Annotated in this window: 96 protein-coding genes and 1 pseudogene (2 of these 97 only partly in view); 54 read left to right on the top strand and 43 right to left on the bottom strand. The window is 35.4% G+C overall.

Features of this window, described 5'->3' with window-relative positions; genetic code table 11:
• The 12 genes from secDF to M4I44_RS11465 form a co-directional block, all read right to left on the bottom strand.
• On the bottom strand, positions 1-403 hold the 5' portion of the coding sequence (gene secDF, locus M4I44_RS11520; RefSeq protein WP_017495354.1) for a protein translocase subunit SecDF. Its footprint begins 2,576 nt before the window's first position; 403 of the gene's 2,979 nt are visible here — the first part of the coding sequence; it begins with the start codon at positions 401-403; its stop codon lies off the left edge, out of view.
• A 227-nt stretch (positions 404-630) separates the two neighbouring features.
• Entirely contained in the window at positions 631-1,566 is a 936-nt protein-coding gene (gene mdh / locus M4I44_RS11515; protein WP_017495355.1) for a malate dehydrogenase, read from the bottom strand.
• A gap of 109 nt (positions 1,567-1,675) precedes the next feature.
• Positions 1,676-3,616 carry a DNA topoisomerase (ATP-hydrolyzing) subunit B gene (gyrB, locus tag M4I44_RS11510; RefSeq protein WP_017495356.1) on the bottom strand — a complete coding sequence of 647 codons (1,941 nt, stop codon included), beginning with the start codon at positions 3,614-3,616 and terminating at the stop codon, positions 1,676-1,678.
• Between the two features lie 353 nt (positions 3,617-3,969).
• A complete protein-coding gene (locus tag M4I44_RS11505) occupies positions 3,970-6,705 on the bottom strand; it encodes a pitrilysin family protein (RefSeq protein WP_249967385.1) in 2,736 nt (911 codons plus the stop codon).
• Positions 6,706-7,021: 316 nt separating this feature from the next.
• Positions 7,022-8,638: an asparagine synthase B gene (gene asnB / locus M4I44_RS11500; protein WP_017495358.1), complete on the bottom strand. Its 1,617-nt coding sequence runs from the start codon at positions 8,636-8,638 to the stop codon at positions 7,022-7,024.
• A 313-nt stretch (positions 8,639-8,951) separates the two neighbouring features.
• Entirely contained in the window at positions 8,952-10,628 is a 1,677-nt protein-coding gene (gene asnB, locus M4I44_RS11495) for an asparagine synthase B (RefSeq protein WP_070906979.1), read from the bottom strand.
• A gap of 782 nt (positions 10,629-11,410) precedes the next feature.
• Positions 11,411-11,860, bottom strand: a complete 450-nt coding sequence (locus M4I44_RS11490) for a hypothetical protein (protein ID WP_017495361.1) — start codon at positions 11,858-11,860, stop codon at positions 11,411-11,413.
• A gap of 72 nt (positions 11,861-11,932) precedes the next feature.
• On the bottom strand, positions 11,933-12,280 hold the full coding sequence (locus M4I44_RS11485; protein ID WP_017495362.1) for an SH3 domain-containing protein: 348 nt from the start codon (positions 12,278-12,280) through the stop codon (positions 11,933-11,935).
• Positions 12,281-12,365: 85 nt separating this feature from the next.
• Positions 12,366-12,896 carry a GNAT family N-acetyltransferase gene (locus tag M4I44_RS11480; RefSeq protein ID WP_249967384.1) on the bottom strand — a complete coding sequence of 177 codons (531 nt, stop codon included), beginning with the start codon at positions 12,894-12,896 and terminating at the stop codon, positions 12,366-12,368.
• A gap of 180 nt (positions 12,897-13,076) precedes the next feature.
• A complete protein-coding gene (locus M4I44_RS11475; protein WP_249967383.1) occupies positions 13,077-14,828 on the bottom strand; it encodes a TonB-dependent receptor in 1,752 nt (583 codons plus the stop codon).
• A 127-nt stretch (positions 14,829-14,955) separates the two neighbouring features.
• Entirely contained in the window at positions 14,956-15,819 is an 864-nt protein-coding gene (locus M4I44_RS11470) for a PhzF family phenazine biosynthesis protein (RefSeq protein ID WP_249967382.1), read from the bottom strand.
• Between the two features lie 107 nt (positions 15,820-15,926).
• Positions 15,927-18,941, bottom strand: coding sequence for a tetratricopeptide repeat protein (locus M4I44_RS11465; RefSeq protein ID WP_249967381.1), 3,015 nt, complete (start codon positions 18,939-18,941; stop codon positions 15,927-15,929).
• 363 nt (positions 18,942-19,304) lie between these two features.
• On the opposite strand from M4I44_RS11465, the gene M4I44_RS11460 reads away from it, so the two are divergent.
• Positions 19,305-19,988 carry a cell division ATP-binding protein FtsE gene (locus tag M4I44_RS11460; protein WP_026109865.1) on the top strand — a complete coding sequence of 228 codons (684 nt, stop codon included), beginning with the start codon at positions 19,305-19,307 and terminating at the stop codon, positions 19,986-19,988.
• Entirely contained in the window at positions 19,988-20,869 is an 882-nt protein-coding gene (locus M4I44_RS11455; RefSeq protein WP_249967380.1) for a glycosyltransferase family 2 protein, read from the top strand. The genes M4I44_RS11460 and M4I44_RS11455 overlap by 1 nt, the downstream gene beginning before the upstream one ends.
• Here M4I44_RS11455 and M4I44_RS11450 read toward each other — a convergent pair.
• The gene (locus tag M4I44_RS11450) at positions 20,866-21,957 is read right to left on the bottom strand and encodes a glycosyltransferase family 4 protein (protein ID WP_249967379.1); all 1,092 of its coding nucleotides are present in this window, start codon (positions 21,955-21,957) and stop codon (positions 20,866-20,868) included. The genes M4I44_RS11455 and M4I44_RS11450 overlap by 4 nt on opposite strands.
• A complete protein-coding gene (locus tag M4I44_RS11445) occupies positions 21,954-22,346 on the bottom strand; it encodes an FdtA/QdtA family cupin domain-containing protein (RefSeq protein ID WP_070906986.1) in 393 nt (130 codons plus the stop codon). The genes M4I44_RS11450 and M4I44_RS11445 overlap by 4 nt, the downstream gene beginning before the upstream one ends.
• Before the next feature lie 86 nt (positions 22,347-22,432).
• Between M4I44_RS11445 and M4I44_RS11440 the strand changes: the two genes are divergently transcribed.
• Positions 22,433-23,338 carry a glycosyltransferase gene (locus tag M4I44_RS11440; RefSeq protein ID WP_249967378.1) on the top strand — a complete coding sequence of 302 codons (906 nt, stop codon included), beginning with the start codon at positions 22,433-22,435 and terminating at the stop codon, positions 23,336-23,338.
• An 89-nt stretch (positions 23,339-23,427) separates the two neighbouring features.
• On the opposite strand, the gene M4I44_RS11435 is transcribed toward M4I44_RS11440, so the two are convergent.
• The 7 genes from M4I44_RS11435 to M4I44_RS11405 form a co-directional block, all read right to left on the bottom strand.
• The gene (locus tag M4I44_RS11435) at positions 23,428-24,885 is read right to left on the bottom strand and encodes a lipopolysaccharide biosynthesis protein (RefSeq protein ID WP_249967377.1); all 1,458 of its coding nucleotides are present in this window, start codon (positions 24,883-24,885) and stop codon (positions 23,428-23,430) included.
• A 37-nt stretch (positions 24,886-24,922) separates the two neighbouring features.
• Positions 24,923-26,236 carry a CDP-glycerol glycerophosphotransferase family protein gene (locus tag M4I44_RS11430; protein WP_249967376.1) on the bottom strand — a complete coding sequence of 438 codons (1,314 nt, stop codon included), beginning with the start codon at positions 26,234-26,236 and terminating at the stop codon, positions 24,923-24,925.
• A gap of 18 nt (positions 26,237-26,254) precedes the next feature.
• Positions 26,255-27,355: a DegT/DnrJ/EryC1/StrS aminotransferase family protein gene (locus M4I44_RS11425; protein ID WP_249967375.1), complete on the bottom strand. Its 1,101-nt coding sequence runs from the start codon at positions 27,353-27,355 to the stop codon at positions 26,255-26,257.
• 15 nt (positions 27,356-27,370) lie between these two features.
• Positions 27,371-28,393 (bottom strand): GNAT family N-acetyltransferase, encoded by a 1,023-nt coding sequence (locus M4I44_RS11420; RefSeq protein WP_371923026.1) that lies wholly within the window; start codon positions 28,391-28,393, stop codon positions 27,371-27,373.
• A 121-nt stretch (positions 28,394-28,514) separates the two neighbouring features.
• A complete protein-coding gene (locus tag M4I44_RS11415) occupies positions 28,515-29,117 on the bottom strand; it encodes a trimeric intracellular cation channel family protein (RefSeq protein ID WP_017495383.1) in 603 nt (200 codons plus the stop codon).
• 93 nt (positions 29,118-29,210) lie between these two features.
• On the bottom strand, positions 29,211-30,059 hold the full coding sequence (locus M4I44_RS11410; RefSeq protein WP_249967374.1) for a hypothetical protein: 849 nt from the start codon (positions 30,057-30,059) through the stop codon (positions 29,211-29,213).
• A 188-nt stretch (positions 30,060-30,247) separates the two neighbouring features.
• Entirely contained in the window at positions 30,248-30,991 is a 744-nt protein-coding gene (locus tag M4I44_RS11405; protein ID WP_249967373.1) for an RDD family protein, read from the bottom strand.
• Positions 30,992-31,011: 20 nt separating this feature from the next.
• On the opposite strand from M4I44_RS11405, the gene M4I44_RS11400 reads away from it, so the two are divergent.
• The 19 genes from M4I44_RS11400 (at position 31,012) to M4I44_RS11310 (ending at position 52,048) form a co-directional block, all read left to right on the top strand.
• Complete coding sequence (locus M4I44_RS11400; RefSeq protein WP_070906994.1) at positions 31,012-31,977, top strand: stage II sporulation protein M; 966 nt, start codon at positions 31,012-31,014, stop codon at positions 31,975-31,977.
• Positions 31,977-32,711 carry a hypothetical protein gene (locus M4I44_RS11395; RefSeq protein WP_249967372.1) on the top strand — a complete coding sequence of 245 codons (735 nt, stop codon included), beginning with the start codon at positions 31,977-31,979 and terminating at the stop codon, positions 32,709-32,711. The genes M4I44_RS11400 and M4I44_RS11395 overlap by 1 nt, the downstream gene beginning before the upstream one ends.
• 207 nt (positions 32,712-32,918) lie before the next feature.
• Positions 32,919-33,395 carry a hypothetical protein gene (locus tag M4I44_RS11390; RefSeq protein ID WP_249967371.1) on the top strand — a complete coding sequence of 159 codons (477 nt, stop codon included), beginning with the start codon at positions 32,919-32,921 and terminating at the stop codon, positions 33,393-33,395.
• Positions 33,396-33,481: 86 nt separating this feature from the next.
• Positions 33,482-33,694 (top strand): DUF4129 domain-containing protein, encoded by a 213-nt coding sequence (locus M4I44_RS11385; RefSeq protein ID WP_249967370.1) that lies wholly within the window; start codon positions 33,482-33,484, stop codon positions 33,692-33,694.
• Positions 33,687-34,898, top strand: coding sequence for a DUF4350 domain-containing protein (locus tag M4I44_RS11380; protein WP_249967369.1), 1,212 nt, complete (start codon positions 33,687-33,689; stop codon positions 34,896-34,898). The genes M4I44_RS11385 and M4I44_RS11380 overlap by 8 nt, the downstream gene beginning before the upstream one ends.
• Before the next feature lie 41 nt (positions 34,899-34,939).
• Positions 34,940-35,950 carry a MoxR family ATPase gene (locus tag M4I44_RS11375; RefSeq protein ID WP_249967368.1) on the top strand — a complete coding sequence of 337 codons (1,011 nt, stop codon included), beginning with the start codon at positions 34,940-34,942 and terminating at the stop codon, positions 35,948-35,950.
• A gap of 132 nt (positions 35,951-36,082) precedes the next feature.
• Entirely contained in the window at positions 36,083-36,619 is a 537-nt protein-coding gene (locus tag M4I44_RS11370) for a hypothetical protein (protein ID WP_249967367.1), read from the top strand.
• A gap of 31 nt (positions 36,620-36,650) precedes the next feature.
• Positions 36,651-37,982: a DUF58 domain-containing protein gene (locus M4I44_RS11365; protein ID WP_249967366.1), complete on the top strand. Its 1,332-nt coding sequence runs from the start codon at positions 36,651-36,653 to the stop codon at positions 37,980-37,982.
• A gap of 146 nt (positions 37,983-38,128) precedes the next feature.
• Positions 38,129-39,214, top strand: a complete 1,086-nt coding sequence (locus tag M4I44_RS11360; protein WP_249967365.1) for a phosphoglyceromutase — start codon at positions 38,129-38,131, stop codon at positions 39,212-39,214.
• 271 nt (positions 39,215-39,485) lie between these two features.
• The gene (locus M4I44_RS11355) at positions 39,486-40,277 is read left to right on the top strand and encodes an RNA methyltransferase (protein WP_089077771.1); all 792 of its coding nucleotides are present in this window, start codon (positions 39,486-39,488) and stop codon (positions 40,275-40,277) included.
• Positions 40,278-40,293: 16 nt separating this feature from the next.
• Positions 40,294-41,832 carry a serine hydrolase gene (locus tag M4I44_RS11350; RefSeq protein ID WP_249967364.1) on the top strand — a complete coding sequence of 513 codons (1,539 nt, stop codon included), beginning with the start codon at positions 40,294-40,296 and terminating at the stop codon, positions 41,830-41,832.
• A gap of 162 nt (positions 41,833-41,994) precedes the next feature.
• Positions 41,995-44,217, top strand: coding sequence for a bifunctional (p)ppGpp synthetase/guanosine-3',5'-bis(diphosphate) 3'-pyrophosphohydrolase (locus tag M4I44_RS11345; RefSeq protein WP_017495396.1), 2,223 nt, complete (start codon positions 41,995-41,997; stop codon positions 44,215-44,217).
• Positions 44,218-44,426: 209 nt separating this feature from the next.
• Entirely contained in the window at positions 44,427-44,885 is a 459-nt protein-coding gene (locus M4I44_RS11340) for a Fur family transcriptional regulator (protein ID WP_017495397.1), read from the top strand.
• Between the two features lie 95 nt (positions 44,886-44,980).
• A complete protein-coding gene (locus M4I44_RS11335) occupies positions 44,981-46,252 on the top strand; it encodes an adenylosuccinate synthase (protein ID WP_249967363.1) in 1,272 nt (423 codons plus the stop codon).
• Positions 46,253-46,310: 58 nt separating this feature from the next.
• Entirely contained in the window at positions 46,311-46,892 is a 582-nt protein-coding gene (locus tag M4I44_RS11330) for an NUDIX domain-containing protein (protein ID WP_249967362.1), read from the top strand.
• 40 nt (positions 46,893-46,932) lie between these two features.
• Entirely contained in the window at positions 46,933-48,426 is a 1,494-nt protein-coding gene (locus M4I44_RS11325) for a S41 family peptidase (protein ID WP_249967361.1), read from the top strand.
• An 85-nt stretch (positions 48,427-48,511) separates the two neighbouring features.
• Positions 48,512-49,387, top strand: coding sequence for a L,D-transpeptidase (locus M4I44_RS11320; protein ID WP_249967360.1), 876 nt, complete (start codon positions 48,512-48,514; stop codon positions 49,385-49,387).
• 202 nt (positions 49,388-49,589) lie between these two features.
• Positions 49,590-50,732, top strand: a complete 1,143-nt coding sequence (locus M4I44_RS11315; protein WP_249967359.1) for an NAD(P)/FAD-dependent oxidoreductase — start codon at positions 49,590-49,592, stop codon at positions 50,730-50,732.
• A 116-nt stretch (positions 50,733-50,848) separates the two neighbouring features.
• Positions 50,849-52,048: a hypothetical protein gene (locus M4I44_RS11310; protein ID WP_249967358.1), complete on the top strand. Its 1,200-nt coding sequence runs from the start codon at positions 50,849-50,851 to the stop codon at positions 52,046-52,048.
• 72 nt (positions 52,049-52,120) lie between these two features.
• Here M4I44_RS11310 and guaB read toward each other — a convergent pair whose 3' ends face one another.
• From guaB to M4I44_RS11290, 4 genes are all read right to left on the bottom strand, one after another.
• On the bottom strand, positions 52,121-53,593 hold the full coding sequence (gene guaB / locus M4I44_RS11305; protein ID WP_017495404.1) for an IMP dehydrogenase: 1,473 nt from the start codon (positions 53,591-53,593) through the stop codon (positions 52,121-52,123).
• A gap of 216 nt (positions 53,594-53,809) precedes the next feature.
• The gene (locus tag M4I44_RS11300) at positions 53,810-55,213 is read right to left on the bottom strand and encodes a DUF5723 family protein (RefSeq protein WP_249967357.1); all 1,404 of its coding nucleotides are present in this window, start codon (positions 55,211-55,213) and stop codon (positions 53,810-53,812) included.
• Positions 55,210-55,764 carry a hypothetical protein gene (locus M4I44_RS11295; protein WP_249967356.1) on the bottom strand — a complete coding sequence of 185 codons (555 nt, stop codon included), beginning with the start codon at positions 55,762-55,764 and terminating at the stop codon, positions 55,210-55,212. Before M4I44_RS11295 ends, M4I44_RS11300 begins: the two co-directional genes overlap by 4 nt.
• Positions 55,765-55,844: 80 nt before the next feature.
• Positions 55,845-56,711 carry a hydroxymethylglutaryl-CoA lyase gene (locus M4I44_RS11290; protein ID WP_249967355.1) on the bottom strand — a complete coding sequence of 289 codons (867 nt, stop codon included), beginning with the start codon at positions 56,709-56,711 and terminating at the stop codon, positions 55,845-55,847.
• A 208-nt stretch (positions 56,712-56,919) separates the two neighbouring features.
• On the opposite strand from M4I44_RS11290, the gene M4I44_RS11285 reads away from it, so the two are divergent.
• Together M4I44_RS11285 and M4I44_RS11280 are read left to right on the top strand one after the other, a co-directional pair.
• Positions 56,920-57,534, top strand: a complete 615-nt coding sequence (locus M4I44_RS11285) for a SatD family protein (protein ID WP_249967354.1) — start codon at positions 56,920-56,922, stop codon at positions 57,532-57,534.
• Positions 57,531-58,247, top strand: a complete 717-nt coding sequence (locus M4I44_RS11280; RefSeq protein ID WP_249967353.1) for a DUF3307 domain-containing protein — start codon at positions 57,531-57,533, stop codon at positions 58,245-58,247. Before M4I44_RS11285 ends, M4I44_RS11280 begins: the two co-directional genes overlap by 4 nt.
• Here M4I44_RS11280 and M4I44_RS11275 read toward each other — a convergent pair.
• Positions 58,233-59,267, bottom strand: a complete 1,035-nt coding sequence (locus M4I44_RS11275; RefSeq protein ID WP_089077783.1) for a quinone-dependent dihydroorotate dehydrogenase — start codon at positions 59,265-59,267, stop codon at positions 58,233-58,235. The genes M4I44_RS11280 and M4I44_RS11275 overlap by 15 nt on opposite strands.
• Before the next feature lie 356 nt (positions 59,268-59,623).
• Here M4I44_RS11275 and M4I44_RS11270 point away from each other — a divergent pair, with 356 nt between their 5' ends.
• From M4I44_RS11270 to M4I44_RS11260, 3 genes are all read left to right on the top strand, one after another.
• Complete coding sequence (locus tag M4I44_RS11270) at positions 59,624-60,754, top strand: formylglycine-generating enzyme family protein (protein ID WP_249967352.1); 1,131 nt, start codon at positions 59,624-59,626, stop codon at positions 60,752-60,754.
• Positions 60,755-60,981: 227 nt separating this feature from the next.
• Positions 60,982-62,259: a peptidase T gene (gene pepT, locus M4I44_RS11265; protein ID WP_035746278.1), complete on the top strand. Its 1,278-nt coding sequence runs from the start codon at positions 60,982-60,984 to the stop codon at positions 62,257-62,259.
• Between the two features lie 8 nt (positions 62,260-62,267).
• Entirely contained in the window at positions 62,268-62,846 is a 579-nt protein-coding gene (locus M4I44_RS11260; protein ID WP_070907016.1) for a YdeI family protein, read from the top strand.
• Between the two features lie 198 nt (positions 62,847-63,044).
• Here the strand turns inward: M4I44_RS11260 and yajC are convergent, their stop codons facing one another.
• The 3 genes from yajC to M4I44_RS11245 all read right to left on the bottom strand — a co-directional run bounded on the left by yajC (position 63,045) and on the right by M4I44_RS11245 (position 65,645).
• Positions 63,045-63,320 carry a preprotein translocase subunit YajC gene (yajC, locus tag M4I44_RS11255; RefSeq protein WP_026109868.1) on the bottom strand — a complete coding sequence of 92 codons (276 nt, stop codon included), beginning with the start codon at positions 63,318-63,320 and terminating at the stop codon, positions 63,045-63,047.
• Between the two features lie 113 nt (positions 63,321-63,433).
• Entirely contained in the window at positions 63,434-64,345 is a 912-nt protein-coding gene (gene nusB, locus M4I44_RS11250) for a transcription antitermination factor NusB (RefSeq protein ID WP_026109869.1), read from the bottom strand.
• Positions 64,346-64,538: 193 nt separating this feature from the next.
• Positions 64,539-65,645, bottom strand: coding sequence for a Glu/Leu/Phe/Val dehydrogenase (locus M4I44_RS11245; protein ID WP_017495417.1), 1,107 nt, complete (start codon positions 65,643-65,645; stop codon positions 64,539-64,541).
• Positions 65,646-65,850: 205 nt separating this feature from the next.
• Here M4I44_RS11245 and M4I44_RS11240 point away from each other — a divergent pair, with 205 nt between their 5' ends.
• The 3 genes and pseudogenes from M4I44_RS11240 (at position 65,851) to M4I44_RS11230 (ending at position 68,756) form a co-directional block, all read left to right on the top strand.
• On the top strand, positions 65,851-67,629 hold the full coding sequence (locus tag M4I44_RS11240) for an ABC transporter ATP-binding protein (protein WP_017495418.1): 1,779 nt from the start codon (positions 65,851-65,853) through the stop codon (positions 67,627-67,629).
• A gap of 68 nt (positions 67,630-67,697) precedes the next feature.
• The gene (locus M4I44_RS11235) at positions 67,698-68,066 is read left to right on the top strand and encodes a PUR family DNA/RNA-binding protein (protein ID WP_017495419.1); all 369 of its coding nucleotides are present in this window, start codon (positions 67,698-67,700) and stop codon (positions 68,064-68,066) included.
• 144 nt (positions 68,067-68,210) lie between these two features.
• A pseudogene (locus M4I44_RS11230) lies at positions 68,211-68,756 on the top strand (RBBP9/YdeN family alpha/beta hydrolase).
• A 61-nt stretch (positions 68,757-68,817) separates the two neighbouring features.
• Here M4I44_RS11230 and M4I44_RS11225 read toward each other — a convergent pair.
• Positions 68,818-69,153, bottom strand: a complete 336-nt coding sequence (locus M4I44_RS11225; protein ID WP_249967351.1) for a tRNA-binding protein — start codon at positions 69,151-69,153, stop codon at positions 68,818-68,820.
• Between the two features lie 216 nt (positions 69,154-69,369).
• Between M4I44_RS11225 and M4I44_RS11220 the strand changes: the two genes are divergently transcribed.
• Together M4I44_RS11220 and M4I44_RS11215 are read left to right on the top strand one after the other, a co-directional pair.
• Positions 69,370-69,933 carry a thioredoxin family protein gene (locus M4I44_RS11220; protein ID WP_249967350.1) on the top strand — a complete coding sequence of 188 codons (564 nt, stop codon included), beginning with the start codon at positions 69,370-69,372 and terminating at the stop codon, positions 69,931-69,933.
• A 319-nt stretch (positions 69,934-70,252) separates the two neighbouring features.
• A complete protein-coding gene (locus tag M4I44_RS11215; protein ID WP_017495423.1) occupies positions 70,253-70,648 on the top strand; it encodes a GreA/GreB family elongation factor in 396 nt (131 codons plus the stop codon).
• Positions 70,649-70,758: 110 nt separating this feature from the next.
• On the opposite strand, the gene M4I44_RS11210 is transcribed toward M4I44_RS11215, so the two are convergent.
• From M4I44_RS11210 to M4I44_RS11180, 7 genes are all read right to left on the bottom strand, one after another.
• Positions 70,759-71,070, bottom strand: a complete 312-nt coding sequence (locus M4I44_RS11210; protein WP_070907020.1) for a cytochrome c — start codon at positions 71,068-71,070, stop codon at positions 70,759-70,761.
• Between the two features lie 92 nt (positions 71,071-71,162).
• A complete protein-coding gene (locus M4I44_RS11205) occupies positions 71,163-72,095 on the bottom strand; it encodes a peptidylprolyl isomerase (protein WP_017495425.1) in 933 nt (310 codons plus the stop codon).
• A 51-nt stretch (positions 72,096-72,146) separates the two neighbouring features.
• Positions 72,147-73,292: an MFS transporter gene (locus tag M4I44_RS11200; RefSeq protein WP_017495426.1), complete on the bottom strand. Its 1,146-nt coding sequence runs from the start codon at positions 73,290-73,292 to the stop codon at positions 72,147-72,149.
• A gap of 142 nt (positions 73,293-73,434) precedes the next feature.
• Complete coding sequence (locus tag M4I44_RS11195; RefSeq protein WP_230000296.1) at positions 73,435-73,785, bottom strand: cupin domain-containing protein; 351 nt, start codon at positions 73,783-73,785, stop codon at positions 73,435-73,437.
• Positions 73,786-73,901: 116 nt separating this feature from the next.
• Positions 73,902-74,363: an IS200/IS605 family transposase gene (tnpA, locus tag M4I44_RS11190; protein ID WP_249967349.1), complete on the bottom strand. Its 462-nt coding sequence runs from the start codon at positions 74,361-74,363 to the stop codon at positions 73,902-73,904.
• Positions 74,364-74,694: 331 nt separating this feature from the next.
• Positions 74,695-75,150, bottom strand: coding sequence for a nuclear transport factor 2 family protein (locus tag M4I44_RS11185; RefSeq protein WP_089077787.1), 456 nt, complete (start codon positions 75,148-75,150; stop codon positions 74,695-74,697).
• 115 nt (positions 75,151-75,265) lie between these two features.
• Positions 75,266-75,595, bottom strand: a complete 330-nt coding sequence (locus M4I44_RS11180; RefSeq protein WP_249967348.1) for a hypothetical protein — start codon at positions 75,593-75,595, stop codon at positions 75,266-75,268.
• A 259-nt stretch (positions 75,596-75,854) separates the two neighbouring features.
• Here M4I44_RS11180 and trmD point away from each other — a divergent pair, with 259 nt between their 5' ends.
• The 16 genes from trmD (at position 75,855) to M4I44_RS11100 (ending at position 98,703) form a co-directional block, all read left to right on the top strand.
• Positions 75,855-76,535, top strand: coding sequence for a tRNA (guanosine(37)-N1)-methyltransferase TrmD (gene trmD / locus M4I44_RS11175; protein WP_017495431.1), 681 nt, complete (start codon positions 75,855-75,857; stop codon positions 76,533-76,535).
• A 102-nt stretch (positions 76,536-76,637) separates the two neighbouring features.
• A complete protein-coding gene (locus M4I44_RS11170) occupies positions 76,638-77,462 on the top strand; it encodes a GyrI-like domain-containing protein (protein WP_249967347.1) in 825 nt (274 codons plus the stop codon).
• A gap of 113 nt (positions 77,463-77,575) precedes the next feature.
• Positions 77,576-78,706 (top strand): agmatine/peptidylarginine deiminase, encoded by a 1,131-nt coding sequence (locus tag M4I44_RS11165; protein ID WP_017495433.1) that lies wholly within the window; start codon positions 77,576-77,578, stop codon positions 78,704-78,706.
• Positions 78,707-78,974: 268 nt separating this feature from the next.
• Positions 78,975-79,325, top strand: a complete 351-nt coding sequence (rplS, locus tag M4I44_RS11160) for a 50S ribosomal protein L19 (protein WP_017495434.1) — start codon at positions 78,975-78,977, stop codon at positions 79,323-79,325.
• A gap of 279 nt (positions 79,326-79,604) precedes the next feature.
• A complete protein-coding gene (locus M4I44_RS11155) occupies positions 79,605-81,827 on the top strand; it encodes an NADP-dependent isocitrate dehydrogenase (protein WP_249967346.1) in 2,223 nt (740 codons plus the stop codon).
• A 202-nt stretch (positions 81,828-82,029) separates the two neighbouring features.
• Entirely contained in the window at positions 82,030-84,411 is a 2,382-nt protein-coding gene (locus tag M4I44_RS11150; protein ID WP_249967345.1) for a TonB-dependent receptor, read from the top strand.
• A gap of 37 nt (positions 84,412-84,448) precedes the next feature.
• Positions 84,449-85,270 (top strand): DUF4249 domain-containing protein, encoded by an 822-nt coding sequence (locus tag M4I44_RS11145; RefSeq protein WP_249967344.1) that lies wholly within the window; start codon positions 84,449-84,451, stop codon positions 85,268-85,270.
• A gap of 10 nt (positions 85,271-85,280) precedes the next feature.
• Positions 85,281-85,763, top strand: coding sequence for a GyrI-like domain-containing protein (locus tag M4I44_RS11140; protein WP_249967343.1), 483 nt, complete (start codon positions 85,281-85,283; stop codon positions 85,761-85,763).
• Between the two features lie 4 nt (positions 85,764-85,767).
• Complete coding sequence (locus M4I44_RS11135) at positions 85,768-86,208, top strand: DinB family protein (RefSeq protein WP_017495439.1); 441 nt, start codon at positions 85,768-85,770, stop codon at positions 86,206-86,208.
• A 95-nt stretch (positions 86,209-86,303) separates the two neighbouring features.
• Entirely contained in the window at positions 86,304-88,844 is a 2,541-nt protein-coding gene (locus tag M4I44_RS11130; RefSeq protein WP_249967342.1) for a T9SS type A sorting domain-containing protein, read from the top strand.
• 142 nt (positions 88,845-88,986) lie between these two features.
• The gene (locus M4I44_RS11125; protein WP_249967341.1) at positions 88,987-89,649 is read left to right on the top strand and encodes a thiamine diphosphokinase; all 663 of its coding nucleotides are present in this window, start codon (positions 88,987-88,989) and stop codon (positions 89,647-89,649) included.
• Positions 89,650-89,761: 112 nt separating this feature from the next.
• Complete coding sequence (rlmF, locus tag M4I44_RS11120; protein WP_249967340.1) at positions 89,762-90,721, top strand: 23S rRNA (adenine(1618)-N(6))-methyltransferase RlmF; 960 nt, start codon at positions 89,762-89,764, stop codon at positions 90,719-90,721.
• A gap of 89 nt (positions 90,722-90,810) precedes the next feature.
• A complete protein-coding gene (locus tag M4I44_RS11115; RefSeq protein ID WP_249967339.1) occupies positions 90,811-91,773 on the top strand; it encodes an alpha/beta fold hydrolase in 963 nt (320 codons plus the stop codon).
• Positions 91,774-92,110: 337 nt separating this feature from the next.
• Positions 92,111-95,230, top strand: a complete 3,120-nt coding sequence (locus M4I44_RS11110) for a TonB-dependent receptor (protein ID WP_249967338.1) — start codon at positions 92,111-92,113, stop codon at positions 95,228-95,230.
• Between the two features lie 125 nt (positions 95,231-95,355).
• On the top strand, positions 95,356-97,350 hold the full coding sequence (gene uvrB / locus M4I44_RS11105; RefSeq protein ID WP_249967337.1) for an excinuclease ABC subunit UvrB: 1,995 nt from the start codon (positions 95,356-95,358) through the stop codon (positions 97,348-97,350).
• A gap of 123 nt (positions 97,351-97,473) precedes the next feature.
• Positions 97,474-98,703 carry a hypothetical protein gene (locus M4I44_RS11100; RefSeq protein ID WP_017495446.1) on the top strand — a complete coding sequence of 410 codons (1,230 nt, stop codon included), beginning with the start codon at positions 97,474-97,476 and terminating at the stop codon, positions 98,701-98,703.
• Between the two features lie 24 nt (positions 98,704-98,727).
• On the opposite strand, the gene M4I44_RS11095 is transcribed toward M4I44_RS11100, so the two are convergent.
• Positions 98,728-99,129, bottom strand: a complete 402-nt coding sequence (locus M4I44_RS11095) for an excinuclease ABC subunit B (protein WP_070907036.1) — start codon at positions 99,127-99,129, stop codon at positions 98,728-98,730.
• Positions 99,130-99,185: 56 nt separating this feature from the next.
• Between M4I44_RS11095 and M4I44_RS11090 the strand changes: the two genes are divergently transcribed.
• From M4I44_RS11090 to M4I44_RS11080, 3 genes are read left to right on the top strand one after another with little or no spacing between them, the layout of a single operon-like run.
• Complete coding sequence (locus tag M4I44_RS11090) at positions 99,186-99,989, top strand: alpha/beta hydrolase (protein WP_249967336.1); 804 nt, start codon at positions 99,186-99,188, stop codon at positions 99,987-99,989.
• A gap of 15 nt (positions 99,990-100,004) precedes the next feature.
• Positions 100,005-101,015 carry a dipeptide epimerase gene (locus tag M4I44_RS11085; RefSeq protein WP_249967335.1) on the top strand — a complete coding sequence of 337 codons (1,011 nt, stop codon included), beginning with the start codon at positions 100,005-100,007 and terminating at the stop codon, positions 101,013-101,015.
• A 5-nt stretch (positions 101,016-101,020) separates the two neighbouring features.
• Positions 101,021-102,052, top strand: a complete 1,032-nt coding sequence (locus M4I44_RS11080) for an aminotransferase class I/II-fold pyridoxal phosphate-dependent enzyme (protein WP_249967334.1) — start codon at positions 101,021-101,023, stop codon at positions 102,050-102,052.
• Between the two features lie 40 nt (positions 102,053-102,092).
• On the opposite strand, the gene M4I44_RS11075 is transcribed toward M4I44_RS11080, so the two are convergent.
• Together M4I44_RS11075 and M4I44_RS11070 are read right to left on the bottom strand one after the other, a co-directional pair.
• The gene (locus tag M4I44_RS11075) at positions 102,093-103,625 is read right to left on the bottom strand and encodes a SusD/RagB family nutrient-binding outer membrane lipoprotein (protein WP_249967333.1); all 1,533 of its coding nucleotides are present in this window, start codon (positions 103,623-103,625) and stop codon (positions 102,093-102,095) included.
• 10 nt (positions 103,626-103,635) lie between these two features.
• Positions 103,636-106,767 (bottom strand): SusC/RagA family TonB-linked outer membrane protein, encoded by a 3,132-nt coding sequence (locus tag M4I44_RS11070; RefSeq protein ID WP_249967332.1) that lies wholly within the window; start codon positions 106,765-106,767, stop codon positions 103,636-103,638.
• A gap of 519 nt (positions 106,768-107,286) precedes the next feature.
• Between M4I44_RS11070 and M4I44_RS11065 the strand changes: the two genes are divergently transcribed.
• The gene (locus M4I44_RS11065) at positions 107,287-107,751 is read left to right on the top strand and encodes a DUF1456 family protein (protein WP_017495453.1); all 465 of its coding nucleotides are present in this window, start codon (positions 107,287-107,289) and stop codon (positions 107,749-107,751) included.
• A 289-nt stretch (positions 107,752-108,040) separates the two neighbouring features.
• Here M4I44_RS11065 and M4I44_RS11060 read toward each other — a convergent pair whose 3' ends face one another.
• Together M4I44_RS11060 and M4I44_RS11055 are read right to left on the bottom strand one after the other, a co-directional pair.
• Positions 108,041-108,748 (bottom strand): LytTR family DNA-binding domain-containing protein, encoded by a 708-nt coding sequence (locus M4I44_RS11060; RefSeq protein ID WP_249967331.1) that lies wholly within the window; start codon positions 108,746-108,748, stop codon positions 108,041-108,043.
• 1 nt (position 108,749) lies between these two features.
• Complete coding sequence (locus tag M4I44_RS11055; protein ID WP_249967330.1) at positions 108,750-109,790, bottom strand: sensor histidine kinase; 1,041 nt, start codon at positions 109,788-109,790, stop codon at positions 108,750-108,752.
• Between the two features lie 221 nt (positions 109,791-110,011).
• Here M4I44_RS11055 and M4I44_RS11050 point away from each other — a divergent pair, with 221 nt between their 5' ends.
• Positions 110,012-110,815: a DUF5694 domain-containing protein gene (locus M4I44_RS11050; RefSeq protein ID WP_249967329.1), complete on the top strand. Its 804-nt coding sequence runs from the start codon at positions 110,012-110,014 to the stop codon at positions 110,813-110,815.
• 264 nt (positions 110,816-111,079) lie between these two features.
• On the opposite strand, the gene sucC is transcribed toward M4I44_RS11050, so the two are convergent.
• Positions 111,080-112,273 carry an ADP-forming succinate--CoA ligase subunit beta gene (sucC, locus tag M4I44_RS11045; RefSeq protein ID WP_017495457.1) on the bottom strand — a complete coding sequence of 398 codons (1,194 nt, stop codon included), beginning with the start codon at positions 112,271-112,273 and terminating at the stop codon, positions 111,080-111,082.
• Positions 112,274-112,688: 415 nt separating this feature from the next.
• Between sucC and gltB the strand changes: the two genes are divergently transcribed.
• A protein-coding gene (gene gltB, locus M4I44_RS11040) for a glutamate synthase large subunit (protein ID WP_026109875.1) crosses the window boundary here: on the top strand, positions 112,689-115,343 show its 5' portion. It continues 1,863 nt past the right edge of the window; only the first 2,655 of its 4,518 coding nucleotides appear in the window; the start codon lies at positions 112,689-112,691; its stop codon lies beyond the right edge, outside the window.

Genomic DNA, 115,343 nt, shown 5'->3' with positions numbered 1-115,343 from the left:
AAGCTTCAAAGAACTTATTTAAATAGGTTTTGTTTCCTTCTAAATTTGCAGTTGCATCAGCTAATGATTTATTAAATACCGGATTTTTAGAATTGTTTGCTAATCCTTTCAAAACGTCTTTAACAGAAATTTGAAGAATCACGTTGATTCCTCCTTCTAAGTCAAGACCTTTATTAAGTTGTTTGTTTTTTACTTCATTATAAGTAAAATCAGTAAAACCAAGGTTTAACACTTTTTCTTTTCCAATAGAATCTAAGTATTTTAATTCTTTATCAGGATTATCTCCTGCAAAAGCTTTAGCTTCACTTTTGACACTATTGGCCACAAAAGTGAACGAGAGTTGGTAAATACTTACCAATGCAAATAGAATTGCGAAAAATTTAATAAGTCCTTTATTCTGCATTATTACTAAAAATTAATTATTTTTTATTGTTTGTTTTTGTTTTAAAGTCCCATAGAATAAGCCCTGATATGATTTTTTAGCACTAAAAAATCAAGATCACGAATTACAACATTTTTTTTAACCCGAGCAAATATATAATTAACGAAAAGATTAACCAATTTATTTATTAATTAATCTCAAAAAAAAGACTGCAAAAGTGCAGCCTTTTCCTCTTTTTACGAAATTCGTTATACTAAAATCGATTTTAAAGCGTCATTCATGCTTCTCACCGCATCTGCACTTTTCGCAAATAAGGCTTTTTCATGATCGTTTAACTGAATGTCTAATATTTCTTCCACTCCGTTTTTACCAATTATACAAGGTACACCTATACAGATATCATTTTGTCCATACTCTCCTTCAACAAAAACAGAGCAGGCGATCATTTTTTTCTGATCATTCAGAATACTATCTACCAGATAAGCTACAGAAGCTCCTGGTGCATACCATGCAGAAGTCCCCAAAAGACCTGTAAGTGTTGCTCCACCCACCATAGTATCAGCAGCTACTTTTTGCAATACTTCTTCTGAAAGAAATTCAGTTACCGGAATTCCGTTATAAGAGGCCAGACGGGTTAATGGAATCATAGTAGTATCACCATGCCCTCCAATAACCATTGCCGAGATATCGTTTGCCGGTTTATCTAAAGCTAATGAAAGATAGGTTCTGAAACGAGAACTGTCTAACGCTCCACCCATACCAATAATTCTGTTTTTTGGTACTCCGGTCGATTTCAATGCCAAATACGTCATCGTATCCATTGGATTAGAAACTACAACTATTATAGTGTCCGGAGAATATTTCAGTACGTTTTCGGCAACTGTTTTTACAATTCCTGCATTTATACCTATTAATTCTTCACGGGTCATTCCTGGTTTTCTTGGAATTCCAGATGTAATAACTACTACATCACTTCCAGCAGTTTTAGAATAATCATTGGTCACCCCAGATACTTTGGTATTAAAACCTGTATTTGTGGCACATTGCATAATATCCAACGCTTTCCCTTCGGCAAAACCTTCTTTAATATCCAACAACACTACTTCGCTTGCAATTCCTCTATAAGAAATAACATCTGCACAGGTAGCTCCAACATTTCCTGCTCCTACAATGGTAACTTTCATATTTTATACTTTATCGGTTATTAATTAATTTGTTTGTTTGATAAATCGACAATTCGTTTAATCGTTTAAGTAAATTTAAACAATTAAACGAATTGATGATTAAAATTTATTACGCATCGATATTAGCGTAAACTGCATTTTTCTCGATAAATTCTCTACGCGGCGGAACTTCATCTCCCATTAACATAGAGAAAACTCTGTCAGCTTCAGCCAAACTATCAATGGTTACCTGACGCAGAGTTCTGAAGTTCGGATCCATTGTTGTTTCCCACAATTGCTCCGCGTTCATCTCTCCAAGACCTTTATAACGCTGAATTGCGGCGCTTCCACCCATTCTCTCGTTGGCCTGATCACGCTGAACATCATTCCACGCATATTCTTTCTTGTTTCCTTTTTTAACTAAGTACAAAGGCGGTGCAGCGATATAAACGTGACCTTCTTCGATCAGTTCTTTCATGAAACGGAAGAAGAACGTTAATATTAAGGTAGAGATGTGACTACCATCGACATCCGCATCACACATGATGATTACCTTGTGGTATCTTAATTTTTCAATATTTAAAGCTTTACTATCTTCTGCGGTACCGACTGTTACCCCTAAAGCAGTAAAGATATTTCGAATCTCTTCGTTTTCGAATACTTTATGGTGCATCGCTTTCTCCACATTCAAAATCTTACCACGTAAAGGTAAAATTGCCTGAAAGTTTCTGTCACGACCTTGTTTAGCAGTTCCACCCGCCGAGTCTCCCTCGACAAGGTAAACCTCACATCTTGCAGGATCCTGCTCTGAACAATCTGAAAGTTTTCCCGGTAATCCACCACCGCCCATAACGGTTTTACGCTGTACCATTTCACGGGCTTTCTTAGCCGCGTGACGTGCCTGAGCAGCCAAAATTACTTTTTGAATAATGACTCTGGCATCGTTTGGATTTTCTTCCAGATAATTCTCTAACATCTCTCCAACAGCCTGAGAAACCGGAGAAACTACTTCTCTGTTTCCTAGCTTTGTTTTGGTCTGACCTTCGAATTGAGGCTCTGCAACTTTTACCGAGATAATAGCAGTTAATCCCTCACGGAAATCATCTCCCGCAATTTCGAATTTCAATTTATCCAACATTCCGGATGCATCAGCATATTTTTTAAGGGTTCTTGTTAAACCACTTCTAAAACCTTGTAAATGCGTTCCTCCTTCGTGTGTATTGATGTTATTTACGTAAGAGAAAATATTTTCTGTATAACTTGTATTGTAAATCAGCGCCACTTCAACCGGAATTTCTCCTTTATCGTGATCCATACTGATTACATGCGAAACAATTGGCTCGCGGTTACCGTCTAAATAACGAATATACTCTTTTAGTCCTTCTGTAGAATGAAAAACTTCGCTTCTGAATTCTCCTTTTTCATTTACTTCTCTTTTATCTGTAAAAGTGATTGTAATTCCTTTGTTCAGAAAAGATAGCTCGCGCATACGAGCGGATAACGTATCATAAGAGAACTCTGTAGTTTGTGTAAAAATGGTATTATCAGGGTAAAAAGTCTGACGTGTACCTCTTTTTTCTGTTTCTCCTATTTGTTTTACCGGATATAACGATTTACCTCTTTCGTACTCTTGTTCGTAGATTTTTCCTTCTCTAAAAACGGTAGATTTCATGTGAACAGAAAGAGCATTTACAACCGACACCCCTACTCCGTGCAAACCTCCGGAAACCTTATAAGAATCTTTATCAAATTTACCTCCGGCTCCAATTTTAGTCATTACAACTTCAAGTGCCGAAACGCCTTCTTTTTTATGTAAATCAACCGGAATACCACGACCATTATCCTCAACTGTTACTGACCCGTCTTCGTTTATTGCAACACCAATGGTATCACAATGTCCTCCCATCGCCTCATCAATAGAGTTATCTACAACTTCATAAACCAAATGATGAAGCCCTCGAACTCCCACATCTCCAATATACATCGATGGACGCATTCTTACGTGCTCCATTCCTTCTAATGCCTGAATACTATCTGCTGAATAATTGTTCTTCTTGATTTCTTCGCTCATATAATTTATTCTAAAAAATGTATTTATTGTCTAACACGCAAATATATAAAAACGCAAATTATATATCCCTAAAATTCCGATTTAAAGCACTTAAGTTATCAACACAATTGTCTGAAAAACCTAAAAATATGCCTAAAAGAACACTTAAATTCCAATTTTCTTAAATTACAAATTACAAAATTTTAGAATGCAGTAAAAAATCAATTGATTTTATAAAGTCTAAATTGCAAAACGCCTATTTTTTAAACCGTATAAAAAAACCGAAATAACATTCTAAAATGCATTTCGGTTTTTATGATTTTAAAACTCCCTGAAATTGGAATTTGGATTTTTAAAATGAATTTTTCTAAACTTTATTGTTTTTTATTAAAATCTCCAACATAAACAGAAGTCATTTTATCTAAACTTAAGTACTTTTTCGCAACCGCGTTTACCTCTTCGATTTTCAAGGCTTTAACTTTAGCTTCAAGCGTATCATAATCTTCCAAAGGAACTCCGTATTGCAGATAAACATTGGTCAAATCCATTAAAGTTCCGTCATCTCCCAATCGTGTTTTTCTTTCATTAAGCCAGCTCACAAGATTTGATTTTAACTCTTCTGCTGTGAAGCCATCTTTTAATGCTTTTGCAATTTCTTCTTTTGCAGCAATCTCAACGGCATTTTTCTTCGTTGGATTTAAAAATGCATAATAAGCCCAATACGAAACATCATTGGTGATGGGTACATTTACGAACGACCCTGCTCCGTAGCTGATTCCTTCTTTCTCTCTCAATCGCATCGGTATTCTTGCGCTTAGAAAACCTCCGCTTCCTAACATTTCATTGGCCATCACAAAAGCAGGATAATCAGCATCTTTCTGAGTCATTTTAAAGCTGATTTTACCCACAGCAACTGCATTTTCTTTATCAGGAGTAATATACTCTTTATCGGCTTTCTGTGTTTCAAAATAAGTCGGCATTGCTCTTTCATATTTTGATTTGGAATTCCATTTACCAAAAGTACTCTCTAAAATCTGAGCTGTAGATTTCGCTTCTAAATCTCCCACTACAGTCCCTACTCCATTATTTCCTCCTAAAATGTTTTTATAGAAATCAATAAGTTCCGGCTGTTTTATCTTTTTGTAAGCATCAATTTGTTCCTGAACAGTCGCAGTGTAGAAAATACTCTCTTTTGGATATTTAGAGGTTTGTCTTGAAACTTCGATAAATGCCAGAGAATTAGGATCATTTAAACTCGATTCTAAGTAGGTATTATATTCACTGATTGTTTTGGTTAACTCATTTTGCGGAAAAGTAGCATTAGTCAATAAATCTCCTAAAATCTCCATTACTTCCTTAAAACTTTCTTTATAGGTACTAACATTCACCGTTAATGTTTGTCCTGAAAAACCAAATGACAAACTTGATTTCAGAAGGTCTAAACGATCACTAATTTGTTCTTTTGTACGGGTAGTTGTTCCGGTCTTTAACAATTGAGCCAAAATAGCCCCAACATCTGATTTTCCGGATAAATCCTTTTCATTACTTACCGGAAATTTAAACGCTGCCTGAACTTTTCCTCCTTTAATTTCTTTTTTAATCAAGCCATACTTAGCGCCATTACTTAACTTTCCTTCAACAAAATTTTGTTTCAGATTTTTAATAGAAGCTTCAAACGGAGCTGTTTCTTTTTCAAGTGCTTTTCCTTTGTAATCTTTAGTAAAAGCTGCTAATTGCTCGTCAGTATATTCGACTGGCTTAACTCTTTGTTCGTCTTTTGAAGGAATAAATACTCCCACAGTTCTGTTGTTACTTTTAAAATACTTTTCAGCAACTCTTTGTATGTCCTCTTTTGTAAGTTTTTCGATTGCATCTCTATACAGGAAACCTAATCTGTAATCACCTGCACCTATAATTTCGGTAAGATTTATAGCAAAAGAAATGGTGTTATTTTTAACCCCTTCAATTTGCTTGATAATTTTAGCTTTAGCTCTGCTTACATCTTCATCCGTGTATTTAGTTGATCCAATCTTATCCAGTTCAGCTCTTACCAGTTCTTTTGTTGCTACAACATCTTTATCGTTAGGAACAGCTACTCCAAAATACACAAAACTGGCATCTCTGGTGGTTGGCTGCCAATAATAAATACTGGAAATCTTTTGAGTTTCTACCAGTGATTTGTACAAATAACCAGATGGATCGGCTGTTAAAATTTCCCCCAGAGCATCAATGGCTGCATAGTCTTTATCTGCATAGGCTGCGGTATGGTACAATGCCCCGATATTTTTGCTGTCACCGGCTCTTTTCAGCTCCACAAACTTTTCACCATCCTGCGCCGGCTCTATCGTATACGTTTTATCCAAAACTCTTTTAGGTTTTGCAATGCTTCCAAAATATTGACCTACATACTGCAATGCTTTTTTCTCATCAAATTTTCCGGCAATTATCAAGGTTGAATTATCCGGCTGATAATATTTTTCATAGAAAACTCTTAATCTGTTTGCTTTTACACGTTCAATATCTTCTTTACTTCCAATGGTACTTTTTCCGTAATTGTGCCACAAATAGGCCGAAGAAAGTATTCTTTCCTGTAAAACACCGTCAGGGTTGTTTTCTCCTATTTCGAACTCATTTCTAACTACAGAAAATTCTTTATCCAAATCGGTTTGTAAAATAGTCGCATTGATCATTCGGTCTGCTTCCATTTCAATACTCCATTTCAGATTTTCATCATTCGATGGAAAAACTTCATAATAATTGGTACGATCCAGCCAAGTTGTACCATTAGCAGCACCTCCTTTTTCAGAAAGCATTTTTTTAATATCTCCTAAGTTTTTGGTACTCTTAAAAAGCATGTGCTCTAACAAGTGAGCCATTCCTTTTTCTCCGTAACCTTCGTTTCTGGAGCCAACATTGTAGACAATATTTACCACCATATTACTTTGGGAAGCATCCGGAATCAAGAGCACTTTCAATCCGTTATTCAGGGAATATTCTTTTACTCCTTCGACATTTTTAATATATTTTGGCACGTCAGTTTTTTGTGCGGACACCGGACTTAACGAAGCTAGCGAGCAGCACAAAACACTACTAAGCAATAAGTTTCTCATAGATAAAGTTTAAAATGGTTAGTTATTAATGGTAACCAAATATAATATTTTTCCTAAACACGGTGAGCGACAATTAACTTAGTTTTTAGAAATGTTCAAGGATTCAAATCTTAATTTCCAAGTTTCAGGTTTCAGGTTTCAGGTTTTGGAATTTAAGTTTTGGTTTTAGGTTTTGGCAACTAGAAGTTTTCCTTCTTTCAAATCATAAAAAAAAAATCCGGAACTACATTTGACATGTCTCTCCGGATTTTTTTTAAAACTTATTTTCAATAATGATTTTGTTCCCTCTATTAAGAAGCAACACTCCTTGCCTATTTTAAGCAATAATTCCTGCTTTCGAAGCTTCAACACCTGCTTTAACGTGCGCTGCATTGGCTCTTCCGCTTGGATCTTGATTTTCCTGCCATTTCGGTATCCATTTTCTAACGGTTTGTGCTGAACTAACTTGTGGGTAGAATTTATGAAAAATTGATCTGTACAGATAAGCTTCCTTAGTTGTCGGTGAATTATATGGAAATTCTACACTTGCTCCTGCAAGCTGTTCGTCTGAAACCTGTGCGGCGCAGAATTCAATCAATTCATCTACCCAGTTGTATCCCACTCCATCCGAAAACTGTTCTTTTTGTCTCCATAAAACTTCCTCTGGCAAATAAGGATCGTCTGGTGTATCAAAAGCTTTTCTTAAAATGTATTTTTCAATTCCATCGTAGGTTTTTGGTTGTTTTTCTATGGTTTTAATTCGGATTGACGCCTCTAAAAATTCTTTGTCCAAAAACGGAATTCTCGCTTCTAGTCCATGTGCCATTGGTATTTTATCGGCACGCAGTAAATCAGCAGTAAACAATTTTTGTACTCTTTCGATAGTTTCGTCCTGAAATTCCTCTGCTGATGGTGCATTTCTAAAATACAAATGACCTCCAAAAACCTCATCGGCACCTTCACCGGAAAGAATTACTTTAATTCCTTTATCGGCAATTACCTTTGACAACAAATACAATGGCACTCCTGATCGCACCGAGATGATATCATAAGTTTCAATATGATAGATTACTTTTTCTAAAACCTCGATTCCTTCTTCAACTGTAAAATAGATTTCATGATGTTCTGTCCCTAAAAATGCTGCCGCAGATCTTGCTGCTTTATTATCTGGTGCATCAGCATCTAATCCGATAGAAAACGAATGCAGTTTTTCTCCGTTTTCTTTCAATAATCGCGCAGCAATTGCTGACGTTAATGAAGAGTCTAATCCTCCTGAAAGTAATACTCCCACAGGAACTTCACTCATTAAACGTTTACGGGTTGCTTCAATTAAAGTATTACGAATTAAATCTAAATCTAATTTTTGATTGGCTTTGGAGTGGTCTTCATATTCGGGATTGTAGTATTTTACAAAACCGGTTTTACCTGTATAATAGTGCCCCGGAGGAAAAGTTGAAAAGGATTTGCACTGATCTGAAATGGACTTCATTTCTGATGAAAAATAAATTCTCCCTCTCTCATCCAGTCCATAATACAATGGTTTTACACCAACTGCATCTCTGGCTGCTATGTAATTATCTCCGTCAACAATTACAAAAGCAAAATCACCATCCAGCATATGACAAAACTTATGCCCAAATTCTTCGTACAAATGCACGATAACTTCTGAATCTGATTTTGTTCTGAAGCTATGCTCTTTTAAGACTGTATCTTTTAGTTCCTGATAATTGTAAATCTCTCCATCATGCACCATCCAGGCCTTATTAGTTCCCTGAATAGGCTGCTTACCTGATTTTAAATCAATAATCGACAAACTTTCATGGCAAATAATACTGCCATTTTCCATAATATGCAAATCACTTTCATCAGGACCGCGATGCGACATTCTTGCAGAAAGCTCTTTTACGAGTTGCGGGTCTTTACCTTTACCTATAACAGCTAATAATCCAGACATACTGTTCTTTATTTTTTATTATTCTCTTTATTTTTTTTGGATATTAAATACGTTAATCCAATATTTAATATTTTTCTAATGTTTGGCTAAGCTAAATATTATTTCTGAATTTTATGTACTTATTCAGCTACATTTTTAGTTCTTACCATTTTTTTTCGGCAAATGCCAAATATAAAAAAGTAAAATCAGATCATTGCTTAAAAAAACTTTTAACTAACTGAAATAATACCATTTAACATCCTAAGACAAGAAAAACGTTCCCAGTACTGAGAACGTCTTTCGAAAATATATATACTAATTCTAAAAATACTTTTTATGCTTTAGCGTATGCATCATCGTGCACACTGGCTACAGCTCTTCCTGAAGGATCATTCATATTTTTGAAAGCCTCATCCCATTCTAAAGCAATTTTTGTACTACACGCTACACTTGCTTCCTGAGGTACGCATAATGCAGCGGCATCACTTGGAAAATGTTCTGCAAAAATAGAACGATAGTAATATTCTTCTTTAGATGTTGGTGTCTGCAATGGGAATTTATACTTTGCATTGGCCAGTTGTTCGTCTGAAACTTCTTGGGCTACCACTTCTTTCAAAGTATCAATCCAGCTGTATCCTACACCGTCTGAAAATTGTTCTTTTTGTCTCCAGGCAACACTTTCAGGCAACATATCTTCAAATGCTTTACGAACTACCCATTTTTCCATTGGATGCTCTTTGTTGATCATTTTATCCTGTGGGTTGATTCTCATGGCAACATCCATAAATTCTTTATCCAAAAACGGAACACGTCCTTCAATTCCCCAGGCTGCTAAACTCTTATTGGCACGTAAACAATCGTACATGTGTAATTTACCTAATTTACGAACGTTTTCTTCGTGGAATTCTCTCGCGTTTGGGGCTTTATGGAAATACAAATACCCTCCGAACAACTCGTCTGCTCCTTCTCCTGACAATACCATTTTGATTCCCATTGATTTGATCACTCTCGCCATTAACCACATGGGTGTCGAGGCTCTGACAGTTGTTACGTCATAAGTTTCTAAGTTGTAAATCACGTCACGAACAGCGTCCAATCCTTCCTGAATAGTAAATTTAATTTCATGATGAATGGTTCCGATGTGTTTTGCAACCACCTGCGCTGCTGCTAAATCAGGTGATCCTTCTAAACCAACTGAAAAAGAGTGCAATTGCGGATACCATGCATCAGTCGTATCATCTGACTCGATACGTTTTTGTGCAAACTTTTTGGCTACAGCCGAAGTAATAGACGAATCTAAACCTCCTGAAAGTAAAACTCCGTAAGGAACATCACTCATTAATTGTCTGTGAACTGCTGCTTCAAGTGCTTTTTTGATTTCAGGAATACTGGTTTCATTATCTTTTACAGCTTCATATTCTGTCCAGTCTCTTTTGTACCATTGTACAAATTCGCCATCTTTACTGGTCATATAATGTCCCGGAGGAAACAGTTGGATTTTTGTACAGTACCCCTCTAAGGCTTTTAATTCAGAAGCAACATAGAACGTTCCGTGCTGGTCCCAACCAATGTACAATGGAATAATTCCCATGTGATCACGAGCTATAAAATATTCATCTTTCTCTACATCATAGATTGCAAATCCAAAGATTCCATTCATTTCATCTACAAAATGAGGTCCTTTTTCTCTGTAAAGTGCTAAGATTACTTCACAGTCACTTTCGGTCTGAAAGTTGTATTTTCCCTGAAATTGTTTACGTAATTCTCTGTGGTTATAAATTTCACCGTTTGCAGCCAAAACCAGTTTTTTATCTTCGGTAAATAATGGCTGTTTTCCTGAGGCCGGATCTACAATCGCCAAACGCTCGTGTGATAAAATTGCTTTATCATTACTATATATTCCGCTCCAATCCGGTCCGCGGTGACGGATAATTTTAGACATTTCCAAAACCTGAGGTCTTAAAGTCTCAGCTTTTTGCTTTAGATCAAAGGCGCATACGATTCCACACATAACTATATATTTTTAATTTTAAAATTTTAATTTGATGAAGCAAAGATGCGATATCAGTTACAATTGAAAAACACATAAGTTATTTTTAATTACAATTTAAAATCAAAAATCGATTTTTACATACAAAACATAAATTTTAAGCATTTAAAAAAGCCTCAAACTTAAAAATTTCAATTTTGAGCTTCATAAAAGAAAAAAAAGCAAACTAACAGAGAAATATTTAAATTAAATCACAGCAAATATCAGAATCATTAACAGATTCTCAAAGAGAAGAATAAATACTGTTCTGAAATTATTATTTCAATCAATCCCGAAGTTTAGGGAGAAATTATCTGAAGATTGATAAACTTTATATTGATCGTTCCTAAGGAACTTATTGATTGGTATTCATGCCTCTTCAACGGATTAAAATCCGTTGCTACAAGATAAACCGTTCCTCCGGAACTTGTATATAAAAGACTTGATCTTTACATATATTGTAACAACGGATTTTAATCCGTTGAAAAAAAATAATCAACAAAACAAAGTTCTGGAGGAACGACACAATTAAATTTAAAAAAGTCTAAAAAGAAACACTAAGGTAAAGCTTTGAAAAAATAAACTAATCCACCAATAGCCATCATTACTATTATCGTCCAATTTTTGAAAGACTGAAAATTAATTTGAAATTTATATTGATCCTTTTTTTCAATTGCATCCTTTAACCAAAGCTTGTGAAGTTTATAATAAGCAAAAGCAGCTCCAAATAGAGAGAAGCTGCATATTAAACTCAAATAATCCATTTAATTAACTTCCTGAATTAAATATTTTGTGCTGTTAATTTCAAAAGTAAACCCCGCTTGATTTCCCATCAAGTGTGCTCCCAAAGGAGATTGAGGTGAAAGTGCAATAACATTTGTACCTTCAATATTAATTTTAGGAAGTGCTACACTTACATACAAAAAGATTCCGTTGGCTTTTACCAAACTCCCCGAAATGATATTTTCGGTTGTTTTTGAAGCATCAATTTTGTCTAAGACTGCTTTTTGGGCAATGGCTTCTTTCAGTTTATTGGTGAGTTTTTCCTGTTCTATATGCATCATAGACAAAGCAGTTTCATGTTTGTCTCCGGCAGAACCTTTGGCATCGTTTTTAGAATCTTCGGTCAGAGCCGAAATCATGTCTCTAAAAACATCAATTCGATCCTGGACCATTTGCTGGTAATGTGTATGTATTTTTTGTTTGAAAGTCATTTTTTTTGAGGTACTGAGGTTCTGAGTTGCAAAGGTGCAAAGGTTAAAATTAGAAATGAAAAAAAAATACGCTTAACCTATTATTTCATCAGGAATCCATCCTTCATCATTATTTATAATTTTTCTTACCCAAGTCCAGCCGTTCAAACTCTTAATTTTTAGAATCTCATCGTCTTTGTCAACGTCGAGTTCTTTTGCAGTGTAATATTCTAAAACTTTAGCCTCCTTATTATCCTCAGAAATTTCAAGTATTTGAATGGGTACCCAGCCTCCATTAATTCCGTTATCTGCCCAAATCCACCCTTTCCACTTTTCTTCTGTTTCCTCTTCTCCTAATTTTACAATCTCACCCTTATCGAGAGTAATAGGATTTTCATATTGTGTTTTATAGGTTTCAAGAATTTTAAATACTTCTGTCATTATACAGCTCTTTTAATGAAATGAGTTTTTTTTTGGAGGTACTGAGGTTCTAAGGTGCAAAGTTTTTTTCTCTTTGTTTTATTTTTTATTCAAAGAAAGCCGATGGATAAACTACTTTTCCGTTTACTCCTGACAATCCATTTTCGGTTAAAGGAATCACCAAGCAATTTTCTGCCGGAACATCGAAAGGCATTTCGATATTGTATTTTTCACAAAGTTCATAACCAAATCTCGGATAATAATCGGGATGTCCTAATAAGATCACTGATTTATATCCTAATTCTTTCGCGACTTCATGAGCGCGCACGATAAGTTTCGAACCAATTCCCTTTCCTTGAAATTTTGGTAACACTGAAACGGGAGCCAATGCCAAAGATTCAAAAGATTCTGTATCGTTTTTAATTTCTAATTTCGTCAATAAAATATGCCCTGCGATTTCATTCTCTACTTCGGCAACAATAGATAATTCCGGAATAAAAGCAGCTGATTTTCTTAACCTTTCAACCAAAAACTGTTCTTTATGATCGCTGTATTCTTCTTTTTCAAAAGCTTTTTCAATTAAGTCAAAAACACTTTTGTGGTCCTTTTCATTTTCTTGTCTGAGTTTAATTTTCATCTTAATTATTTTAAATATCTGTTTATCTAACCGCAAAGCACGCAAAAGTTTTTATCATGAATCGCGCTTAGCAAAAACAAAATTCGCAAAGCTTTATGTTGAAATAGCTTTGCGAACTTTGTATTTTATCTGCGTAACGCAAAATAAAAAACTTTTGCGTGCTTTGCGGTTAAAAAAAACTTAAAAATCGAATTTGTAGTTTGCTCCAACTACTACCTGAAATCCTTGTACCGGGTAATTCAGCCATTTTTCATAGGCTTGATTCCCTATATTATTCAATTTCAGGAAACAGGTCAAACGCTCGTTGTATTTATACCCCAGATGAGCATTGGCATCAAAATAGCTTTTTAGTGTTGTAATTACCGGATCGGTTCCTAAGTTTACATTCGACTGCATGTCTTTTCGTTCTCCCACAAAGAAAACATTCAGTCCCGCATACCATTGTTTGGTGATATTTACATCCAGATTAGAACTCAATTTCATAGAAGGCAAATTCCACGCTTCTATACCGTCATATTTGTAACTGTTGAAGGTTCCATTAATTCCGAAAGAAACATTTTGAGAAAAATCAGCTTTTAATTCCCCATAAAAACGGAAGGTTCTGATATCATCATAAATCACTCCAAAAGAGTTTCCAAAGCCATAATTTTGATTAGAAAAATCTTCTGTGTAATCGTTACTTCTGTATAGTGCCTTATCTTTTTCATTCAAATAAGAACCAGTAAGATTGTAACTAACGTTGTTGGCCAACTTTCCTTTTAAACCTGCAAAAACAGTATATTGATTGTTGGTCGGTTTCACTAAAAGTGTTGGAGATAAAAACGGATTTTCAGTCACAAAATCAGCATAGGAATTTTGATTCAAACCTCCATTTACTCCTGTATAAAAAATCATCAAATCTCCTACCAGCTTATAGGAAGCATTTACTTTTGGATAAATATAAAATTTGTTTCCGCTGTTTTCAGAATCCAAGCCATAAAACAAGCCTGCTCCCAACTCCAGTGTCCAATCATTTTCTAACATTACAAAGCTTGGTTCAATTCCAAAATTAGTCAGACTGTATTTCAAAGGCTTTGTATTATCATACGCATAATTATGTTCGAAAGATCCGCTTACATGATCTACAATAATATTGGTATTGATAGCCTGGTCCATTATATCTACCTTAAAAGAAGGTTTTACATAAAAACGGTTTTCTGATGACGAAAAACTATCTGAAAAATGCGTAAACTTTGTCGAAATCTTACTAAAAACACCTTCAGTAAAAGCTACGTTACCTCCTAAAGAAATGGTATTGTACGAATGATTTGGATTAATTCCTCTTATTAAATCATCACGCATCTGTCCCGCTAAAGTTGACCCAAAATCAGCCGGTAAACCGTACCAGTTGTACAATTGATTCTGATAGCCCAGATCGACATTCCATGACATATCACGATTGTTTACCCCATATCCTACATTCAATGCTGTATCATAAAACTCATCGTTTAATTCTACACCTTTAATTCCTCCCTGAGAAGAATGGTGACGAAACATACCCGCCACATAATCGTTGTTTCCTAAATCCTGATTGACAAACAATTCAGCGTTTAAAGTTCCGTAATTCCCTACTCCTAACGTAGCATAATTGTTAAATAATTTTTCTTTTTTAGATTTCTCAACACCTTCCGCTTTTCCTTTTGAAGGCGTAAATGTAGAGGCTACAGGAACAGATAAAATACTGTACTTTATCGTTTCTTTGGGCTGATTACCGCTATCGTCAAGCGAAGGAGTTTCCTTTACTTTGAAAGCATCTGAAATCGTTGGCGAATAGGGCTTTACTACGTTTACAGTTTCTGTACCGATTGTTTCATTCTTCTTTTGCGAAAACGAAAGCTGGACAACAAACATTACTAGTAAGATGATGATTTTATTCTGGCAATTAATTTTCATATATCTTTTTTTTGAGAGGAAAGAGAATAGAATAAAGAGTATCGACTTCCCTCCTTTTCTAAATTTTCTTTTTACTCTATAATTCTACCTTCTTTATTCTATTCTCTTTACTCTTTACTCTTTACTCTTAAACTTCCCACTCTCCTTTTGCGACAAACTGAGCTTTACCTCCTATTTTGATATCAAATTGACTCTCAGTCAATTGCCCTTTAAAATAAATTTGAGACGGACGATTGATATAATCTCCCTGATAATTGATCATTTCAAATTGAGGCAAATGATATTTCAAAAGAAAAGCCTGTAAACAAGTACTTGCGCTTCCGGTTGCTGCATCTTCAACCAATTGATTGTGCTCGATACACAACATTCTGCTAAACAATTTTGAGTCTTCCAGATAATAAAAATACAAGGCTCTGTGAGCTGTTTTACAGTTGTTTTTCATCCATTCATCTACTTTCTCTTTATCTAAAACCAAATTTTCCAATGCTCTTTTATTGCTCAGTCCAACCATCACAAAAGCACTTCCAGTCGTTACTTCCTGAATTGGGAATTGATTCTCAAAATCTTCTTTTTTCAGATTGCTGAATAAGGTGAAGTCTTCCTTTGCATAAATATCCCAAAACTTAGGCTGTGCTGCTTTTAACCAAATTAAATCTTCAGACTGATGAATCGGAATTGGTCCAATAGGAAATTCTAATGTGATATTCTCTGGGGAATTATCAAATATTTTGTTGATTAAAACCCATGAAGTTCCAATTATAGGATGTCCTGCAAACTGCATTTCATGAGCAGGAGTAAATATTCTGATCTCTGCTTTGTTTTTTTCTCTGTCAAGCTTTGTTATAAATGTGCTTTCTGCAAAATTAATCTCGCGTGCCATCTGCTGCATTTCTTCAGTACTTAGATTCTCTGCTTCCGTAAAAACGGCTAACTGATTTCCGGTATATTTTTTATCGGCAAAAACATCAACTATATAAAATGGTAAACTCATAAACTATTTCTTTTTTTTATTTAGATGAAAGAGTCAAGATACAAGACTTCTATTCTATATTCTTGCATCTTTACTCTTGAATCTATTCTCTATTCTCTTTAAAACACTTACTTCGTGATCGACGAATTTGTTTTCGACTCTTCCAGTTTTATCGCACTTAACTCTTTCTTAGCTTCTTCAACAACATCCGGATAATCGGTAAAATTGTTAATGACGTTGTCTAAAATATAAGTTGCCTGATAACTGTCTTTTAATCCGTAAAAATTCTTTGCCATTAGCACCAAACTTTTCGCTCCGTAATATTTGTAAGCCGAATAGTTTTTAGCCAGCTTTTGTACTGAAACATTAGACGCATCAAATTTTCCTTCTTTGGTTTTAAAATAAGCATCATAATACAAGGCTTCCGCTGCTAATTCTCCTTTCGAAGTTGCCGATAATTTAGCATAGGCCGTTTTGGCCTTGTCTTCGTTTCCGGTTTGCATTGCCGCACGTGCCACGATAATTTGTGCATCGGCCTTTACATTTGCATCGGCTTTTGCGTTTTGCAATACTTTATCAGCATACACTACAGCATTGTCGTAATCTTTTTTGTCGTAATAACATTTCATCAGGTTCGCCTGTGCAAAGTTTTTATTCTGAGGAAAATCAGCTTCGTTTTCTAAACGTACTAAAACCGGAATCGATAGATCACAATCTTTTGCTTTCAGAAAAATCTGTGCAAGTCTGCTCAACGATTGCTCCGTAAATTCACTTCTTGGCTGATCAGTCACATACTGATAATTTGCCACTGATTTTGTTTCCGACCCTTCGGCAAAATACAATTGTGCTAAATAAAAGTTAGCTTCCAGCGCATGCATTCCTTTCGGAAATTTGCTCACATAACCTGTAAAACCAGTTATGGCTTGCTTACTGTTGTTCTGACTATATTGTTTGAAAGCCGCATCATAAGTATCATTATCCAGCTCGGCATCAGTAACCGCAACAAAATCTAAGGTACGTACCCAGGTCGCATATTCATCTACCTTTCCTGAGTCGACATAAATCAATCTGGCTGTCGAAACGGCTTCTAAAGCTTCGGGAGTTTTAGGAAACTCTGCTGCTACTTTTTTAAACTTCACCAAAGCCTGATCATCGCGATCTGAATTGTAATAAATCAATCCTTGTTTTAAAATGGCTTTCGAGGTAAACGAACCGTTTTTAAATTCTGAAATCAGCTGATCGTAAGTTTTAAGTGCCTGATCGTTCTTTTTCTCCGCAACATAAGTGTTCCCTAATTCGTATAAAGCATCATCGCGATAAGACGACTTTTTATACATTTGAAGGAAATGGCTCAACTCCTCGGCTTTTTTATCATTTTTAGACATAAACCCGTAAGAAATTGCTTTCTGAAACTGTGCATAATCGGCGTCAACGCCTTTTGCTTCAATAGCTTTCGAGTACGCTTCATTTGCCGCACTGTACTTTGAACTCACAAATCGGCAATCGCCCAAACGCAAATACGAATCGTTTAAACGTACTTTATCTTCTTTCGAATTGTCAATTTGTGCCTGAAAAGAATTCCCTGCCTGATCGTATTCTTTTTGTTTAAAATAAGCATAACCAATATTATAATTGATGTTTTTATACTCATTAGTAGTTTTTGCCGCAGCTAATCCTGCAAATTGCTTGTAGCTTAGTAAAGCATTCTGAAAATCATCGGTCATATATTCCGTTTCGGCTTTCCAAAAAGTCGCACGGGCTGTAAATTCAGGAGTCTTTTGTTCGCTGACAGCATTTTTGAACATTTTCCCTGCTTCGGGATAATTAGATTCATTGTACAATTCTACACCTCGGTAGAAAAGCACTTTTTGATAAGCCGCTTTATTCTCTGCCGACCTATTTTTTTCTAATAACGAAAGTGCTTCTTTGTAGTTTTTAGAAGAAATATAAGAATCAACCAATAATTTTTCTACCTCAGATCTGCTTGAATTATTTGGATATTTCTTTAAAAAATCGAGCAAAATTCCCGGTACTGTTTGATAGGCATTCCCAATTTCATAACTCAATTTTGCATAATTTAATGCTGCGTCTTCCTGAATTTGCGCATTGAAATCCATTTCAGAAGCATTTTTAAACGCATTTAAAGCTTCCTGTTTTTTACCTGTATTTAAATACGCTAAACCTAAATGATAATAGGCATTTTGAGCGACAAAATCTTTTCCTTCAATAATTTTATTGAATTGGGAAATTGCTTTTTCATACTCTTTTTGTTCGTAATACGCATATCCCAATTGATAAAAATCGGTATTATTCCACTTCCCTTTTTTACCCGCGTATTGCTCTAAAAACGGAATCGCTTTACCATATTGCTTTAAATTGAAATAACTTTCTCCAATAATTTTGTTCAGTTCTGACTTTTCCAAATCATTGGATTTACTCATGGCTTTTTGCCCTAAATCGATTGCTTTTTGGAAACTCCCCAACTTAAAATTCATGTCGGCCTGATAATACGAAAGCTTTTCTTTGTACTTTTCTTCGCCTGAAACTTCATCAAAATATTTTGTTGCTTCTTTATAATCATCACCTTCATACGCCATAAATCCCAAATAATACTTGGCTTGAGAACCAAAATCGGGAGAATTTACCACTTTGTTAAAATAAGTAGTTGCTTCCTTTTTCTTTTTAGCAGTGAAATAACTGTATCCTTTTTGAAAATTAAATTTATCCGAGTCTGATTTACTCATGTAACTTTCATCTACTTTATCAAACCATTGCAACGCTTTCGGGTAATTTCCCTGCTCAAAAAAATACTGAGCCACTTCAATATACGCCTGATTTTGTTTTGTACTTGTCGGATAATCGTGTACAAATTTCTCCATCAGAGCATCAGCATTTACTTTATTCGTTCGAATGGCACAATTGGCGATATAATAAGCACAATCAGATTGAACTTCCTCAGTTGTTGCATTATTTTTTACATATTCGAAAATAAGTTGAGCCGAAGCATATTGTTTGTCATTGTATAAAGCCAGTGCTTTGTCAAAATCCTTTAAGTCGTAAGTATAAATAGCTGATTTTTGTGCCGAAACTATGGTTGAGAAAAGGATAATTGGGAGTAAAAAGAACCAGGAAAGTTTACGCATTTTAATTATATTTAGTATTCAAATGTATCATTTTATACCGTTTATAACGAAACGTTCCTTGAATTTATTATGAATAAATATTTTAATCGTAATTATTAAACCCTATAGTAAACGCCAAAAGATTGGTTCTCAAACTTTACAGAAATATTTTTCTGTTTTACAATTAAAATAACGATTCTGTTATGTTTGACACAGATTTCACCCCTTCTCACAGATTGAAAAATTGACTTTAGCAAAAGGAATAAAATCATTCTAATTCATTAATCTGTGGCCTTTTTTTTGAAATTCCTCACAGAAATGATTAAAATTTATTTTGAATCCAAGCGTTATCTTATTACTTTTACCATTCAAATTAATTTTATTATGTCGCAAACCGTACTGTCTCTTAAAGAAGTCACTATATATCAGGAAGGAAAGAAAATTTTATCTCACATTAATTTAGATGTTCAACATGGTGAATTTATCTATATCATTGGAAAAACAGGTTCCGGAAAGAGTAGTTTCATGAAAACGCTTTATGGTGATTTGCCTTTAACTGAGGGTGAAGGACATATCGTTGAATTTGATTTGGCGACTTTAAAAGAAAGTGAAATTCCTTATTTGAGACGTAAAATCGGAATTGTGTTTCAGGATTTTAAGTTACTTCCGGACCGTTCTGTAAAAGACAATATGCTTTTTGTTTTAAAAGCCACCGGCTGGTCTGAAAAAGAAGCCATGGAACATAAAATCGATGAAGTTCTGGATAAGGTAGGCATGAAAGAGTTCCTAAACAAAATGCCACATCAACTTTCAGGAGGTGAACAGCAGCGTGTCGCCATTGCAAGAGCCTTACTAAACGATCCTGAATTTATCTTAGCCGATGAGCCAACCGGAAATCTTGATCCGCAAACCAGCTCAGAGGTTCTTGAAGTACTTAAAAAAATCAATGCCAACGGTAAAACAGTGATCATGGTAACCCACGATTATGCTTTACTGATGAAATTCCCGTCTAAAACCCTAAAATGTGAAGACGAAAGAATTTTTGAAGTGGTGCAACGCAGCGTATAGTGCTTTCTATTTTAATTCCGGTTTATAATTATGATGTTGTTTCCTTAGTTAAAAAACTTCATGAACAAGCCATGGAGTTAAATATCTCTTTTGAAATTATTTGTCTGGACGATGCCTCAAATCTTTTTACAAATGAAAATCAACAAATTAATCAATTTCACAATGGTTCATTTGTTATACTAGAGAAAAACATTGGGAGGAGTGCTATCCGAAACTTGTTAGCAGAAAAAGCTGCTTATCAAAATTTACTGTTTCTCGATGCTGATACATTTCCTGTTCATGAGAATTTTCTTTTGAACTATATTTCAAAAATAGATAATCGTGAGAAAATTATTTATGGCGGTATTTTATATGAAAAATCAAAGCCTTCCAAAGAAAAACTTCTACGATGGATTTATGGCGCAAAAAGGGAGGCCTTAAGTGTTTTTGATCGAGAAAAAAATGTGCATCTTTCTTTCTTGACTCTAAACTTTTTAATTCAGAAAAGTATCTTTTCTAAAGTCAATTTTAACGAAAGCATTCCAAATCTCAGACACGAGGACACATTGTTTTCATACGATTTAATGCAAAATGAAATTGACATTGTTCATATTGAAAATCCGGTTTATCATTTAGGAATTGAAAACAGTAGCACTTTTTTGATAAAATCAGAAGAAGCCGTTTTAGGATTAAAAAATCTAGTAGATTCAGATTTAATTTCTAAAGATTATGTAAAACTTTCTCATTATTTTCAAATCTTAAAAAAGTTCCGTCTTCAATTTTTAGTTTCTTTTGCCTTTAAAATCTTAAAACCTTTATTCAAAAAACAGCTTTTGGGTAAAAATCCTTCTCTTTTTCTTTTTGATCTTTATCGATTAGGGTATTATTGTAGTATAAATTAAGCTTTTACAATTGAGTCAAATAATTCATTCCACTGTTTCATAATAGAATGTAAATTATACTTTTCTACACTTTTTATTGCTTTCTCACTCATTCTCAATCGTAAGTCTTTATCTTCTATCAAAAGGCTTAACTTTTCAACATAAGAGCCCTGATTGCCGTCTTCTATAAGAAATCCATTTTTATTATTTTCTATAATTGCCTTTGGTCCAACCGGGCAATCATACGCTACGCAAGGCAAGCCACAAGCCATCGCTTCAATCAATACCATTGGTAGTGCTTCATTTCTGGAAGTCATTACAAATATTGATGATTCTGTGTACTTTTGTTGAATATTTTCAACCGGATTACAAAAAACTACACGCTCTTCAATTTTTAACTTTCTTGCTAAATTTCGCAATTCTAAAGCTTCATTTTCTTTGCCATAAATTTCTAATATCCAATCCGGATGCTTTTGTGCAATTAATTTCCATATCTGAAGTAATCTGTCAATTCCCTTTTCATGCGAATGTCTTGCGACGGCGATAACTTTTTTTGCTTTTAGATCTGAAAAGGATTCCCTTTCGATCCATAACGGATTAGAAATTACATGACTGTTTTTAACAGACCATTCACTCAAACTTTCTTGTGATAATGCTATAAAAAGCATAAATTGAGAAGCACAGAAATTTCGGTACTCATATTTAAACTTGCTTATAAATCTAAAAGGACTATTACTCCTGTATTCATTAAACCTGGAACCATGTGCCTCAAAAAAAATAGGGACTTTTGTGTTTATGAGTAATGGTATTGAAAATGATTTTAAGGCAAAATCACAAACTATAATACAATCGGGCTGTATTCTTTTTATATACTCTTCTAATTTTTTTTTATATTGTAACAGGTTAAATGCTTTATTACTTTTTAAAGATATATCGTAAAAATCAATTCGCTTATTAAACTCAAAAAAAAGATTTTCATTCCCTTCATTTTGAGTAATGATACTAACTTCATAATCAAATTTTTCAATCAAATAATTAGTTTTTACCGCAAGTACTCTTTGTACCCCTCCTTCTTCGTTTGCTCTTTGAGTAATGTAGAGTAGTTTCATTTCTTTGATATCAAAAAATCATCGTAATTCCTTATGTAATCATCTTCTTCAAAAAATTCCGAAGCTAAAACTAAGCATACTGCTCCAGACGAAAAATTTTCGAGCTCACGCCATATATTATTCGTAATCAACAAACCTTTATCCGGCTTATTTAAAAGTACTGTTTTTTCAGTTTCCCCATCTTTTAAGACTACGTCGAAACTTCCTGAAATTGCAATTAAAATTTGCTGCAGCTTTTTATGGGAATGACCTCCCCTTTTAGAAGAACTTGGAATATCGTATAAATAATAAACTCTTTTAATCGCGAACGGAATTGTATTCTTTTCAATTACCGCAATATTACCTAAGATATTTTCAATTTTTGGAAAATCAATCATTACTATATCCATACTTGTACTATCAGCTTTATATTTTATTAGGTAATATTATTATCGATTTCTTATTTTCGTATCAAATATATAACTCTTTAAAAATAATGCAAGATAAATTATTAGTTACAGTTATTTGCTTGTGCTATAACCACGAACATTTTGTGGCGGAGAGTTTATTTTCTGTGATGCTACAGGATTATTCGTTTATTGAATTAATAATTATTGATGACTGTAGTAATGACGATTCTAAAAAGGTAATAAAAAATTGGCTTTTGGATTATCCTAAAGTAAAATTCATTACTAATGAAAGGAACTTAGGAATCACAAAATCATTTAATATGGCACTAAAATTGGCTAAAGGAGATTATATCATTGATTTGGCCGCTGATGACGTTTTAGTTCCAAATTGTATTTCTTTGCAAATTGAAACTTTTAAGAAAAGTACTTTTACAAATCTTGGTATTGTATACGGAAATGCTGAACTGATTACAGAAAAAGGTGAATTTGATTCTTATTACTTCCCTGTAGATCATAATCACAAAACTATTAAGAAAAAACAAAATGGTGATGTCTACAAGAGTGTTCTCTCAGGTTTAGACAGTATTTGTTCTGTTTCTGCTATGACAAAAAAAACAGTTTATGATTCATTAAATGGATATGATGAAACACTAGCTTATGAAGATTTAGATTTTTGGATTAGAGCCTCCCGTGTCTATGAATTTGACTTTATTGATGAAATTTTGGTAAAAAAGAGAATATCAGAGAATTCATTGACTTCTAGTTTCTACGACAATAAAAAATTAGCGTTTCGAAAAATGAATCTCTCTACTTATTTGATTCTAAAAAAAGCCATTCATTTAAACAGAACTAAAAAAGAAGATCTTGCAGTTCAGAAAAGAGTACATCATGAAATTGTACATACTTTTCAAATCAAAGATTATAATTTATTATTTAAAAACTTCAGCTTACGATTCTGGTTATTCTGGAGGACTACTTTTAAAAAGTATTGAAAAATAAGTGAGAGGCTTTTTAAAAATTATAAATTTTATGCTTCTCCAATATGGTAAAACTAATTGTATTCAATGGAAATTATTGTATCTCAAAATTTTAAAAGTCTACTTTTTAAACTCAAAAACAATTGCCAAACTTCTTTTAATTCTTCTAAACCTAATAACCAACAAACATATAAATAAGTTACAGCTCCAAAGACAACTCCAAGAAGCAATTGCAATATTAGATTATCTACAAAACTTGTTATGACAAATACCAAAATTGCCATTCCGAGAGTTGCTAAAAAAAAAGAGCGCATATCTTTCAATTGTTTTATTGCTCCGTATCCATAAAATTTGCCCGGTAAGTAGGCATTTATAAGGAACGATAATGCTGAAGTAATAACATGACCAATTACGATAGCTTTTATGCCTAATGGAATTGTGATTATCATCGCTAATATTGTTAAAGGTAATTTTGATAAATCAACTTTTAAGAATAAATCTGAACGACCGACTGCGTTTAATAAATTCATATTAATTGCGCTCATCGGAAGAAAAATACGGGCAAAAACCATCCACTGCAAAAGCGGGATCAGAGAAATCCATTTCTCTGTAAGCAATACTATCACAATTGGTTTTGCCAATAAAGCAATAAGTGTCATTAGCGGAATAATAAAAAAAGCTGACATACGAATCATCCTGCTGTAAATAGAAACCAGTCTTTCTCTGTCATTTTGAACGCTGGTAAGAACCGGAAACGTAGCCTGCTGAATGATACTAACAATAGTTCCTGCTGATAAATCGGCAAAACTTTTAGCTCTTGTATAGTATCCTAATGATGATGCTGAATAAAATTTTCCTAGACAAATATTATAGACATTATTAAGAATTTGTGCATACAGACCAGCCATTAACAAGCTTGAACCATAACCAAATAATGATCTGAAAGATTTTTTTGAAAAGGAAACAGAAGGCATCCAATTGCTTAAAAACCATAGAGATAAAGACGTACTAAAAGTCCCCATAAGCATTTGGATAACCAACGACCAAACTCCATAACCGTTCATTGCAGCCAGTACTCCAAAAATTCCGCCGATAATCATACCAATTACATTACTTTTTGCTACAGACTTAAAATCAATTGCAATTGTTAATTTTGTTCGTTGAACTACTGCGAAAGCATTTAAAATCAGGATTAAGCCTAATACCCGCAATAAATCAATTAATTTAGGCTGATTAAAAAATGATGCTATGTAAGGTGCTGATAAAAATAACAGTGCGTAGAAAAAACAACTAATCGCCAAATTAAAAACAAATACAGTCGAAAAGTCAATATCTGTTCTATCCTGGCGCTGAATTAAACCTGTTCCCAAACCACTTTCTACAAAAGTCTGTGACAGGGCTATAAAAATGGTCAACATTCCTATTACTCCAAAATCTTCCGGCAGCAAAATTCGGGCAAGTACTATACCTACGATAAATTGCCCAAACTGAATGGCAAATTTATCAACTGCTGACCAGACAACTCCTTTTATTGCAGTTGATTTTAAAGAGGTATCGTGCATGTATAAAAATAAATTTTAATTAAATTCCAATTCAAAATTATTCAAAAATTTGACTTTCGAGGTATTTCATAATGTTTTCGGATGCGGTTGAATTATTTTTAGGAATTAGAGTATTTTGTACAAAATCGCAACGTTTATCTTTCATCCAATCATTCCCGTTAAGGACAACATTCTCAATAAAATCAATCACTTCTTTTTTGTTTCTCGACTGATAATGTGCTGTTATCGCTTCATTGCCAAAAGTACTCCAATAATCCATAATTGATTCATCCCGAATCATAAAAAGCGATGGTTTTCCTGTAATAAGATATTCTGCCATAAAAGAACCACTATCATGTATGAGTGCATCTGATGTTAAAAAAAGATCGATATAATAACCGTCACCAAACTGCCCATTTTCAAGGTCTATCCATTTATCGAAATAATTATCGGTTTTTTCTTTACCCCAATTCGGATCATTTTCCAATTTAACTCTTAATAAAGGATGGGGATTGAATGTAATCTGTAATTTATCCTTATAACTAGTGGCTAATTCTAAAAAGAAATCATAATACTCCAAAAAATTAGATACTTTGCTTAACTCGTTCATTAAATGATGCGGTGTCCATATAATTCTTTTTAAATCGGGATTCTTATTTTTCCAAACCTCCTTTGGCCGTTTATTTATCAAAAGAGGGTCGAATCCCGGATAACCGGTTACAACTCTATTTATTGCTTTATTCCTTTGGTTTTCGGAAGCCATTTTTTGATGAATATCCGTTTCGGAAAAAATTTTCCAAATTAAATTATGAAAATTAAGATCATAGGTAAACTCATAATTAACCGTTGGGATACTATAGGGAACATAACAAGTTAGTGTTTTGGAGAACTCTTTTATATAATACCTGTAATCCTGCAAACCCTCATAAGGATTGGTAAAAAAAACAAGATCAGGTGAAAATGTCTTTTTTATATCTAAATATTCTCCTGTATCGGTATCATAAGTTCTAATAGCATCATATCCTCTTTTTTTAAAAGCATTATAGGCTTTACCCATTTCGAAAAGCATATTTTCCTTGCCAAAATTTACAACAGGGCACACAAATATTTGAGGCTCAAACCGAGGATCCGCAAGCATTAAATCAAATAACAGATCGTATTTCCAAACGGATTCATGAGTCAGAAAAAAAGCAACTTTAACCTTTTCTTTTTTCCTTACAATCTCAAGTGCTTTTCGATGATTTTTAGGTGCCTGTCTAATTTTATACGCATCCCGCATGGCGCGCAGGTTTGTAAAATTATAGGCTTTAATAAGAGACATCCAAATTTTCTCAGGAACGTAAGGTTTAACAGCTAATTTTAATTCTCTCATTTTTTATTCCAATTAAAACTAATATCTGTTTAAAACCTCAACAATAAAATCAACCTCCGTTTCTGTCAAAACTGGACTAATAGGCAAGCTTAAAACTTCCTGATGAATCTTTTCTGTCACGGGTAATGACAAATTATTCCATTCCAGAAGTGCTTTTTGCTGGTGTGGCGGAATTGGATAATGTATTACGGTTTGTATGTTATTTTTGGATAAGTAGGCCTGCAGCCCTTCACGATCTGAAGTTCGTACCACAAACAAATGAAAAATATGGTTATTTGAAAAATCCCAAAACGGAAGTACTATTTTTTCATTTTTTATTTCAGTCAAATATCGTTTAGCAATTTTGCGTCGCCTCTCATTATCGACATCTAAATGAGGTAATTTCAGACTTAAAAAAGCGGCCTGAAGTTCATCTAATCTTGTGTTCACACCAATATAATCATTGTGATATTTTACCTCAGATCCATAATTGCGAAGCGAAAAAAGCACTTTTGCCAACTCCCTATCATTTGTCGTAATAGCACCGCCATCACCTAAAGCACCAAGGTTCTTTCCGGGATAAAAACTGTAAGCTGATGCGGAGGATAAATTATTAATTGTTGATTGTTGATTGTTAATTGCACCATGCGATTGGGCTGCATCTTCAACTATCAATAGATTATTACGATTTGCTATTTCATTTATTTGGTCCATTTCGGCCAGTTGTCCGTAAAGATGAACGGCTAAAATGGCTTTGGTTTTCGGACTGATTTTTTCCTCAAGTAAATCAGGATTGAGATTGTACGTTTCTAATCTTGGTTCCACCAAAACAGGAACTAAATCTGCCTGCAATACAGCCAAAATACTAGCAATATAAGTATTCGAAGGAACAATAACCTCATCTCCTTTTTGCAGTTTTCCTAAAGCTATATACGCCTTAAAAATCAGAGTTAAAGCATCGAGACCATTTCCTGTTCCGATACAATAATCGGCTTTGCAATATTTTGCAAAAGCGGTTTCAAATGTTTCCACTTCCTTCCCTAAAATGTACCAGCCATTCTCTAAAACTGTTTTCAGTTTTTCGTGAAATGCGGTTTCATAAGGTTTGTTTATTTTCTTCAGGTCCAGAAATGATATCATTTTCTTTTTTTCTATTTAAACAAAAATACCATTTAACTTCTTATAATTTGCCGTTTCCAGTTCGTAGAAATCATGAACTATGGTACCCGCTCCAAAACTTTCTTTCCAGTACGATAAACCTTCATTCAGGTTCTTTCCCTGATTTTCATTCGAAATTCCAAAATCAAAAAATCTCTTTTGAGCAAATCGTTCCTGAATCAGATAATGGTATAAATAATCCAGGCTTCCTAAGTCTCCCTTTTCATTCTTCGAAATATACTGGCAATGCACTGTCATTTCCGTTTCAAAAATCGTAGTTCCGGCCACAATTTTATCTTCTAAATAAACATTGAACTGATGAATGTTTTGAGGGAAATGCTTTTGCAGATAATACATTTCTTCTGCTGAATGTACCGGATTTGCTTTGTGTTTTTTATTCAAATTGGGAATTAAAACTTCATTCCAAAACAAACCAAAATCAATTTCTTCTTTGATCATCAATTGATTCGAAACTCCTTTTTGAAAACCTCTTTTTCTAATCTTTGATACGACATTTTCCTGAGATAAATCGATTACCGAAAGTGAATCCCGGCGTACCAGCTTCGCATCGGCCAAAAACAGAGCATACAAAATTTCCTCTGCAGGTTTCAAATGGTAAATAGAAGGAAGAGTTTTATAATGCAGTTTCAGAATCTCATTTTCGTTCAGAAAGAACAAAACTGCCTGAAAAATTTCAATAACGTCAACTTGTTTTGTTTTTTCACTATAAACCAAGCCTCCATAAGTCAATCCCTGGTGTGAGTAAACCGAATTTTCGACTTTATTCGCCGGTAAAATTGCTTTTAATCTATCATCCTTGAAAACCAAAAGTGAGAAATCTTTAAACCGGTCTTCGTGGTACTCCATAAAATCACGGTAAAACAGGAATGTTGCATTTTTAGCCTGCGCCACAAATGCATTCCATATTTCGTAATCGTTTTTATGATAATTCCTTACGGTATATTTCATTCCGTTTTCTGTGGTAATTTTATCGTTCTCTTTTGAATTCTGTTGAAACAAACTTATAAAAAAGTTTGCCGCGAATTCACAAATTTAATTTTTATTGTCTAACAAAAATTTAAATTCTGTTTGTGAATTCGCGGCTCTTAAATTTTCAGCACACTGCTATTGTTTAAAAATCTTATTTATGTTCAAATGCCGGTAAATACCATTTGTATTTTACTGCTAATAAACGGGTAACAATCATTACGACAGAAGTTACTAAGTACAAAACATCGTCTTCTAAATTCAGTTTTTTCAGAATAAAAAATACGATTCCTCCAAAAATACAAATGGTGGCATAAATCTCTCTTCTAAAAATGGTTGGAATTTCGTTACACAAAATGTCCCGAATCACGCCTCCAAAACATGCCGTCATAGTACCTAAGGCAATACAAATAACCGGGTGCAAACCAATCATAATCCCTTTTTCGAGTCCAATCAAGGTAAAAACACCCAATCCGATCGTATCAAACAAGAATAGCGAAGTACGCAGTCTGTCGAACTTTTTTCTGAAAAGGATGGCAAATCCAAACCCCAGGATGATTACATATACATATTGCAAATCCAGCATCCATCCTACCGGTGTTCGGCCTATCAGCACATCACGAAGCGTTCCGCCACCAACAGCCGTCACAAAAGCAATGATAAAAACACCAAACGGATCCAGCTTTTTATGCATCGCTGTCAAAGCACCCGACATGGCAAAAGCCATTGTACCAATAATATCTAATAAATGAAACATTTTTTACTTTTTAGCTGCAAAAGGCGCAGAGCCGCAAAGGTACAAAGGTTAGCGCTGTTTTTATATTCTTTAGTGCCTCTTCTCTCTGATTATTTATTTTCTAACATAAATCGGGCTTCTTTTTAACAGATAAGAAACAGAATCCATCCAACTGTCTTTTATGTTTAAGAATGGCTTACGAGTTTGTGAATAGATTTTCGTTCTGTTTTTATACATATCAAAATAAACCATGTAATTGTAGTAGGTTTGTGTACTTGACGTTGTAGTTGAAATATCGTTTGTTTTAAGCTTTTTATTGTTGTCACTCACTTTAGCATTTCCGCTGTTATAAGTTGAAGCCACTGAACCCTCCGTTATGGTATACGACACTTTTGTTGCGATGATGTTATCCACTCCTAAAATTTGCTGAAGATCTTCGATTGGGGTTTCATCGATATTTTTATAATCTATCCCTGCTTTGTGCAATAAACTGTTGGTTACTCTTAAATCCTGAACCGTTAACGGAAAAATATTCGACGATTTATCTAATAATTTGTTATACAAATCATTCTGAGCAAATTTTGCCATTTCTTCTGAACTTTCTAAAGTGCCTGAGTTTACATAAGGTACCGGCAGCACAGCAATAGTATTGGGTTTCATTTCGGCGACAGCAATCACCTGTCCTGAATTAGCTGAACTGGCAGTATTTGCAGATACATCAAAAGTTTGAGAACGCCCGCTCGCAAAATCAATTCTGGCAATCTGAGATACATCAAGTGAAATTTGCAGTGTTTCTCCAGGTAAGGAATATTCAACAGTTTTATCTGACATTTTTGCAATGGTACATTCAATAATCTGATAATCTCTTTTTATAATTTTATCCAGTTTTTTGCTACTGGTCTGAGCAAAATTGGTAACGGAAATCAGCAACATTAAAATTGCAAAAACCTTTGTAATTTTCATAATTTCTATAATTTAAATGATCCTACTCTTAAAGCTTTTCGGTAACGCCTTTCTAAAATCAATAAATGTTTACATAATACAACTTAAAATCAGCATTACGAGAAGTTGATTTTAGTATTAGTAAAACTACAAAAATTATGAATTTGATAAAATGACATTTATCATCATTTTTTAGTCCCTTTTAAAAGCTACATATTCTGCGTATAAAAATTATAATCTTTGAGAATGACTCTCAGAAAGTCACTATTATTACCGGACTGATTTTTAATTCCGGTAACACTCTCTATTTTGGAAACCAGTTTATAAATGATTTCATGATCGTTTTTGGCAAGGGCACTTTGAAAAGTCTCTTTGATAATTCGCATATCATTATCCGACAATTTAATCACCAAAGGATAAGTTGGGACATAAGCGTCTCCGATTTCCTCCAGAATAGTGTGGCTGATGTTGATTTTATTTTTTAACGTAATCACAGCTGTTCCGGCAACCATATCACCCAATCGTTGTCCTTTTTGACTCGAAATTATGGATATCAGTCCAACGATTCCTCCAAGTACGGAAATATCAACCAGTCTAAAAAACCATCGCATTAAATAGTCTCCAAATCCGGCCTGATAACCGTCAATTTTTACCACTTTTATTTTTACTAATTTCTTACCAATTGTCTGTCCTTCAAAAATACTTTCTAAGGTTATGGTATAAATGATAAATGGAAAATACAGTAGTAAAATTATAGACATTCTCGACCAGTTGTCTAAGGTATTCAGTACTTTATCAAAATTTAATCCGTAGAAAAACACCAGGGAAATTACGGTCACATAAGCCAGTTTAATAGCCAAATCGATGAAATAAGAACCTATTCTTTCCCCTATCGTTGCGGCGATAAAATTTATTTTGACATTTTGCGTCGTATTTATAGATAATTCTGACATATTTTATATTTTAGCCTGCAATGAGAGAAGTTGCCTTCATAAAACAAAATAAAGAAAAATGGCTGGAATTTGAGCTAGCTATTTTTGGTAAAGCTAAAAAAAATCCGGACGAGTTAGCTAATTTGTACATTCAAATGATGAATGACTTGTCGTATGCCCAAACGTATTATCCGAAGAGCAAAACCGTTATTTACCTCAATCATCTCGCTTCACAAATTTATCAGAAAATTTATAAAACAAAACGAACAGAAAAAAATAAGTTTCTGGAATTCTTTGTTACCGAAGTTCCCTTGCTTATGTACGAGTACAAACGCTATTTACTCTATGCGTTTGCGTTATTTTTTCTGACAGTGGGAATTGGAGTTGTTTCTGCCAGATACGATCAGGATTTTGTTCGTCTTATTCTGGGGGATTCTTATGTGAACATGACCTTAGAAAATATCAAAAAAGGAAATCCAATGGCTGTATACGGCTCCGGAAGTAACTGGGGAAGTTTTATTGGCATCACCATGAACAACCTTTATGTAGGCGCGAGATGTTACATTTACGGAATTTTCGGGGGTCTGGGTACTTTTTACATTTTCCTTCAAAACTGTATCATGCTGGGCTCTTTTCAGTACTTTTTTTACGAACAGGGCGTTTTCTGGAAAAGTGTCCGCGGCATCTGGATTCACGGTTCAATGGAAATTTTTGCCATTGTAATCGAAACTACAGCAGGCTTTATTTTGGGAGCTTCGATCTTGTTTCCTAAAACTTTCTCGAGAATGAATTCTTTTAAAATAGGCTTCAAAAATAGCTTCAAAATATTTCTGAGTACTTTTCCGTTTACCATCAGTGCCGGTTTTCTCGAAGGTTTTATCACTCGTTATTCGATTGATATGCCCAATTGGCTAAGTAGTTTTATCATTTTACTTACTTTAGCTGTAATTTCATTTTATTATTTGATTTACCCTTTTATTGTTCACAAAAAAACAACTTTATCCTAATGTTTGAGCTTTACAAAAAACGACAGCTGGGCGATTATATCATCGATACTTTTTCCTTTTTTAAAACTTTCGGAAAACACTTTTTTAAGATTTTTTTCATCATCAACGGCGCCTTTCTCCTAATCGTAGGGGCTTTGGTCTTTTTCTTTTTAAAAAGTAATTTTCAGGCTGTATTTAATGATAGCTTAAACCAACCCGGCTCTGACAATCTTGCCAGTTATTTTAACGATAATTTTGGACTCTTAGTTGGTTTTGTTGCCCTCTTTTTTATTGCTGTAATTGCTTTATCGCTTTTCAACTCGACTTACCCTATTTTGTACTTAAAACTGGTGGCGAAAAAGAACACAACTGATTTTAAAACAGAAGATATCACCACCATCTTCAGACAAAACATCTGGAAAATTATCAAATTTTGTATTGGACTTACCTTTCTTGTTGTTCCGGTGCTGTTAATTGTTATCATCATACTCTTCTTTTTATGCTTTCTAATTGTTGGGATTCCCCTTTTGTTAATTGCTATCCCCGCTTTATTTACCTGGGTAAACTTTAGTTTTTATGCGTATCTGACAGAAGATAAAAGTTTCTTTCAATCCTTAAATCATGCCTATCTTTTACTAAAAGAAGATTTCTGGACTTCAATTGGAGCTACTTTTTTAATGCTGATTATGATCCAGATGATTCAGGGATCGATCACCATGGTGTTCTATTTTGCCGGAATATTTATTTTTTACTAACGGCCATTGGAAGCTCTAATTATAATGCAGAAGCGATAGGCGATTCTCCGCTCTTCCTTTTATTTTTGACTCTGATTTTCATCCTCATCTTTACCCTGAGTAATATTTTCAACAACATGATTATGGTCAATCAGGGAATTATGTATTACAGTTTGGGAGCAAAAGAAAAAATTTCAAATCGCGACATTGATTTAATCGGAACCGATAATGAATAAAATCTTCCTATTCCTTTTGTCTTTTTTTATTTTCTCTGGCATTGTTCAGGCACAGGATACTTTGGCTACAGCCGAACCTCCCAAAATAACATCCGTAAAATACACTGAAAAAGACATTCGGGTAGATTCCGACACCATAGAAATTAAAACTTTCTCTAAAAATTTCAAAAAAAAGTATAGCGGTTCCAGCTTTGTTTATGAATTTAAAGCTCCTGAAAAAGGTTTATGGCAGCGTTTTAAGGAATGGCTGGCTAGTATTTTTAGCGATTGGTTCGATTTTGAAACTCCGGAAAGCTCTATTAATTTTGTTTCGGTTTTAATAAAAGTACTCGCCGTTCTCATCATCATTTTTGTTATTTATTTGATCGTAAAAGCGATCATTAATAAAGAGGGACAATGGATTTTTGGAAAAAACGCTAAGAAAAAAACATTATCTATTCAGAAATCGAAAAAAACATTCACCTTTTAGATTTCGATAAACTGATTAAAGAAAGTATACAGTCCGGAGAAAGAAGAGCTGCCGTTAGGTACTACTATCTGTGGCTTCTGAAAGTAATGGCACAAAATCAGTACATCGAATGGGACATCGAAAAAACCAATTCTGATTATTTATACGAACTTCAAAAGCCTGCACACAAGGAAGAGTTTACTTATTTGTCTTATCTGTACAACTACATCTGGTATGGGGAGTTTGAGATTGATGAAATCACTTTCAGAAAAGCCGAAAACCGATTTAAGAATGCCTTAAAAACCTTTAGCAATGAATAAAACACTTAAAATTTACATTGCTGTACTGGTTCTTATTCTGACCTTAATTCTGATAGCAGATCGCGAACAGCCGAAACCTATTGACTGGACACCGACCTATTCTGTTAATGACAAAATTCCTTTTGGGCTCTATGTTTTTAACAACGAAATCAATGATTTTTTTAAGAATCATAGCGTAGAACGAATTTCAGACCTAACTCCTTATGAGTATTTGACTTCAAAATATGACAATGACAGTCTGGTAGAAAATTACAAAATAAAAGGAACTTTTTTAAACATCTCCGAATCCAATACCATTGATGAAGAATCTGTAAACGAACTTCTTTACTTTGTATCGCGTGGAAACAATGCTTTTTTGAGCATGAAAGACTTTCCTCAATATCTGTTAGACAGTTTAAAAGTTGAAGTAAATGCGGATTATCTCAATTCTGGCAACACCACTGTTTGGCTGGCGAACTCCCAACTGAAGGACAAAAAATATAAGTTTGTACAGACATTAGAAGATTATTTTTCTAAAATTGATACCGCAAAGACCACCGTTCTGGGTTATCAGCTTTCTTCGGTCAAAAAAGCAAAAAAGCACGTCAATTTTATAAAAATACCGTATTATCAAGGGCATTTTTACCTGCACACACAGCCTGTCGCTTTTACAAACTACAACTTACTGAAAGCAAACCATTATCAGTACGCAGAGAATGTCTTATCCTGTTTGCCTGAGGGAGATATTTTTTGGTACACGAAAGGGCAAAACAGCGAACGCATTTCCGAATCGCCTCTGCGATACATTTTAAGTCAGCCCGGTTTAAAATGGGCCTGGTATTTCTTTCTGTTTGGCATGTTGATTTTTATTATTTTTAATGCCAAGCGCAAACAGCGAATTGTTCCCATATTAAAACCTTTGTCCAACTTAACCGTTGATTTTACAAAGACTATCGGAAATTTATATTATCAGGAAGGCGATCACACTAACATTATTGATAAAAAGATCATTTACTTTTTAGAAAAAATCAGGAATGAATATTTAATTGATACCACGAAACTGGACGATCATTTTATTCAAAAATTGCATCATAAAACAGGTAAAAATGTAACGGATATTCAGGAACTCGTATTTTTGATTAACGAACATCGAAAGAGTTACCACGGCAGTCTTGAAGAAGATCTGATTCGAATAAACAATGCCATAGAAAAGATTTTACATTAGATAAAAAAAGCTACCATACTATAAAAGAAAAACTGACCATCATGGACGATATCAATACAACATCTCAAATCACAAATGAAAATGTGAATTTTGAAACCAGAATAAATTTAGCACCTCTTTTAGATCACGTTAGCGCGATTAAAAAAGAACTCGAAACCGTAATTGTCGGACAGCACAAAATGGTCGATCAGCTTTTGGTGGCTATTTTATCCAACGGACACGTTTTACTGGAAGGAGTTCCTGGAGTTGCCAAAACCATTACGGCCAAATTATTATCCAAAACCCTAAACATTGGCTTTAGCCGTATACAATTCACACCGGATTTAATGCCATCGGATATCTTAGGAACTTCGATTTTTAATTTAAAAACCTCTGAATTTGAATTCAAACAAGGTCCAATTTTCTCCAATTTAATCTTAATCGACGAAATAAATCGTGCCCCTGCCAAAACACAAGCCGCACTTTTTGAAGTAATGGAAGAACGTCAGATTACCATTGACGGATCAGCCTATCAGCTTGAAACTCCATTTCTGGTAATTGCCACTCAAAACCCGATCGAGCAGGAAGGAACTTACCGTTTACCGGAGGCACAATTGGATCGTTTTTTATTCAAAATCACCATCGATTATCCGAAACTCGACGAAGAAATTTTAATTATTCAAAGAGAACATTTACTACAAAATCACGGAAAATTAGAAGCTGTTAAAACGATACTTTCTGCTGCGGAAATAAAAGAATACCAGGCTTTGGTAAAACAAATCAGAGTCGAGCAAAATCTGTTGGAATACATTGCACGAATTGTTGTCAATACCCGCGAAAATGCGTTCTTATACCTTGGAGCCTCTCCTCGTGCTTCAATCGCTATTTTGAATGCTGCCAAAGGTTTTGCTGCCATCCGCGGACGTGATTTTGTTACTCCTGAAGACATAAAAGAAGCTGCCATTCCGGTTTTACAGCATCGTGTAATTGTAGCCCCTGAGCGCGAAATGGAAGGCATCACAAGTTCAGAAATCATCAGACAAATTATTGAGACTGTTGAAATTCCGAGATAGTTTTCAGTAGCAGTAGCAGTTTTCAGTACTATGCTTAATAACAAACCTTTTTTAATGAAATTTTCTAAAGTATTTTTTTTATCCTTTGTATGCCTTTCATTGGTAAGCTTTAAATCAGCGCATGTTAAACCTTTGAAAAACGTCAATACATCAATCTATTTTTTAACGGACAAACAACAAATTGAATCGTTAATAAAAAAAGCCTATGAATGGATCGAAACCAAAAAAACACAAGACGATTTTGATGTAATCGAAAATAAAAAGGCAGATAAATATGTGGCGTTAAATACAAAAACACATCATAAAATAATAAGCGAACTTAAAAACTCTAATTTTTTTGCACAGCAATTTATCGACAATTATAACAAAATTGCGCTGAAAATTGGGGAGGATCTTAAAAGCAGTAAAATCGAATATTGGGTTGGAGAATTACCTCCATACGGTAACGATAGCAACCCATGGTGTAATTGTCAGGATAATCCGGAATCTTATTGGAAAACACTAAAAGTAAACGACTTAAAAATCCAAAATAACAAAGCGACATTTTACTGGACATGGACAGAATGGAAAGATAGTCCTAAGTATAAAGTAACAGCAGTTAAAGAAAATGGAATCTGGAAAATAGCCACCTTAGACGGTTTTGATTATAAAAGCTTTACAAAAATATAGTAAAACACCTTTAACCCTAATTTTATTAAAATTGAAATTTATAAAAAGCCTTTACCTTAATAACTTTTTCTTCTATGTGCTTCTGGGCATAATTGGATTGTTTGTCTGTGCTTTTATTTTCCCAAATTTGTATCATGCGGTTTGGTTTGTGGTTTTAATTTTATTTAGTTTCTTAGGGCTTGACGTACTCCTGCTCTATCTTAGTAAAACAGGCGTTGAAGCGGAAAGAACGACACCGGAAAAACTTTCAAACGGAGATTTGAATCCCGTAACCATCACCGTTAAAAACCATTATACCTTTAAAATTTCAGTTAAGATCATCGATGAAATTCCGTTTCAGTTTCAGGTACGCGATTTCAAAATTGTAAAAACCGTTAAAGCCTCTGAGCAAAAAGAAATTGGCTATGAATTACGACCTACAGAACGAGGAGAATATTACTTTGGTTATCTGAACGTTTATGTTTCGTCACCGCTAAGACTAATTTCCAGAAGATTTTCTTTCGATAAAGACAAAATGGTTCCCACTTATCCGTCTTATATTCAGCTGCGAAAATATGATTTATTGGCTTTTTCGAATAATCTGTACCAATACGGAATCAAAAAAATCCGTAGGATTGGCCATACGATGGAATTTGAGCAAATTAAAGAATATGTTCAGGGTGATGATCTTCGAACTTTAAACTGGAAAGCTACAGCCAAGAAAAATGCCTTAATGGTCAATCAGTTTCAGGATGAAAAATCCCAGTCTGTTTACATGGCAATCGATAAAGGCCGCTCCATGCAAATGCCTTTTGACGGCTTAAGTTTGCTGGATTATGCTATCAATTCGGCCTTAGTTTTATCGAACGTTATTCTGAAAAAGCAGGACAAAGCAGGGATTTTTTCATTCTCTAAAAAAGTAGAAAATCGTGTTTTTGCCGAAAAAAGGGCTTCTCAGATGCAAAAAATTTTGGAAACCTTATACAATATCAAAACCGACTTTTTCGAAAGCGACTACAGCCGTTTGTATGTCGACATCAAAAAAAACATCAATCAAAGAAGTTTGATCCTTTTGTACACTAACTTTGAAACAATGGACGGTTTAAACCGACAGTTGCCTTATTTAAAAGGAATTGCAAAAAACCATTTACTGGTGGTTGTCTTTTTCAGTAATACCGAACTAAATGCAATCATCAACAAAAAAACAGACACCATTCAGGAAATCTACGACAAAGTAATCGCTGAAAAATTCATGTTCGAAAAGCGTTTAATTGCTAACGAACTCAAAAAATATGGCATACACTCTGTTTTAACACAGCCCGAAAATCTGACTTTGGATGCTATCAATAAATATCTGGAAATAAAAGCCAGAGGGATTTTGTAGAAGTGAAAAATAATTTGTGAGAAGTAAAATGAACACAATTGTTTTTTTGCAAATATTATTAAAACATCAAGTTCTTTATAAAAATTAAGATTAGTTAAAAAATCGTTGAACCTTTGTTCTTTTGAACCTTTGTAATTTCTAAGAAAATGAAAAAACTACTTGTACTTGTATTTGTTTTTGCAAGCTTTATGTCTCATGCACAAAAAACGGAGAACATTATTATCATCACCACAGACGGCTTTAGATGGCAGGAAGTGTTTAAAGGAATGGACCCTGCAATTGCCAATGATAAAAAATTCAATCAGGGAGACAGTACCTATATTTACAAGAATTATGCAAGTACTGACTCCAAAGAAAGCCGAAAAAAAATCATGCCTTTCTTATGGTCTGAAATTGTTTCAAAAGGGCAAATTTATGGCAATCGCGAGTTAGGAAGTAAAGTTGATGTTTCTAACCCGTACTGGTTCAGTTATCCCGGATACAGCGAAATTATGACCGGAAATGTTGATGTTGCCATCAACTCCAATCATTATAAAAACAATCCAAATGTAAATGTGCTGGAGTTTTTAAACCAGCAATCTAAACTAAAAGGAAAAGTTGCCGCTTTTGGCGCCTGGGATGCTTTTGATCGAATTTTAAACGAAAAAAGAAGCGGTTTTCCGGTAATTTCTGCCTTCGATAATGTAGGAGGAGACAAACCTACAGAAACTCAAAAGTTATTGAATGAAATGCGCAACAATTCGTTTAAACCTTTTCATCAGGATGAGTGTTTAGATGTTTTTACCCACTATCAGGCTTTAAACGAACTTAAAACCAAAAAGCCAAAAGTACTCTACATTGCTTACGGAGAAACTGACGAATGGGCACATGCCGGACACTACAGATCGTACCTTGATGCTGCAAACCAAGTCGACAAATGGATTAAAGAAATCTGGAATTTTGTACAAAATGATCCCCAATACAAAAATAAAACGACACTGGTAATCACCGTAGATCACGGCCGTGGTGACAAAACAAAAGCACAATGGACAGATCATGGTGCCGATGTTGAAGGTGCCTCACAAATTTGGTTCGCTGCAATGGGGCCAGAAATTGCCTCAAAAGGAGAAATCAAAACAGATTCTCAACTGTATCAAAAACAAATAGCGCAAACCATTGCAAAAATCATGGGATATACCTTCACCGCTCCACATCCGGTAGCAAACGAAATTTCAGAAGTACTTACAAAATAAAAGTTTTTTTTGCCACAGATTAAAGGATTAAAAAGGTTATAATCTATAAAAATCTTTTAATCTGTGGCAAACTCTTTTTACGATTTTAAAATCTCAGCAGCTTAGCCTCTCAGAACCTAAGCTACTCCAAGAAAAAGCCTCTGAACCTTTGCAACTTTTCAAAAAAACCTCAGTGACTTAGCCTCTCAGAACCTTAGTACCTCCAAAAAAAACCTTTTTAAAAAAAATCTCAGTACCTTAGCCCCTCAGAACCTAAGTACCTTTAAAAAAAATGAAACAAATTACTTCAGTACAAAATCCGTTTATAAAATCACTTGTTTTACTACAGGAAAAGGCCAAAGCCCGCAAACAAACCGGAACATTTTTGATTGAAGGCTTACGTGAAATTTCACTTGCAATAAAAGGAGGCTACGAAATAGAAACCGTTTTATTTTTACCTGAATTGGTTACTGAAAATCAGATTCATAAATTGGTAAACAGTCCCGTTCAACTCATTGAAATCAACAAAGAAGTTTATCAGAAACTAGCTTATCGCGATACTACTGAAGGCGTTCTGGCTATAGCCAAAACCAAATCAATGCTTTTATCAGATCTAAAACTATCTGATAATCCATTGATTGTAGTGGCCGAAGCACCGGAAAAGCCGGGAAACATTGGCGCCCTTTTGCGTACTGCTGATGCCGCAAATCTTGATGCTGTATTAATTGCCAATCCAAAAAGCGATTTATACAATCCGAATATTGTACGCTCCAGTGTTGGCTGTTTGTTTACCAATCAGATTGCGACAGGAACGACGGCTGAAATCATAGCCTTTTTAAAAGAAAAAAAGATCGATTTTTACTGTGCAACGCTTCAAAATTCAACTTCGTATCACACACAGGATTTCACCACTCCCACCGCATTGGTCGTGGGTACAGAGGCTACCGGCTTAACGCAGGACTGGCGAGATGCTGCTACTCAGAATATCATCATTCCTATGCAGGGCGAAATCGACAGCATGAATGTCTCGGTAGCTGCTGCAATTTTAATTTTCGAAGCCAAACGACAACGCGGATTTAACTAAACCAAAACATACCGTCATGAACTGCAAATTATCACTTTTAGCCTTATTATTTAGCTTTACCATTTCAGCACAAATAACCAATCCGGAAGTAGATGATCTGGTCAACCGCACCCTAAAAGCATTTGATGTGCCCGGAATTGCCGTTGCCATTGTAAAAGACGGAAAAGTAGTTTTGGCAAAAGGTTATGGTGTAAAATCAATTGCAACACAACAAAAAGTAGATGCCAATACGCTTTTCGGGATTGCTTCCAACAGTAAAGCTTTTACCTCAGGAGCACTGGCAATGCTGGTGGACGAAGGTAATATAAAATGGGATGACAGAGTGGTAAAATACCTTCCTGATTTTAAAATGTACGACGATTATGTAACCCGTGAATTCACGATTCGTGACCTGTTAACCCATAGAAGCGGACTTGGACTTGGAGCCGGAGATTTGATGATCTGGCCCGATGGAAGCGATTTTAAAGCGCAGGATATTATTCACAATCTAAGGTATTTAAAACCTGTTTCTGATTTTAGAACCAAATACGATTATGACAACCTGCTCTATATCGTTGCAGGCGAAATTGTACATGTAGTAAGCGGTAAAACCTGGGCTGAATTTGTAGAAGAACGCATCATGAAACCTTTGGAAATGAGCAATAGTGTAGCTTCAGTGAAACGTTTAAAAGACACCACAAACGTTATCACACCTCATGTTCCGGTTGACGGAAAACTCAAAACCATAAAACGTTATGAAAACCAACTTTTTGATGGGGCAGCCGGAATTTATTCCAGTGTAAACGATTTGAGCAAATGGGTTCTACTACAACTTAACAACGGAAAATATAGCGATAACAAAGCATTGTTTTCAGAAAAAGAACACAATGAAATGTGGCAATTGCAAACCATCATTCCAACCAAAACAAGACCGCCGTATAACACTCATTTCTCCGGTTATGGTTTAGGCTGGTTCCTGAGTGATGTAAAAGGATACAAACAGGTTTCACATACTGGAGGACTCGAAGGAAATGTAACTCAAACCACTTTGATTCCGGAATTAGGATTAGGAATTATTGTTTTAACCAATCAGCAATCGGGAGCAGCTTTTAGTGCCATTACCAATACGATAAAAGACAGTTACCTCGGTATTAAATCAGATGACTATGTGACGATGTACAGCAGCCGAATGAAAGACAGCGAAGCATCGGCCGATAAAGTAACCGATGAAGTTTGGGCAACTGTTGCTAAAAACAAAAAAGACAAACTAAAAACTGACTTTTCTAAAATTACCGGAACTTACAAAGACAACTGGTTTGGCGAAATTACCATTACCGGGAAAAAAGGAAAAATATATTTTGCTTCCAAACGCTCTCCGCAACTGGCCGGCGAGGTATTTTTCTATAAAGACGGAAATTACGTCGTGAAATGGAACAATGCTTTCTTTCATGCCGATGCACATCTGCTTTTCAAATACGACGAAAGTGGTAAAGTCCTTAACTTAAAAATGCTTCCAATTTCTGAATTAACTGACTTTAGTTATGATTTTCAAGATTTGGATTTTTCGAAAGAATAATTTCAGGTTTCAGGTTTCAAGTCGAAAACAAAATATAAAAACAGTTCTCAAAAACATGAAACCTGAAACGTGAAACAAAATAATTTCATTCTAAAATCAACCCTCCATTCCCTTGCGTATATTCAAACTTATTCTTATTTTTAGTACTTGAACTATGCCGTTATGATAGAAATAGATATTGAAAAAGAAAATAAAGCAATTGCACAAGAGTATAAAGAGTTACTTCGAATCAGTTACCAGACTTTAAGTCCAACCGACAAAAAACTTATCCGTAAAGCATTTGATGTTGCAGTTGATGCGCATAAAGAACAAAGACGTAAATCCGGAGAAGCGTATATCTTTCATCCTATTGCAGTTGCGAAAATTGTTGCTTCCGAAATTGGTTTGGGAGCGACCTCTATCGCTGCGGCCCTTTTGCATGATGTTGTTGAAGATACTCCTCTGACAGTAGAAGATATTGAACGTTTGTTCAATCCGAAAGTTGCACAATTAGTAGAAGGTTTAACCAAAATATCATTGGTTCAGAGAGATCTGAATGCCTCCATGCAGGCCGAAAATTTCCGAAAAATGATCCTGACACTGAACGATGACGTTCGTGTTATTCTGATCAAACTGGCCGATCGTTTGCACAATATGCAAACTATGGATTCGATGGCGGAATACAAACAAACTAAAATCGCCTCAGAAACACTTTATATTTATGCCCCTCTTGCCCACCGTTTGGGATTGTACAATATCAAAACCAAACTGGAAGATTTAGGTCTGAAATATACAGAACCAAATGTATACAACGACATTGTAAGCAAAATCAGAGAGACAAAAGAAGAACAGGATGCTTATATCAAAGACATTTCAGATGTTTTAAAGAAATCTTTAGACAGTGAAGGTGTCGATTATGTCATTAAAGGACGTCCAAAATCTATTTACTCCATTCGTCGAAAAATGCGTGCTCAAAATGTAAGTTTTGACGAAGTGTACGATAAATTCGCCTTAAGAATTGTGTACAAATCAGATCAGCATGATGAAAAATTCGTAGCCTGGAAAATCTATTCCATCGTTACAGATCATTACAGACCGAGCCCGAGTCGTTTGCGTGACTGGATTTCCTCTCCAAAATCAACCGGTTACGAAGCCCTGCACATCACGGTTATGGGACCAAAAGGCCGTTGGGTTGAAGTTCAGGTTCGAAGCGAACGTATGGATGAAATTGCCGAAAAAGGATATGCCGCACATTACAAATACAAAAATGGCGCAACCGAAGAAAGCGGTTTGGACGTATGGCTGAATTTACTTCGTGAAGCACTGGAGAATCAGGAAACCAATGCCGTAGATTTTGTTGAAGATTTCAAAATGAATTTGTATTCCAAAGAAATCTTTGTCTTCACACCAAAAGGAGAAATCAAATCACTGCCAAAAGGAGCCACATCACTTGATTTTGCTTTCAGCATACACTCTGAAATTGGAATTAAAACCCGAGGAACACGCGTCAATGGACGATTAGTGCCTTTGAATCACGAATTAAAAAGTGGCGACCAGGTAGAAGTTATAACCTCTGCCAATCAAAAACCAACTGTAAACTGGTTGGAATACGTAACAACTTCGCGCGCGAAAACCAAAATTAAAAATGTTCTGAACGAGAACACCAAAAAAATCGCCGAAGAAGGAAAAGAACTCCTTACCCGAAAATTAAAACATCTTAAAATCACCATTAACGAACAAGTTATCAATGAATTGGTTAACTTTTTCAAACTTAAAACCAGTTTAGATTTATTTTACAGAGTGGGTATTGGTGCGATCGAAAATCAACAATTAAAAGATTATGCGGCGCAAAAAAGCAATACGTTTATCAATTTCTTCAAAAATAAAATTAAGCGAAACAAAGACAACACCGCTTCAGAAGACATTCACAAACCAATCATCAGCAGTAACTACGATATGCTGGTTTTTGGAACGGAACACGACAAACTCGATTATAAACTCTCCCCATGCTGTAACCCGATTCCGGGAGATGATGTTTTTGGATTTGTAACCATCAATGAAGGAATTAAAGTTCACAAAAAAGACTGTCCGAATGCGATTGGCATGCAGTCTAATTATGCTTACCGTATCATGAGTGCCAAATGGATTGACTCTTCTCAGGAAGAATTCAAAGCCATCATCAACATAACAGGAATGGACGTTTTAGGACTTACCAATCAATTGACCAGAGTCATTTCAAACAACATGAGTGTAAACATCCAGAGCATTTCGTTAAGCACTGATGCCGGAATTTTTCACGGACAAATTGCTGTCATCGTTCAAAACAACACCATTTTGAAGAAAATGATCAATGCCATTAAAAAAATCGACGGAGTTGATAAAGTAACAAGAGAGTACAGAACTTAGGAATGATTTAACTGTTTACGGTTTGTTGTTTCAAGTTTCAAGTTATGAGTTCTGGATATTAAACTCCGAAACTTGAAACCTGAAACTTGAAACTTGAAACCTGAAACTCACCACGCATAACTTTTTTAACCTATCTATAAGGGTTTTATAACTAAACTTTAAACCCGAAACTTTTATTCATTAAAAATAAAAAATTATCTTTGCCGGATATGACACTCATTTCAACTGACAACACTAGAAATCAAGAAATTGTAAAAAATGTTTTTACACTGTATCTTGAGCAAAAAGGGCATCGCAAAACTCCTGAGCGTTATGCTATACTTCAGGAAATTTACGATAGCGAAGAACATTTTGACATAGAAAACCTATACATCAAAATGAAAAACAAGAACTATCGTGTGAGTAGAGCTACATTGTACAACACGATTGAGCTTTTGTTAGACTGCGCTTTGGTTAGAAAACATCAATTTGGACAAAATCAGGCTTACTACGAAAAATCATATTTTGATAAACAGCATGATCATATTATCATGACGGATTCCGGTGAGGTAATTGAATTTTGCGATCCAAGAATTCAGACCATCAAAAAAACAATCGAAGAAATATTTGATATCGAAATTACAAATCATTCGTTGTATTTCTACGGAAACAAAAAGCAAAAACAATAATTCCGAAAGGTATTATTCAGAAAATATAAAAAAGAAAATTAACTACATTAATCAGTGGGGCAATACGGATTGCCTCAACGCAAATTAAAAAGAGAATGACCGTAGATTTATTACTAGGATTACAATGGGGAGATGAAGGTAAAGGAAAAATTGTTGATGTACTTACCTCAAATTATGATATTATTGCACGTTTTCAAGGAGGACCAAACGCAGGACATACATTAGAATTTGACGGAATTAAACACGTACTTAGAACCATTCCTTCCGGAATTTTTCATAAAAAATCAGTAAACATCATTGGTAATGGTGTTGTAATAGACCCGGTGGTTTTTCAAAAAGAAATCGAAGGTTTAGAGAAATTTAACCTTGATATCAAAAGCAAACTGATCATTTCAAGAAAAGCACACTTAATTTTACCAACGCACCGTTTATTGGATGCTGCTTCTGAAGCATCTAAAGGAAAAGCCAAAATCGGATCTACTCTTAAAGGAATTGGACCAACTTACATGGACAAAACCGGAAGAAACGGATTGCGTGTTGGAGATATTGAACTGGAAGACTTTAAAGAGCGTTACAGAGCATTGGCCGACAAACATGAGGCTATGATTGCTTTTTATGATGTAGCGATTCAATACAATCTGGCTGAACTTGAAAAAGAGTTCTTTGAAGCTATTGAAGAATTAAAAAAATTAGATTTCATTGATAGTGAAGAATACATGTACCAGGCTCAAAAAGCAGGTAAATCAATCTTATGTGAAGGAGCTCAGGGTTCTTTATTAGATGTTGATTTCGGAACCTATCCGTTTGTAACTTCTTCAAACACTACAGCTGCCGGAGCTTGTACCGGTTTAGGAATTGCTCCGAACAAAATCAAAGAAGTATACGGAATTTTCAAAGCTTATGTTACACGTGTAGGTAGTGGCCCGTTCCCTACTGAACTTTTTGACGAAGTAGGTGCAACAATGGCAAAAGTGGGTAATGAATTTGGATCCGTTACAGGAAGACAAAGACGTTGCGGATGGTTGGATTTAGTAGCTTTAAAATATGCCGTTCAGGTAAATGGAGTTACTCAGTTAATGATGATGAAAGGTGACGTACTTTCCGGATTTGAAACTTTAAAAGTTTGTACTGCATACAACTACAAAGGTGAAAACATCTCTCACTTCCCTTACAACATCGAGCCTGAAAACGTAACTCCTGTTTATAAAGAGTTTAAAGGATGGCAAGCTGATTTAACAGGAATGACGACTTACGATCAATTACCGGTTGAGCTAAAAGAATATATTGAGTTTATTGAAGTAGAAGTTGGAGTGCCGATCAAAATTGTATCGGTTGGACCAGACAGAAAGCAAACAATAACAAAATAACACTTCTAAACGCTCTGACTATCAGAGCGTTTTTTTTTTATACCAAACATTTCTAAAGATGAAAAATCCAAAAATTAAAGTTACCGAAACCCAATTATTATCAGACAATTGGTACCTGCTGAACAAAGTAACTTTTGATTACGAAATGAAAGACGGTAAAATAGAATCTCATATTCGTGAAGTGTATGACCGCGGAAATGGAGCTGCCATTTTATTGTACAACACCTCTAAGAAAACCGTTATCCTGACGCGTCAATTTCGCCTGCCGACCTATCTAAACGGCAATAAAAGCGGAATGATGATTGAAGTTTGCGCAGGACTTTTAGATCAGGATCATCCGGAGCAGGCTATTATTCGCGAAACCGAAGAAGAAACCGGGTATCGTCTGCAGAAAGTAGAAAAAGTAATCGAAACCTACATGTCACCAGGATCTGTAACCGAAATTCTATACCTTTTTGTGGGAGAATATGACGAGACCATGAAAGTAAACGATGGCGGCGGACTAGACGCTGAACAAGAAAACATAGAGGTCCTGGAATATACTTTTGACGAAGCTTATGCCATGATTGAATCCGGTGAAATCACAGATGCAAAAACGATTTTATTATTGCAGCATGCCAAAATAAAAGGTTTGATTTAAGATTTTTTTGAGTATTTTAGATAAAACTAAAATCTGTTAGATGCTCCATTTTAAAACATTCCTTTTTCTGTTTTTTCCTTGTCTGCTCTTTTCCCAAAATGAAAAATGGCCTGCCGCAAAACTAAAACAGGATTTATCAACTTTTAAGGAAATTAGAGAAAAAGCCAATTCAGGAGTTTATAAATACCGAACCAAAAAGCAGATCGACAGTATTTATTCGTGGGCATTTTCAGAATTAAAAAAACCTAAATCGTTACTGGATTTCTACAAAATAATCTTAAAAATCACTGACTTCGAAGGCAGTGTTCACAATAACACTACTCTTCCTGATGAATTTCTAAAAAAATATACATCAGGAAAAGTTTTCTTTCCGTATCCTGTAAAACTACTTGGTAATAAAATAATTATAAATTTTCAGAATTCCGAAATTCCGATTGGATCTCAAATTCATAAAATCAACGGCATTAAAATCGAGAAAATAATCTCTCGTTTCTATAAATATTACACGACAGACGGCTATAATCTTTCTGGAAAATCAATCGGAATCAGCGCTTCATTCGGAAGGTATTTCGAACTGGAATATGGCCCAAAAGAGCATTTTTTGGTCGAATATTCACTTCCTGATCAGACTCAAAAACAATCCAAAAAAGTTCTTGCTGTTTCAAACGAAACCAGAAAGGATAATTTTAAAAACCGACATTCTCTGCCTGTAGACAGTCTGTATTATGGAAAAATTAAAACCAAATATACTTTTAAGATAAGTACACCAAATACAGCACTGCTTTCTATACCAACTTTTGCAATTGGCATGAACGCAGAGGACAAAGAGCATTTAGTCTATAAAAAATATCTGGACAGCTGCTTTCAGCTTCTCACACTGCATCCTGAAATCAAAAATTTAATTGTAGATGTTCGTAGTAATGGTGGCGGAAGTGACCCCAACGATCTTGTCGCTTTTTCTTATCTGACACAAAAACCGTATCGGGAAAACACATCGGCATTTATTAATTTTCAAAAAGTTCCCTACCCCCAGTATTTCGTTTACGAAGAAACAGAACCCAAAAAACAACTGGAGGAACTAAGTGAATTTGAAGCCGAACTCAAAGAAGAATACCCTGAATTGAAAGGCAAAATATATCTGCAAGATCCCAAATTCAATCGTTTATTACAGCCTGACAAAAATAATTTTCAAGGGCAGATTTATTTATTAATTAGTCCCAGAATCGCATCTGCGGGATCACTCTTTACTTCTTTAGTTGCAGGCCATACCAATGCCATAATTATTGGAGAAGAGACAATGGGCGGTTACTATGGCCATAACGGACATACACCTGTGGAATATGAACTCCCAAATACAAAAATAAAAACGCAATTTTCGATTGTCAACTTAGAACAGGATGCCCCTAAGAAACCCAATCAGCTTTTTGGCAGGGGCGTAATTCCCGATCATGAAGTCAAACAAACAATTGACGATTTTATACAAAATAAGGATACACCGTTGGAATATACTTTTAAATTAATTGATCAGATGTAAAATGAAAATCAAATAAACTATTTTAAGAATTGTATAATCAATTAGAGGATTAATAAAATAACTTTACTACTCTAAAAATGCAATTATGAGAAAGTTACCTTACACTTCAAGTATTTTATTGTTGGTTATTCTAACCTTAGCAACTTCTTGTAAAAAGAACGAAACTACTGAATCTAAGAGCAAAGTCAAAAAAACGATCGAGCATAAAAAACCAAAGTCGGTCTCCTATCATTTTGAAAACACCAAAGAATGGCTTAAAACCAATGCATCCGATAGCAGCAAGCTTCATATTGCCTACACTCTAAACCGAACAGATCAAAAGAATTTTGTCAAAATGGACTCGGTTATTATTCCGGCTGATTTTACAGGTGATCTGGTCTATTATCTTCCGTTTCCTTTGCACGTTGCCGCCTTAGAAGAGGTTTCAAAAGTAATTCTTTTTTCTTATCCTTCTCAGACATTTGCCGCTTATGAAAATGGAGAACTAATCTATACAGGCCCAACTAATATGGGAAGAAAAAAAGATCCTACTCCAACCGGATTATTCTTTACCAACTGGAAGGCCGAAAAAACAACCAGTACCTTCAATGACGAATGGGACTTAAAATGGAATTTTAATATCGAAAATAAACTGGGTGTTGGATTTCACCAGTACGATTTACCCGGATATCCGGCATCACATTCCTGTTTGAGATTACAGGAAAACGACGCCAAAGATCTTTACAAATGGGCCGATGAATGGATCTTAAAAGACAGAGAAAATGTAGAAATAAAAGGAACTCCAGTGATTGTTTTTGGAAGCTACCCTTTTGATACACCAAAACCCTGGTATGCATTAGTAAAAAATCCGAAAGCACTTGATCTCTCCGAATCAGAGATAGAAACGCAAATCCGTCCTTTTTTAAAAGAAATACTGGAAAACCAAAAACTTAGAGAAACCGGACAAACTCCTACGCCCTGATTCTATTTTATAAAAAGCAACATCATTAAAATCAGTCAAAACCACTTCTTAAAAGGTTCTGACTGATTTTTTTTTATGAAATTTACGCCCCCACTGAGCCTTTGCACCTTTTGAACCTTTGCGTCTTTGAAACTATTTAACATTTAAATGAATAAACGTTCATTTATTATTTATATATTTGCTGCCTAATTAAAAACAAGACATGAACCATTCCCTTATAAAAAACAAAAAGATCGTCATTATTGGTGGCGGACCTGTTGGCTTAACAACAGCAAGAATTTTACAAATTAATGGTGCCGACGTAACGGTATACGAAAGAGATTTGAACGCTCAGGCCAGAACTTCAGGCGGAACACTTGATATTCATTTAGATTCTGGTCAGAAAACAATTGAAAAAGCGGATTTAATGGCCGAATTCTATAAATATGCACGTCCAACCGGCGAAAAAATGGCCGACATGCACGGTAATATTACTTCGACTGAAATGCCTACTGAAGAAAACGCCTATGCACGACCTGAAATCGACCGCAACGATTTACGAAAAATCATGCTGGAGAATCTAAACGAAAATACAGTAGTTTGGGACAGTCATTTAACCCATATGGAGAAAACCGGAGCGCAATATCATTTAGAATTCAAGAATGGTACCACCGCGACCGCTGATTTTGTGATAGTTGCCAATGGCGGGAGATCGAATGCCCGAAAATTTGTAACCGATCTGGAGCCTCAACTTTCGGGAACGTATATTATTCAGGGAGAAATTGCCGATCCGGATCGTGATTATCCGGAATTCAAACCTAAATACGGTGATGGAAATGTAATGGCTATGGGAGAACACAAAATGTTTTACACTCACACATTACGTGACGGTTCGGTACATTTTGGAGTTTCTTTCAAAGCAAATGAAAATTGGGTCTTAAACAACGGAATTGACTTTGAGGACCTCACTTCAGTAAGAGCTTTTTTGAATGAAACCTTTAAAAACTGGAGCGACGATTATAAAAAATTCTTTAACGCAGCAACTGATTTTTCCGGATTGCCTTTACGTTTGTTCTCATTAGAAGATTCCTGGAAAGAACACTCCAACATTACACTTGTTGGCGATGCAGCTCATTTAATGCCTCCCTTTGCTGGTGAAGGTGTCAATATGGGATTATTTGATGCTTATCATTTAACCGAAAACTTAACCAACGGAAAATTCATCACCCTTCAGGATGCCATTGATGACTATGAACAAAAGATGTTTGGCTATGCTTTAGAAGCACAGCGTGAAACTACCAAAATGGAAATCTTACTGCACTCTGACAACACAACGGAAGACATTTTAAATAGCAGGATTGGCTAAAAAATCGAGTTATTAAAACTAGAAAAGGCATAAGACAGTAAATCTTATGCCTTTTTTGATGGTAAAAAATTATATTTCTCTATTTTTAGTATTCCAAAATCCTTTTCTGTAAATCAATGAAATTACTTTTTCTTTCAACACTTTTATCTTTTTCTGTTCTAACAACAGTACATTCTCAAACAAAAAAAGAAATCTATCAATTCTCTAAAGATATCGATTCAAAGATTGAAAAAGACAGTGTAAAATGGAAATACCAAACCGGAGCAACTGACTATTCTATTAGCGGTTACTATAAAAAAGCACTGGAAACGTGGGATAAAAACGGCGCTACTGTACCCATACTAACCAAAGAAGACAGTTTATACCTAACCCAATTTCACCCTAAAAATGCGAAAGAATATATCGTTAATCGGTCAAAAAAGGAAAAAGTCATTCTGATAAATGAAGCCCACAACAATGCCATGCACCGGGTATTCACCACTTCAATATTACAGGGACTTTACGACAATGGTTTTCGATTTCTGGGTCTTGAAGCACTCTCTGACACTTTAATCAATAAAAGAAAATTTCCTGTTTTAGAGAGCGGGTACTACACCAAAGAACCTCAATTTGGCAATTTGATTCATGAAGCTCTAAAAATAGGCTTTATTGTGTTTGATTATGAAGATTTCGACACCCCAAATCTCACCGGAAAAGACCGGGAAACAAAACAAGCTCAAAACATTGCCAAGTGGATCAACAACAACCCGGACGGAAAATTTTTAATTCATTGTGGATACGATCATATTATCGAAGGAACACCATCAATTAAATCCTGGGAAAAAGCAATGGCCGGAAGACTAACCGAAATTACAGACATAAATCCATTTACTATTGATCAGGTTAGATACTCAGAAAGAGGAGATCTGAAATTAAATCAGCCCTATATTCAAATGACCCATTTAGAATACCCGGCAATACTGATCGATACTGATGGCAATACCTTTAACGGCCCTATAAACAATACCAAGAAGATAGACTGTTCCATCATTCATCCCATTACTAAGTATAACAACCAAAGGCCAAACTGGCTGGATTTGTCAGGAAATCGAAAAAATTACACTATTTCAAATTCAAAAATAAAAGAATTTCCAGCATTAGTTTTAGCTTATCGAGTTACCGAATTTGAAAATGAGGGAATCCCCGCTGATGTTATTGAGGTTTTAGAAAATAATGAAAAGGAAAATTTAATATTACATCCGGGGAAATATAAAATTGTAATCAAAAACAAGGACTACAAAGTAACCAATGAGTATTTAATCACAGTAAAAAAGTAGCCTTGTCTTAAAATCAAAAAAGGCATAAGAAACAGAATCTTATGCCTTTTGTTTTTATAGAAAAACTAAAAATTATCTAGAATAATTTGGAGCTTCTTTTGTAATGGTTACGTTGTGTGGGTGACTTTCAGTAATTCCGCTTGAAGTAATTCTAACGAAACGTCCTGACTCTTGTAAAGTTGGAATATCTTTTGAGCCACAGTATCCCATTCCGGCGCGAAGACCACCAATGAACTGAAGCATACTTTCGTTTAATTCTCCTTTATAAGGAACACGGCCTACAATTCCTTCCGGAACTAATTTTTTAACGTCGTCTTCAACATCCTGAAAGTAACGGTCTTTAGATCCGCCTTGCATCGCTTCAACAGAACCCATTCCACGATACGATTTGAATTTTCTTCCTTCGAAGATGATCGTTTCTCCCGGAGATTCTTTTGTCCCTGCCAGTAATGAACCTAACATCACACAATCAGCTCCTGCGGCAATCGCTTTAGGAATATCTCCTGTGTAACGAATTCCTCCATCGGCAATTACCGGAACACCGCTTCCTTTGATAGCCGCAGCTACTTCAAGAACTGCTGAGAATTGAGGAAAACCAACACCGGCAACGATACGCGTTGTACAGATAGAACCAGGTCCGATACCCACTTTTACACCGTCAGCACCGCTTTCTACTAAATATTTAGCCGCTTCCGGAGTAGCGATGTTTCCAACTACTACATCTATTTGAGGGAATTTTGATTTTACTTCTTTTAATACATTGACTACACCTTCGGTATGTCCGTGAGCAGTATCGATGATAATTGCATCAACACCCGCTGCCACTAAAGCTTCCGCTCTTTGAACAGCATCTCCGGTTACTCCAATTGCCGCTGCAACTCTCAAACGTCCGTAAACATCTTTGTTTGCAATTGGTTTTTGAGTCAGTTTTGTGATATCTCTAAAAGTGATTAAACCTACTAATTCATTATTAGCATTTACCACCGGTAATTTTTCGATTTTATGTCCTTGTAAAACTACTTCGGCCTGCTCTAATGAAGTTCCTTCAGCAACGGTCACTAAGTTTGTGCTTGTCATTACCTCGGCGATTGGTCTTGCTCCGTTTTTTTCAAAACGTAAATCACGATTGGTAACAATTCCTTTTAGTATTTTATTCTCGTCAACGATTGGAATACCACCAATTCCGAATTCTTTCATTGCATTTTTAGCATCTGCAACAGTTGAATTTGTTGGTAAAGTTACCGGATCGATAATCATTCCGGACTCTGCACGTTTTACTCTTCTAACTTTCGCAGCTTGTTGCTCGATCGTCATGTTTTTATGTAAAACACCAATTCCGCCTTCCTGAGCCATAGCAATCGCCATAGAACTTTCAGTAACGGTATCCATAGCAGCTGATACTATCGGAACATTTAGCGTTATATTTCGTGAAAACTTTGATTTAATACTCACTTCGCGGGGAAGCACATTCGAGTAGTTAGGTACTAATAATACATCGTCGTAAGTTAAACCTTCGCCGATAATCTTGGAGTTGTGTGCTATCATGGTGCAATTTCTAGTTGAATTGCGTGCAAATATAGTGAATAAATTGATAACTTGGATGCTAAGTTATTCTTAAATTTATAGTTAAGGAATTAATCTTACAAATGAACCGTATAATAAATTCCAAGTTTTGAAATTCCAAATTCCAATTGCTAGAACCTGAAACTTGAAACTTGAAACTTGGAATTTGGAATTTGGATTTTGGATTTTTTTAAAACATTATTCTTCCGAATTGTCATTAAATATAAAATTAAAACCGAACTGAAATGCCATACTGTTGGCTTTTGAAACATCTTTTAATTCTAAGAGGTTATTGACCAGAACATACATATTCAGTTTTCCAAGTGTACCTGCAAATCCTAAGCCAATATTTTTACTCGAATAAGAATCAACTGTATAAGTGGCTTTTACATCTAATTTTTCGAAAATACTGCGTCTGTAAAAAGCGGTTAACGCCACAAAAGGCTCTACAGGCATAGACATTGCAAACAGCTGCCCTCCTACACCGTTGACATATTTTCGGGCCACTTTACCATGGCAATTGCAATCTTCATCAGAACGTGATTCGCCAAAGGAATACTGAAGGGAAGAATAGAGTTTTGTTGGTCTGAGTGTCGTGTATTTGTTATAAAGTGTATCGCGTGGTATGGCTTTATCAAAATCATCAAAGATATTCTTCGGTTCATTTGAATTATCAAAATTCGGATTCACACCTTCATAGTGATACGTTCCTTTATAGGTTAAGGTTTCGATATCTTTAGACTGTCTCACAAAACCCAGATCAACAATACTTGCGGTAAGTTGAAGATTATCTTTAAAATAATAAGTAAAACCCGCATCAAGCCCTAAACCTAAACTTCCGTTAAAAAAAGTATTGTGTGCGATATCACTTGGAATACTCCCTTCGTACTCGTCTTTTGTAAATGTGGCAATACCAGAAGTCTTAATTTCTAAGTTAGACGAAATCGTTTGGGTATATAAATTAGGAGTTCCCTCAGCCTGTCCGGTATAAATATATCCTGAATTTCGGGTTGATGTAGCATTTGCTCCGCTCGAATAGATTTTGGCGCGACCACCCAAAACCAGTTTCTCACTTACTTTTTTATGAAATCCGACATGAAACACTGAGAGTACTTCGGCTCTTAAATTTAAGTCAGACAAATTGAATGACTTACCAATGTAATCTTTATTTCCGTCTAGTGCCAATATAGCGGGATCCTTTGGAACGTACATTAAAAAGTCAAATTCCTGATAAGCTCCAAACGAAAGATACGACTGGCTGTCTTTTCCTCCCACTCTGAAACCACCTGAAAACAGTTCCAACTGTTGATTAATTTGAGTTTTATCTCTACTCGATGATTTATTAATCACGTTTCGGATTTTATCGTTGAAATTTACCCCGTTATTCGCAAACAAATCATAGGCCGAAAATCTGCTTGAGCCTAAATTTGCTGAGATTCCGGATAAAACAGGAACTCCAAAATAGAATTTATAAGCGACATCTGCTCCCGGATTTACAAGGGAAGATTGCGGAATAGCGGTAAAATTATACAGTAATTCTTTATTTTGAGCAAAACAAGAAAGCTGAAACACGACTATCAGAACTAAGTATAGTTTTTTCATTGAATTACCATATAAGCGGTTGCACTTGATCGTAATTTTAAACTGCCTGTACTACTTCCGTTTAAAGGAGGACCTGGTGCCATAACCACTACAAAGCCAAGTTTACGGGTCTGTTTCAATAAATCTAATCGTTGATTTTCGAATACTTCGGTCGGATATTTTATAACATTTGTTCCTCCTGAGTAGGCAGGAACCGCCAGTGTTATGGTTTGAAGAATTTGATTGTTATCATTCAGAAGTAATACATTCAGGGTAAAACCCCTGTTTATAGTATTCTCCATTTCAAAATTAAATTCGGCTTTAACGAGATGATCGTTGAAGTATTTTTCTTTGAAAACATCAAATTCCTGAACATCAAATCCTATTTGCTGTTCTGTACCGTTATCGACAAAGGAAGCTGCCGGAACATTAAAATAAGCCAGATTCGCTACAAAAGCAGGTTCCAGCTTGAAATCTTTAGTCTGATCAAAATCCAGATCACTGGAACATGATGAAAATAGTACAGATAAAAATAGTATCTGAGAAATTCTCTTTATGAAATTTGGTCTCATGGCTTTACATTTCTAAATACTAACAACGATACTTTGATACTAGTTATTATTTTACTTTCATAAGTAAATATAATTATTTTCTAATGAAATTTCCCAAACAATTTTGATGCTTCATTATAGGCGCTCTCAAAACTTAAAGAGTTCAAACCTGTCGCTTTTTTATTGGATGTAAAATATGAAATCAGCTTTTCGGTAGGCATATTACCTGTAAGTTTATCGGTTGCCATCGGACAGCCTCCAAATCCCTGAATAGCCCCATCAAAACGAGTACAGCCTGCATTCGAAGCTGCCTCTATTTTCTCAAACCAGCTGTTTGGCGTGGTATGCAGGTGCGCTCCGAATTCAATTTGAGGGTATTTTGGAATTAAATTGGAAAAAAGATACGTGATTACTTCCGGTGTAGAACTTCCAACGGTATCAGAAAGTGACAGTATCTTAACCCCCATTCCTGCCAGTTTTTCCGTCCATTCGCCCACTATCTCAACATTCCAAGGGTCACCGTAAGGATTTCCGAACCCCATAGAAAGATAGGTAACTACTTCTTTATTTTTCTGATCGGCGATTTCAAGAATTTCTTCTAATGTGATTAAAGATTCAGCAATTGTTTTATGTGTGTTTCGCATCTGAAAATTTTCAGATATCGAAAAAGGGAATCCCAAATATTGAATAGGCTCATGTGCTGCAGCCAGCGCTGCTCCTTGTGTATTGGCAATAATCGCCAACAATTTGCTCGTTGTTTGCGACAAATCAAGCTGAGCCAGAACTTCGGCAGTATCCTGCATTTGAGGAATTGCTTTTGGAGACACAAAACTTCCAAAATCGATAGTATCAAACCCCACTCTCAATAAAGACTGTATATAGGAAACCTTATTTTTAGTAGGTATAAAAGTTTTGATGCCTTGCATAGCATCACGTGGACATTCGATAATCTTGATTTCTTTATTCAAAGCTTACTCTTTTATGCAGGCTAAGTTAGCTTCTTTTTTAAAGAAATAAAAGTTATAATTTTCTTTAATTGTATTACATGATATGGTAACACTTTAATATGTTACACAAAAACGTAACAATTAACAATGTTACACAAAAACGTAACATTAAAAAATATTAGCTACATTTGTAATACTATTATTATTCTTTTTATTTATATTTGAAACTATGACTAGTGTAATTACGGGGGATATAATCGATTCCAGAAAGCAAAATTCAAAAGACTGGGTAGAATCTTTAAAGAGAATCTTATCTCCTTTTGGAGATACGCCTCTTCAATGGGAAATTTACAGAGGGGACGAATTTCAAATTGAAATAAAGAATCCCGAAGAAGCTTTATTGGCAGCCATCCTCATTAAAGCACATTTAAAAGCTTTAAAACTGGATGCCCGAATGAGTATTGGTATTGGAGATAAAACGCACAATGCTGAGAAAGTTTCTGAAAGCAATGGTTCTGCCTTTATACACTCAGGTGAACTTTTTGGAACTTTAAAGAAACTAAAAGTAAATTTAGCCTTGCGAACCGGTGATACGGCTGTCGATGAAAAAATGAATTTAATGCTTCAGCTTGCTCTTACTTTTATGGATAATTGGCCCGCTCAATCTGCAGAATTTATTGCAATTGCGATAGAAAACCCAGGCTTATCACAAGAAGAATTAGCCCCAAAATTAGGAATCAAAAGAGCCGCTGTAAGCCGAAGACAAAAACGGGCACAGTTTGATTTAATATTGAGTTTAGACCGTTATTTCAGAACACAAATAAACCAACTTACAACGCTATGATTTTATTTATAAAACTACTTTTAGCACATTTACTGGGTGATTTTACAGCACAACCTAACTCCTGGGTAGTCGATAAAGAAGCCAAAAAACACAAAAGTATTTATTTGTATCTTCATATTCTTTTACATGGCATTTTAGCAGCCGTTTTAGTCGGAGAAATTCAATTCCTCCCTTACGCTTTTCTAATTGCCGTATCTCATGGCGTTATCGATTTAATCAAACTCCATTTCCAGAAAAACACAACAAAACGCAGTTGGTTTATAGCAGATCAGGCGCTGCACCTTTTAGTTTTGATTGGCGTTGTTTTGCTCTACAATGGTGAAACCGTTCATTTTCTATGGCTCAACAATCAATTTTGGATTTTAGCGACAGGAGTTTTATTCATTACAAAACCAACTTCTATCCTGATTAGAACCATTATATCGATCTGGAATCCGGAAAGTCAAAGCAGCCACAATGAAAACTCACTTTCCAAAGCCGGAAACTATATTGGCCTATTAGAAAGATTATTTGTTTTCTGTTTTATCCTAACGGGACATTTCGAGGCCATTGGTTTCCTATTAGCCGCAAAATCCATTTTTAGATTTGGCGATTTAAAAGAAGCCAAAGACCGAAAACTAACCGAATATGTTTTAATTGGTACGTTAATCAGTTTTGGAAGCGCCATTGCTACAGGACTAATCGTTCAGGTACTGCTATTACAATTGCTTTAAAACCTTTTTATTGATTGCTTTGATCAAAGCTGGTCCTTCATAAATAAAACCAGTGTACAATTGTACCAAGCTGGCTCCTGCATTCAATTTCTCGATTGCATCATCGGCAGTATGAATTCCCCCTACTCCAATAATCGGGAACGCTTTGTTGCTTTTTTCCGAAAGAAAACGAATCACCTCTGTCGAACGTTTTGTTAGTGGTTTTCCTGACAATCCACCTGTTTCTACTTTATTGGCAGATTGCAATCCGTCACGTGAAATCGTAGTATTGGTAGCTATCACACCCGCAATCTGAGTCGTTTTTACAATATCAATAATATCTAATAACTGCTCGTCTGTAAGATCGGGAGCAATTTTTAACAAAATTGGTTTTACCTTTTGTGTGCTTGTTTTTTGTTTCTCTGTATTTCTGTTCTGAAGCGTTTGCAACAGAGCCGTCAAAGGTTCTTTGTCTTGTAATGCACGTAAATTTGGCGTATTTGGTGAACTTACATTGACTACAAAATAATCTACGTGATCAAACAAAGCATCAAAACAAATAATATAATCGTCTACCGCATTTTCGTTTGGAGTCACCTTGTTCTTTCCGATATTACCCCCAATCAAAACTCCGGAATTCTTTTTCAAACGCTCTACAGCTTCCAGAACCCCGCCATTGTTGAATCCCATTCGGTTTACAATTGCCTGGTCTTCTTTTAATCGAAACAAACGTTTTTTAGGATTTCCTTCCTGTCCAACAGGAGTTACGGTCCCAATTTCGATAAATCCAAATCCGAAATCCGATAATTCTTTATACAGTTTGGCATCTTTGTCAAATCCTGCCGCCAAACCTACCGGGTTTTTAAATTTAATTCCAAAAACTTCACGTTCCAGACGACTGTCTTTTACTTCGTAAACTGATCTTATAATTGATGAAACTCCGGGGATTTTTGAAATGAATTTAACAAATGAAAAAGTAAAGTAATGAACTTCTTCAGGATCAAACCCAAAAAGTATCGGGCGAATTATCAATTTATACATAGTAGTGTGTTGTTGTTGTTTTTTTGGGTGCAAATTTAATTATAATACTTTGAAAATGTCTTCTTTTTGCTAAAACAAATTACATCGGGTTTTGACTCTATATTTCTATGTTCAAATGATTTTTACTGTAATCAAAAGTCCTCTTTTTCATAATTGCATTACAGCATTGGAAACAAAAAAACGAAGTTCACAAACACCACACCTGCAAAATTTAACCACAACTATTACCAGTACCTTAATAAAGCAGCAACAAAAAACACTATTAACTTCATAAAATAAATAGAGTTTAAAAAGAGTACTTTATAAACTTTATTCTTAAATTTACCCGCAACTACTATTCGATAAAAACATTCGTCATGAAAAATAAAACGTATTGGATCTTTGCCATTCTAACCCTCTCTGTTATTACAATTGCTTACGGCTATACAAAACTTATAGTACCGAAACAAAAGTTAACAGCGATGAATTGTGACGAGGTTCCAAATACAACGGAGGAATCATTGTTTAAACCAACCATTGAAAACAAAAACAAACCTGTTGGTAAAGCTCCTGAAGGAATGGTGTGGATTCCCGGCGGAGAATTCTCTATGGGAAGTAATGTTGAGGACGAAAGTTTGTGCAGTATAAAAGGAGTTACCAAAGATGCTGCACCCATACACCGCGTTTATGTAGATGGATTTTACATGGATAAAACCGAAGTTACAAACGACCAATTTGAAGCTTTTGTAAAAGCAACAGGTTATGTTACTTTAGCCGAGATAAAACCCACTCATGAAGAATATCCCGATGCTCCTTTGGAAAATCTCGTTGCCGGATCGGCCGTGTTTACTCCTACCCCTGCTCAGGTTGATTTAAACAATTATATGCAATGGTGGACTTATGTACATGGTGCTGACTGGAAACATCCGGAAGGAGCCGGAAGCTCAATAAAAGGAAAAGGCAACTACCCTGTTGTTCAAATTTCCTATGATGATGCCGCCGCTTACGCCAAATGGGCCGGAAAAAGACTGCCAACAGAAGCTGAATGGGAATTTGCTGCCCGTGGCGGAAAATCAGGGGAATTATATGCCTGGGGAAATACCTTAAAACCAAAAGGAAAATTTCAAGCCAACATTTATCAGGGACACTTTCCTCTGGAAAAAGGAGACACTGGCGAAGACGGCTATATTGGCATTGCACCGACCGCTAAATTTGCTCCCAATCCTTATGGTCTTTATGATATTGGTGGAAATGTGTGGGAATGGACCAATGACTGGTATACTGCAGACTATTACAAAATAATCAGCAAAAAGGATCAGGTTGTTAAAAACCCTCAGGGTCCTGAATCTTCTTATGATCCTTCAGAGCCCGGACTACCCAAAAAAGTACAGCGTGGCGGATCTTTTTTATGTACCGACCAGTATTGTACCCGCTATATGGTAGGCACCAGAGGAAAAGGAGATTACAAATCACCGGCCAATCATATTGGTTTTAGATGTGTTCAATAAGATTTTTTTAGTCTCTAATAACATAAATTAAAATCTTTGTCACGCTACTTACAAATCCAATTTCACGAATTTAAATTCGTGAAATTGGATTTTAACTTTCTAAAATCAGAACAAATCAGTAAAATTTGAAGCAAACTTTTTTTCAGTCTAATTTATAGTTTTCATAATTTGAAACTTTACAACCCTTAACTATTTACTTATATTTGCCTAAAAATAAAATAAAAAAAATGCAACATATCATAGATCGTTTTGTTAGTTATGTAACTATTGACACTGAGTCAGATCCAAATTCAAAAACAACTCCAAGTACAGAAAAGCAATGGAATCTTGCCAATAAATTAGTCGAGGAATTAAAGACAATTGGCTTATCAGATGTTACCATAGATGACAAAGCTTACATTATGGCTACATTACCTTCTAATGTCGATCATGAAGTTCCAACTATTGGTTTTGTATCTCATTTTGACACTTCTCCTGATTTTAGCGGAGCTAATGTAAAACCTCAGATCGTTGAGAACTATGACGGGAAAGATATCGTTTTGAATGCTGAGAAAAACATCGTTTTATCACCCAACTATTTTAAAGATTTATTACAATATAAAGGGCAAACCATTATTACAACTGATGGAACAACCTTATTAGGAGCCGATGACAAAGCAGGAATTACCGAAATTGTCTCCGCTATGGAATACTTAATTCAGCATCCGGAAATTAAACACGGAAAAATTAGAATTGGTTTTACTCCGGACGAAGAAATTGGCCGTGGCGCACATCATTTTGATGTGAAAAAATTCGGTGCAGCCTGGGCTTATACTATGGACGGAAGCCAAATTGGTGAATTAGAATATGAAAACTTCAATGCAGCCGGAGCAAAAATCACTTTCAAAGGAAAGAGCGTTCACCCGGGTTACGCCAAAGGAAAAATGATCAATTCAATGTTGATTGCCAACGATTTCATTAACGAACTTCCAAAAGGAGAAACTCCTCAGGAAACGAAAGGTTACGAAGGCTTCTTCCACGTACACCACCTTACCGGAAGTATTGAAGAAACGGTTTTAGAATTAATTATCCGTGATCACAACAAGAAAAAATTCGAAAAACGTAAAGATTTAATTGCAAAAATTGCCAAAAAAATCAATAAGAAATTTGCGAAAAAATTCGGAGAAGATATTGTAATTGCTGAAGTTAAAGACCAGTACTATAACATGAAAGAAAAAGTACTTCCTGTCAAGCATATCGTTGATATTGCCGAAAAAGCAATGAAAGAATTGAACATCAAACCTATCATCAAGCCTATTCGTGGTGGGACAGACGGGTCGCAACTTTCTTTCATGGGACTTCCTTGTCCAAATATATTTGCCGGTGGTCATAACTTTCACGGAAAATACGAATATGTTCCTGCCGAAAGTATGCAAAAAGCGACTGATGTCATTGTAAAAATTGCCGAGTTAACTGCAATTCCGGGCATTTTTGACGTTCCTGAGAAAACTAAAAGAAAAAAATAAACCGAAGTATGTCCGATAAAAAACACGTTTGGGATAAAGTCAACAATTGGGAAGAAGAACTTCTTTTCCTAAAAGCTATTATTGACAAAACCGAACTGGTTGAAACCGTAAAATGGGGAGGCCCCGTTTATGTATACAACAAAAAAAATGTTATCGGCATAGGTGGCTTTAAAGAGTATTTTACGATTTGGTTTTTCAATGGGGTTTTCTTGAAAGACGAGAAAAAGAAACTCATCAATGCCCAGGAAGATAAAACAAAATCGCTACGCCAATGGCGTTTTACTTCAAAAGATCAGGTAAACGAGGCAGAAGTTTTGGCCTACATTTCGGAAGCTATTGAGAACGAAAAACAAGGAAAAATCATCAAACCTTCAAAAAAAGAAGCTATTGTTTCTGAGCTTTTTCAGAAAGAACTGGATCAAAACCCGGCTTTGGCGGAAGCATTTCAAAAGTTCAGTCCTTACAAGCAATATGAATTTCTGGAGTACATTGAAACTGCCAAGCAAGACAAAACCAAACTTTCGAGAATTGAGAAAGTAATTCCGATGATACTGGAAAACATCGGATTGAATGATAAATACAGATAGGCTTAAATTTCATTTTTTTAAGCTCCAAATTCCAAACTACACAAAACCTTTTTCAAAGTTTAAAACTTTGAAAAAGGTTTTTTTCTTTACATAAAGAACTGTCATTTCGACTGAAATGACAATTAAAAAAAAATCCCAAACTCCAGTTTTGGAATTTGGGATTTCATATTTTGAAATTTATTTTTTCGAAGAAAAAATTTAAGCTTTTTTATTCAAAGCAGCACTCATTTCCATAGAAATTGCTGAACGCTCAATTTTCAATTTTCCAGACATTGTTTCGATCACTGCACTAGTTTCAGCAAGCTCAACAATTTTACCGTGAAAACCACTTTTAGTAATTATTTTATCACCTACTTTTAGGCTGCTTTCAAATTCTTTTTCGTTTTTTACTCTTTTTTGTTGTGGTCGGATCATAAAGAAATACAACACGACAAACATTAGTAAATAAGGCGCAAATTTCATTAAATCTTGCATAGTATTCAGTTTTTATTTTTGTTATTAATATTCGTGCTTTGGGTTCCTGAATTTCACTTAGAGCGATATAACATAAACCGGAGTTTGAATTTTATTTATAGAGTCAAGTCGAATTACATCAACCCTCTTCCTACTTTAATCATCTTTTTATTCGCTGTAAGCTCTTTAACCAGATTGTCTAAAATTCCGTTGATAAAAATACTACTTTTTGGTGTAGAATACTCTTTTGCAATTTCTAAATATTCGTTAAGAGTTACCTTTACTGGAATAGAAGGGAATTTTAAGAATTCGCAGATAGCCATTTTTAAAATAATAGTATCAATTTCTGCAATCCTTTCACTGTCCCAGTTTGGTGTTTTATCATCGTATTCTTTTGCCAAAACCGATTCGTTTAAAACTGTTCTTCTGAACAAATCTTTAGCAAAATCCTTATCCTCAACATCTTTATACAATTTAGGCACTCTAAAATCGTCCGGATCTTCTGTTTTAATCGCTTTTAATTGTTTGATGATGTGCGTATTTACAACCGGAATATCATCCACCCAGGTTAATTTATCATCCTCTAAATACTCATACAATTTTTCATTTGGAACAATTACTTCAGCAAACAAATCAATTACAAATTGCCTGTCTTCTTCAAAAGTATTGGTTGTAGTACTCATGTATTTCGCATACAAAGCACTTGACTTGATATCATTTAAAAGCAAAATGATATAATCGTCGTTTAGGTTCCAGTTGTTGATTTTACGATTTTCTAAAGCAATACTAAGTGAATTACTTTCGGCTAGGAGTTGAAAAATTTTGTTTTTAATAAATTTTTCATTCGGATTACGTTCTGCAGCGGTTGCAAGATGTTTTTTACTTGAAAGGTGTAAAAAAACGGACTCTTTTTTGCAAATTTCAATCAATGAAGAAAGCATTATAAGATATAGATCCTGAATATTATCAATACTGTAAAAAAGAAACTTCTCTTCTTTTTCCATATTATCAGAACCGCTTTGATGCATTGCATAAATGGATTGCATTACTTTAACGCGTATGTGTCTTCTATTTACCACCTCGTAAGAACATTTAAAAATTAGTCTGCAAAAGTAAGTATTTAACTCTTTATAATAAAATTAAAATGATAAAAAAAGTCTCAGTTTTCAGTCACAATTTCAAGATTTCTCTAAAAACTGTGACCGAGACTAAGACTCTTCAACAATAAACTATGTTTTATTATTTTTTAGCGTTTTCAATTTTTCTCAAATCGATACGATTTTGAGCAATTGTCAGAGCCGCTTTGTGCGTTGTCATTCCGTTTTTCACAGCATACTCGATAATCTCTAAAGTTGTGTTGTAGATATTTTCGGTTTTTGACATGATTTCAGCTTTACCGTAATGCTCTAATTCAGCATATACGTTGATAATTCCACCAGCGTTGATTAAGAAATCCGGAGCATATAAAATCCCTCTTTCCTGTAATCTTGCTCCGTGAACATTCTCATCAGCCAACTGATTGTTAGCTGCTCCAGCAATAACTTTAGCTTTAATTTTATCTACAGTTGCATCATTAATGATCGCTCCCATTGCACATGGTGCGTAAATATCAACATCAGCTGTATACAAATCTTCACCAGAATAGATTGAAGCATTGTATTTCGAAGCTACCTGAAATAATTTCTCTTCATTGATATCCGTAATTGTAACGATTGCTCCTTCTTTAGTTAAGTACTCAACCAAAGCCTCACCTACGTGACCGATTCCCTGAACTAAAACTTTTTTACCTTCTAAAACATCAGTACCAAACTGACTTTTAGCTGCAGCTTTCATTCCTAAATAAACACCGTAAGCAGTTATTGGAGAAGGATTTCCTGAACCACCTCTTTCTTCAGAAATACCCGTAACATAAGGCGTTACGTCTCTAACAGTGTCCATGTCTTTTGTTTCCATTCCAACATCCTCAGCCGTAATATATCTACCGCCTAAAGAGTGAACAAATTCACCAAACTTACGCATTAATTCAGGTGTTTTTTGCGTTTTAGCATCACCAATAATTACTGCTTTACCTCCACCGATATTCAATCCGGTAATGGCTGATTTATAGGTCATACCTCTTGAAAGACGCAAAACATCGTTTAATGCTTCCCATTCAGTATTGTAATTCCACATTCTAGTACCTCCTAAAGCTGGTCCCATAACTGAATTATGAATACCAATAATTGCTTTTAAACCTGTATCTTTGTCATTGCAAAATACAATTTGTTCGTGATCGTCAAAAGACAATTGACCAAAAACAGGATCCATTTTCTGAAGTTCTTTTCCAGTTGCGAAAGTTGCATCCATAGCGCTACTATATTATTTTGTTAAAATTATGAATATGTCAAAAAGACTTCTCAAATTTATATAAAAAATATACATGTGCTAATTTATTATCTTTAAAATAACAATCTAACAATCGTTTTGTTTTGATAAAATTATATATTGCATTAATTTTTATTCATAATATTTCATCAAATCGAAACATTTTAACATTGAATCTCTTAAAAAAATGAAAGAATTAAGTTATTTAAACAAATATTTCATCAAATATAAATATAGTTTTTCTTTAGGTATTTTAATCACCATAATCGCACAAATATTCTCTCTGTTTACTCCAAAGCTTATTAGCAAGTCGTTAAACGCTATCGAAAAGTTTGACAAACTGCCAAAAGCCGATCAATCTTCGCAAATCGTCATTGATTCGTACCGCGAAGGATTAATTCACAACGTACTGCTAATCATAGCCACTACCATTGTTGCAGGATTCCTAACATTCTTAATGCGTCAGACTTTGATTGTAATGTCGCGTCATATCGAGTTTGATTTAAAAAATGAGGTTTTCAAACAATACGAAAGACTCTCGCAAAACTTTTACAAACAAAACCGCACCGGAGATTTAATGAACCGTATTAGCGAAGACGTTTCAAAAGTTCGTATGTATGTGGGGCCTGCCGTAATGTATACGATCAATACTTTTATTCGTTTTGCCATTGTCATTATATATATGTACAATGTCTCACCATTATTGACATTGTACACTATTTTGCCTTTACCTATTCTTTCCTATTGTATTTTCAAACTAAGCTCGGAAATCAACAAAAGAAGTACCACCTTTCAGCAATATTTATCTAAAGTTTCCAGCTTTACACAAGAAATCTTTTCCGGTATCCGTGTTATAAAAGCCAACTCACTGGAAAATCAGCATCAAAACAACATGGTTGCTCTGGCTGACGAAAGCAAAAAAAAGAGCTTAGATTTAGCCAAAGTACAGTCCTTATTTGGCCCTTTGATGATTGCTTTAATCGGAATCAGTAACCTTGTAGTCATTTACTTTGGAGGTGTTATGTACATTAACGGAACGATTCCGAATATTGGAACGATTGCTGAGTTTATTTTATATGTAAATATGTTGACCTGGCCAGTAGCTTCATTAGGATGGGTTTCATCAATGGTACAGGAGGCCGAAGCTTCTCAGAAACGTTTGAATGAATTTTTAAAAATCGAACCTGAAATAAAAAACAATAACGAAAATCATTCCGATATTGAAGGCACAATTTCTTTTGAAAATGTAAGCTATACCTACGAAGATACCAATATTGAAGCACTTAAAAATGTAACTTTTACTGTCAAAAAAGGAGAGACACTGGCTATTTTAGGAAAAACCGGTTCCGGGAAGTCCACAATATTATCGCTAATCTCTCGTTTATATGATGTAACAGAAGGGAAAATCACCATTGATCAAAACGAAATCAGCGGTCTGAACCTATATGATTTGCGAAATAATGTTGGAATTGTACCTCAGGACGCTTTTCTATTCTCGGACACTATTAAAAACAATATAAAATTCGGCAATCAGAACGCTACAGATGAAGAAGTGATCGAAGCGGCCAAAAATGCGGTAGTTCATGATAATATTATCGCTTTTAACAAACAATACGATACTGTTTTAGGAGAAAGAGGAATCACTCTCTCAGGCGGACAAAAGCAGCGTGTCTCTATTGCGCGCGCCATTATTAAAAATCCGGCGATTTTACTTTTCGACGATTGTTTGTCCGCAGTGGACACAGAAACAGAGGAAACGATTCTTAGCAATTTATTTGAAATTTGCAAGGATAAAACTACAATAATAGTAAGTCACAGGGTATCATCTGCAAAAAATGCCGATAAAATAATCATTCTGGAAGACGGGAAGATCATTCAACAAGGCTCTCATAATCAATTAATAAATCAGGAAGGCTATTATGCATCGTTATATTTAAAACAACTTTCGGAAAAAGAATTACTTTAATTGTTGCGTAATCGATAATTTTTTATGATTTTTGAGTACTATTAATTCCAAAAATGATAGAACGTATTATGAGAGAAAATGACATGTTAGAAAAAGAAGAGATTTTTTCTAAAGTATTACGAGCAGGAAGAAGAACTTATTTCTTTGATGTGAGAGCTACTAAAGCTGATGATTATTATATCACAATTACCGAAAGTAAAAAATTTACTGAGGAAGACGGTTCCTTTCATTTTAAGAAACACAAGATCTACTTGTATAAAGAAGACTTTAGTGCTTTTGCCGAAATACTTGAAGAAATGACTTCCTATGTCCTGAACCACAAGGGCGAAGAAGTAATCTCCGAAAGACATCAAAAAGATTTCAAAAAAGAATATGGTTCTGATAAACCTGAAGGACAAAGAACCAGTTTTACAGATATAGATTTTGACGATATTTAGTCGACGGAAGACTTTTTTAAAAGTATAAGTCCATAGTGTTTTGCATTTTGGACTTTTTTTAAACATATAAACTCTACCAATTTGGTAGAATATTTATTTATGCTTTAAAATAAGTAATTCAACTATCTTGATAAAAAAACAACAATGGAAATACAGCTATTGATTCTGCCAGGTCTTGGAAATTCAGGAGACAAACACTGGCAAACGTTTTGGCATGAGAAATTTAAAAATTCAACCCGCATCGTTCACGACGAATGGGATGATCCTATTCGCGCAGAATGGCTTGAGCGTTTAAAAGAAGAAATCTCCAGGCTTAATGGTCCGACAATACTGGTAGCACACAGCTTAGCTGTTTCACTTGTTCTACATTGGGCACAGAACAATAACAATTCAAATATAGTGGGTGCCTTACTGGTTGCACCTGCCGATGTAGATTCACCTGCACACACACCGGAATCTATACGAAACTTTTCACCCATGCCAACCTCGAAACTGCCTTTTCCTTCTATTGTTGTAGCGAGCGAAAACGATCCTTACGCGACTTTTGAGCGAAAAAAATACTTTGCCGAAATGTAGGGAAGCGATCTTGTCAATGTGGGACAAAGAGGACACATCAACTCCGATTCGGATTTAAAATATTGGGAAGAAGGACAATTGATTTTGAAACAATTGATCGAGAAAACAAAATAGTCTTCAGTCGCAATTTTCGGTCGCAGTCTGCATACTGAAAACTATGACTGAATACTGTAAACTAACCTATACGCAGTCCATTTTCTATTTTAAAATCGGGTGCCAATAAAATAACATCCCCCTCCTTGCCTATTGCGCCAAGAACCAGACATTCGCTCATAAATTTCCCAATCTGCTTTTTAGGAAAATTGACTACTGAAATAATTTGTCGGTTTAGTAAATCTTCTTTTTTATAATGCACCGTTATTTGAGCTGATGATTTACGGATTCCTATTTCGGGACCAAAATCAATAGTGAGCTGGTAGGCCGGTTTTCTGGCTTCGGGAAAATCATTCACTTCTGTAATTGTTCCGACACGCATATCAGTTCTTTCAAATTCACTCCAGGTTAAATCCATTTTTTGTTTTACTATTTGATGTTTTACAAACCTATTAATTTTACCATTACAACCGCCAATTCCATAACTGTTTTTTGAGTTGTTTTCCTCATTTCAGAAATCATATTGTAGTTCTGATCTCATCAAAGAAAATATGCTCCAAAAATTAAAAACAAGTCCATATCCTTTCTTTTACAGAAATTTAAAGTTATTTTTGAAGAACTTATTTCTACAAAAATGGCACGAACTCCTTCTAATATGATTCCTCTTGGAACAATTGCTCCAGATTTCAAATTAAGAGATACCAATTCGAATAATGAGTATTCATTTGACGATTTGAGGGGCTCGAAAGGTACGCTGGTTATTTTTATTTGCAACCATTGCCCATTTGTACTTCATGTTATCAAAGAGGTTGTCATGATTGCCAATGATTATCGTGTACAGGGAATTGGTGTGATTGCGATTTCAAGCAACGATGTTAAAAACTATCCGCAAGACGGTCCCGAATTAATGACCGACTTTGCTTTTCAGAACAAAATCGATTTCCCGTATTTGTACGACGAAAGCCAGGAAGTAGCCAAAGCCTACGAAGCGGCTTGCACTCCTGATTTTTATTTATTTGACAATCAGAACCGATTGTTTTACCGTGGTCAATTAGACGATTCAAGACCAGGAAACGGAATTCCGTTAAGCGGAAGTGATCTTCGCAGTGCAATTGATGCTCTTATCTATAACAGAAGTCTGAAAGATCCGCAAAAACCAAGTATTGGCTGCAACATCAAATGGAAAACATCATTTTAGTGTTTTCAAAAAGTTTGCTTATCTTTACAAATCAAATTAATTATTCCCACAGTGACTACTATAAATCTATTTACAGTTTCTCCGCTATCGCTTTCTCCTTCAAGAAGAGCATACTCGACTGTATTTATTTCACATAGTAAGGCCTTTATCAATTAGGCCTCCGTCTATTTCAATTTCTTCTCTCAGACGGAGGATTATTTTTTTTTAAAATTTTCAGTTTTTAGCAGCAGTCTCCATTTACAGACCGCCAGAAATGACCGTAGCAATACTTTGTATCTGAAAATTCTACACAGTCAACCCACAATAAATTAGAATAGATATGAAACCAACACCTACATTCTGTAAGTCAGATTATCAATTTTTAAGAGAATTGATCCTAAAAAGTAAAAACGCAACCAATGCTAAAGAAATTGGACAGCTTTCGAACGAATTGGACCGCGCTGTTATCCGTAAAGAAAGTGAATTAGACAGCAGCACTATACGCATTAATTCGCATGTTATTATTGAAGATGTAAAAGCAAAAAAACAAATGAAAATTCAAATTGTCCTTCCTTCATTTGCAGACGTAAAAGAGGGCAAAATATCAATATTAGCGCCACTAAGTGTTGCCATTATTGGCTTTAAAAAAGACGATGTTGTCGATTGGGAATTACCTGCCGGAATAAAAACTTTAAAAATAGCAGCGGTTGACAATTCTTCTGAAAACGCTTCTTAATTTTCTAAACACCTCCCGCGTGAAGGTGTTTTTTTATGCTCCGTTTGGAGCAAAAAAAAACTATTCAAAAATAATATGAATAGTTTTTATGCTTTTTAAATTACAACTCCTTACAATTGAGAAGTTATATAGTTTGATATTAAAGCAATTTGAGTATCGTCTACCTTCGCTTTTTTCTGCATTCTTACCAGAATTGGTTTCCAGTCTTCCTGACTAAATTTCTTCGGATCGTATAATTTATGACATCTTGCACAACTGTTTTCGTACAAGTTTTTACCTTCTGCCAATGCAGGAGTTAGTTCTGTAGTTTTTGCCGTCTCAGTTGCAGCCGGAGTGGCTGTTGCAACCGGAGCTGCTTTTTTTGTACCGCACGAAATCAAAAGCAATGTCGCAGCGGTTAAAGTTAGGATCCTTAATTTCATTGTTCTTGTTTTTTAAAGTAAATATAAAAAAAATCCCATTCGGCTAGCGAATGGGATTGCTATTTAAAACAATACTAAATTGCTGTAAAGTCTTATTTTACGTCCATTAATTCAACGTCAAAAATCAAAGTTGCGTGTGGTGGAATAACTCCTCCTGCACCTGAAGCTCCGTAAGCTAAATCAGATGGAATTACAAAACGAGCTTTGTCACCTACTTGTAATAAAGCAATACCTTCGTCCCATCCCTCGATAACCTGGCCCTGGCCTAATCTAAATTCGATCGGTTTTTTACGTGGGTAAGAAGAATCAAATACTTTTCCGTTTTCTAAAGAACCTTCGTAGTGTACTGCAACAGTTTTACCTGCTTCCGCTTTTTTACCTTCTCCTTTTTGGATCATTTTATAACGCAATCCACTATCTGTTTTATCAAAACCTGCAGCCAATTGCTCCATCTTTGCTTCTGATTCCGCTTTTAAAGCAGCATCACGCTTCAAACGAGCTCCTTTTAAAGAAATAAAAGCTTCGATTGCATTCCATTTTTGAGCTTCTTCACCTACTCTGATGATTTCTACTGCATCAAGATTATCTCCCTGAGCTACAGCATCCACAACATCCTGTCCTTCGATTACATGACCAAAAACGGTATGTTTTCCGTCTAACCATGAAGTTGGAACGTGAGTAATGTAAAATTGAGAACCGTTACTTGCCGGACCTGAATTTGCCATTGCTAAAACTCCCGGACGATCGTGTTTCAAGCTTGGGTGAAACTCATCATCAAATTTGTATCCAGGATCTCCGGTTCCAGTTCCTTTTGGACATCCTCCCTGAATCATAAAATCAGGAATTACTCTGTGAAAAGTTAATCCGTCATAGAATTTTTGTCCTTGAGGTTTAACTTTATTTTCCATATTTCCTTCTGCAAGAGCTACAAAATTCCCTACAGTTCCAGGTGTTAAATCGTGTGTAAGTTTTACTAAAATCGAACCTTTACTAGTGTTGAATTTAGCGTATATTCCGTTTTCCATGGTTGTTATTTTTTATTTGATTGCAAATTTACAAATTAATTTTATATCAATTTATGCTTTCTGTTTTTTAGACTTTGATTTGTAAGTAAGACCATAAACCGTAAATGCCAGTGCCGATAATCCAACACATCCAATGGTTACGGCATGCCATCCGCCCAGTTTCCACAACAACAATCCGTAAGCCGATCCGGCTGCTGTCCCTAAAAAACTAAACGACATAAAGACGGTATTCAATCGGTTTCTGGCTTCCGGAAGCAATGAATATACTCTCGTTTGGTTTGAAATATGTACGCCCTGAATTCCGATATCAATAAATACAATTCCAATCGCAATTCCGATCACACTTTCTATTGAAAAATAAAAAACCAGAAAACTAATTAAGATCAATAAACAACCATAACCTACCGCAATTCTTGAGTTTCCTTTGTCTCCCATTTTTCCTACTAGCGGCGCTGCCAAAGCTCCTGATGCTCCCACAATTCCAAATAGTCCAATTGTAGCACTATTAAAACCGAATGGTTCTCCCGAAAGCAATAAAACCATAGTGGTCCAGAAGGCTCCAAATTGTGCAAAACTAAATACATTTATCAGTGTCGCTTCACGCAGAACCGGTTGTGTTTTTATAAGTGTAAAAAGCGATTGAATCAGCTGTCCGTAAGTTCCCTCAAACTGAGGTTTATTGACCGGAAATTTATTCTGAATCACAAAAAAGATCAGTAAACAAATACCTGCAGCAATATAAAACATAGACCTCCAACCCAATACCTGGCCGATAAATCCGCTTAAAGTTCTGGAAAGCAATATCCCCACAAGTAAACCACTCATGATGGTTCCGACTACTTTTCCACGTTGTTCAGGCGCACTTAAAGATGCTGCCAATGGTAAAATTAACTGTGGTACGATTGAAGTAATTCCGATTAATAACGAAGCTACCTGCAAAAGGAAAAAACTTTTTGCCGTTGCCGCAATAATCAAAGCAATTACAGAAGCAAAAGTGGTGATTAAAATTTGCTTTTTACGTTCGATTTTATCTCCCAGCGGAACCATGAAAAACAGTCCTATAGCATAACCCGCCTGGGTTAGATAGGTTATTGTTCCCGCACTGGCTTCAGGAATTTTAAATTCGTTGGCAATTAAAACAATTAAAGGTTGGCAGTAATACAGGTTTGCAACTATAAGTCCGGTGCAAGCTGCCATAAATAAGACATTCGTTTTGGATAAATTCATTTTGCAAAAATACCAATCTAATTATTACCAAAACTTTAAAAAAATTATAATTTTTAAAGGTTTTAAAGCCAATTCGGTTCTTATTTTATAGCTTTTAATGGACTTTAAGCCCTTACGATTGTATAAAATCTTCTCGCATTGGACTAAAAACATCTGTCAGAAGTCCGCTTTCCAGACAAACTACTCCATGAATAGCATGAGGCGGAATGTAAAAACTATCTCCCTCCTTTAACGTTTGGGTGACTCCGCTAATGGTAACATCAAATTTACCACTGGAAACATAGGTAACCTGAGAATGATAGTGCTCATGTAAAACTCCGATTCCGCCTTTCTCAAAATGTACATTTACTAACATCACTCTTTCATCGAAAGCCAGAATTTTACGTTTGATTCCTTCTCCTACGATCTCCCATTCGATTTCATCTCCTTTTATAAATTCTTTACTTGTTTTAAAGTGCTGCATTTTCTCTGTGTTTAATTAACTTTTCGTTTCTTGCAAATTCCATTAATCGGCTAACGTCTTTTCATTCCGATTATTTTTATCAAATTTAACCGAATCTGTTTTCTTATTGATTACTTCTAAATTAATTCTTTAAAAATAAACTTTTCATCATAATCAACTTCAGACTTTTGCAAAAAGTGAATATACTCTTCTCTCAGGGTTTTCTTTCTGTGGTGCGCTTCCTGGTTTTCAATATACCTGATTACAGTACTCAGTTGAGATTTACTGTATGAAAACGCTCCATAACCTTCTTGCCATTGAAAATGACTTTTAGACAATTTATTACTATTAATCCATTTTGAAGAATCCTGTTTAATATTTTTCATCAAATCAGAAATTGATTGCGCAGGTCTAATCCCGATCAAAATATGAATATGATCCGATACACCATTTATCCCCAGAAGCTTATGATCATTATTTTTTATAATTCCGGTTATATACTGATACAATTCTGCTTTCCATTCTTTGTCTATCAACGAACGTCTGAATTTCACTGCGAAAACAAAATGAATATGTATTTGGGTGTATGTGTTTGCCATAATTACCGATATTTAATTCCTGATGGAATAATTTGCGATGTGTAAAACATATATTTTTTTGATATTCTACCAATATTTAATTCCTGACGGAATAATTTGCGATGTGTAAAACATATATTTTTGATAGCCAAATTAATTCCTGACGAAATAATTTTAGATTATTTAAAATGAAGGAATAAAACTACAAATATTTTATCATTAAATATTACTTCCCTCAATTTATTTTACTTATTAGCAAAAAAAATGCTCCGTCAGGAGCAAGGATATCGGTAATCCATCGTCAACAATGTCCCGTAGGGACAACACCTCTTTTTACGGTTAGCAGCTGCCCTTAGTTTTCCTCTTCTTCAAAATTATCGAAATAGGTAAAATCTTTGGTAATTAATCCGTTTTCAATGGTAAAAATAGTGCAGATAGGCAGTTCAAATTTTGAATTATCGGGTGCTGTACCTGATGAAACAAACTCTACAATAATATGTTTGTCTCCCGACGGATAAACCTGAATCACTTTATCATGCAGATCCGGAAAAGCTGAATTAAGCTCTGCATACTTATCCGCAATTTGTTTACGGGTTTGCTTTACAATCCCCGGCCCTAGCGAAGGGTCTTTAAAATCAGCGGTATCCGTGTACATTTCTGACATCTTCTTCCAGTCGTGGTTGTTAAAATGTTCAAAATACTGTTTGATTAATTGTTCATTTTTTGTGGCATCCATAGGTTTTGATTGATTTTGATTGTTACAGGAAATAATTAGAAAAAACACCATTAACATTGCTATTTTTCTCATGATTTATCATTTTAAGTTACTCAAGATCAGTATAAAGAGAACATAAATATACTGAAATGATTTTCACCGCAGTAATAAATCAGCGCTATTTTCTTATAAAAAACAATCAATCCGTTTATTTTACAGCAATCGTTTGTGGCGGCTGCTGTTGTTTATCGGTTTTATACAAATAAATTTTCCCGTCTTTACGGGTGTATATATAAGTGTAATTCCAATAGTTTGAACCGGCAATTCTGGTACCTTCACTTGTATTTGTATTTGCATATACCTGATCTGCATAAATTAATATTTCCCCATGATCCTGATTATTTATAGTACGTATGGGAGGTCCCCACGCCTTTATAAGATTATTTTTAGACTGACCAATCCATTGATCGTTTGTATTTTTAGCTGTTGAACATGCCTGTAAAATCAATAGAACAGTTAATACTAATAGCTTTTTCATGGGATTTTATTTTTTGATGATTGAATCGTAATATTACTTAAAATTAGGCATCTTTTTTTTACATTTTGACTGCTTTATGTTATATAATTGTCACATATTTAACTGTATCACAAACACTTAAACACAAATCATCAAATAACACACCCGTTAGCAATTCATTCTGAGCAGTCTCTTAATTATTTTCTCTCATTTTCAAATCTTGAAAATTCACAAAAATTAACTTTGTATCTTTGCATCTTAGAACTATTGAAGAAAAAAAATGCGAATTGACATTATTACAATTTTACCTGAATTATTAAAGAGTCCGTTTGAGGCTTCGATTATGAAACGTGCCATAGACAAAGGTTTAGTAGAAGTTCATTTTCATAATTTGCGTGATTACACCACAAATAGGCAAAAAAGTGTTGACGATTATCCGTTTGGCGGTGGTGCCGGAATGGTAATGACAGTTCAGCCTATTGATGACTGTATCACACATTTAAAAAGTCAGCGTGAGTACGATGAAATTATCTATATGTCACCTGATGGAGAAACTCTAAATCAAAAAATGGCCAATACGATGTCGATGTATGAAAACATTATCATTCTCTGCGGACATTATAAAGGGGTAGATCAACGTGTTCGTGACCATTTTATTACCAAAGAAATTTCAATTGGCGATTATGTATTATCCGGTGGAGAATTAGGCGCTTTAGTATTATCTGATGCTTTAATCCGATTGATTCCCGGTGTTTTGAGCGACGAAACTTCAGCATTGACTGATAGTTTTCAGGACAATCTGCTTTCGGGCCCTATATACACACGACCTGCAGATTATAAAGGCTGGAAAGTTCCTGAAGTACTAACGAGCGGACATTTTGCCAAAATTGACAAATGGCGCGAGGATATGGCCTACGAACATACTAAAAACAGACGCCCGGATTTATTGGAAGAAAAATAAAAAATATTCCCTTCTCATTTATTTTTAGTGATTCTTCTCCATCATACTTGAAAGCTGTAATTATCGTTATCTTTTTTGTTACTTCTTTCTAAAAGATAAAAAATGAGCGATTTTAATCTGAAACATATTTACAATACACGGAATTATATTGAGATGAATTACAATCAAATCATCTCAATAAATTCTCTGGAGCGTATTTCCTGTTACTCTTACAGGAATTTGCAACGCATTTTTTATTCTTTATTTAATGAAACCATCGGCGCTTATCAGACCCGATTGAAAGTAGAAAACGGGTACAAAAAACTGATCTACTCCAACAAACAAATCTCAGAAATTGCACTTGAAGTAGGTTTTGCCGATGTACAGTCTTTTTCAAAAACCTTCAAAAAACATTTCGACTGCGCTCCTTCACTAGCCCGCAATCAAAAAGAACTTTTATTAAACGATACAGGTATTCTTCAATCTTTTACCTCCTTTTTAAAGCCTGAAATACTTGTAATTCCGGAAACAGCTGTTTATTACCTTAGCTCCAAAACGCATTATATTAATCCCGAAATAGAAAATCTTTGGGAGACTCTTTTAAAAAATGAATTCCCTGAAACGGATGCTCGCTTCTTCGGAGTTATAACGGATGATATTTTAATTACCGAAAAAATAAACTGCACTTACGAAGCCTGCATTGCTACAACTGCTGTTCTTAAAAATCTTCCAAATAAGCAAATTTTTGGGGGCAAATATGCTCGCTTTTTTCACCATGGAAGCTACAACACTCTTGAAGAAACGTATAATCAAATCTTTGGTGGCTGGTTTCTAACCCATGATTTTGAACTTTCACATTTGCCTGTTATTGAACAATATCTAAAAACCAGCGACAATTGTGATAACGAATCTGACTATCTCACAGCGATTTTTATTCCGCTTATTTGATTTGTCCATTTTGGACAACTAACAGTTTATCTCTTGATACTATCTTTGCATCGTCAAAACACTAGTAACACAATGACAATAAACAAGTTAATTCACAACAAACTCAAATTAAGATGAAAAAATTATTTTTACCAATAGTACTACTTCCTTTATTCACTTCCTGTCAGGAAGACGGAATGTCTGCAACACCTAACGAACCAACTGAATCCATTAAAAGCGAGATTATGTATACCATGCCTGAAGAATCTGCTCCGCATGAAGGAACCTGGCTGCAATGGCCACACCAATATCAATACGGTATTAACTATAGAGATGATTTGGATGCTACATGGGTTGCCATGACGAAATCATTGTCGACAAGTGAAAAGGTGCATATCGTTGCTTATAATACCAACGAAAAGAACAGAATTACAACTTTATTACAAAATGCAGGAGTTTCTCTTTCTGCTATCGATTTTAAAATCTATAAAACGGATGATGTTTGGGTACGAGATAATGGTCCTATTTATGTAAAAGACAAAAACAATCAACTGGTAATTCAGGACTGGGGCTTTAATGGCTGGGGAGAAAAAGCTGATTTTAAAAATTGCAACACTATACCAGCACAAATTGCCGCAGATCAAAACACAACTGTTGTAGATTTAAATGCGATCATGATCAACGAAGGCGGAGCTGTAGAAATAGATGGAAAAGGAACCTTATTAGCTACTAAAAGCTCTATTCTGAACTCAAATCGTAATCCCGGAATGAGTCAGGCACAAGCTGAAGCCATTTTTAAAAAATATCTAGGAGTGTCTAACTTCATCTGGCTTAACGGAAAAGCAGGAAAAGAAATTACCGACATGCACATTGACGGGTTTGCGCGATTTGGTAATGACAACACCATCGTGACGATGAGCGAAGATGATTTACTGTACTGGGAAGTACCAGAAGGAGACATTCCTACTTTGTACAATTCAAAAGATTTAAAAGGTAAAAAATACAATTTCCTAAAACTGCCTTTGACTCAAAACAAAGTGGTAACGACCTATGGAAAAAAATTAGGCTACAAAGGTTCTTATGTTAATTACTACATTGGAAACACGGTTGTACTGGTTCCTAATTACAATGATCCTAATGATGCTGTTGCCAATCAACTGATTCAAAGCTTGTATCCTAACAGAAAGGTAATTGGTATCGACGTTCGTAATTTATACGCTAACGGGGGAATGATCCACTGTGTGACGCAGCAGCAGCCTAAATAAAAAGTTTCTTTTGTTTCAGGTTTCAAGTTTCAAGTTTCAAGTTTCAGGTTTCAAGTTTCAGGTTTCAAGTTTCAGGTTCTTATGATCCGGAATCAAAACTTGAAACTTGAAACCTGAAACTCTTAACCTTCAATTTATCAGCAACTTAAAATAATTTACAATTTATAATTCATAATTTACAATTATTTTTTACATTTGCACCCGAATTAGACTAACCTCTGGCGAAATACGTGAATGTTACTCTAAATAAACAATAATAAAAATTATCATGGCAGATTTATTAAAGTTCGTTCAAAACGAATTCGTTGCTAAAAAAGATTTCCCTGTTTTCGGAGCTGGAGATACTATCACAGTTTACTACGAAATTAAAGAGGGTGAAAAAACAAGAACTCAGTTTTTTAAAGGAGTTGTTATTCAAAGAAGAGGTTCTGGTAACACAGAAACTTTCACTATTCGTAAAATGTCTGGAGCTATTGGAGTTGAGCGTATCTTCCCAGTAAACTTACCAGCTTTACAAAAAATTGAAATCAACAAAAAAGGAGCTGTACGTAGAGCTAGAATTTTCTACTTCAGAGAACTTACTGGTAAAAAAGCTAAGATTAAAGATAAAAGAAGATAATCATTTATCTATTGGTTATAAAAAACTCGTTTCATATCATTTGAAACGAGTTTTTTTTTGGACTTCATTTTCAGAATGCCAAAACCGTAATTTTTTAATACCAAAATCGTCGATTTGACAATTTAACGACCCCGAAATAACAATCTGATAATTTCGGCATTTCTCCTGAAAACTACACCGTTTTCGGACTGTTTTTATTATATTTGCTCCGCTCATTCTGAGCCGACTATACCTTTTACATTGCCATTCTCTGGCGATACGATTATAAAAAAAAAAAAAATGACACAGAATTCGAAAATCTATTACACCTTAACTGATGAGGCGCCCTTGTTAGCGACTTATTCTTTTTTACCTATTGTTCAAGCATTTACGGGTACTGCTGGTATCGCTATTGAAACCAGAGACATCTCTTTGGCTGGCAGAATTTTATCTAATTTTCCTGAGCTTCTAACAGCTGCTCAAAAAACCGGAGATGCCTTGGCTGAATTAGGTCAGTTGGCAACACAGCCTGATGCTAATATCATCAAATTACCAAACATTTCTGCATCGGTACCGCAATTAAAAGCGGCTATTGCTGAGTTACAGTCACATGGTTACGGAATTCCAAATTATCCTGAAGATCCGCAAAACGATGCTGAAAAGGAAATTAAAGCAAAATATGCTAAAGTTTTAGGTTCTGCTGTAAACCCAGTTTTACGTGAAGGAAACTCTGACCGTAGAGCACCGAGGGCAGTAAAGAACTTTGCAAAATCAAATCCACACTCTATGGGTGCATGGTCTGCTGATTCTAAAACTAAAGTAGCTTCAATGCCAAACGGTGATTTCTACGGAAGTGAAAAATCGCTTACTGTTGCAGAAGCTAACGATGTAAAAATTGAATTCGTTGCAAAAGACGGTACAACTACTGTATTAAAAGCCAGTACTCCGCTTAAAGCAGGTGAGATCATTGACAGTTCTGTTTTAAGTGTAAAAAAATTAAAAGCTTTTGCTGCTGACGCTATCGCTGATGCTAAAAAAGAAGGTGTTTTACTTTCGGTACACTTAAAAGCAACCATGATGAAAGTATCAGATCCAATTATCTTTGGCGCTATCGTTGAAGTATACTTTGCTGATCTTTTCAAAAAATATGAAACTTTATTTGCAGAATTAAACATTGACACCAGAAATGGTTTAGGTGATATCTATGCAAAAATTGCAGGAAGACCTGAACAAGCCGAGGTTGAAGCTGACATTACGAAAGCAATCGAAAACGGTCCTGCTTTGGCAATGGTGAATTCTGATAAAGGAATTACAAACTTACACGTTCCTTCGGATGTAATTGTTGATGCTTCTATGCCGGCAATGATTCGTACTTCAGGACAGATGTACAATAAAGAAGGAAAACAACAAGATACTATTGCTGTTATTCCGGATCGCTCTTACGCTGGAATTTACACCGCTACTATCGATTTCTGTAAAAAACATGGTGCTTTTGATCCTAAAACAATGGGAAGTGTTCCTAACGTAGGTTTAATGGCTCAAAAAGCAGAAGAATACGGATCTCACGACAAAACATTCCAAATAAAAGCTGACGGAGTTGTTCGTGTAACAGACAACAAAGGAACTGTTTTAATGGAACAAAACGTTGAAACTAATGATATTTTCAGAATGTGTCAGGCCAAAGATGCTCCAATTCAGGACTGGGTTAAATTAGCTGTAAACAGAGCACGTTTATCTGATACTCCTGCCGTTTTCTGGTTAGACGAAAACAGAGCACATGACAGAGAATTGATCGCAAAAGTTCAAAAATATTTAAAAGATCACAATACTGTAAATCTGGATATCCGCATCTTAAACCCGGTTGCTGCTACAGAATTTACTTTAGACAGAATCATCAAAGGTTTAGATACCATCTCAGTAACCGGAAACGTTTTACGTGATTATTTAACCGATTTATTCCCAATTTTAGAATTAGGAACTTCAGCTAAAATGTTATCTATCGTTCCGTTAATGAACGGTGGCGGATTGTTTGAAACGGGTGCCGGAGGTTCTGCTCCAAAACACGTAGAGCAATTTACAGAAGAAGGATATTTACGTTGGGATTCATTAGGTGAATTTTTAGCACTTGGAGCTTCTTTAGAGCATTTAGGACAAACTTTAGACAATTCTAAAGCAATTGTTCTGTCTGAAACTTTAGACCAGGCCAATGATAAATTCCTTGCCAATGATAAATCTCCTGCCCGTAAAGTAGGTCAAATTGACAACCGTGGTTCTCATTTTTACCTTGCATACTACTGGGCTCAGGCTTTAGCAGCTCAAAACAAAGATGCTGAGTTGAAGGCGATCTTCACTCCAATTGCTGCTGAATTTGAAGCTAACGAAGCTAAAATCGATGCTGAATTAATTGGTGCACAAGGAAAACCTCAAACAATTGGAGGTTATTACCAGCCAACTCCGGAGTTAGTGAGCAAAGCTATGCGACCAAGCGAAACATTCAACTCTATTATCGCTCAAATAAAATAGCGAAATGAAATACTAGAGATACACAAAAATGTACCTCCCCTAAAAAGACAACTTTCAACAGTTGTCTTTTTTTTTGAGTTGAACTAAAAAAGATCTGAGCCTCTGAACCTCAGAAAGAGAGCCATTCTTAACTAATGTTTAACAATCGTTCTGCTGAAATATTTAACAAGAATCATTAACTATGTAACTCAAAACCAAGATAATGACCAACAAAAAAATAATTGCTTTTTTATTTTTCTTCTTTACTATTCTAACCTCATTTTCTCAGGAAAAATTCACACTGAGCGGTACTATCACCGACTTTAAAAACAATGAAACTTTAATAGGCGTAAACCTCTATATTCCGGCCTTAAAAATAGGTACTACCACCAATGAATATGGGTTTTATTCTCTAACCGTTCCACAGGGCGAATATGAAATTGAAATTAGTTATCTTGGTTATCAGACTCTTCAAAAAACCATTACTTTAAATCAAAACACTAAAAATAATTTTGCCATTACCGAAAGCGGTGAAGAACTTAAAGAGGTCATAATTACTGATAATAAAAGTAAAATCAACATCAAATCGCCTGAGATGAGTGCCAATAAACTCTCTATTGCCACCATCAAAAGAATGCCGGTTGTTTTGGGTGAAGTCGATGTTATAAAATCAATTTTATTGCTCCCGGGAGTCACAAATGCAGGTGAAGGCGCTTCGGGCTTCAATGTACGTGGCGGGGGTGCTGATCAGAATTTGATTTTGCTGGACGAAGCTACTATCTTTAATTCTTCTCACGTATTTGGTTTTTTCTCCGTTTTTAATCCGGATGCCATCAAAGATTTAAAATTATATAAGGGAGGAATTCCGGCTCGCTATGGCGGAAGAGCCTCTTCTGTTTTAGACATTTATCAAAAAGACGGAAACAGCAAAGAGTTTCACGTCAATGGTGGAATTGGATTAATTTCAAGTCGAATTTTAGCCGAAGGTCCGCTAGTGAAAGACAAAGGTTCTTTCCTGATTGGAGGAAGAGCTTCTTACGCTCATTTATTTCTAAAGTTATCTGAAGATCAAAAAAACAACGCTGCTTATTTCTATGATTTAAACACTAAATTGAGTTATAAGCTAAACGAAAACAACAGCTTGTATTTATCGGGTTATTTTGGCCGCGACGTATTTAGTCTGAACAAGAGCTTTACCAATATTTACGGAAATTCGACACTAAACCTGCGTTGGAATCACTTGTACTCTGATAAGCTATTTGCCAATTTATCCCTAATTTACAGTGATTACTATTACGGTCTTGACTTAGATTTTGTAGGCTTTAAATGGGACTCCGGAATTAAAAATTATAACATCAAGTATGACTTCAAAAACTATGTCTCGGATAAATTCAAACTGAACTACGGTTTAAACGGAATTTACTATGAATTTAATCCCGGAACCATTAAACCAAGTAATGAAAAATCCGGAATTAATCCGGACCAGCTGGACAAAAAATATGCTTTTGAACCTTCTGTTTATATCGAAGCCGAAAATCAGCTTTCCAAAAAACTCACACTAGCTTATGGCTTGCGTTACAGTCTTTTCTACCGCTTAGGTGCTTCTACTATTAATTATTACAACAATAATGAGGCCGTAACCTTCAATAATAATATGCAGATTTACGAAAAAGGAATCCCTGTCTCAACAAAACACTTTGGTAAAAACAAGGTCATTCAGGATTACAACAATTTCGAACCGCGACTTTCGGTTTCTTATCAGTTAAACGACGATCAGGCTATTAAAGCAAGCTATAATCGCATGGCGCAGTATCTTCAATTGATTTCGAATACCTCATCACCTACTCCGCTTGACGTGTGGATGCCTAGTGACAACTACATCAAACCCCAGCTTGCAGATCAGGTTGCTTTGGGCTATTTTAGAAATATTAATAATGGCGCCTATACCGTTGAAGTCGAAACCTATTATAAAAAGATTCAAAACCGACTCGATTATATCGATGGTGCCGATTTGATTGCGAATAATGCGATCGAACAAATAGTTCTGAACGGAAGAATGAGAGCTTATGGTCTCGAATTTATGCTTAAGAAAAATGAAGGCAAATTCAACGGATGGATTTCCTATACTTTATCCAAATCACAACAGCAAACTCCGGGAAGAACTCCCGAAGAGATCGGTATCAACAACGGACAATGGTACAGTTCTGCCTATGATAAAACGCATAATTTAGCCGTGACATCAGCTTATAACCTGAACGAGAAATGGTCTTTTGGAGCTAATTTTGCGCTTCAGTCAGGACAGCCTGTTACCTATCCAAATGGACAATATCAGTATTTAGGAATTACGGTGCCTAGCTATGGTTTAAGAAACGACAACCGTTTGCCGGCCTATCACCATTTAGATGTTTCGGCAACTTTGACACCCCGAAGAAACAAAGACAGAAAATGGAAAGCAGAATGGGTTTTTAGTATTTACAATTTATACAACCGCCAGAATGCGGCCTCGATTAATTTCCGCCAAAATACCGATACCGCTGCAAATGAAGCCGTAAAAACTTCAATTTTCGGAATTGTTCCTGCTGTTAGCTATAATTTTAAATTTTAAGACCTCCTTTCCCTCCAAAGAAAATAAAAGACACATCATGAAAAAAGCAACTCTCTTAATTGTCCTTTTTATATCCATTTTCCTCACCGGCTGTGAAGAAGTTGTGGATGTTAATCTGGATACTGCTCCGCCAAAATTAGTTATTGAAGCGGCAATAAACTGGCAAAAAGGAACTACAGGAAAGCAACAAACCATAAAACTGACCACCACTACAGGTTACTTTCAAAATGTTATTCCAATTGTTTCGGGTGCAACCGTATTTATCACGAACAGCCAGAATATAAAGTTCAATTTTAGTGAAGTTCCGAAAACCGGACGCTATGCTTGCTCAAATTTTATTCCGGTAATCGACGAAATCTATACCTTAACGGTGATTTCCGGCGGAATTACTTATACTGCCACCGAATCTATGAAATCAGTCGCTCCCATAACCCGGGTGGAGCAAAACAATCAGGGCGGTTTATCAGGAAAAAAAGTGGAAACCCGTGCTTATTTTAACGATCCTGCCAATGCCGATAATTTTTATCTTTTTAAATATGTATATTCGACGAAAATTACTTCAACTTATTACGTTACTGAAGACAAATTTTTTCAGGGAAATGAATATTTCAGCACTTCAGATGATGACGATTTAAAAGTTGGTAATGAAGTCGAAATGACGCATTACGGCATCTCTAAACAATATTACAATTATATGAGTATTCTGGTGAGTATTGCCGGAAACAATGTTGGCGGACCTTTTCAGTCTCCTCCCGCAACCGTAAGAGGAAATATTATCAATATGGCCGATAAGGCTAATTTTCCGTTAGGTTATTTTTCGCTTAGTGAAACCGATTACAAAAAATATAAAATTCAATAATCAGTAAAAAATGGAAGCCAGAATTCAGATTTTATCCGAAAAAAAACTAATTGGTAAATACGTAATAATGTCGTTTTTGGAAAACAAAACTCATGAATTATGGAGTTCGTTTATGCCGAAACGGAAAGAAATTAAAAACATGGTCGATGCCGATTTGTATTCTCTGGAAGTTTTTCCAACGGCACATTTTGACAATTTTGATCCCGAAAATACCTTCGAAAAATGGGCCGCAGTCGAAGTCTCTGCATTTGATGAAGTGCCACAGGAAATGAAATCTTTGGTAATTCCTGAGGGATTGTATGCTGTTTTTGTTCATAAAGGCCCTCAAAGTGAAGGCCACAAAACGTATCGTGAAATTTTTGTAGATTGGCTCCCCAATTCAGCGTATACGGTTGATGAAAGACCGCACTTTGCCATAATGGGTGAAAAATACAAAAAAGAAGATCCGGATTCTGAAGAAGAAATCTGGATTCCGATAACCCCAAAAACTTAAAATCATGTTGATCGATACCTTAAAAATTCTTTTTAACAGAGACCTGAACAAATTAAAAGTTGAAATCGAATCCTATCAAAACGAAGCTCTGATTTGGACAATTGCGCCGGATATTTCTAATTCAGCCGGAAATCTTTGTTTGCATCTGATGGGAAACATAAATACCTATATTGGTGCCGAATTAGGAAAAACAGATTATGTTCGTGATCGTCCATTGGAATTCTCCCTGAAAGATATTCCAAGATCTGAGCTCATCAGCAAAATTGAACATACTATTTTGGTGGTAAACAACACTCTTGATAGTTTAACCGAAGCCGATTTAGAGCTTATTTACCCGCAAATTGTTTTCGAAAAAGAAATGACAACCGGTTTCTTTTTAGTGCATCTTTCTACCCATTTAGCCTATCATTTAGGACAAATAAATTACCACAGAAGATTATTATAACTTAAATTTAAGGCTACAAAAAATAAGAAGAAACAATTGTTTTTTTGTATGTACAAATAAAATATTAACAATATATTTGATACAAAAAATCATTTATGAAAAAACACTACTTCTTATTATTTCTTTTTTTTATATCACTATCGAGCAATGCTCAAGTTTCTTCAAATATTGACCCGGATTTTGACACCAAAGATTACCTTCCCAGTTTAACTTTGTTCAGCAAAGATTTTGCTTTACAGCCTGACGGGAAAATAATTCTGGTTGGAAATTCCAGTTCTTATAAATTGTACAATGACAAGAATGCAGTAAAAGGTAACAATATTTTGAGGTTAAATAAAGATTTGTCTCTTGATGAAACGTTCAAAACTGGCTTAGGGTTTAGTTCTGCACCGTCAGGTTTAGCAATACAACCGGATGGAAAAATTCTGATTGGTGGCGCTTTTACAACTTATGATGGAAAACCGGTAAACAAAATAATCAGGTTAAATGCCGACGGTACTCTTGACAATACATTTAATCTTTCTGATAAAGGATTCAATTCATTTACGTTTACAATTATACGTTCGATAAAAATACAGCCCGATGGAAAAATACTAATAGCGGGAGTTTTTGATGTTTCTATTTATCAAAAATTTACTGGCCGCAATATGCTGCGCCTAAATGCTGACGGTACTGTGGATAAAACTTTTCAACCAGGCTCCGGTTACCCTTATAATATTTTCAAATTTGAACTGCAAACTGATGGTAAAGTAGTAAGAGCCTATGAGAATACATTCAACAAAGAAACAAGTTATAGAATTGACCGTTTAAATTCTGATGGTACTTTAGATTCAGGATTTACTGCTATAGAAGGATTTGGAGGAATTTGTTCCAACAATACTGTTGGGTATGATAGTATGTACGATTGTAAATTGGGCATTCAAAAAGATGGAAAAATATTATTTGGCGGTTGCTACAGTACATTCAAATATATTGCGACCTCCGGTTTTATGAGGTTCAACACCGACGGATCTAAAGACACATCATTTAAATACGTTGTGCCAGGATTCCCAATGGCAACAGTAAAAGATTTTATTCTTCTCTCGAATGATAAAATACTAAAAAGCGATTTGACACTCATTAATAATGATGGCTCCATTGATAATACAGTTGTAGCAAAATTAGACGCAAACACAAATTCAAATAAAATTTTGTTGTGCCCGGATAATAAATTATTAGTTTGTACGGAGAATATTGTAAACTTTACAGGAGGAAGTACTTCTTTTAACCGATTTATTAAAGTAGATTTAACTACTTCTGAAATTAACGCACAAGAACAACCCAGTACTTTTTATGCAGGAAATGATATTTTAGAAAAACCGAATGGCGACATTCTTGTTCTGGGAAATAGCAAAAGTACCTTTAATACAAAATATCATGATGGTATAAAATTGCTAAACAAAAATGGCAAGCTTTCTCAGAATAAAAATTTATACCAAAACCTATTTACATCCCCTAAAAGCGAAAAAAATACCTTTAGAAAAGGAATTGTTCTGCCAGATGGTAAAGTTATCTTAAATAAAATTGAATCTACAGGCGTAAGTAGTTTGGTTAAATACAATGATGATTTTACAATAGATGCTTCTTTTTCGGCCCCTATTTACCTTGGACGCATATACAATTTAATATTGCTTTCCGATGGAAAAATCTTAGTTACTTCGGATGGACAGGACAGTCTTACAAGATTAAACAGCGATGGCTCTAAAGATCTTAGCTTTGCTTCAGTCAGAGGATTTAACAATCTCTGCTACACTTCAGCAGTGCAAAAAGATGGAAAAATAATTGTAGCCGGTAATTTTACTTCTTATAACGAAACAAAAATCAATCGAATTGCAAGATTTAATAGTGACGGAACATTTGACAATACTTTCCGTCCTGATGAAAACCTAACCGGATTTATCTACACTACTGGCATACAATCTGATGGAAAAATCATCATCGCGGGGCAGCTAAATTTTAATTCTATAACAGAAAAGAGTTGTGTTCTAAAACGCTTAAATACGGATGGCTCTACAGATGCATCATTTACTGAATATAATTCTACTTATGTAGCGCATCTTGTACGAGGTATGGAAATACAGTCTAATGATCAAATTGTACTTTTTACTAATCGAAACAGCACCACGGATTACCAGATAAATGACTTTAAACTATTAGAGAAAAATGGAGAAATTGACACCACATTTGATTCAGGTGAAGGGTTTGATGGTAACATTACTGCCATTAAAATTCAAAAAGACGGAAAACTTTTGGTAACAGGTAATTTTGTAAAATACAAAAACAACTGGTCTAATGGAACAATCCGATTACTTGGCACTAAAAGCACATTGGATACACCCGATTATTTCTTAAACAATAACAATTCCAATCTTGTTTTATTTCCTAATCCGGTTAAAGATGTACTGAACATTTCATCAGATGAAAATCTATCTATAAAATCAATACAAATTTATAATACACTTGGACAATCTGTATTAGATACCAAAAACATAAAAAACTTCTCGAACATCAATGTTTCGGAATTGAGTAAAGGGATTTACTTCGTTAAAATAAATTCAAACAAAGGAACAACAACAAACAAATTTTTAAAAAATTAACCAAATGCTCTCTTAATTGAGAGCATTTTTTTTGCTCCCCTATTCTCGTAAAATCTCCATTCCAAATAATTTAGTTATTTGCCTGATCTTTTACAGCTCATAACTTTTGTACATTTGCAGCACATTTCAAATTAAAAACTAAATGTCTTCACACCATATCGTACGCGACGACCAGGAACCCGCTTTAATTATCGCCAACGGAGCAGCATGCCATCCGGAATTATTAGGACAATTACTGGAATGGTCTCCTCTTGTTATCGTACTCGATTCAGCCATTGAAAGAGTAATTGAACTGGGCATCAAAGTCGATGTGCTATTGGGTGATTTCGACCGTGGCTTTGATCCTGAAATATACAAGACAACACAATATCCTATCGAAATTGTTCATACACCCGATCAGGACAAAACCGATCTGGAGAAAGCTTTTGATTATTTAATCGATCGCAAAATACCTGCTGTAAATGTGGTTTGGGCCACCGGAAAACGTGCAGATCACACCATAACCAATATCACCAATATTGCCCGCTACCGCAATTTGCTTAAAATTGTGATACTGGACGATCATTCTAAAGTATTCTTATTACCTCAGAAATTCGAGAAGTGGTACACGGCGAAAACTCCAATCTCTCTGATTCCGATTGGAGTGGTTAACGGAATTTATTCGACCAACTTACAATATCCCCTTGAAAACGATACCTTAACAATTGGCTACAGAACCGGAAGCAGCAATTCGGTTCTTCAGGACGGATTAGTGACTATTACCCATACGGAAGGTGATTTATTGCTCATGGAATGTATGGATTAAATACCGTCTTCTTATACAAAATCGAAAAACACTCTAAAACAAAAACAACTCGTTTTTCATTAGAATGCAATCCCAAAAAAGGAATAACTATCTTTGCTCCCAAATTCACAAAATGAAAACAACAGATCCTTCCGAAAAAAACAATTTACATCCCCGAAATCTGCACCGTTCACGTTATGATTTCGAACTTCTTATTGCAAATTGTCCTGAATTAAAAGCGCAGGTGGCAGTAAATAGTCACGGAATTGAAACTATTGATTTCAGTAATCCTCTTTCGGTAAAACTGCTCAACAAAGCTTTACTGGAAACTTATTACGGCATACAAAACTGGGATATCCCTAAAAACTACCTTTGCCCGCCTATTCCGGGAAGAACGGATTACATCCATTATTTGGCCGATCTGTTAGCCGAAACCAATAACGGAACTATTCCTCAGGGATCCTCCGTGTTAGGTTTAGATGTAGGTACGGGTGCTAACTGCATTTATCCTATTTTAGGAAATGCCATTTACGGCTGGGATTTTGTTGGAACAGATATCGATCGAAAAGCAATCGAAAACTGCAGTACAATTATTGAAGCAAATCCAAAACTGATTGAAGCCATTAGCCTTCAGCAACAGACAGAATCGCGTTTTATTTTTAAAAACATCATTACTCCCGAAGATCGTTTTACGTTCACGATGTGCAATCCGCCTTTTCATGCTTCGGCAGAAGAAGCCAATAAAAGTACCGTTCGTAAAGTTTCCAATTTAAACCCGAAGGACAAAAAGAAAGCAAACCCTGTTTTAAACTTTGGAGGTCAAAATGCGGAATTATGGTGTGATGGAGGTGAGCTTCGTTTTATCACTCAAATGATTTACGAAAGCGCCAAATATGCCACACAATGTCTTTGGTTCACCACTTTAGTATCCAAAAGAGATAATCTTTACAACATTTACAAAACATTAAACAAAGTAAATGCAGCCGATATTCAAACCATTGATATGGCTCAGGGCCAAAAAACAAGTCGAATCGTAGCCTGGACTTTTTTAGATGAAAACCAGCAGAAGGCATGGAACTCTGAAAATGCTTAATGTTGAAATTCTACTAGTTTAAAATAAAATTCTGATACTTTTTAGAGTCAGCATTTTCGTACCTTTAAAGTAATTTGAATTTTATTCCTATGGCAAAAATTTTCTTTAAAGTATCGTTGTTGCTTTTACTGGCAGGTTGCGCGGCTTCTAAAAAGACAAAATTTGACGATTATGTTTTTAAAACAAAAAGCGAGAAACAAGTTTATATAAATTCATACGATCAGGCACTAAAGCTTTGGGATATTCCATATACCGAGGAAAATATACAAACAACGTACGGAACAGTCCATGTAATTATTAGCGGTTTAAAAAACGGAAAAGATTTAGTACTGCTCCATGGCATGGATGCGAGTTCTGTCATGTGGTACCCCAACATAAAAGCATTGTCCAAAACACACCGTATTTATGCCATTGATTTTATAATGGAACCCGGAAAGTCTACTTTGACTTCTAAACCGCTCTCTTCGGAAGAAATAGTCCTTTTGTACAATGAAATTTTCGATCATTACAAATTAAAAAAGATTGATCTTATAGGAGCCTCCCGTGGTGGCTGGATGGCAACATTGTTAGCCACTCAAAAAGAAAATTCAATCGATAAAATAGTGCTGTTGAGTCCCGCACAAACCTTAAAATCCATTGATAAAATGCGAAAAATGACTCCAGCCTTACTATTGAAGCTTTTCCCAAATGAAAAGAATTTCGAAAAAACATTAAAAATATTTTCTACTCATCCTGAAAAAATCAGTCCGGTCTATAAAAGACAATTTTATTTGGCCAACAAATATGCAAAGTCAAATTCCAGCATGCTGAAAATGCGTCCTTTCTCAGATGACGAACTAAAATCCATCACCAATCCGGTTCTGATTTTAATTGGAGATCATGATGTTATCAATTCAGAAGAAAGTCTTGAGCGTGCTCAAAAACTTTTAGTAAACGGTACAACAAAAACGATTCATGATGCGGGTCATTTTTTAAGCATAGATCAGTCTAAAGCTGTAAATGAAGAAATAATTGAGTTTTTAAATCCTAAGAAAACGATCTCGAACCCTTAAAGAAAAGTATTTTTCGCAACATAAATCAAAAATAAATATCAAAAGTTTAAAAAACAACTTATAAATCAAACCAATCAATAGTTTTAACTTAAAATTATATATATTTACAATTATAGCAAAACTATTTTAAAAAATCGTCAAAATAGAGCGAACCATACCCTTCAATCTACTGGACCAGTCCTAAATTAAAAAAGTGACAATAACCATTTGGTTCAGAAATTTATTGAATAAAAATTCCAAAACAAATTCAATTTCAAAATAATTTATAGCAGACCCGTTTGTTATTTATTTTTTGCTTTCATATTAATTTAAACCAAACTAATATAAAACCAGAATTATGAAGAAGAATCTATTCAAAAACCAAATGTATTTACGACTCCAAAAAGTGTTACTCACACCTTTTGCATTCACTATTCTTTTAGCAAACGGCAACAATCTTACTGCTGCTGAAAATACGAAAAACCGAAAAAATACCATTCAGACCAATCAAAACAAACAAACCGATCTTGTCAAAGGAAAAGTTGTCGATGACACAGGAGCCTCTTTACCGGGAGTTACTGTTTTGGTCATCAGTACCAAAAAAGGAGCCGTTACCGATATTGACGGGAATTATACTATTGAAGCCAAAGTTGGCGACGTTCTGCAATTTTCATATGTAGGATTACAAACCAAAACCGTAACAGTTGTGGGACCAACTGTAAATGTTACGCTATCAGGAGGCAGTGGTGAAAGCCTGGAGAATGTAGTGATTATTGGTTCGCGTAACCCTACCCGAACTGTTACAGAATCAGCTGTTCCTATAGATGTTATTGCAATGAAGGATATTGCAACGCAAGGAGCACAAACCAACCTGAATCAGATTTTGAACATGGTAGCTCCTTCCTTTACCTCAAATACCCAAACGGTAGCTGACGGAACGGATCACCTTGATCCTGCGCAATTAAGAGGTTTAGGCCCTGATCAGGTATTGGTTTTGGTAAACGGAAAAAGAAGACATACTTCCTCTTTAGTTAACATAAACGGAACTCCGGGAAGAGGATCAGTAGGAACCGATTTGAATGCAATTCCCGCTTTCGCTCTTGAAAAAATAGAAGTACTGCGAGATGGTGCTTCTGCGCAATATGGTTCAGATGCTATAGCAGGAGTAATTAATCTTAACATAAAAAAAGACACTAAAAAAATAGATATTAATCTCTTTTCAGGAAGTAATTTTTCACGAAATGCTAACGATCACAGAGGAGGAAATGATGGTAACAATTACCAAATGGACGTTAATTACGGAACAAATTTAGGCAAAGAAAAAAGTTTTATTAATTTAACGGGAAGCTTGCAATTAAGAGATGCTACAAGCAGAGCTAATGACGCCACAGGTACTATCTATAACGCTTACAATGCGATTGAACAAAGAGCTTCAGAAGACGGAATAAATATAAATTCTCTGTACGGCAACATTACCAATACTCCTAATTCTGCTCAAATTGTAAGCTTAATAAAAAACTATGCTCCCAAAGTAAGTTATTTTACCGGGGCACAACAAACGAATATCAGTAATGCCACAACTATTTCGCAATTACAAACGGCCTTAAATTTTGATGCCACAGACGGAGAACTGGCTTACCGAAAACTTGAAAGAAGGAACTTTAATATGAGAATAGGGCAGTCTGAATTTAAAAGTGTTCAGTTCTTTTTGAATGCCGCCTATCCCATAAATGATAAATTAGAAGTTTACGTTTTTGGTGGAACCAGTTATAGAAATGGTGAATCTGCCGGCTTTTTCAGAAGACCTAATCAATCAAGATCTTACACCGGTTTATACTTAAATGGTTTCTTACCCGAAATTCATTCTACCATTAATGACCTTTCTGCTGCAACAGGACTTAGAGGTACTATTTTTAAAGACTGGCATTTTGATTTGAGTAATACATACGGTCGAAATTCCTTTGATTATAATATTGAAAACACTGTAAATGCAACTTTAAGAGAAGGTTCCCCTACTGAATTTGATGCAGGAGGTCTACGTTTTGCTCAAAACACAACGAATTTTGATATGAGCAAAAAAATCAATACACTGAACGTCGCATTTGGTGCCGAATATCGCTACGAACAATACGGTATCAATGCCGGAGTTCCTGACTCTTACAGTCAATACGATATCAATGGAAATGTCGTTACCGGTACAACACCTGCCAACATAAGAGTGACTGATTTTTATGGTGCCGCGAGACCAGGTGGAGCACAGGTTTTTCCGGGTTACAGAGCTGAAAATGCAAAAACCGAAAAAAGAAACAGTATAGCTCTTTATACGGATTTAGAGTTAGATGTAACCGAAAAATGGTTATTAAACGGAGCTGTTCGTTTTGAAAATTATTCCGATTTTGGAAGCACTACTAATTTTAAAATTGCCACCCGCTATAAACTTACCGACAACATCAATTTGCGTGGTGCTTTCTCAACAGGATTCAGAGCTCCATCCTTACATCAAATTTATTATGAATCCACTGCAACACAATTTACAGGAGGAGTCCCTTTTGAAGTAGGAACTTTTAGCAATGATTCTGAAATCGCAAAATTACTTGGAATTCCGAAATTAAAACAAGAAGAGTCAACTAGTGTAAGCGCCGGATTTACAGCTAAAATTCCATCAGCCAACCTTACCATAACTGCGGATGCTTATTACATCAAAATAAACGACAGAGTAGTACTTACCGATCAGTTTACACCAACTCCACTGACTCAGTCTTTGTATGATCAGGCTGGCGCAAATGCGGCAACTTTCTTCGCCAATGCCATTGATACCGAATCTAAAGGAATTGATGTGGTACTTACCAACAAAATGAACCTAAATGAAAATCTGACTTTAAAAAATGACTTGTCCGGTACCTTTTCAAAAACACGTAAAATAGGAAACATTCATGCTTCTCCTATACTAGAAGCCGCAGGTCAGGTAAACACTTATTTTTCAGAATCTTCAAGAATTTATTTAGAAGAAGCAGTACCGCGAGTAAAAGTAAATCTGACAAACGGTCTTACTTATAAAAAATTCGATTTCTTTTTAAGAAACGTGTACTTTGGAGAAGTAACAGATCCAAACGTTGCTGACGTAAACGGTGATGGTTTTGTAGGCGCCACTATTGTAAATGGAAAAGCGGTGGAAAATGAACATCCTGTTTGGGGAGGAAGAGTGATTACCGACATGTCTGTCGGTTTTAAAATTAGTCCTATTGCTAAAATCATAATCGGTGCTAACAATGTTTTTGATGTTTATCCGGATAAAAACCTGGGGCCACAAACCGCTAGAAGAGCCAATGGCGTTGATGCAAATGGAAACATAACCTATGCCACTACTCCAACTGCTATTGATTTATCCAACCAAAATCAATTTGTGTATTCCAGAAATATATCTCAATTTGGTCAAAACGGACGTTTTGTTTTTGCAAGATTAAGTCTTAGCTTCTAAATCATTCTCAATTATAAAAAGACCGTCAACATGAAATTTGTTGACGGTCTTTTTTTGAATTATACTTTCAGAAAAAAAGAAATCAAACTCGTATCTTTACGACACTAATCTTTCATCATCCAAAAATGAATTTCCAGGTATCCTCTGAATACAGTCCAAAAGGTGATCAACCGCAAGCAATTGAAAAACTGTCACAAGGCATTATAGACGGTGAAAAATACCAAACTTTATTAGGAGTTACGGGTTCCGGAAAAACTTTTACGGTGGCCAATGTTATTCAGGAAGTTCAGAGACCTACTTTGGTTTTGGCACACAACAAAACACTGGCTGCACAGTTGTACTCGGAATTTAAGCAATTCTTCCCGAATAATGCGGTGGAATACTTCGTTTCTTACTACGACTATTACCAACCGGAAGCTTTTATGCCGGTTACAGGAGTATTTATCGAAAAGGATTTGTCCATCAATGAGGAACTTGAAAAAATGCGTCTGAGCACTACTTCTTCCCTACTTTCGGGACGTCGTGATGTATTGGTTGTCGCTTCAGTTTCCTGTTTGTATGGTATTGGAAATCCTGTTGAATTTCAGAAAAATGTCATCGAAATAGCAAGAGATCAAGTCATTTCCCGAACGAAATTATTACACAGCCTGGTGCAGAGTTTATATTCCCGAACGGAAGCAGACTTTACTCCGGGAAACTTCAGAATCAAAGGAGATACGGTTGAAGTATATCCAAGTTATGCCGATGACGCCTATAGAATTCACTTTTTTGGTGATGAAATAGAAGAAATAGAATCCTTTGATGCCAAGACCTCGCAAGTCATTGAAAAATTTACCCGACTAACTATTTATCCTGCCAATATGTTTGTGACTTCGCCTGATGTTTTACAAGGCGCTATTTGGGAAATCCAGCAGGATTTAGTCAAACAAGTCGATTATTTTAAAGAAATCGGTAAACATCTGGAAGCAAAACGTCTGGAAGAACGTACAAATTTTGATTTAGAAATGATTCGCGAATTAGGATATTGTTCCGGAATTGAAAATTATTCGAGATATCTTGACGGCAGAGATGCCGGAACCCGTCCTTTCTGTTTGTTAGATTATTTTCCAAAGGATTATCTGATGGTGGTAGACGAGAGTCACGTGACGGTTTCGCAGGTTCATGCCATGTACGGAGGCGATCGCAGCCGAAAAGAAAACCTGGTAGAATATGGTTTCCGTCTGCCTGCTGCAATGGACAACCGACCTCTGAAATTTGAGGAGTTTGAAGCCATGCAAAATCAGGTCATTTACGTGTCTGCAACACCTGCCGATTATGAACTTCAGAAAACAGACGGGGTTTATGTAGAGCAGATTATTCGTCCAACAGGATTATTAGACCCCATTATTGAGATACGCCCAAGTTTGAATCAGATTGATGATTTGATCGAAGAAATTCAGGTTCGCTGTGAATTAGACGAAAGAGTTCTGGTCACTACTCTGACCAAAAGAATGGCCGAGGAACTAGCCAAATATTTGACCAAAGTTAACATTCGTTGTCGTTATATTCATTCCGATGTAGATACACTGGAGCGTATCGAAATTATGCAGGACTTACGCAAAGGAATTTTTGATGTTTTGATCGGGGTAAACTTACTTCGTGAAGGTCTGGATTTACCTGAAGTTTCGCTTGTTGCTATTTTAGATGCCGATAAAGAAGGCTTTTTAAGAAACCACAGATCATTGACCCAAACTATTGGCCGTGCCGCAAGGAACCTTAACGGAAAAGCCATCATGTATGCTGATAAGATCACTGCCAGTATGCAAAAAACAATTGATGAGACCAGTTATCGCAGAACCAAACAAATCAATTATAATACTCAAAACAATATCACTCCTCAGGCCTTAAATAAAAAAATCGATAGTGCCTTTACTAAAAACCCTCTGGTTGAATACGAATTAGGACATACCATACCGTCAGCAGCGGCAGAACCGGAAACAGCTTATTTATCGAAATCGGAACTGGAAAAAATGATTTGTGAAAAACGAAAATCAATGGAAAAAGCGGCAAAAGAACTGGACTTTTTACAGGCTGCAAAACTGCGTGACGACATTAAAAAATTGCAGGAACAGCTTCCTTAAACACACAATTCTAAAACAATTGACATCCAAAGTATAAAAGAATTTTATACTTAAAATTATGGAAGAAATATTTTATAAGGAATTTCAAATTCATTAGTTTTAACAAAATTTTAAAACGCTGAAATGAAATATCTTTTATTCCTTCTTGCTCTTTTTGTTTTCAATATTTCTGCCCTGGCACAATCTGGAAATAATGATTTTTGGAATAAAGAAATAGAAAATTCTTCGGATATCATCAAACCGAATATTCTTTCCAATCACCCGCTAGGAATTTATATTTCCAGATTAAATCATAATTTCAATGTTCGTTCTCCTGATAAATACTCTTTTTCATTTGAATTCTCTAGCGGTAATGTCGCTCTACCTTATGTAAAATCATATGAATTAACAGATCCCAACGATCAAAAGGCGGCAGAAAATATGCCCTGGCATGTTCGGGAGTATGCTTTTGACTTCAATAAAGTTCCGCACAATACTAAAGAGTTCACCGCCGATGGTGTGATTCGATCGTATCGATTTACTTTTACATTGCCTATCACGGTTCATCACGAACTTAATTTCGGTTTACGAATAAATTCGCTGGATGGAGGAAAATATCCGTACTCTATTTTTACTTCTGATGAAACAATCGAATGGTTTCACAGTAACATTGCCGGCGGAGAAGATCCTTTCTCAAGACGTTACTATGGTTTAAATAAAGCCGGAATATCTTATAAAGATGAAAATGACAGGGTTCTCACCATGCATAACGGTAATTTTACCATTCCCGGAATTGACATCAATTACAACTATTATCCCAAATTAGAAATGAATGAAAAACATCATATCTATTTGAATTTTGGAGCACAGCTCGGTATCAATACTTCTCCATACAATCCTGTGGCCGATTTTGGGATTTCTTCTTCTATTCTAAAAAAGAAGATCATTAAAAACAAAAACATTCTGACTTTTGGTGCCAGTGCAGGAGTTTTGCGTCAGCATTTTTTAGAATATGGAGATCGGGTAAATATTAGTAGTAGGGATTTCTTCTATAGTCTTGAAGGGCTTATTGACTACAAGGTAAAACTGAAGAACAATAACCACCTTTCGTATGGCATCAATTATAATTTTCAGTCCTCTTATAATAGAAAAAACGAAAAAGATCATACTGTTCTCACCGGACAAAGAATCAAGACGCACTGGCAAAAAACGATTTCACATTTATACGAAGATTTAGAGGGATGGAATTTTATCTGCACCTACTCTACCAAACGTTTTTCTTATTTCGTGTATTTCAGAGAAGATCTAAATCTGGACAATGCACCTGATTTTCAAACCGGTATTGGTTTAAAAATGTCCATTAAAAAAAAGTAATTATCTGATCTGAAGCTTAAAAATTTAATTGTGCTGTTCCTGAAATACTTTCAATAAAAGTTTAGGATCGATTATAGCATTGGGTGCTTTTTTCATTAAATCGAGAACACGTCGGGTTGCAATGGGATTCAAACCCATTTCGATCGCAATTTGCTGTATGGCTTTGGCTTCTTTTTCATGCAAGATACCATCGCAATACATAATCAGCGCCAGTCGGTAAAATTGCTGAATGCGCTGAAACTCCGATTTTATAACTGAACCGGCGCTTTCCTGATGAAATAAATCGCGGAAAACATCGGCACTAATATTTAATTCCTGAGCCACCAACCACAAAAACTCATACTCTCTTTTATGCAACTGTCCGTCAACGGTAGAGAAAGCAATCATTTCTAAAAGTAAACTTATCTTTTCGGCTTCGGTATTCATCAATTTATTATTTTTAGCTAAAATATTGTTTTTAACTCTAAAACGCAACAGTACTCATGATTAGGAGATTTTTCTTTTTTATTTTCTTATGGGTAACCGCCGTCGCAAGCGCACAAGAGAGTACTGCTTCAAAAAACATATCTACCTTTACCATCGAAGCTCCTCAGCTAAAAACAACTAAAAAAATATGGATTTATCTTCCTGATGGATATGCCGCTTCGCCCAAAAAGAAATACAGCGTAATTTACATGCACGATGCCCAAAATTTGTTTGATGGCAAAACTTCGTATGCGGGCGAATGGAATGTAGATGAAAAACTGGACAGTCTGAAAGCACCCGTAATCGTAGTAGGCATTGAACATGGAAATGACAAACGTTTAAACGAATTAACTCCGTATAAAAATGAAAAATACGGCGGTGGTGATGCCGATAATTATCTTGATTTTATTGTAAAAACGCTAAAACCTTATATCGACCAAAATTACAGAACCAAAACTAAGGCCAAAAACACCCTGATTATGGGAAGTTCACTTGGCGGATTGGTTTCGTACTATGCCGTGTTAAAATATCCCGAAGTCTTCGGAAAAGCAGGTGTATTCTCGCCATCCTTCTGGTTTTCAAACAACATTTATACTTTGACGGAACAAACTCCTAAAGTCAAAACTAAAATTTACTTTTTATGCGGAGACAAAGAAAGTGACGATATGGTAAGAGATATGACAAAAATGGAACGTCTTCTGGACACTAAGCGTTGCTACTACCTTCATCTCACCAAATCTAAAATTGTAAAAGGCGGCGAACATAATGAAAAACTTTGGCGTGATGGTTTCGCAAAAGCAATAATCTGGCTGGGCTATTAAATAAAAAACAGACTTATGGAATTAATCTTAAGAGAATACAATTTAAAACTCAAACATACTTTTACCATTTCCAGAGAATCGATTGATTTTCAGCCTTCACTGATTGTGGAGCTTAAAAGCGATGGCTTTTCAGGTTTTGGAGAAGCCACTTCAAATCCGTATTACAAAACAACTGTTCCGGTAATGATTCAGGATTTAGAAAAAATTCGAAGTATTATCGAAAGTACAACCACTGAAACTCCCGAAGTTTTCTGGTCCAAAATCTATCCGTATTTAAAAGACGATATGTTTGCTTTATGCGCTTTAGACATGGCTTATAATGACTTGTACGCACGCAAAAAAGGCAAGAAACTGTATGAATTATGGAATTACTCTACAGAAAAAAATCCGCTTACGGATTACACTATTGGTATTGCCTCTATCGAAAAAATGGTTTCAAAAATGCAGGAACTTCCCTGGCCTATTTACAAAATTAAACTAGGGACCAAAGAAGACATTGCTATTGTCAAAGAGCTTCGAAAACACACCGATGCCATTTTCAGAATCGATGCCAATTGCGGCTGGGATGTTGAGGAAACCATTAACAACGCCATTGAGCTCAAAAAACTAGGTGTAGAATTTCTCGAGCAGCCCATGAAAGCCGATGACTGGGAAGCCCATAAGGAAGTTTTTAAGCATTCGGTCTTACCTGTAATAGCCGACGAAAGCTGCATTATTGAAGAAGATGTCGCAAAATGTTTCAACCATTTTCATGGGGTAAATGTAAAACTTGTAAAATGCGGAGGTCTGACTCCGGGGAAACGCATGATTGAAGAAGCCAAAAAATTAGGACTCAAAACGATGGTGGGCTGCATGACCGAATCGACTGTGGGAATCTCGGCTATTGCTCATTTGCTCCCTCAGCTGGATTATGTGGATATGGATGGAGCCTTACTTCTAGCTCAGGATATTGCCACCGGAGTAACCATAAAAAATGGTATAATTCATTATTCTGATCTTAACGGCACCGGAGTAACCTTAATCTAATTTTTATGAACGTAAACCAATTTCCGGACAGAACTTTTGAAATCAATCAGGAACAATACTTGTATTTTGGTGGAACTGCTTATTTGGGATTGCCCACCAATAAAGCTTTTCAGGAATTGGTCATTCAAAATATACGAAAATGGGGAACCACTTATGGCAGCTCCCGCAATGCCAATATAAAACTAACGGCTTATGAAAACGGCGAAGCTTTTCTCGCCGGTCACATACAGGCCGAAAGTGCTGTTACGGTGTCATCGGGAATGCTGGCCGGAAAATTGGTTACGGAACAATTGACTAAAACCACCGATTGTTTCTTTCATTTTTCAGATCTGCATACCGCAATTAAAACGCCCAACAGTTTACCAATATTTTTGAACAATCAGATACATCCACGTCTGACCGATTCTAAAGCAGAGAAAATTACGATTCTTACTGACGGAGTTCCTTCCTATCAGACCAAAGCTGTTGATTTATCTGTTTTAAAGGAAATTCCCAATCATAAAGAAGTCACTTTAGTTATCGATGAATCGCATTCGTTTGGAATTTTAGGAAAAAATGGCTGTGGAATTTATTCACAGATCAACCTTCCCATTAAGCGTAAAATTATGGTTTCGTCTCTGGGAAAAGCGTTCGGCTTAAATGGCGGTGTTATTGCCAGTGATACTTCTTTCATCGATCAGATAAAAAATACGGATACTTTTATATCGGCTGCCGGAATGAATCCCGCTTTTGTTCAGACGCTGGCCGATGCATCGGATATTTACCGCGCTCAGCATCAAAAATTAATGGAGAATCTACATTATCTGGATACAAAACTTATCAAAAGTGAGCATATCAAATTTGATAAAACGTATCCTTTGATTTACATTGAAATGGAACGTATAACGGATATTCTTAGAGCAAATAAAATTATTATCGCCAATTTCAGGTATCAAAAAAATTCGAGAGATATTAATCGAATTGTAATTACAGCCCATCACACTAAAGATGATTTAGACCAGGTAATTGAAATTTTGAATCAAAGTAAAAGCGTATAAAAAAACAGCTCTGATCAAAAAATCAGAGCCGCTTTAGTTTTTATTTATCCCACCAAACCGGTGTGACCATTGATTTAAAGTTTAATTCATAATTTGCTTTATTCGCGTTTCTTTCGTTAGTTGAATAAATAAATCTTCTAATCCATTTTCCTCCATTAGCAGGATCAGCGGCTTTTGGCAGGGCTAATCCCGGAAAAACGTTTGTAGAAAAATCATACCTTCTGTAATCATTAAATGTTTCGCAGTTCAAATAGAGTACTATATTTTTTTGCCTCATAATATCTTTCAATTGCAAACTAGCGGCACCTTTATTAATAGAAGCATCTCCCAAATAAGCATTTTTATCCGGACCGGAAACTCCCAATTTATCCATATTTGCCCCAATAGCATCCATAAAGGCGCTATACCCTGTTGCATTTGTTCCGGTACTTGTCGCATTACCTCCATTTAAAATAAATTGTGCTTCAGCCTGCATTAGTTTAACTTCAGAAAAGGACAAAATAACAACTGGCGAATCTACTTTTGAATAATAAGAATACAGCCCTATTTTAGCATTCGGTGCCGGTGTTCCTTTTGATCCCTGGCCAGGTTCTCCACCAATATAATTCCCAGGAACATTAGGATTTGGATCTTTAGGATTCACCACCCCATCTGTTACTGGATAACTTCTAAGATCAATCAGTAATGGCATTCTGGGATCCATCGTTACCGTTTTAAAAGCAAACGTGCTTCCGTTCATAAAACCAATAAATTGCTTGGTTATCAAATAAGATGCATTTCCGGTATTAAGTCCTAATTGATTATTATACCACGGATTGGTCTGTACTTTATTGTAAATCAGTTGAAAGTCATCTGCATTAGATGTTATTCCTTTAGCCAAATAAGAAACTACCGTACTGGCAGCAGTTGTTGCATTAATTTTTGATAAGTGCAGTGCATATCTCGCTTTAAAGCTATAGGCGGCTTTTATCCATTTTTCAACATTTCCGCCATAAACAAGGTCTTCTTTTCCAGGAGTAAAAGAGGATGTGTTAGGAGCCGATAGATTGGCAATTGCCTGATCTAACAGGTTGTTTATACCTTTGTAGACCTCTTCCTGGCGGTCATATTCCGGCTTAAAATTCTGTGATGCCAACGACGCCTGCGAAAAAGGTATATCTCCGTACAGATCCGTCAGTAATCCAAAATTTACTGCTTGTAAAATTTGAACAATGCCCTTGTAATGTGATGATTTTGTTTCATCGGCTTTATCGGCTACTTCTTTCAGATTTCCTAAAGCTTTTACATACACCGAAGACCAATAACTATCTAAGGATTCTTCGTAATGATTGTCTACCCCTACTGACGAATTAAGTGCAGAGGAAGTATATTGCGTTAATAAAGAAACTCTGGTCGCGGCCGAGTACTGAGCATCAAATGTGTAATAAATTGCAGGACCCAATAGATCTTTTAAATTCTTATTAGCATCAGGTATTACATTTCCTGGTGTATTTACATCAAAATAATCATCGCTACAGCTATAAGTCGTCAGAGCAATGATTATGATCAAGAATATTTTGAGTATATTTTTCATCTTTTCTAAATTAAAATCCTAGATTAATACTAAATGAGTATGATTGTGTAAGCGGAGTCGTCAAACCTGTAAATCCGTAAACATTGGTACCGGCACTGTAGCTGGAACCTTCCGGATCAAAACCATCAAATGGTGTCCAAATCAGGAAATTACTACCCGATACTGTAAAAGACAAATTAGAAACACCAATGGTTTTTAAGGCTTCTTTGGTCATATTATAAGTAACCGACACATTTCTAAGCTTAAACCAGGAGGCATCCTGTATAAGAGCATCTGCGGCTGTATTGTAAATCGTATTGTTATAATAATTGTTACGTAACGATTTATTTATAGGGATGTCGTTAGGTACATATCCTCCTGCTCCATCCGATTTTACACCGTCTAAAACAGCCGTTTCGCTTCTGTCAGCAGTGACTCCCAAAACACCATTTCTAATTCCGTTTCTTCTGGCTGTATCATACGCATCTCCGCCTTTTTTATATTCCAGCAAAAAACCAATATCAAAATTTTTAATTTTAAAGGTATTGTTGAGAGTAGCTACCCAGTCCGGAAAAGCCTCACCAATCTTACCTATTGCTATGGCACCCGTACTTGTTTTATTAAAAACAGGCAATCCGTTTGCACCAATCACTACTTTACCGTCTACTCTTTGCCAGGACTGCCCATAAAGTGTTCCCGCTGCATCACCCAAACGTACTTGTGAAGTTATATTGGTAGCCTGAGAGTCATATCCGAAAATAATATTTTCAAAAGGCAATGCTGTAACTTTAGTTTTGTATTGTGTAAAATTTAGAGTAGATGTCCAGCTGAACTTTGGATTTTTAAACCAATCTGCACCTAAAGTCAATTCGTTTCCGGTTGTTTTTAAAGATCCCCCATTGTCCCAGAATGCCGTAATTGAAGAGGATTGCGGCACGATTCTTTGAATAATCTGATCCTCACTAACTCTGTTAAAATAAGTGTATTCCAATCGTATTCTATCTCTAAAAAAACGTAAATCTGTACCTATTTCCCAAGTAGATATAATTTCGGCTTTCAAATTTGGATTGGCATCAACGGATGTAGCAGATACTCCTCCAACTCCGTTGAATGGAAAATTTACATCTTTTATATTTTTTCTAAAGATCGCAAACGGAGGCGTTTTTCCGCTTTGTGCCCAGGAGGTTCTTAATTTTCCATAAGACAAAACAGACTTGTTTTGGTCTATCAAATCTCCAAAAAGAAAAGACAAATTCGCAGAGTAATAATCAAATTTATTATTCTTTACTGGCAAAGTAGATACCTGATCGTATCGCCCCGTAACCCCCAGATAAATAATTTCTTTATAATCGGCTTTTGCTTCAAAAAAATTACCCACGTTTCTTACACGCTCTTCACCCGAATTATAAGCAAACAAATTGGTCGCATTAGAAATATTATTAAAATCTGTAATAAAAATTCCTTCTCCTCTTACATTAGAATAGGTGTTTTTGGTATCCAAAATTTGATTTCCTAAAGTAAGGGTGGTATTAAAATTTCCGAATTTTTTATTGGCCGTGATCACAAAACTGGAATTAAGTCCCGTAAAGCCAATATTTTCATCCAAAATAAAACCATTTACAGCTGTTCCCACATCAAGATTAGCAGGAACATATCGGTTTCTCGTTTCAGAATAATTATCTACACTAGCTCTATACACAAAGTTTAACCATGAAGTTGCCTGGTAATTAAAATCGGCCGAAGCAATAATACGATTTACATCATCTTTTAGATTACTTACAGCCGTAAAATATCTTGGCTGATCGATAATACCATTTGTATAATCTTTTTCTTTACCGGCAGCGGTAAGATAATCATTTACATCAATAGAGGGTGACCAATAGGCCAGAGAACTCATCACCGATTTGTCTCCATTATTAGATCTTATACCTCCGGATTTTGTATAAGCAAAAGAAGACCCTATTCTAAATTTTTCAGAAATCTGATACCCTCCATTTGCTTTGAAAGTTTTTCTTTGGTAAGAAGTATTCGGTACAATACCATCATCTTTACTGGTAGAAGCAGATACAAAATAATTGATTTTCTCTGTTCCTCCGCTCACACTCACGCCTAAGTTTTGAGTCACACCTGTTTTAAAGAAATCTTTATAAAAATTTCTGTATTTAATTCCTGCACCATCTGAACTGGAATATTCGGGTCCAAAACTCCAGAATCCTCCCGGGCTTGCAGGATTTACCCATTCAAAACCACTAGCGCTATCCGACACTGTACTTTTTACATAAGAAGCTCCGTTTAAACCTTCTCTGTATTTGGATTGCAGTTCCGGATAATGATTTACCTCGCTAAAAGAAATACTGGAATTGATACTAATTTTCGGTTTTCCTTCTTTTCCTCTTTTGGTAGTGATAATAATCACACCATTACCGGCCAAAATACCATACAATGCTGTTGCACCAGCACCTTTAAGAACGGTGTAGCTTTCGATATCCTCAGGATTGATATCTATTGCTCTGTTAGAAAATGAAAACTGTTCTCCGCTACTCACAGAATTAGAGCCTTTTGAGGGAGCTACATTTCCTATAGCCGTAGAATTGTTTACTGGGTTCCCATCTATAATAATCAAAGGCTGATTATTGTTAGACGGATCTAAAGAAGAAACACCACGAATAACAATATCTACACCTGCACCAACTCCTCCCGAAGTTTTACTAATGGTTACTCCCGCTACTCCTCCCTGTAAACTTTCAAGAGCATTTAATTGGCCCGGTCTTTCGATATCTGAGGCCTTCAAAGTCTGGCTGGCATAACCCAAAGATTTTGTTTTATTTTTTATACTAAAAGCAGTTACCGTCACTGCATCCAACTCTTTAGAATCCGGATTCATTTTTACATTCAAAATACTTCCCGTTACAGTAGCTTCATTCATTTTGTACCCAACGAACGAAAATAGTAAGACTGATCCTTTATTTACGCTAACGGCAAAATCCCCGTCTAAACCAGAAGTAGTAGTATTGGATGTTCCTTTTTCCAGGATATTTACACCTGGCATTGAAACTCCCCTCTCATCTGTTACGCTTCCTTTTACCGTTATTTTTTGCGCAAACAGAATACCAGAAGTAAGTAAGAACAAAACGAAGGAAAAGGTAAAATTCTTTTGTTTCATAAATTTTAGTTAAAAGTGGTTAATAATTTGGTTTGTTAGACCTGTAATTTACAGACTTTATTTTACTAAAATTCGTTTTCATATTAAAATTCAAAGATATTTCTTATAAATATATTTTGCTTTGTTTAGAAGATGAGAGTCTAATCGAAATACCGGAAGCAAACAAAATTCTTATTCCCAATTGCCAATTTCAAATACAAAAAACAAAGCTCCTCTAATTCGAATTGTAATTACAACCCAACACTTAAAATTCGATTTGATCAATTAATAGATCTCTTAAACGATTGTGATTTTAAATAAAAGCGAAAGAACCTGCCACGAATACGCTAATTTTCACCAGTTATACTGCGCTCCAATTTTAATTATTACAGTTCGGTGTAAAAAAAATTAAAACACCCTGTGTCATAATAATTACTTTTAAAATGTACCTTTGTAAAAAATTAAGCGTATAGTTTGTGATTCCGACGAAGATTGTAGGAACTTGAAACTTAAAACAAACTTGAAACTAAAAATCAAAAAATGACAAACAACGATATCCTAAAAAAACTTCGCGTGGCTTTGATGCTCCGTGACGACCAAATAGTAGAAATTTTAGAATTAGTAGATTTCAGAATTTCAAAATCAGAATTGGGCGCTTTTTTTAGAGCTGAAGATCACCCAAATTTTATGGAATGTGGTGATCAGGTTTTACGTAATTTCTTAAACGGACTGGTAATTCATTTAAGAGGAACGAAAGAAAACCCGAAAAACCCAAATGATGTTTTGGCTAAACATAAAGCTCAAATTCCAAAAAAAGACAGCACAAAAGACAGACCTGAATTTAAAGCCGCTCCTAAAGATTCTGAAAGAGCAAGAGGCGATCAAAGTCCATCCAAATCAAGTTCTGCTGATAAAAGACCTAAGAAGAAAGAGTTTCCAAAAGGCAATGGAAAACCAGTAGTGGTAGAAAAAGTAGTTTACAAAAACGGTAAGAATAAAAAGTAGTTTTTTTTACCGCAAGGAGCGCTTTTTACCGCAAAGAGCGCAAGGATTTTTTAATTATAAGAATCTATACAAACGCAAAGTTCGCAAAGCTATAATGGATAAAGCTTTGCGAACTTTGCGTTTATTAAGCACAATCTAAGAAAAAAACTTTGCGAACTTAGCGGTTATTAAGCCCAATCTAAAAAAACTTTGCGCCCTTTACGGTTACTAAGCACAATCTAAGAAAAAAACTTTGCGCTCCTTGCGGTTACTAAACGCAATCTAAGAAAAAACTTTGCGCCCTTTGCGGTTAAATTTTATTCTCCTCTATTTTCTCAAAAAAAGCATCTTTAAAAGTGGCCCCAATCGGGAGTTCTTTCCCATTTGTAAAAACGGAAAAATTATCTGTTGACTCAATATGTTTTAAAGCTACCACATACGATTTATGAATTTGAACAAAACCTTTTTTGGGCAATGATTCAACAACATTTTTTAGGGATGAATGAGTGATAATTTGCTGATTCGATGTATGTATGCATACATAATTCTGAAGACTTTCTACATATAAAATCTCCTCTAAAAACAGCTTTACAAACTTATTTTTTCCATCAGTTTTAATAAAAATAAATTCAGCCGAATTGTTATTCGATACAACCTCTGTTTTTGAATCCCCATTTAGTTTGGAAACCGCCTGATAAAACCGTTCAAAAGCGATTGGTTTTAGTAAATAATCTACAGCATTCAATTCAAATCCCTCCAAAGCAAAATCAGGATAAGCCGTTGTAAAAATTACTTTTATCTCTTTAGAAATGATTCTGGAAAGCTGTAAACCTGTTAATTGCGGCATCTGAATATCCAGAAAAATAACATCAACACTATGTGTATTTAGAAATTCTAATGCTTTCAACGCATCATTGAAAACAGCTGTTTTTTCTAAAAAAGATACTTTCCCGATATAATTTTCCAGAATACGGGTTGCCGGCGGTTCATCATCAACAATGATACACTTCAATTTCATATTACTTTTTTAATGGTATTTTTAAATAGGTTTTAAAGGTATTCTTTTCTGCTATTTTCTCGAGTGTAAACTCACCTTTATAAGCATGCTCCAAGCGTTTGCTAAGATTATCAAAACCAATTCCGGTTGAAGAATAATTTTCACCTGCACCATTATAGTTAAAGGTTGACAACTCTAAAAAATTTTCTTTTATTACGATAGCAATAACCGCTTTCTCCTCTTCTTTATTCAATTTTCCATGTTTGAAAACGTTCTCAATAAAATGCACCAGCACCGACGGAAGAATCTTTTCTGTTGTGTAACTCCCTTCGATTACAAAATCCAGGTAAAGCTGATCTTCAAATCTTTTTTTCTGCAAATGAATGTAGTTTTCTACAAACTGAATTTCTTTGGAAAGCAATACCTCATCTTTCTCCGTTTCTGTAATGACATAACGCAGCAAATCCGAAAGCACCAAAATATCCGAAGCCATTTCATCCTCTTTCAAAACCAGCTGACTGTAAAAGGAATTTAAAGTATTAAACAAAAAATGCGGACTCACCTGCGATTTCAGCATTTGAAGCTCTGCCTTTTTATTTTCTAATACTAATTCCTGATTTTGTTTTTGCGTTTCCTGAAAATGAAAGAACAGATAAGCCAGACTGCTTAAAACAACAGCAGGCAGGCCAAAGAAAAAATTATCCTTAATATAATAACTGACCTCTCGGGTTTCTTTCGCATAATTATGAATTCCGGTAAGCTCATATAGTATCACTTCCTGAACAAAATAACGTATCGCAGCAAAAATCAACAAGGTGATAGGAATACTCATCACAAACAAGAGAATTTTCTTTTTGTTTAAAAACCATTTGCAAAAAGTGTGAAAATTCAGAAAGTAGACAATGAAAATTACCACTATAAAACTAATGTTAAACATAAAGGAAATCCTGTTGAATACAAGATCCAGATCCCGATTGTTTATCCCAATTTCCCAAAGATTAAAGGTGATATACAATCCCAGAAAAAGAAAGATATGATAAGACAATGGTATTTTTAGCTTCATAATAATATTGTTGTCCTTTCAAAAATACAACTATGACTTCATATGGATGCTATATTTATACAAAACCTCTATTTTGGGTGACGAACCATCAAAAACGATACACCAAATTTTTAAACCGCAGATTCTCAAGGTTTGTAATCTGAAATTTGAAGTTCATCAAAAACTAAAATTTCACCTGAAAAGCTATGCTACATTTATCCTGAATTTAAAAACCAATCATCATGAAAAAAATCGCCTTATTACTGTTTTTTGCTATCGCATTCCATACTGTTTCTGCACAATCCAAAAAGAAACAAGTGCTATTACTTGGAACCTTCCATTTTGAAAACCCGGGGCTTGACGTTGCTAAAGTAAATACCTTTAATGTAATGTCAGACAAAAGCCAGAAAGAACTGGAGAACATTACGAATAAAATAAAAAAGTTTGGTCCTAATAAAATTTTTGTAGAATGGAATTATCAAAGACAAGACAAACTGGACAAATTCTACAATAGAAATACAGACAGTTTACTTCATAAACAATCAGATGAAATTGTACAAGTCGCTTTAAGATCAGCTAAAAAACTAGGTCATAAAAAACTATATGGCATTGATTACAACAACACCGACTTTCCATATGACAGTCTCGTAAAAGGAATGACAGCAGCCGGTCAGTTTGATCTAATCAAAAAGAATGAAGAAACTATGAAATATTATGAGAAGAGTCAAAATGAAAAAATTGCCAAATATTCACTGACTGAACTGCTGTTAGACATCAATACCAAAAAATCGAATGAAGACAATATTGGCTGGTATGTTGAAACGGCTACTAAAGGAGGCAAAACGGACGATTTTGTGGGGGCTTACTTAGTTTCGGAATGGTACAGAAGAAACCTTTATATGTATGCTTTAATTCAAAAACTAACCGAAAGTAAAGACGACAAAATAATGGTTTTATTAGGTGCCGGACATACTGCGATGATCAGGGAATTTGTTGAACACAATCCTGATTTTGAAATTGTAGAACTGGCAACGGTTTTGAAATAGTCAGGAATCATTTAACCGCAAAGCACGCAAAGAATTTAACTTAGGATTGTCAATAGAAACGCAAAGTTCGCAAAGCTATTTGTTTAAAAAAGCCACGAATTCACGAATTTTTATTCTCAAAGATTATAAAAAATAATTCGTGAATTCGTGGCTAAAAAACTTTGCGAACTTTGCGCAATTCTTTGCGTGTTTTGCGGTTATAAAAACAAAAAAAATCCACTCCTTTCGGAATGGATTTTCTATATCAATTGATTTCTTATTTAATTAAGAAAGAGCAGCTTTAACTTGGTCAGCAGCTTCCTGAAATTGAACAGCTGATAAAATTGGCATACCTGAGTTGTCAATTAATTCTTTTGCAATTTCAGCATTTGTTCCTTGCAAACGAACGATAATTGGCACATTGATAGCGTCACCCATGTTTTTGTACGCATCAACAACACCTTGAGCAACACGGTCACAACGAACGATTCCTCCGAAGATATTGATCAAAATAGCTTTTACGTTTGGATCTTTTAAGATGATACGGAAAGCTGTTTCAACACGTTTAGCGTCAGCAGTTCCACCAACGTCTAAGAAGTTAGCAGGCTCAAAACCAGCATATTTAATTAAATCCATAGTTGCCATTGCAAGACCAGCTCCGTTTACCATACAACCTACAGTACCGTCAAGATCTACATAGTTCAAACCTACTTCTTTAGCTTCAACTTCGATTGGATTCTCCTCACGGATATCTCTCATCTCAGCATATTTTGGTTGTCTGTATAAAGCGTTATCGTCGATATTTACTTTAGCGTCAACAGCAAGAATTTTGTTATCTGAAGTTTTCAAAACCGGGTTGATTTCGAACATAGATGCATCAGAACCAACGTAAGCGTTGTATAAAGCATCGATGAATTTTACCATTTCTTTAAAAGCATTTCCAGTAACACCTAAGTTAAAAGCAATTCTTCTTGCCTGAAAACCTTGTAATCCAACAGTTGGATCAATTTCTTCTGTAAAGATTAAGTGTGGTGTATGCTCAGCAACTTCTTCGATATCCATTCCACCTTCAGTAGAATACATAATCATGTTACGTCCTGTACCTCTATTCAATAAAACAGAAACATAAAACTCAGAAGTTTCGCTTTCACCAGGATAGTAAACATCTTCAGCAACCAAAACTTTGTTTACTTTTTTACCCTCAGCAGAAGTTTGAGGAGTAATCAATTGCATTCCGATGATTTGTTCAGCAATTTCTTCAACTTGTTGCAAGTTTTTAGCCAACTTCACTCCACCACCTTTTCCACGTCCACCTGCGTGAATTTGTGCTTTTATCACATGCCATCCTGTACCAGTTTCGGCAGTTAATTGTTTTGCAGCAGCCACAGCTTCAACCGCATTGTTAGCCACAATTCCGCGTTGAATGCGTACTCCGTAACTTGCTAAAATTTCTTTTCCTTGATATTCGTGTATGTTCATAATATAGAATTTGTCTGGTTCTGAATTTATTTCAGAATAAAAGTGCGACAAAAGTAGCAAAAATCAACTTAATAGTAAAATCTTTTTCAATTAAAAAACGAGAGTGATATGCACGAAACGTTTATTCTTTTTGAAAGCAAAGAAATGGTTAAATAAATAATTTGTTAATATTAACTAGAAACCACTAAAACGTTTGATATTTAACAAAAATACCGCCGTATTTGTTAGCCTTACAGCGATTTTTCATACTATATTTTAGTCTGTATTGTCATTTTAATAATTCGCAATGGCTAAAAAAACATTATTATCAATTAAGAAGTCTTTTTCTAATATTACAACAAAAATAAAAGCAAAACAGCTATTTCAATACATTATATTTAACGAAATCTCTATTTTTGTAAAAAAAATATCAAGAATGAAAGTTAAAGAACAAGGGCTTTATTTGCCTGAATTTGAACACGACAATTGTGGTGCAGGATTTATTTGTAATTTGAATGGTATTAAATCAAATGATATTATTCACAAAGCATTGGATATCTTAATAAAATTGGAACATCGTGGTGCAGTTAGTTCTGATGGAAGAACTGGAGACGGAGCTGGAATTTTATTCGACATCCCACATGATTTTTTTAAAAAAGTATGTGATTTTGAAATCCCTGAAACACGTGAGTATGCAGTAGGAATGGTTTTTTTACCAAAAAGCAAAAACCAGGTTTCTTTTTGTATGAACGCTTTCGAATCGACTATTAAGGATCAAAATTTAAAGATTCTGGGTTGGAGAGATGTACCAGTTGAAGTAGAAAATTTAGGGCAAATCGCCGCAGAAAAAGAACCAACAGTTAAGCAGGTTTTTGTTAGCAAAAACGGTCAGGATTTAACTGAAAATGAATTTAATGCAAAACTTTTTGCAGCTAGAAAAATTGCCGAACATGCCATTAGAGGATCTAAAACCTCCGAAAGCCACATGTTTTATTTCTCTAGTTTATCGACCACTACCATAATATATAAAGGTCTCTTGATGCCGGAAGACATCAGCCGTTATTATGTTGACTTAAAAGATCCCGATTTAGTGACTCGTTTGGCATTAGTACACCAGCGTTTCTCTACCAATACATTCCCATCCTGGGATTTAGCCCAGCCGTTTAGATACATGTGTCACAACGGTGAAATCAACACGCTTCGCGGAAACGTTAGCCGTATGCGCGCTCGTGAAGAATTGATGCAAAGCAAAATTTTTGGCGATGATATCAAAAAACTATTTCCAATTATCTTAGAAGGAAAATCAGATTCTGCTTCTATGGATATGGTAGTAGAGCTTTTATTAATGACGGGACGTTCCTTACCGGAAGCCATGATGATGGTTGTTCCGGAAGCCTGGGAAAAACACCAGACCATGTCTCCGGAGAAAAAAGCCTTCTACGAGTTTAATGCTTGTATTATGGAGCCTTGGGATGGCCCTGCCTCTATTCCGTTTACAGATGGTAACGTCATTGGTGCATTATTAGATCGTAACGGATTGCGTCCATCACGTTATACCTTAACCAAAAGCGGTTTTGTAATCATGTCATCAGAAATTGGTGTTTTGGATATCGATCCTGAAGATGTGATTCAACACGGTCGTTTAGAGCCCGGAAAAATGTTCCTGGTAGACATGAACGAAGGCCGTATTATCGAAGACGACGAGGTAAAAAAATCCATCGTTACCAAACGTCCTTACAAAGAATGGATCGATGCTAACTTATTGCCTTTATCTAAAATACCGTATACCAATAACCCAACGCCCGTTGAGAAACTGGATTTCTTAACCAGACAAAAATTATTTGGTTATACAATTGAAGATTTAAAAACCATCATTAACCCAATGGGAGGTCAGGGAGCTGAAGCCATCAGTTCTATGGGTAACGATACGCCTTTGGCTGTTTTATCAGACCAGCCGCAATTGTTGTACAACTACTTCAAGCAATTGTTTGCACAGGTGACTAACCCGCCTTTAGACGGTATTCGTGAGGAGATCATTACTGATATCAGTTTAGCCATTGGCGGTGATTTCAATATTTTTGAAATTGAATCTAAGCAATGTAAAAAACTAAAAATCCAAAATCCGGTTATTTCCAACGAGGATTTAGATAAAATAAGAAACATTGACCACGTTGATTTCAAATCGGCTACTATTTCTACCTTATATAAAATAGAAAAAGGAGTTAACGGACTGGAGCGAGCACTTGAAAAATGTGTTGAGGCAACCTTTAAAGCCGTTTCTGAAGGATGCAATGTTATTATTTTATCAGACCGAGGAGTAAGTGAAGAACTGGCTCCAATACCAATGTTACTGGCTTGTTCGTACATTCATCATTCTTTGAACATCCTTCAGGTTCGTTCGAAATTCGGAATCATAATTGAATCTGCCGAACCTCGTGAACCGCATCATTTTGCTTTACTGTTCGGATACGGTGCCAGTGCGATCAATCCTTACATGGTAAACGAAATCATTCACGATCAGGTAAACCAAGGCTTTATCAAAGGTGTAAAAGCAGATTATGCGATTGTAAATTACAACAAAGCCATTGCAAAAGGAATCGTTAAAATCATGAACAAAATTGGTATCTCTACTTTACATTCGTACAGAGCTGCTCAGATTTTCGAGATTTTAGGACTGAACAAAACTTTTACTTCAAAATACTTCCCTTACACCCCATCACGAATTGAAGGAATTGGTTTGATGGAAGTCGAAAAAGAAGTGAAGAAACGTTTCCAAAAAGCATTTCCAAATTCAAAAATTGCCAACTTACTTTCCCTTGAAATTGGAGGTATTTACAGATGGAGACGCGGTGGAGAGAAACACATGTTCAACCCGACCACTATTTCTAAATTACAACAGGCCGTTCGTTTAAACAGTCCTGAAAGCTATAAAGAATATTCTAATATGGTCAATGAGCAAAGCTCAAACCTAATGACCATCAGAGGTTTATTTGAATTCAATAATTTAGATCCAATTTCTATTGATGAAGTAGAATCATGGACTGAAATTGTGAAGAAATTCAAAACCGGAGCCATGTCTTACGGATCCATC

The organism is Flavobacterium sp. B183 (assembly GCF_023539155.1).
GTDB classification, from domain to species: Bacteria; Bacteroidota; Bacteroidia; order Flavobacteriales; family Flavobacteriaceae; genus Flavobacterium; species Flavobacterium tructae.
The sequence above is the reverse complement of the archived record's forward strand: the minus strand, read 5'-3'. Positions and strand labels throughout refer to the sequence as shown.

Bases quoted from the DNA above. Each gene is read 5' to 3' on its own strand.
- mdh (WP_017495355.1), bottom strand. From the start codon at position 1,566: ATGAAAGTTACCATTGTAGGAGCAGGAAATGTTGGAGCTACCTGTGCA.
- gyrB (WP_017495356.1), bottom strand. From the start codon at position 3,616: ATGAGCGAAGAAATCAAGAAGAACAATTATTCAGCAGATAGTATTCAG.
- M4I44_RS11505 (WP_249967385.1), bottom strand. From the start codon at position 6,705: ATGAGAAACTTATTGCTTAGTAGTGTTTTGTGCTGCTCGCTAGCTTCG.
- asnB (WP_017495358.1), bottom strand. From the start codon at position 8,638: ATGTCTGGATTATTAGCTGTTATAGGTAAAGGTAAAGACCCGCAACTC.
- asnB (WP_070906979.1), bottom strand. From the start codon at position 10,628: ATGTGTGGAATCGTATGCGCCTTTGATCTAAAGCAAAAAGCTGAGACT.
- M4I44_RS11490 (WP_017495361.1), bottom strand. From the start codon at position 11,860: ATGACTTTCAAACAAAAAATACATACACATTACCAGCAAATGGTCCAG.
- M4I44_RS11485 (WP_017495362.1), bottom strand. From the start codon at position 12,280: ATGACAGAAGTATTTAAAATTCTTGAAACCTATAAAACACAATATGAA.
- M4I44_RS11480 (WP_249967384.1), bottom strand. From the start codon at position 12,896: ATGAAAATTAAACTCAGACAAGAAAATGAAAAGGACCACAAAAGTGTT.
- M4I44_RS11475 (WP_249967383.1), bottom strand. From the start codon at position 14,828: ATGAAAATTAATTGCCAGAATAAAATCATCATCTTACTAGTAATGTTT.
- M4I44_RS11470 (WP_249967382.1), bottom strand. From the start codon at position 15,819: ATGAGTTTACCATTTTATATAGTTGATGTTTTTGCCGATAAAAAATAT.
- M4I44_RS11465 (WP_249967381.1), bottom strand. From the start codon at position 18,941: ATGCGTAAACTTTCCTGGTTCTTTTTACTCCCAATTATCCTTTTCTCA.
- M4I44_RS11460 (WP_026109865.1), top strand. From the start codon at position 19,305: ATGTCGCAAACCGTACTGTCTCTTAAAGAAGTCACTATATATCAGGAA.
- M4I44_RS11450 (WP_249967379.1), bottom strand. From the start codon at position 21,957: ATGAAACTACTCTACATTACTCAAAGAGCAAACGAAGAAGGAGGGGTA.
- M4I44_RS11445 (WP_070906986.1), bottom strand. From the start codon at position 22,346: ATGGATATAGTAATGATTGATTTTCCAAAAATTGAAAATATCTTAGGT.
- M4I44_RS11440 (WP_249967378.1), top strand. From the start codon at position 22,433: ATGCAAGATAAATTATTAGTTACAGTTATTTGCTTGTGCTATAACCAC.
- M4I44_RS11435 (WP_249967377.1), bottom strand. From the start codon at position 24,885: ATGCACGATACCTCTTTAAAATCAACTGCAATAAAAGGAGTTGTCTGG.
- M4I44_RS11430 (WP_249967376.1), bottom strand. From the start codon at position 26,236: ATGAGAGAATTAAAATTAGCTGTTAAACCTTACGTTCCTGAGAAAATT.
- M4I44_RS11425 (WP_249967375.1), bottom strand. From the start codon at position 27,355: ATGATATCATTTCTGGACCTGAAGAAAATAAACAAACCTTATGAAACC.
- M4I44_RS11415 (WP_017495383.1), bottom strand. From the start codon at position 29,117: ATGTTTCATTTATTAGATATTATTGGTACAATGGCTTTTGCCATGTCG.
- M4I44_RS11410 (WP_249967374.1), bottom strand. From the start codon at position 30,059: ATGAAAATTACAAAGGTTTTTGCAATTTTAATGTTGCTGATTTCCGTT.
- M4I44_RS11405 (WP_249967373.1), bottom strand. From the start codon at position 30,991: ATGTCAGAATTATCTATAAATACGACGCAAAATGTCAAAATAAATTTT.
- M4I44_RS11400 (WP_070906994.1), top strand. From the start codon at position 31,012: ATGAGAGAAGTTGCCTTCATAAAACAAAATAAAGAAAAATGGCTGGAA.
- M4I44_RS11395 (WP_249967372.1), top strand. From the start codon at position 31,977: ATGTTTGAGCTTTACAAAAAACGACAGCTGGGCGATTATATCATCGAT.
- M4I44_RS11390 (WP_249967371.1), top strand. From the start codon at position 32,919: ATGAATAAAATCTTCCTATTCCTTTTGTCTTTTTTTATTTTCTCTGGC.
- M4I44_RS11385 (WP_249967370.1), top strand. From the start codon at position 33,482: ATGGCACAAAATCAGTACATCGAATGGGACATCGAAAAAACCAATTCT.
- M4I44_RS11380 (WP_249967369.1), top strand. From the start codon at position 33,687: ATGAATAAAACACTTAAAATTTACATTGCTGTACTGGTTCTTATTCTG.
- M4I44_RS11375 (WP_249967368.1), top strand. From the start codon at position 34,940: ATGGACGATATCAATACAACATCTCAAATCACAAATGAAAATGTGAAT.
- M4I44_RS11360 (WP_249967365.1), top strand. From the start codon at position 38,129: ATGAAAAAACTACTTGTACTTGTATTTGTTTTTGCAAGCTTTATGTCT.
- M4I44_RS11355 (WP_089077771.1), top strand. From the start codon at position 39,486: ATGAAACAAATTACTTCAGTACAAAATCCGTTTATAAAATCACTTGTT.
- M4I44_RS11350 (WP_249967364.1), top strand. From the start codon at position 40,294: ATGAACTGCAAATTATCACTTTTAGCCTTATTATTTAGCTTTACCATT.
- M4I44_RS11345 (WP_017495396.1), top strand. From the start codon at position 41,995: ATGATAGAAATAGATATTGAAAAAGAAAATAAAGCAATTGCACAAGAG.
- M4I44_RS11340 (WP_017495397.1), top strand. From the start codon at position 44,427: ATGACACTCATTTCAACTGACAACACTAGAAATCAAGAAATTGTAAAA.
- M4I44_RS11335 (WP_249967363.1), top strand. From the start codon at position 44,981: ATGACCGTAGATTTATTACTAGGATTACAATGGGGAGATGAAGGTAAA.
- M4I44_RS11330 (WP_249967362.1), top strand. From the start codon at position 46,311: ATGAAAAATCCAAAAATTAAAGTTACCGAAACCCAATTATTATCAGAC.
- M4I44_RS11325 (WP_249967361.1), top strand. From the start codon at position 46,933: ATGCTCCATTTTAAAACATTCCTTTTTCTGTTTTTTCCTTGTCTGCTC.
- M4I44_RS11320 (WP_249967360.1), top strand. From the start codon at position 48,512: ATGAGAAAGTTACCTTACACTTCAAGTATTTTATTGTTGGTTATTCTA.
- M4I44_RS11315 (WP_249967359.1), top strand. From the start codon at position 49,590: ATGAACCATTCCCTTATAAAAAACAAAAAGATCGTCATTATTGGTGGC.
- M4I44_RS11310 (WP_249967358.1), top strand. From the start codon at position 50,849: ATGAAATTACTTTTTCTTTCAACACTTTTATCTTTTTCTGTTCTAACA.
- guaB (WP_017495404.1), bottom strand. From the start codon at position 53,593: ATGATAGCACACAACTCCAAGATTATCGGCGAAGGTTTAACTTACGAC.
- M4I44_RS11300 (WP_249967357.1), bottom strand. From the start codon at position 55,213: ATGAAAAAACTATACTTAGTTCTGATAGTCGTGTTTCAGCTTTCTTGT.
- M4I44_RS11295 (WP_249967356.1), bottom strand. From the start codon at position 55,764: ATGAGACCAAATTTCATAAAGAGAATTTCTCAGATACTATTTTTATCT.
- M4I44_RS11285 (WP_249967354.1), top strand. From the start codon at position 56,920: ATGACTAGTGTAATTACGGGGGATATAATCGATTCCAGAAAGCAAAAT.
- M4I44_RS11280 (WP_249967353.1), top strand. From the start codon at position 57,531: ATGATTTTATTTATAAAACTACTTTTAGCACATTTACTGGGTGATTTT.
- M4I44_RS11275 (WP_089077783.1), bottom strand. From the start codon at position 59,267: ATGTATAAATTGATAATTCGCCCGATACTTTTTGGGTTTGATCCTGAA.
- M4I44_RS11270 (WP_249967352.1), top strand. From the start codon at position 59,624: ATGAAAAATAAAACGTATTGGATCTTTGCCATTCTAACCCTCTCTGTT.
- pepT (WP_035746278.1), top strand. From the start codon at position 60,982: ATGCAACATATCATAGATCGTTTTGTTAGTTATGTAACTATTGACACT.
- M4I44_RS11260 (WP_070907016.1), top strand. From the start codon at position 62,268: ATGTCCGATAAAAAACACGTTTGGGATAAAGTCAACAATTGGGAAGAA.
- yajC (WP_026109868.1), bottom strand. From the start codon at position 63,320: ATGCAAGATTTAATGAAATTTGCGCCTTATTTACTAATGTTTGTCGTG.
- nusB (WP_026109869.1), bottom strand. From the start codon at position 64,345: ATGCAATCCATTTATGCAATGCATCAAAGCGGTTCTGATAATATGGAA.
- M4I44_RS11245 (WP_017495417.1), bottom strand. From the start codon at position 65,645: ATGGATGCAACTTTCGCAACTGGAAAAGAACTTCAGAAAATGGATCCT.
- M4I44_RS11240 (WP_017495418.1), top strand. From the start codon at position 65,851: ATGAAAGAATTAAGTTATTTAAACAAATATTTCATCAAATATAAATAT.
- M4I44_RS11235 (WP_017495419.1), top strand. From the start codon at position 67,698: ATGAGAGAAAATGACATGTTAGAAAAAGAAGAGATTTTTTCTAAAGTA.
- M4I44_RS11225 (WP_249967351.1), bottom strand. From the start codon at position 69,153: ATGGATTTAACCTGGAGTGAATTTGAAAGAACTGATATGCGTGTCGGA.
- M4I44_RS11220 (WP_249967350.1), top strand. From the start codon at position 69,370: ATGGCACGAACTCCTTCTAATATGATTCCTCTTGGAACAATTGCTCCA.
- M4I44_RS11215 (WP_017495423.1), top strand. From the start codon at position 70,253: ATGAAACCAACACCTACATTCTGTAAGTCAGATTATCAATTTTTAAGA.
- M4I44_RS11210 (WP_070907020.1), bottom strand. From the start codon at position 71,070: ATGAAATTAAGGATCCTAACTTTAACCGCTGCGACATTGCTTTTGATT.
- M4I44_RS11205 (WP_017495425.1), bottom strand. From the start codon at position 72,095: ATGGAAAACGGAATATACGCTAAATTCAACACTAGTAAAGGTTCGATT.
- M4I44_RS11200 (WP_017495426.1), bottom strand. From the start codon at position 73,292: ATGGCAGCTTGCACCGGACTTATAGTTGCAAACCTGTATTACTGCCAA.
- M4I44_RS11195 (WP_230000296.1), bottom strand. From the start codon at position 73,785: ATGCAGCACTTTAAAACAAGTAAAGAATTTATAAAAGGAGATGAAATC.
- tnpA (WP_249967349.1), bottom strand. From the start codon at position 74,363: ATGGCAAACACATACACCCAAATACATATTCATTTTGTTTTCGCAGTG.
- M4I44_RS11185 (WP_089077787.1), bottom strand. From the start codon at position 75,150: ATGAGAAAAATAGCAATGTTAATGGTGTTTTTTCTAATTATTTCCTGT.
- M4I44_RS11180 (WP_249967348.1), bottom strand. From the start codon at position 75,595: ATGAAAAAGCTATTAGTATTAACTGTTCTATTGATTTTACAGGCATGT.
- trmD (WP_017495431.1), top strand. From the start codon at position 75,855: ATGCGAATTGACATTATTACAATTTTACCTGAATTATTAAAGAGTCCG.
- M4I44_RS11170 (WP_249967347.1), top strand. From the start codon at position 76,638: ATGAGCGATTTTAATCTGAAACATATTTACAATACACGGAATTATATT.
- M4I44_RS11165 (WP_017495433.1), top strand. From the start codon at position 77,576: ATGAAAAAATTATTTTTACCAATAGTACTACTTCCTTTATTCACTTCC.
- rplS (WP_017495434.1), top strand. From the start codon at position 78,975: ATGGCAGATTTATTAAAGTTCGTTCAAAACGAATTCGTTGCTAAAAAA.
- M4I44_RS11155 (WP_249967346.1), top strand. From the start codon at position 79,605: ATGACACAGAATTCGAAAATCTATTACACCTTAACTGATGAGGCGCCC.
- M4I44_RS11150 (WP_249967345.1), top strand. From the start codon at position 82,030: ATGACCAACAAAAAAATAATTGCTTTTTTATTTTTCTTCTTTACTATT.
- M4I44_RS11145 (WP_249967344.1), top strand. From the start codon at position 84,449: ATGAAAAAAGCAACTCTCTTAATTGTCCTTTTTATATCCATTTTCCTC.
- M4I44_RS11140 (WP_249967343.1), top strand. From the start codon at position 85,281: ATGGAAGCCAGAATTCAGATTTTATCCGAAAAAAAACTAATTGGTAAA.
- M4I44_RS11135 (WP_017495439.1), top strand. From the start codon at position 85,768: ATGTTGATCGATACCTTAAAAATTCTTTTTAACAGAGACCTGAACAAA.
- M4I44_RS11130 (WP_249967342.1), top strand. From the start codon at position 86,304: ATGAAAAAACACTACTTCTTATTATTTCTTTTTTTTATATCACTATCG.
- M4I44_RS11125 (WP_249967341.1), top strand. From the start codon at position 88,987: ATGTCTTCACACCATATCGTACGCGACGACCAGGAACCCGCTTTAATT.
- rlmF (WP_249967340.1), top strand. From the start codon at position 89,762: ATGAAAACAACAGATCCTTCCGAAAAAAACAATTTACATCCCCGAAAT.
- M4I44_RS11115 (WP_249967339.1), top strand. From the start codon at position 90,811: ATGGCAAAAATTTTCTTTAAAGTATCGTTGTTGCTTTTACTGGCAGGT.
- M4I44_RS11110 (WP_249967338.1), top strand. From the start codon at position 92,111: ATGAAGAAGAATCTATTCAAAAACCAAATGTATTTACGACTCCAAAAA.
- uvrB (WP_249967337.1), top strand. From the start codon at position 95,356: ATGAATTTCCAGGTATCCTCTGAATACAGTCCAAAAGGTGATCAACCG.
- M4I44_RS11100 (WP_017495446.1), top strand. From the start codon at position 97,474: ATGAAATATCTTTTATTCCTTCTTGCTCTTTTTGTTTTCAATATTTCT.
- M4I44_RS11095 (WP_070907036.1), bottom strand. From the start codon at position 99,129: ATGAATACCGAAGCCGAAAAGATAAGTTTACTTTTAGAAATGATTGCT.
- M4I44_RS11090 (WP_249967336.1), top strand. From the start codon at position 99,186: ATGATTAGGAGATTTTTCTTTTTTATTTTCTTATGGGTAACCGCCGTC.
- M4I44_RS11085 (WP_249967335.1), top strand. From the start codon at position 100,005: ATGGAATTAATCTTAAGAGAATACAATTTAAAACTCAAACATACTTTT.
- M4I44_RS11080 (WP_249967334.1), top strand. From the start codon at position 101,021: ATGAACGTAAACCAATTTCCGGACAGAACTTTTGAAATCAATCAGGAA.
- M4I44_RS11075 (WP_249967333.1), bottom strand. From the start codon at position 103,625: ATGAAAAATATACTCAAAATATTCTTGATCATAATCATTGCTCTGACG.
- M4I44_RS11070 (WP_249967332.1), bottom strand. From the start codon at position 106,767: ATGAAACAAAAGAATTTTACCTTTTCCTTCGTTTTGTTCTTACTTACT.
- M4I44_RS11065 (WP_017495453.1), top strand. From the start codon at position 107,287: ATGACAAACAACGATATCCTAAAAAAACTTCGCGTGGCTTTGATGCTC.
- M4I44_RS11060 (WP_249967331.1), bottom strand. From the start codon at position 108,748: ATGAAATTGAAGTGTATCATTGTTGATGATGAACCGCCGGCAACCCGT.
- M4I44_RS11055 (WP_249967330.1), bottom strand. From the start codon at position 109,790: ATGAAGCTAAAAATACCATTGTCTTATCATATCTTTCTTTTTCTGGGA.
- M4I44_RS11050 (WP_249967329.1), top strand. From the start codon at position 110,012: ATGAAAAAAATCGCCTTATTACTGTTTTTTGCTATCGCATTCCATACT.
- sucC (WP_017495457.1), bottom strand. From the start codon at position 112,273: ATGAACATACACGAATATCAAGGAAAAGAAATTTTAGCAAGTTACGGA.